118 protein-coding genes, 2 pseudogenes and 1 riboswitch (1 of these 121 running past the window's edge) are annotated in these 115,343 nt (G+C 44.9%); of the genes and pseudogenes, 53 read left to right on the top strand and 67 right to left on the bottom strand.

Annotated elements, in window-relative coordinates:
• The 4 genes from H9630_RS11955 to H9630_RS18875 form a co-directional block, all read left to right on the top strand.
• Positions 1-1,595, top strand: the 3' portion of a protein-coding gene (locus H9630_RS11955) for a long-chain-fatty-acid--CoA ligase (protein WP_191715718.1). 1 nt of this gene lie to the left of the window's left edge; the window shows 1,595 of its 1,596 coding nt (coding positions 2-1,596); its start codon straddles the left edge of the window (only 2 of its three bases are visible, at positions 1-2); the stop codon is at positions 1,593-1,595.
• Between the two features lie 149 nt (positions 1,596-1,744).
• A complete protein-coding gene (locus H9630_RS11950; protein ID WP_191715717.1) occupies positions 1,745-3,337 on the top strand; it encodes a long-chain-fatty-acid--CoA ligase in 1,593 nt (530 codons plus the stop codon).
• Positions 3,338-3,483: 146 nt separating this feature from the next.
• Positions 3,484-3,831 (top strand): hypothetical protein, encoded by a 348-nt coding sequence (locus H9630_RS11945; RefSeq protein ID WP_191715716.1) that lies wholly within the window; start codon positions 3,484-3,486, stop codon positions 3,829-3,831.
• Between the two features lie 247 nt (positions 3,832-4,078).
• Complete coding sequence (locus H9630_RS18875; protein ID WP_263615970.1) at positions 4,079-4,210, top strand: hypothetical protein; 132 nt, start codon at positions 4,079-4,081, stop codon at positions 4,208-4,210.
• Positions 4,211-4,467: 257 nt separating this feature from the next.
• On the opposite strand, the gene H9630_RS11940 is transcribed toward H9630_RS18875, so the two are convergent.
• The gene (locus tag H9630_RS11940; protein WP_191715715.1) at positions 4,468-5,673 is read right to left on the bottom strand and encodes an MFS transporter; all 1,206 of its coding nucleotides are present in this window, start codon (positions 5,671-5,673) and stop codon (positions 4,468-4,470) included.
• A gap of 258 nt (positions 5,674-5,931) precedes the next feature.
• On the opposite strand from H9630_RS11940, the gene H9630_RS11935 reads away from it, so the two are divergent.
• The 11 genes from H9630_RS11935 (at position 5,932) to H9630_RS11885 (ending at position 15,205) form a co-directional block, all read left to right on the top strand.
• The gene (locus H9630_RS11935; protein WP_191715714.1) at positions 5,932-6,138 is read left to right on the top strand and encodes a hypothetical protein; all 207 of its coding nucleotides are present in this window, start codon (positions 5,932-5,934) and stop codon (positions 6,136-6,138) included.
• A gap of 261 nt (positions 6,139-6,399) precedes the next feature.
• Positions 6,400-6,840, top strand: a complete 441-nt coding sequence (locus tag H9630_RS11930; RefSeq protein WP_191715713.1) for an ASCH domain-containing protein — start codon at positions 6,400-6,402, stop codon at positions 6,838-6,840.
• A gap of 38 nt (positions 6,841-6,878) precedes the next feature.
• Positions 6,879-7,028, top strand: a complete 150-nt coding sequence (locus H9630_RS11925) for a hypothetical protein (protein WP_191715712.1) — start codon at positions 6,879-6,881, stop codon at positions 7,026-7,028.
• A 370-nt stretch (positions 7,029-7,398) separates the two neighbouring features.
• On the top strand, positions 7,399-7,935 hold the full coding sequence (locus tag H9630_RS11920; protein ID WP_191715711.1) for a dihydrofolate reductase family protein: 537 nt from the start codon (positions 7,399-7,401) through the stop codon (positions 7,933-7,935).
• A gap of 85 nt (positions 7,936-8,020) precedes the next feature.
• Positions 8,021-9,733, top strand: coding sequence for an SMP-30/gluconolactonase/LRE family protein (locus H9630_RS11915; RefSeq protein ID WP_191715710.1), 1,713 nt, complete (start codon positions 8,021-8,023; stop codon positions 9,731-9,733).
• A gap of 149 nt (positions 9,734-9,882) precedes the next feature.
• On the top strand, positions 9,883-11,100 hold the full coding sequence (locus H9630_RS11910; protein WP_191715709.1) for a Bcr/CflA family efflux MFS transporter: 1,218 nt from the start codon (positions 9,883-9,885) through the stop codon (positions 11,098-11,100).
• 238 nt (positions 11,101-11,338) lie between these two features.
• Positions 11,339-12,934: a sensor domain-containing diguanylate cyclase gene (locus tag H9630_RS11905; protein ID WP_191715708.1), complete on the top strand. Its 1,596-nt coding sequence runs from the start codon at positions 11,339-11,341 to the stop codon at positions 12,932-12,934.
• Positions 12,935-13,175: 241 nt separating this feature from the next.
• The gene (locus tag H9630_RS11900; protein WP_191715707.1) at positions 13,176-14,309 is read left to right on the top strand and encodes a GTP-binding protein; all 1,134 of its coding nucleotides are present in this window, start codon (positions 13,176-13,178) and stop codon (positions 14,307-14,309) included.
• A gap of 3 nt (positions 14,310-14,312) precedes the next feature.
• A complete protein-coding gene (rpmG, locus tag H9630_RS11895) occupies positions 14,313-14,462 on the top strand; it encodes a 50S ribosomal protein L33 (RefSeq protein WP_191715706.1) in 150 nt (49 codons plus the stop codon).
• Between the two features lie 57 nt (positions 14,463-14,519).
• Complete coding sequence (gene rpsN, locus H9630_RS11890) at positions 14,520-14,789, top strand: 30S ribosomal protein S14 (protein WP_191715705.1); 270 nt, start codon at positions 14,520-14,522, stop codon at positions 14,787-14,789.
• A 62-nt stretch (positions 14,790-14,851) separates the two neighbouring features.
• Complete coding sequence (locus tag H9630_RS11885; RefSeq protein ID WP_191715704.1) at positions 14,852-15,205, top strand: hypothetical protein; 354 nt, start codon at positions 14,852-14,854, stop codon at positions 15,203-15,205.
• A gap of 188 nt (positions 15,206-15,393) precedes the next feature.
• Here the strand turns inward: H9630_RS11885 and H9630_RS11880 are convergent, their stop codons facing one another.
• A complete protein-coding gene (locus tag H9630_RS11880) occupies positions 15,394-15,954 on the bottom strand; it encodes a cysteine hydrolase family protein (RefSeq protein ID WP_191715703.1) in 561 nt (186 codons plus the stop codon).
• Between the two features lie 118 nt (positions 15,955-16,072).
• Here H9630_RS11880 and H9630_RS11875 point away from each other — a divergent pair, with 118 nt between their 5' ends.
• Positions 16,073-16,516: an Lrp/AsnC family transcriptional regulator gene (locus H9630_RS11875; protein ID WP_191715702.1), complete on the top strand. Its 444-nt coding sequence runs from the start codon at positions 16,073-16,075 to the stop codon at positions 16,514-16,516.
• Between the two features lie 212 nt (positions 16,517-16,728).
• Here the strand turns inward: H9630_RS11875 and H9630_RS11870 are convergent, their stop codons facing one another.
• Entirely contained in the window at positions 16,729-17,346 is a 618-nt protein-coding gene (locus H9630_RS11870) for an NUDIX hydrolase (RefSeq protein WP_191715701.1), read from the bottom strand.
• A gap of 396 nt (positions 17,347-17,742) precedes the next feature.
• Between H9630_RS11870 and H9630_RS11865 the strand changes: the two genes are divergently transcribed.
• The 8 genes from H9630_RS11865 (at position 17,743) to H9630_RS11830 (ending at position 22,454) form a co-directional block, all read left to right on the top strand.
• Positions 17,743-17,946 (top strand): helix-turn-helix transcriptional regulator, encoded by a 204-nt coding sequence (locus H9630_RS11865; protein ID WP_191715700.1) that lies wholly within the window; start codon positions 17,743-17,745, stop codon positions 17,944-17,946.
• Between the two features lie 2 nt (positions 17,947-17,948).
• On the top strand, positions 17,949-18,251 hold the full coding sequence (locus H9630_RS11860; protein WP_191715699.1) for a hypothetical protein: 303 nt from the start codon (positions 17,949-17,951) through the stop codon (positions 18,249-18,251).
• Between the two features lie 248 nt (positions 18,252-18,499).
• A complete protein-coding gene (locus H9630_RS11855) occupies positions 18,500-18,952 on the top strand; it encodes a VOC family protein (RefSeq protein WP_191715698.1) in 453 nt (150 codons plus the stop codon).
• Between the two features lie 57 nt (positions 18,953-19,009).
• Positions 19,010-19,834: a hypothetical protein gene (locus tag H9630_RS11850; RefSeq protein ID WP_191715697.1), complete on the top strand. Its 825-nt coding sequence runs from the start codon at positions 19,010-19,012 to the stop codon at positions 19,832-19,834.
• A 55-nt stretch (positions 19,835-19,889) separates the two neighbouring features.
• Positions 19,890-20,354 carry a GNAT family N-acetyltransferase gene (locus H9630_RS11845; protein ID WP_191715696.1) on the top strand — a complete coding sequence of 155 codons (465 nt, stop codon included), beginning with the start codon at positions 19,890-19,892 and terminating at the stop codon, positions 20,352-20,354.
• A gap of 20 nt (positions 20,355-20,374) precedes the next feature.
• The gene (locus H9630_RS11840) at positions 20,375-21,376 is read left to right on the top strand and encodes a S66 family peptidase (protein WP_191715695.1); all 1,002 of its coding nucleotides are present in this window, start codon (positions 20,375-20,377) and stop codon (positions 21,374-21,376) included.
• A 133-nt stretch (positions 21,377-21,509) separates the two neighbouring features.
• A complete protein-coding gene (locus H9630_RS11835) occupies positions 21,510-21,860 on the top strand; it encodes a hypothetical protein (RefSeq protein WP_191715694.1) in 351 nt (116 codons plus the stop codon).
• Positions 21,861-21,992: 132 nt separating this feature from the next.
• Positions 21,993-22,454 (top strand): hypothetical protein, encoded by a 462-nt coding sequence (locus tag H9630_RS11830; protein WP_191715693.1) that lies wholly within the window; start codon positions 21,993-21,995, stop codon positions 22,452-22,454.
• Between the two features lie 74 nt (positions 22,455-22,528).
• Here the strand turns inward: H9630_RS11830 and H9630_RS11825 are convergent, their stop codons facing one another.
• Positions 22,529-22,741: a hypothetical protein gene (locus tag H9630_RS11825; RefSeq protein ID WP_191715692.1), complete on the bottom strand. Its 213-nt coding sequence runs from the start codon at positions 22,739-22,741 to the stop codon at positions 22,529-22,531.
• 729 nt (positions 22,742-23,470) lie between these two features.
• Here H9630_RS11825 and H9630_RS11820 point away from each other — a divergent pair.
• From H9630_RS11820 to H9630_RS11800, 6 genes are all read left to right on the top strand, one after another.
• Positions 23,471-23,902, top strand: a complete 432-nt coding sequence (locus tag H9630_RS11820) for a DUF4275 family protein (RefSeq protein ID WP_191716047.1) — start codon at positions 23,471-23,473, stop codon at positions 23,900-23,902.
• Positions 23,850-24,047 (top strand): colicin immunity domain-containing protein, encoded by a 198-nt coding sequence (locus tag H9630_RS18955; protein ID WP_225218529.1) that lies wholly within the window; start codon positions 23,850-23,852, stop codon positions 24,045-24,047. The genes H9630_RS11820 and H9630_RS18955 overlap by 53 nt, the downstream gene beginning before the upstream one ends.
• Before the next feature lie 342 nt (positions 24,048-24,389).
• Complete coding sequence (locus H9630_RS11815) at positions 24,390-25,154, top strand: TerC family protein (protein WP_191715691.1); 765 nt, start codon at positions 24,390-24,392, stop codon at positions 25,152-25,154.
• Between the two features lie 80 nt (positions 25,155-25,234).
• The gene (locus H9630_RS11810) at positions 25,235-26,599 is read left to right on the top strand and encodes a phenylacetate--CoA ligase family protein (protein WP_191715690.1); all 1,365 of its coding nucleotides are present in this window, start codon (positions 25,235-25,237) and stop codon (positions 26,597-26,599) included.
• Positions 26,600-26,623: 24 nt separating this feature from the next.
• On the top strand, positions 26,624-26,893 hold the full coding sequence (locus H9630_RS11805; protein ID WP_191715689.1) for a hypothetical protein: 270 nt from the start codon (positions 26,624-26,626) through the stop codon (positions 26,891-26,893).
• Positions 26,894-27,025: 132 nt separating this feature from the next.
• Complete coding sequence (locus tag H9630_RS11800) at positions 27,026-28,627, top strand: pyruvate oxidase (RefSeq protein ID WP_191715688.1); 1,602 nt, start codon at positions 27,026-27,028, stop codon at positions 28,625-28,627.
• A gap of 128 nt (positions 28,628-28,755) precedes the next feature.
• Here H9630_RS11800 and H9630_RS11795 read toward each other — a convergent pair whose 3' ends face one another.
• From H9630_RS11795 to H9630_RS11785, 3 genes are all read right to left on the bottom strand, one after another.
• A complete protein-coding gene (locus H9630_RS11795) occupies positions 28,756-30,867 on the bottom strand; it encodes a sensor domain-containing protein (protein ID WP_191715687.1) in 2,112 nt (703 codons plus the stop codon).
• A 122-nt stretch (positions 30,868-30,989) separates the two neighbouring features.
• Positions 30,990-31,820, bottom strand: coding sequence for an AraC family transcriptional regulator (locus H9630_RS11790; protein ID WP_225218528.1), 831 nt, complete (start codon positions 31,818-31,820; stop codon positions 30,990-30,992).
• 161 nt (positions 31,821-31,981) lie between these two features.
• On the bottom strand, positions 31,982-32,518 hold the full coding sequence (locus H9630_RS11785; protein WP_191715686.1) for a GNAT family N-acetyltransferase: 537 nt from the start codon (positions 32,516-32,518) through the stop codon (positions 31,982-31,984).
• A 358-nt stretch (positions 32,519-32,876) separates the two neighbouring features.
• Between H9630_RS11785 and H9630_RS11780 the strand changes: the two genes are divergently transcribed.
• Complete coding sequence (locus tag H9630_RS11780; RefSeq protein WP_191715685.1) at positions 32,877-33,263, top strand: VOC family protein; 387 nt, start codon at positions 32,877-32,879, stop codon at positions 33,261-33,263.
• 592 nt (positions 33,264-33,855) lie between these two features.
• Here the strand turns inward: H9630_RS11780 and H9630_RS11775 are convergent.
• The 11 genes from H9630_RS11775 to H9630_RS11725 form a co-directional block, all read right to left on the bottom strand.
• The gene (locus tag H9630_RS11775; RefSeq protein ID WP_191715684.1) at positions 33,856-34,185 is read right to left on the bottom strand and encodes a hypothetical protein; all 330 of its coding nucleotides are present in this window, start codon (positions 34,183-34,185) and stop codon (positions 33,856-33,858) included.
• A gap of 25 nt (positions 34,186-34,210) precedes the next feature.
• On the bottom strand, positions 34,211-34,672 hold the full coding sequence (locus tag H9630_RS11770) for a hypothetical protein (protein ID WP_191715683.1): 462 nt from the start codon (positions 34,670-34,672) through the stop codon (positions 34,211-34,213).
• A 152-nt stretch (positions 34,673-34,824) separates the two neighbouring features.
• Entirely contained in the window at positions 34,825-36,054 is a 1,230-nt protein-coding gene (locus H9630_RS11765) for an MFS transporter (RefSeq protein ID WP_191715682.1), read from the bottom strand.
• 133 nt (positions 36,055-36,187) lie between these two features.
• The gene (locus tag H9630_RS11760) at positions 36,188-36,511 is read right to left on the bottom strand and encodes an ArsR/SmtB family transcription factor (RefSeq protein ID WP_191716045.1); all 324 of its coding nucleotides are present in this window, start codon (positions 36,509-36,511) and stop codon (positions 36,188-36,190) included.
• A gap of 140 nt (positions 36,512-36,651) precedes the next feature.
• Positions 36,652-37,284, bottom strand: coding sequence for a hypothetical protein (locus tag H9630_RS11755; RefSeq protein WP_191715681.1), 633 nt, complete (start codon positions 37,282-37,284; stop codon positions 36,652-36,654).
• 153 nt (positions 37,285-37,437) lie between these two features.
• On the bottom strand, positions 37,438-38,004 hold the full coding sequence (locus H9630_RS11750) for a hypothetical protein (protein ID WP_225218527.1): 567 nt from the start codon (positions 38,002-38,004) through the stop codon (positions 37,438-37,440).
• A 57-nt stretch (positions 38,005-38,061) separates the two neighbouring features.
• A complete protein-coding gene (locus tag H9630_RS11745) occupies positions 38,062-38,256 on the bottom strand; it encodes a hypothetical protein (protein ID WP_191715680.1) in 195 nt (64 codons plus the stop codon).
• Between the two features lie 275 nt (positions 38,257-38,531).
• The gene (locus tag H9630_RS11740; RefSeq protein ID WP_191715679.1) at positions 38,532-40,535 is read right to left on the bottom strand and encodes an ABC1 kinase family protein; all 2,004 of its coding nucleotides are present in this window, start codon (positions 40,533-40,535) and stop codon (positions 38,532-38,534) included.
• A gap of 117 nt (positions 40,536-40,652) precedes the next feature.
• Positions 40,653-41,915, bottom strand: coding sequence for an MBL fold metallo-hydrolase (locus tag H9630_RS11735; RefSeq protein ID WP_191715678.1), 1,263 nt, complete (start codon positions 41,913-41,915; stop codon positions 40,653-40,655).
• Positions 41,916-42,260: 345 nt separating this feature from the next.
• Positions 42,261-42,710 (bottom strand): SRPBCC family protein, encoded by a 450-nt coding sequence (locus H9630_RS11730; protein ID WP_191715677.1) that lies wholly within the window; start codon positions 42,708-42,710, stop codon positions 42,261-42,263.
• A 12-nt stretch (positions 42,711-42,722) separates the two neighbouring features.
• Entirely contained in the window at positions 42,723-43,175 is a 453-nt protein-coding gene (locus H9630_RS11725; RefSeq protein ID WP_191715676.1) for an SRPBCC family protein, read from the bottom strand.
• A 137-nt stretch (positions 43,176-43,312) separates the two neighbouring features.
• Here H9630_RS11725 and H9630_RS11720 point away from each other — a divergent pair, with 137 nt between their 5' ends.
• On the top strand, positions 43,313-43,498 hold the full coding sequence (locus H9630_RS11720; RefSeq protein WP_191715675.1) for a hypothetical protein: 186 nt from the start codon (positions 43,313-43,315) through the stop codon (positions 43,496-43,498).
• A 50-nt stretch (positions 43,499-43,548) separates the two neighbouring features.
• Here the strand turns inward: H9630_RS11720 and H9630_RS11715 are convergent, their stop codons facing one another.
• The 5 genes from H9630_RS11715 to H9630_RS11695 all read right to left on the bottom strand — a co-directional run bounded on the left by H9630_RS11715 (position 43,549) and on the right by H9630_RS11695 (position 48,833).
• Positions 43,549-44,136: a histidine phosphatase family protein gene (locus H9630_RS11715; RefSeq protein WP_191715674.1), complete on the bottom strand. Its 588-nt coding sequence runs from the start codon at positions 44,134-44,136 to the stop codon at positions 43,549-43,551.
• 380 nt (positions 44,137-44,516) lie between these two features.
• Complete coding sequence (locus tag H9630_RS11710) at positions 44,517-44,888, bottom strand: nuclear transport factor 2 family protein (RefSeq protein ID WP_191715673.1); 372 nt, start codon at positions 44,886-44,888, stop codon at positions 44,517-44,519.
• A gap of 353 nt (positions 44,889-45,241) precedes the next feature.
• The gene (locus H9630_RS11705) at positions 45,242-47,155 is read right to left on the bottom strand and encodes a PTS fructose transporter subunit IIABC (protein ID WP_191715672.1); all 1,914 of its coding nucleotides are present in this window, start codon (positions 47,153-47,155) and stop codon (positions 45,242-45,244) included.
• Positions 47,152-48,084 carry a 1-phosphofructokinase gene (pfkB, locus tag H9630_RS11700; protein WP_191715671.1) on the bottom strand — a complete coding sequence of 311 codons (933 nt, stop codon included), beginning with the start codon at positions 48,082-48,084 and terminating at the stop codon, positions 47,152-47,154. The genes H9630_RS11705 and pfkB overlap by 4 nt, the downstream gene beginning before the upstream one ends.
• The gene (locus H9630_RS11695; RefSeq protein ID WP_191715670.1) at positions 48,081-48,833 is read right to left on the bottom strand and encodes a DeoR/GlpR family DNA-binding transcription regulator; all 753 of its coding nucleotides are present in this window, start codon (positions 48,831-48,833) and stop codon (positions 48,081-48,083) included. Before H9630_RS11695 ends, pfkB begins: the two co-directional genes overlap by 4 nt.
• 202 nt (positions 48,834-49,035) lie before the next feature.
• Between H9630_RS11695 and H9630_RS11690 the strand changes: the two genes are divergently transcribed.
• Entirely contained in the window at positions 49,036-49,305 is a 270-nt protein-coding gene (locus H9630_RS11690) for a phosphocarrier protein HPr (RefSeq protein ID WP_191715669.1), read from the top strand.
• Positions 49,302-51,020 (top strand): phosphoenolpyruvate--protein phosphotransferase, encoded by a 1,719-nt coding sequence (gene ptsP, locus H9630_RS11685; protein WP_191715668.1) that lies wholly within the window; start codon positions 49,302-49,304, stop codon positions 51,018-51,020. The genes H9630_RS11690 and ptsP overlap by 4 nt, the downstream gene beginning before the upstream one ends.
• A gap of 42 nt (positions 51,021-51,062) precedes the next feature.
• Here ptsP and H9630_RS11680 read toward each other — a convergent pair whose 3' ends face one another.
• From H9630_RS11680 to yfkAB, 4 genes are all read right to left on the bottom strand, one after another.
• Positions 51,063-51,782 (bottom strand): 3-ketoacyl-ACP reductase, encoded by a 720-nt coding sequence (locus tag H9630_RS11680; RefSeq protein ID WP_191715667.1) that lies wholly within the window; start codon positions 51,780-51,782, stop codon positions 51,063-51,065.
• A gap of 343 nt (positions 51,783-52,125) precedes the next feature.
• Entirely contained in the window at positions 52,126-52,302 is a 177-nt protein-coding gene (locus tag H9630_RS11675; RefSeq protein WP_191715666.1) for a hypothetical protein, read from the bottom strand.
• Between the two features lie 139 nt (positions 52,303-52,441).
• A complete protein-coding gene (locus H9630_RS11670; RefSeq protein WP_191715665.1) occupies positions 52,442-53,389 on the bottom strand; it encodes an MBL fold metallo-hydrolase in 948 nt (315 codons plus the stop codon).
• Between the two features lie 67 nt (positions 53,390-53,456).
• Positions 53,457-54,581, bottom strand: coding sequence for a radical SAM/CxCxxxxC motif protein YfkAB (yfkAB, locus tag H9630_RS11665; protein WP_191715664.1), 1,125 nt, complete (start codon positions 54,579-54,581; stop codon positions 53,457-53,459).
• Between the two features lie 206 nt (positions 54,582-54,787).
• On the opposite strand from yfkAB, the gene H9630_RS11660 reads away from it, so the two are divergent.
• Positions 54,788-55,639, top strand: coding sequence for an NAD(P)H-hydrate dehydratase (locus tag H9630_RS11660; protein ID WP_191715663.1), 852 nt, complete (start codon positions 54,788-54,790; stop codon positions 55,637-55,639).
• 50 nt (positions 55,640-55,689) lie between these two features.
• On the opposite strand, the gene H9630_RS11655 is transcribed toward H9630_RS11660, so the two are convergent.
• Positions 55,690-56,157, bottom strand: a complete 468-nt coding sequence (locus H9630_RS11655) for a low molecular weight protein-tyrosine-phosphatase (protein ID WP_191715662.1) — start codon at positions 56,155-56,157, stop codon at positions 55,690-55,692.
• A 192-nt stretch (positions 56,158-56,349) separates the two neighbouring features.
• On the opposite strand from H9630_RS11655, the gene H9630_RS11650 reads away from it, so the two are divergent.
• A complete protein-coding gene (locus H9630_RS11650; RefSeq protein ID WP_191715661.1) occupies positions 56,350-56,772 on the top strand; it encodes a YgaP-like transmembrane domain in 423 nt (140 codons plus the stop codon).
• Positions 56,773-56,927: 155 nt separating this feature from the next.
• Here H9630_RS11650 and H9630_RS11645 read toward each other — a convergent pair whose 3' ends face one another.
• The 4 genes from H9630_RS11645 to H9630_RS11630 form a co-directional block, all read right to left on the bottom strand.
• Positions 56,928-57,173, bottom strand: coding sequence for a hypothetical protein (locus H9630_RS11645; RefSeq protein ID WP_191716079.1), 246 nt, complete (start codon positions 57,171-57,173; stop codon positions 56,928-56,930).
• 145 nt (positions 57,174-57,318) lie between these two features.
• On the bottom strand, positions 57,319-58,749 hold the full coding sequence (locus H9630_RS11640; RefSeq protein ID WP_191715660.1) for a carbon starvation CstA family protein: 1,431 nt from the start codon (positions 58,747-58,749) through the stop codon (positions 57,319-57,321).
• Positions 58,750-59,030: 281 nt separating this feature from the next.
• The gene (locus H9630_RS11635) at positions 59,031-60,308 is read right to left on the bottom strand and encodes an alpha/beta hydrolase (RefSeq protein ID WP_225218526.1); all 1,278 of its coding nucleotides are present in this window, start codon (positions 60,306-60,308) and stop codon (positions 59,031-59,033) included.
• Between the two features lie 107 nt (positions 60,309-60,415).
• Positions 60,416-61,099 carry an SGNH/GDSL hydrolase family protein gene (locus tag H9630_RS11630; protein ID WP_191715659.1) on the bottom strand — a complete coding sequence of 228 codons (684 nt, stop codon included), beginning with the start codon at positions 61,097-61,099 and terminating at the stop codon, positions 60,416-60,418.
• A 178-nt stretch (positions 61,100-61,277) separates the two neighbouring features.
• On the opposite strand from H9630_RS11630, the gene H9630_RS11625 reads away from it, so the two are divergent.
• From H9630_RS11625 to H9630_RS11605, 5 genes are all read left to right on the top strand, one after another.
• Entirely contained in the window at positions 61,278-62,270 is a 993-nt protein-coding gene (locus H9630_RS11625) for a potassium channel family protein (protein WP_191715658.1), read from the top strand.
• Positions 62,271-62,298: 28 nt separating this feature from the next.
• On the top strand, positions 62,299-63,006 hold the full coding sequence (locus tag H9630_RS11620; RefSeq protein ID WP_191715657.1) for an NAD-dependent deacylase: 708 nt from the start codon (positions 62,299-62,301) through the stop codon (positions 63,004-63,006).
• A 170-nt stretch (positions 63,007-63,176) separates the two neighbouring features.
• Positions 63,177-64,121, top strand: coding sequence for an acetamidase/formamidase family protein (locus H9630_RS11615; RefSeq protein ID WP_191715656.1), 945 nt, complete (start codon positions 63,177-63,179; stop codon positions 64,119-64,121).
• 58 nt (positions 64,122-64,179) lie between these two features.
• The gene (locus tag H9630_RS11610; protein WP_191715655.1) at positions 64,180-65,850 is read left to right on the top strand and encodes a DUF2207 domain-containing protein; all 1,671 of its coding nucleotides are present in this window, start codon (positions 64,180-64,182) and stop codon (positions 65,848-65,850) included.
• 107 nt (positions 65,851-65,957) lie between these two features.
• Positions 65,958-66,692 (top strand): YqcI/YcgG family protein, encoded by a 735-nt coding sequence (locus H9630_RS11605; protein WP_191715654.1) that lies wholly within the window; start codon positions 65,958-65,960, stop codon positions 66,690-66,692.
• Positions 66,693-66,838: 146 nt separating this feature from the next.
• Here the strand turns inward: H9630_RS11605 and H9630_RS11600 are convergent, their stop codons facing one another.
• Positions 66,839-67,843, bottom strand: coding sequence for a LacI family DNA-binding transcriptional regulator (locus H9630_RS11600; protein ID WP_191715653.1), 1,005 nt, complete (start codon positions 67,841-67,843; stop codon positions 66,839-66,841).
• Positions 67,844-68,037: 194 nt separating this feature from the next.
• Here H9630_RS11600 and H9630_RS11595 point away from each other — a divergent pair, with 194 nt between their 5' ends.
• Positions 68,038-68,805 (top strand): arylamine N-acetyltransferase family protein, encoded by a 768-nt coding sequence (locus H9630_RS11595; RefSeq protein WP_191715652.1) that lies wholly within the window; start codon positions 68,038-68,040, stop codon positions 68,803-68,805.
• A 61-nt stretch (positions 68,806-68,866) separates the two neighbouring features.
• On the opposite strand, the gene H9630_RS11590 is transcribed toward H9630_RS11595, so the two are convergent.
• The 7 genes and pseudogenes from H9630_RS11590 to H9630_RS11565 all read right to left on the bottom strand — a co-directional run bounded on the left by H9630_RS11590 (position 68,867) and on the right by H9630_RS11565 (position 76,033).
• Complete coding sequence (locus H9630_RS11590) at positions 68,867-69,802, bottom strand: ABC transporter substrate-binding protein (protein ID WP_191715651.1); 936 nt, start codon at positions 69,800-69,802, stop codon at positions 68,867-68,869.
• Positions 69,802-70,347: a hypothetical protein gene (locus tag H9630_RS11585; protein WP_191715650.1), complete on the bottom strand. Its 546-nt coding sequence runs from the start codon at positions 70,345-70,347 to the stop codon at positions 69,802-69,804. Before H9630_RS11585 ends, H9630_RS11590 begins: the two co-directional genes overlap by 1 nt.
• Before the next feature lie 167 nt (positions 70,348-70,514).
• A riboswitch (cobalamin riboswitch) is annotated at positions 70,515-70,713 on the bottom strand.
• 54 nt (positions 70,714-70,767) lie between these two features.
• Positions 70,768-71,718, bottom strand: coding sequence for an HNH endonuclease (locus H9630_RS11580; RefSeq protein WP_191715649.1), 951 nt, complete (start codon positions 71,716-71,718; stop codon positions 70,768-70,770).
• A gap of 294 nt (positions 71,719-72,012) precedes the next feature.
• Positions 72,013-72,798 (bottom strand): cytochrome c oxidase assembly protein, encoded by a 786-nt coding sequence (locus H9630_RS11575; protein ID WP_290184763.1) that lies wholly within the window; start codon positions 72,796-72,798, stop codon positions 72,013-72,015.
• Between the two features lie 151 nt (positions 72,799-72,949).
• Complete coding sequence (locus H9630_RS11570; protein WP_191715647.1) at positions 72,950-74,071, bottom strand: GGDEF domain-containing protein; 1,122 nt, start codon at positions 74,069-74,071, stop codon at positions 72,950-72,952.
• A gap of 195 nt (positions 74,072-74,266) precedes the next feature.
• Positions 74,267-74,740 (bottom strand): annotated as a pseudogene (locus tag H9630_RS18915) (N-acetyltransferase family protein); the annotation flags it as partial.
• Positions 74,741-74,783: 43 nt separating this feature from the next.
• Positions 74,784-76,033, bottom strand: a pseudogene (locus H9630_RS11565) (MDR family MFS transporter).
• A 97-nt stretch (positions 76,034-76,130) separates the two neighbouring features.
• On the opposite strand from H9630_RS11565, the gene H9630_RS11560 reads away from it, so the two are divergent.
• Entirely contained in the window at positions 76,131-77,792 is a 1,662-nt protein-coding gene (locus tag H9630_RS11560) for an ABC transporter substrate-binding protein (protein WP_191715645.1), read from the top strand.
• Positions 77,793-77,899: 107 nt separating this feature from the next.
• Here H9630_RS11560 and H9630_RS11555 read toward each other — a convergent pair whose 3' ends face one another.
• The 5 genes from H9630_RS11555 to H9630_RS11535 all read right to left on the bottom strand — a co-directional run bounded on the left by H9630_RS11555 (position 77,900) and on the right by H9630_RS11535 (position 80,752).
• Entirely contained in the window at positions 77,900-78,166 is a 267-nt protein-coding gene (locus H9630_RS11555; protein ID WP_191715644.1) for a hypothetical protein, read from the bottom strand.
• Positions 78,167-78,224: 58 nt separating this feature from the next.
• On the bottom strand, positions 78,225-78,626 hold the full coding sequence (locus H9630_RS11550; RefSeq protein WP_191715643.1) for a DUF1259 domain-containing protein: 402 nt from the start codon (positions 78,624-78,626) through the stop codon (positions 78,225-78,227).
• A gap of 431 nt (positions 78,627-79,057) precedes the next feature.
• Positions 79,058-80,128 carry a DmpA family aminopeptidase gene (locus H9630_RS11545; protein ID WP_191715642.1) on the bottom strand — a complete coding sequence of 357 codons (1,071 nt, stop codon included), beginning with the start codon at positions 80,126-80,128 and terminating at the stop codon, positions 79,058-79,060.
• A 40-nt stretch (positions 80,129-80,168) separates the two neighbouring features.
• Positions 80,169-80,453: a hypothetical protein gene (locus H9630_RS11540; RefSeq protein ID WP_191715641.1), complete on the bottom strand. Its 285-nt coding sequence runs from the start codon at positions 80,451-80,453 to the stop codon at positions 80,169-80,171.
• Between the two features lie 2 nt (positions 80,454-80,455).
• The gene (locus H9630_RS11535; RefSeq protein ID WP_191715640.1) at positions 80,456-80,752 is read right to left on the bottom strand and encodes a DUF2089 family protein; all 297 of its coding nucleotides are present in this window, start codon (positions 80,750-80,752) and stop codon (positions 80,456-80,458) included.
• A gap of 160 nt (positions 80,753-80,912) precedes the next feature.
• On the opposite strand from H9630_RS11535, the gene H9630_RS11530 reads away from it, so the two are divergent.
• Together H9630_RS11530 and H9630_RS11525 are read left to right on the top strand one after the other, a co-directional pair.
• The gene (locus H9630_RS11530) at positions 80,913-81,839 is read left to right on the top strand and encodes an ABC transporter ATP-binding protein (RefSeq protein WP_191715639.1); all 927 of its coding nucleotides are present in this window, start codon (positions 80,913-80,915) and stop codon (positions 81,837-81,839) included.
• Positions 81,832-82,788, top strand: coding sequence for an ABC transporter permease (locus H9630_RS11525; RefSeq protein WP_191715638.1), 957 nt, complete (start codon positions 81,832-81,834; stop codon positions 82,786-82,788). Before H9630_RS11530 ends, H9630_RS11525 begins: the two co-directional genes overlap by 8 nt.
• Before the next feature lie 56 nt (positions 82,789-82,844).
• Here the strand turns inward: H9630_RS11525 and H9630_RS11520 are convergent, their stop codons facing one another.
• Complete coding sequence (locus H9630_RS11520; protein WP_191715637.1) at positions 82,845-83,273, bottom strand: CBS domain-containing protein; 429 nt, start codon at positions 83,271-83,273, stop codon at positions 82,845-82,847.
• Between the two features lie 260 nt (positions 83,274-83,533).
• On the opposite strand from H9630_RS11520, the gene H9630_RS11515 reads away from it, so the two are divergent.
• Positions 83,534-84,178, top strand: coding sequence for a TVP38/TMEM64 family protein (locus H9630_RS11515; RefSeq protein WP_225218525.1), 645 nt, complete (start codon positions 83,534-83,536; stop codon positions 84,176-84,178).
• Positions 84,179-84,194: 16 nt separating this feature from the next.
• Here H9630_RS11515 and guaC read toward each other — a convergent pair whose 3' ends face one another.
• The 10 genes from guaC to H9630_RS11465 all read right to left on the bottom strand — a co-directional run bounded on the left by guaC (position 84,195) and on the right by H9630_RS11465 (position 94,832).
• Entirely contained in the window at positions 84,195-85,178 is a 984-nt protein-coding gene (gene guaC, locus H9630_RS11510) for a GMP reductase (RefSeq protein ID WP_191715636.1), read from the bottom strand.
• Positions 85,179-85,311: 133 nt separating this feature from the next.
• Positions 85,312-86,616: an MATE family efflux transporter gene (locus H9630_RS11505; RefSeq protein WP_191715635.1), complete on the bottom strand. Its 1,305-nt coding sequence runs from the start codon at positions 86,614-86,616 to the stop codon at positions 85,312-85,314.
• Positions 86,617-86,693: 77 nt separating this feature from the next.
• Entirely contained in the window at positions 86,694-87,455 is a 762-nt protein-coding gene (locus tag H9630_RS11500) for an ABC transporter ATP-binding protein (protein ID WP_191715634.1), read from the bottom strand.
• An 18-nt stretch (positions 87,456-87,473) separates the two neighbouring features.
• Positions 87,474-88,250, bottom strand: coding sequence for an ABC transporter ATP-binding protein (locus H9630_RS11495; RefSeq protein ID WP_318247996.1), 777 nt, complete (start codon positions 88,248-88,250; stop codon positions 87,474-87,476).
• Complete coding sequence (gene nikC, locus H9630_RS11490) at positions 88,247-89,086, bottom strand: nickel transporter permease (RefSeq protein ID WP_191715633.1); 840 nt, start codon at positions 89,084-89,086, stop codon at positions 88,247-88,249. The genes H9630_RS11495 and nikC overlap by 4 nt, the downstream gene beginning before the upstream one ends.
• Positions 89,086-90,030 (bottom strand): nickel ABC transporter permease, encoded by a 945-nt coding sequence (gene nikB, locus H9630_RS11485; protein WP_191715632.1) that lies wholly within the window; start codon positions 90,028-90,030, stop codon positions 89,086-89,088. Before nikB ends, nikC begins: the two co-directional genes overlap by 1 nt.
• Positions 90,031-91,524 carry a nickel ABC transporter substrate-binding protein gene (gene nikA / locus H9630_RS11480; RefSeq protein WP_225218547.1) on the bottom strand — a complete coding sequence of 498 codons (1,494 nt, stop codon included), beginning with the start codon at positions 91,522-91,524 and terminating at the stop codon, positions 90,031-90,033. It abuts the gene before it with no gap.
• Positions 91,525-92,075: 551 nt separating this feature from the next.
• Complete coding sequence (locus H9630_RS11475; RefSeq protein WP_191715631.1) at positions 92,076-93,437, bottom strand: copper amine oxidase; 1,362 nt, start codon at positions 93,435-93,437, stop codon at positions 92,076-92,078.
• 116 nt (positions 93,438-93,553) lie between these two features.
• Positions 93,554-94,273: an anti-sigma factor gene (locus H9630_RS11470; RefSeq protein WP_191715630.1), complete on the bottom strand. Its 720-nt coding sequence runs from the start codon at positions 94,271-94,273 to the stop codon at positions 93,554-93,556.
• Positions 94,266-94,832, bottom strand: coding sequence for an RNA polymerase sigma factor (locus tag H9630_RS11465; RefSeq protein ID WP_191715629.1), 567 nt, complete (start codon positions 94,830-94,832; stop codon positions 94,266-94,268). Before H9630_RS11465 ends, H9630_RS11470 begins: the two co-directional genes overlap by 8 nt.
• 254 nt (positions 94,833-95,086) lie before the next feature.
• On the opposite strand from H9630_RS11465, the gene H9630_RS11460 reads away from it, so the two are divergent.
• On the top strand, positions 95,087-95,983 hold the full coding sequence (locus H9630_RS11460) for an SDR family oxidoreductase (RefSeq protein WP_191715628.1): 897 nt from the start codon (positions 95,087-95,089) through the stop codon (positions 95,981-95,983).
• A gap of 28 nt (positions 95,984-96,011) precedes the next feature.
• Here H9630_RS11460 and H9630_RS11455 read toward each other — a convergent pair whose 3' ends face one another.
• The 5 genes from H9630_RS11455 to H9630_RS11435 form a co-directional block, all read right to left on the bottom strand.
• Positions 96,012-96,443 carry an Hsp20/alpha crystallin family protein gene (locus H9630_RS11455; RefSeq protein ID WP_191715627.1) on the bottom strand — a complete coding sequence of 144 codons (432 nt, stop codon included), beginning with the start codon at positions 96,441-96,443 and terminating at the stop codon, positions 96,012-96,014.
• Between the two features lie 246 nt (positions 96,444-96,689).
• Positions 96,690-99,137, bottom strand: a complete 2,448-nt coding sequence (gene uvrA, locus H9630_RS11450) for an excinuclease ABC subunit UvrA (RefSeq protein ID WP_191715626.1) — start codon at positions 99,135-99,137, stop codon at positions 96,690-96,692.
• 51 nt (positions 99,138-99,188) lie between these two features.
• On the bottom strand, positions 99,189-99,782 hold the full coding sequence (locus H9630_RS11445) for a class I SAM-dependent methyltransferase (protein ID WP_191715625.1): 594 nt from the start codon (positions 99,780-99,782) through the stop codon (positions 99,189-99,191).
• A 160-nt stretch (positions 99,783-99,942) separates the two neighbouring features.
• Positions 99,943-101,415, bottom strand: a complete 1,473-nt coding sequence (locus tag H9630_RS11440) for an aldehyde dehydrogenase family protein (protein WP_191715624.1) — start codon at positions 101,413-101,415, stop codon at positions 99,943-99,945.
• A gap of 104 nt (positions 101,416-101,519) precedes the next feature.
• The gene (locus H9630_RS11435) at positions 101,520-102,257 is read right to left on the bottom strand and encodes an SDR family oxidoreductase (RefSeq protein ID WP_191715623.1); all 738 of its coding nucleotides are present in this window, start codon (positions 102,255-102,257) and stop codon (positions 101,520-101,522) included.
• A 174-nt stretch (positions 102,258-102,431) separates the two neighbouring features.
• On the opposite strand from H9630_RS11435, the gene H9630_RS11430 reads away from it, so the two are divergent.
• Together H9630_RS11430 and H9630_RS11425 are read left to right on the top strand one after the other, a co-directional pair.
• Positions 102,432-103,121 carry a TetR/AcrR family transcriptional regulator gene (locus tag H9630_RS11430; RefSeq protein WP_191715622.1) on the top strand — a complete coding sequence of 230 codons (690 nt, stop codon included), beginning with the start codon at positions 102,432-102,434 and terminating at the stop codon, positions 103,119-103,121.
• A gap of 228 nt (positions 103,122-103,349) precedes the next feature.
• Entirely contained in the window at positions 103,350-103,547 is a 198-nt protein-coding gene (locus tag H9630_RS11425; RefSeq protein ID WP_191716078.1) for a hypothetical protein, read from the top strand.
• A 426-nt stretch (positions 103,548-103,973) separates the two neighbouring features.
• On the opposite strand, the gene H9630_RS11420 is transcribed toward H9630_RS11425, so the two are convergent.
• The 4 genes from H9630_RS11420 to H9630_RS11405 all read right to left on the bottom strand — a co-directional run bounded on the left by H9630_RS11420 (position 103,974) and on the right by H9630_RS11405 (position 107,505).
• Complete coding sequence (locus tag H9630_RS11420; protein ID WP_191715621.1) at positions 103,974-104,411, bottom strand: PTS sugar transporter subunit IIA; 438 nt, start codon at positions 104,409-104,411, stop codon at positions 103,974-103,976.
• A gap of 39 nt (positions 104,412-104,450) precedes the next feature.
• Entirely contained in the window at positions 104,451-105,923 is a 1,473-nt protein-coding gene (locus H9630_RS11415) for a PTS mannitol transporter subunit IICB (RefSeq protein WP_191715620.1), read from the bottom strand.
• Between the two features lie 306 nt (positions 105,924-106,229).
• Positions 106,230-106,829: a TetR/AcrR family transcriptional regulator gene (locus tag H9630_RS11410; RefSeq protein ID WP_191715619.1), complete on the bottom strand. Its 600-nt coding sequence runs from the start codon at positions 106,827-106,829 to the stop codon at positions 106,230-106,232.
• A gap of 184 nt (positions 106,830-107,013) precedes the next feature.
• Complete coding sequence (locus H9630_RS11405; RefSeq protein ID WP_191715618.1) at positions 107,014-107,505, bottom strand: DUF1648 domain-containing protein; 492 nt, start codon at positions 107,503-107,505, stop codon at positions 107,014-107,016.
• 577 nt (positions 107,506-108,082) lie between these two features.
• On the opposite strand from H9630_RS11405, the gene H9630_RS11400 reads away from it, so the two are divergent.
• Complete coding sequence (locus H9630_RS11400) at positions 108,083-108,769, top strand: GIY-YIG nuclease family protein (protein ID WP_191715617.1); 687 nt, start codon at positions 108,083-108,085, stop codon at positions 108,767-108,769.
• Between the two features lie 244 nt (positions 108,770-109,013).
• Here the strand turns inward: H9630_RS11400 and H9630_RS11395 are convergent, their stop codons facing one another.
• Complete coding sequence (locus tag H9630_RS11395) at positions 109,014-109,478, bottom strand: macro domain-containing protein (protein WP_191715616.1); 465 nt, start codon at positions 109,476-109,478, stop codon at positions 109,014-109,016.
• A 300-nt stretch (positions 109,479-109,778) separates the two neighbouring features.
• Here H9630_RS11395 and H9630_RS11390 point away from each other — a divergent pair, with 300 nt between their 5' ends.
• The 3 genes from H9630_RS11390 to pgeF all read left to right on the top strand — a co-directional run bounded on the left by H9630_RS11390 (position 109,779) and on the right by pgeF (position 113,161).
• A complete protein-coding gene (locus H9630_RS11390; protein WP_191715615.1) occupies positions 109,779-111,020 on the top strand; it encodes a PucR family transcriptional regulator in 1,242 nt (413 codons plus the stop codon).
• Between the two features lie 120 nt (positions 111,021-111,140).
• Positions 111,141-112,271 carry an alanine dehydrogenase gene (gene ald / locus H9630_RS11385; RefSeq protein ID WP_191715614.1) on the top strand — a complete coding sequence of 377 codons (1,131 nt, stop codon included), beginning with the start codon at positions 111,141-111,143 and terminating at the stop codon, positions 112,269-112,271.
• Positions 112,272-112,402: 131 nt separating this feature from the next.
• On the top strand, positions 112,403-113,161 hold the full coding sequence (pgeF, locus tag H9630_RS11380; RefSeq protein ID WP_191715613.1) for a peptidoglycan editing factor PgeF: 759 nt from the start codon (positions 112,403-112,405) through the stop codon (positions 113,159-113,161).
• A 282-nt stretch (positions 113,162-113,443) separates the two neighbouring features.
• Here the strand turns inward: pgeF and H9630_RS11375 are convergent, their stop codons facing one another.
• Positions 113,444-114,742, bottom strand: a complete 1,299-nt coding sequence (locus H9630_RS11375) for an L-lactate MFS transporter (RefSeq protein ID WP_191715612.1) — start codon at positions 114,740-114,742, stop codon at positions 113,444-113,446.
• Positions 114,743-115,343 lie beyond the last annotated feature (601 nt).

Below are 115,343 nucleotides of genomic sequence, written 5' to 3'. Positions count from 1 at the left end.
TGCTGGCAACTTTAACACCACTCGATTGGAAACGCCGTGCAGTCAAATACTACCCGGAGAAAATTGCGGTCATCGATGGAGACAAGAAATTTACATACAAAGAATTCGGAAACCGGGTGGACCGGCTTTCCATCGCCTTACATAATGCCGGCATCAAAGAAAAAGAACATGTGGCGGTCATGCTGCCGAATAACCATGCGATGCTGGAATGCTTTTATGGCATCCCGCCGCTGGGAGCAGTCATCGTCCCGCTCAATTACCGCCTGTCGACAAAAGATTTGGCGTACATTTTAAAGCATAGCGATGCCAAAATGTTGATTGTCGATGCGGAATTCGGCAAATTGATCGAAGAAATCCAAGACGAACTGCCGATCGAAAAGTACATCATCGTTCCGGTAGAAGGCTGTGAATCAGCGATCAAAGGCGTCGATTACGAAGAATTTATCGGTGAAGTGCCGGAAGATGCCAAAGTTCCGACGGTAGAATTGGATGAAAATCAGATGCTGTCCCTTAACTACACAAGCGGCACGACATCCAATCCGAAAGGGGTTATGCAGACCCACCGCACGAATTACATGAATGCGGCAAACTTCCTGCATCACTTGGAAATCAAATACGATGATGTTTATTTGCATACCTTGCCGATGTTCCATACAAACGGCTGGGGCGGCGTCTGGGCAATTACGGCTGCGGGCGGTACTCATGTCTGCTTGCGCAAAGTCGATCCGCCATTGATTCTTGATCTTTTCGAGAATCACGGCATCACTTCACTTTGTGGAGCACCGACAGTCGTCAATATGCTGGTCAATGACCCGAAAGCGAAAGAAATCGAACTCAAGCAAAAAATCCGTATGGGAACAGCGGGAGCGCCTCCTGCGGCGGCATTGATCGCCAAAGCACAAAGCATCCTCAGCTTGAATATGATGCATGTGTATGGATTGACGGAAACGTCGCCGTTCATTCTATACTGTGAATGGAAAAATGAATTCAATGACCTCGATCCTGAACAACAGGCTTCCATCAAAGCACGTCAAGGCATCGAGCTGGCATTCAACGGGGAAACCAAAGTCGTCAACCAGGAAGACGGCGAAGAAGTTGCATGGAACGGCAAGGAACTGGGAGAAATCGTCACTCGCGGCAATGTCGTAATGGCCGGTTATTACAAAGATCCGGAGAAAACGGCAGAAGCGATCCGTGACGGCTGGTTCTATACAGGCGACTTGGCGGTTACTCATCCGGATGGCTTTATCGAAATCCAGGACCGGATTAAGGATATGATCATTTCTGGAGGCGAAAACATTTCTTCTACTGAAATCGAAGGTGTACTGTACAAGCATCCGGCTATTGCCGAAGTTGCTGTCATCGCGGTTCCGGACGAAAAATGGGGAGAAGTCCCGAAAGCCATCATCGTCCTGCATAATGGGGCGGAAGTGACCGAAAAAGAAATTCTGGACTATACCCGTGAAAATATGTCCCGTTTCAAAGTACCGAAATCCGTAGATTTTGTAGAAGCCTTGCCAAAAACGGCAACGGGCAAACTGCAGAAATTCCAATTGCGTGAAATGTACTGGGGCGGCGGCAAAAAAGTAAATTGACCGACAGCCAACAGGCGAAGAGAAATCTTCGCCTGTATTTTTATTGGTTGTTTAAAGATTCGGAAAGTTTGATTGACAGCTAAGATCTGCATTCCTATACTAAAATAGACAAGCTTTACCATAGATGGAACGGAAGGGGATTGGGAGATATGATTGCACCATTAACACCGCTCGATTGGAAACGCAGAGCCATCAAGTATTATCCGGAGAAAGTGGCCGTCATCGATGAAGAGAAAACGTTTACATATAAGGAGTTCGGAGACCGGACTGACCGGCTGGCTTTTGCCTTGCATCAATCAGGAGTACAGCAAGGCGACCATGTCGCTGTTATGCTGCCGAACACCCATTATATGCTGGAATGCTTTTACGGCATCTGCCAAATGGGAGCGGTCATGGTGCCGCTCAATTACCGGTTGACCGCCAAAGACCTGGAATACATCATCAACCACAGCGATGCGAAGACTTTGATTGTTGATGCCGAATTCGGCAAGTTGATCGAGGAGATCCAGGACAAGCTGCCGATTGAGAAATACGTCGTGGTGGAAGTGGATGGCCACGAGTCGAAGATCAATGGCGTAACGTATGAAGACTTTATTGAAGTGAATCGTGATTTCTTGCTTCCGGAAGTGAGGATCGACGAAAACCAGATGCTGACGTTGAATTACACGAGCGGGACGACATCCAATCCGAAAGGGGTCATGCTGACGCATCGCAGCAATTACCTGAACGCCGCGAACTTCCTGTATCACTTGAAAGTGGAGCATGATGACGTCTATCTGCATACTTTGCCGATGTTCCATGCCAATGGCTGGGGTGGTGTCTGGGCGATCACCGCAGCTGGAGGCACCCATGTCTGCCTGCGTAAAGTCGATCCCCCGCTGATTTTGGAGCTGTTCGAGACGCATAAGATTTCCATCTTGTGCGGAGCGCCGACCGTCGTCAACATGCTGGTCAATGAACCAAAAGCGAAAACCATCAATATCATCACTAACCCGCGTATGGCAACAGCAGGCGCACCGCCTGCTGCTGCATTGATTGGCAAAGCGCAGGAATTATTGGGCTTGAACATGATGCACGTTTACGGGTTGACGGAAACTTCGCCGTTCATCCTTTACAACGAATGGAAAAAGGAATTTGATGACAAAACGCCGGAAGAACAAGCAACTATTAAAGCACGTCAAGGAATCGAGCTGGCATTCAACGGCGAAACCAAAGTCGTCAACCAGGAAGACGGCAAAGAAGTCGAATGGAACGGCAAGGAGCTGGGGGAAATCATCACCCGCGGCAATGTTGTCATGAGCGGCTATTACAAAGATCCGGAGAAAACTGGGGAAGCGATTAAAGACGGCTGGTTTTACACAGGGGATCTCGCTGTAACGTATCCGGACGGCTATATTGAAATCCAGGACCGTATCAAAGACATGATCATTTCTGGAGGAGAAAATATCTCTTCGACGGAAATCGAAGGCGTGCTTTACAAGCATCCGGATGTCTTGGAAGTGGCCGTCATCGCGGTTCCGGACGAGAAATGGGGAGAAGTGCCGAAAGCCATCATCGTCCTGCAGGCGGGAGCGAACGTCACCGAACAGGAAATCATCACTTATACGCGCGACAATATGGCGCATTTCAAGGCACCGAAATCCATCGAGTTCGTTGAGGCGCTGCCGAAGACTGCAACAGGCAAGCTGCAGAAATTCCGCTTGCGTGAAATGTACTGGAACGGCCCGAAAAAAGTGAATTGATCGGGTTGAATGAATAAACCAAAACGTCCGCAACTGCTGAAAAGCAATTTGTGGACGTTTTTTCGTTCTCAGAACGTCTTTAGCATAGCTATGGTTAAATAGAATAAACAAGTAGATATAAGAGTAAGGAAAAAAGGAGGGACAAGATGACTCAATATTTTTATTTAGCGTCCGATCAAGTTTTATCTCCAGGAAACGGTTCACTGGAAATTACGGAGGCACCACCAGAGATGATTCAAGGTTTTCGTTTTCCTGTGCAAAGAGAAGTTTATAACGGCATAACAAAGCCATGGCAATTAAGAGAAATGCATCAATACATCATGAATCACCTGAATCGCTATGAGAAATGCACAGTTCAGGTGCCCCAATTGCTGAATTCGAATAAAGTGGACATGCGAATTCACAAAGAAACATTATTGAAAGTGGCGGAATTTAATCATCCTCAATCTTTATTATTGGCAGAAGGGGAATCTGTGACCATCAGAAAAGGATAACATGAAACTCAAAATCCTAGAATCGCGACAAAAAACAGTGTAAACACCAGGCTGAGGACTGAAGACTTTATCCAGCTGAACTTCCCGTTGATTCCAAGAAGCATACTGACAACAAAGTGGATGAATAGAATAGCTGAGAAAACAACAGCCATGGTTAAAAGTTGATAGAACATTGATTTTCACCGTCCTTTGATAAAAGAAAATTGAGTAAAGTTAAATCTAAAACAGATTCGAATGGGGGCATTAAATGTTTACTTTATTAGGTGAATTGGTTGCAGGGGTCTTCGGCATCGTTGGCTCAAGTGAAACCTTGAATACGAAAAAAATCAATCGGAATATAGAAAAATTGCTTGAATCCGAGTGGTTCAGTGAACTCTAAACGAACAAAAGATACCGCCATTTGTTTTTCGCGAATAAACGGATCAGATACCATTTGCAAAGCTCCAGACGTGCACAGAACATCATTCGCAGCGAAAAAGCGCAGAAAAAATTAGTGTTCCTTCTTGAGAAAGAATCAAAACGCTAACTTACTTGGTGTCTACATGATATGTAGAATAATTAAGTAACTCAATTTAGTTATTTGAATTTAAAAAGAAGGAGGGTAACGGAAATTTCCGATATCCTCCTTTTTTCTACTTATTCCTGCGCCAGATTCGATAAATAGTTTCTGCCTTCGAAAGCAATCCAGGCAACTGCAGCCAGCAACAGTCCAGACAACATAAAGACGGCACGGATGCCGAATAAATCAGCAAGTATCCCCATCAACAGTGAGGCAACTCCGAATGTACCGGTACCGATGGCTCCGAGCGTTGTAAATACTGTCGGCAGCCGTTCTGGTTGAACACTTGTCTGGATGACGGTCTGTTGCGGGATGTTCTTGAGCTGGCTGAAAATACCGACCACAAAAGAAAAGAGCAACGCCAGCAACGCGATATCGTTCCATCCAAATAAAAAGGTCGCCAGGCTGCTGAAGATGGCACCGCCAAAGATGAATCGGCTGAGATTCTTCGCAATGCAATCAGAAAAACGCAGGCAGAAAAGGCTGCCAGCAATCAAACCAAGGAAGAAAGAGCCGTTGATGAAGCCCCACCATTGTTCTTCTGCGCCAAGTGCCTCGCTGACAAATACATAGAGGATCGCTGCAATCCAGACAGCGCCGGCAATGGTTTCCAGTATATCCATCAAGGCAATGCGTTTCAGCACTGGAGAGGCCGATACCGTCTTCCAGCCATTGCTGATTTGCTGCCACTTTCCATGCTGTACCGCCGGTGTGAATTCAACGGCCTGCAGACTGATTAGCAGCAGGCTGGACAAGAAGAACAATCCGGCTGTTATCCAAACCAATTCAGTTGCCGTCAGCCAAATCAATAGCGAGCTGCCGACAAACCACATGGCCGTCTGGATCAGCTGAGTAAGCGTTTCGGTGAGCCCGTTGGCTTTTAAAAGCTGTTCTCTTTCGACATAGATCGGAATAAGGGAACGTGTGACGGGATTTGCACAGCCGTCCAGTATGGCCACCAGACTGATCAGTAAAAACAGCCACGGGTAATTGCTCAGTGAAAGAAACGGCAAACCCAACGCCAGTGCAATCAACAGGCCTGTTTTACCAATTTGAGACCCGGCAAGCAGCCACTTTAAATTGAAGCGCTGCATCAACATCGGCGTCAAAAGATTCGAAATGAACATCGAACCTGTGATGGCAAATGGTACGGCAGCGGCTGCAGTGGCTGAACCGGTCAACTCAAAAATCAGGTAAATGATACTGACGATGTACAGCACGTCACCGATATTGGCTACAGATTGCCCGGTTAATAAGTAGTTAAAGTTTCTATTCAGTTTCATGATGGATATCCCCCAACTGTTCATTTTGTAAATACTGTCTACAAGAAGGGGCTCGTTAAATTGGACAATTAGTCATCTTGAGTTTTCCTTTCTGGCCATACAAAACTCTGGGGGATTAGAGTTTGGTGAAATGTTTGATTATTGCCATTATACCTTATCAAGCTGGAAATTAAATGGCGTGTTAAGAAAAAAATGGATATAGTGGAAGAAAGAATCTTTTGTTCTTTGAGTAACTGGTACAGTTAGGAGGTCTGTTACATGAAATCGATCATTCGCTTATTGATTATGGTTTTACTGTCCATTATCGGTTTTTATCTGGTTTTGGCGGTCTTGATTTTTACGGTCAGTGATAGCGATGAAGTTATTCTCTATGCATTCGCGGTTGTCATTATTACGTTTCTGATTTTGATTCTTAACCAATTGGTCCGGATCACCGAACGGCTCAATCAGATAAAAAATAAGTAATATTAGGAAAGGTATGGTTATGTCACATAAAAAGCTACCATCGAAGCTCTGATAACAGCTTGTTAGATATTTAATCAAAGCAAAAAGAAGCGGCTCATGACTAGAGACATATCCTAAATGACTGAGGAATCAGTTCCTATTAATGGGCGCTCTTGATTTAATATGTGCTCATGGAGTAAGGTCGCCCTTAAAGGCTATTTGTCCATTACTAAAATGAATAATAATGAATAAAAATATTATGTACAAAGAGAGGTTTTCGAATTGAATAAAGAAATCATTAATTATTGGGATGAATTTCGAAAAAGTCAAGATCCAACATTGCCAGTGGAAGTGGAAGCTTTTCAATTTGGAGCGGATGCAGATTGGTTAGCGGAATTGGTTATGGATGGCAAGAAAACGGCTACTTGTTCAGCTCATGTGTTGTATGAATTGGAAGGCGAGGCAATACCTCACGTTGGCCAGTACAATATCGTTCTCAATTCAAAAGAAATGCCTGTTGCTGTTATCCGTATCACGGACGTCTCTTTGGTTCCGATGAACGAAGTGCCGGAAGAATTTGCGCTGGCAGAAGGCGAAGGAGATTACGATTATTGGTGGACCGCTCATAAGCAGTTTTTCAGCCAAGAGTTGGAAGTACACGGTTTAAGTTATGTAGAAAATCTTTTGCTTGTTTGCGAACGATTTGAAGTTGTTTATAAATAGAAAGTCATCATTATTTATATCAAAAAGGGGGGATAGAAATGGACAAAAAATTAGCAATATATATAGGTTTTGGCGCTATTATGGGTTTCTTTTTTGGGGGAATCTGGCAAGCCATCGCAGCAATGGCTTTGATCTATATTGCATTGCGTATGGATGAGCTGATAAAAGCTTTGACCGAGAGATCTTAAGCAGCCGTTGATTTGGGAGATATCAATTAAATAAGCAGGCATCAAAGAAAAATGCACCTGAATAAATGAAGCATTCCGTTATTTTGGAGCTCCATTTATTCAGGTGTTTTTCTATTTTAAGTATATCCAAAAACGTGCCAATTTAGGAAAATGACAATAAGGTGTTTTTTATTATAAATGTAATTAACTACTTAAGGATTTATTTTGAAATCAAAAACCGCCACCAAGAACTAAAACGAAAACCAAAAAATACAACAGAGAAAACGCAAAAATGTTCTGCTTTTCCTTAAAAAATAAAGAGGGAGTGGGTCATCCAGCGGCGAATAGAGGACTTAAGTTATTGCCGACAAGAAAAAGAGGAGGAAGGAACATGGGAAAAGTATATTTCGGCATGATTGTTTCGCTTGATGGGTTTATTAACGACCGCCATGGCAAGATAGACAAGCTTTACGAAACCTACCAGCCGCATTATGAATTTCCGGGTGCTGTCGTCATGGGGCGCAATAGTTTCGACATGGCCAGTGATCCGGATGGCTACGCTGACCACTATGAGTTTCAAGTGCCCTTGTTTGTATTGACCCACCAGCCGCCGGAAAAGCATCCGAAAGAAAACGGCCAATTGACTTTCACTTTTGTGACCGATGGCATTGAATCGGCCATCAGCCAGGCAAAGACAGCTGCAAGTGGCAAAGATGTACTGGTGTTTGGAGCAAATGTCTGCCAACAGCTGCTGCAGGCCAATTTGGCTGATGAGCTGCAGATTTGCTTCGCCCCTGTACTGCTGGGGGAAGGGACACGGTTTTTTGAACATTTGGAAGACCTCGACATTCAGTTGAAAAAGATTCGCACATACGTTGATGACGAGCAAGTAGAGATTTGGTACAAAATCAGTCAGCAAACAAACTAACATCAATCGCTATTCATTCATGCGGATGTCCGCATACAATAGAACGGAAGTGAGGATCATTCGAAAAATTGAAGCGGTCTCGGCATTGGTTTATTTACGCGAAGATGTTCAAGTTAAACAAGGGATCGATGACTGGCGTGGTACGTATGCTCAAAAAGCTTCACGGATTAGCGGAGTGCTTGAATACCGGCAGCACCATTTTGATCCAAATCAAACCGGTCTTTGGCCAAAACTGGCTGGAGTCGAGACAGCAATCAGCTCTCTACACCGAATTGATGGGATGGAAGAGTATGTATTAAAAGCCAAAGCAGCTAAACAGCACCGGAAACTGACCGAACTGTATGGAGAAAAGGTATTTGCTGAAACGATTCATTTTCAAGCCACTTTGAAAAACAGCCGAACGTTGCGGCATCCCACTAGCCAGTCACCGACAGGGTATCGGCAAATTGTGTTAATCCGCCGAAAACCTTACGTCCGGCTGAAGGATTTCCGGTCATATCTTACCAAGAGTCTGGCACCTTCACTCAATGCAGTATCCGGATTTTCAGAAGTCCGTTATCAACTTTTTGAACCTGCCCAAAAGGAACGTCAGGAGTATGAAGCAGTGCTGGTTCTTGGTGCGGCTGATGCCACCGCATTTCAAAAAGCGCTCTGTTCAACCGCTTTTTTGGCGACACACGAAGAACAAGTAACATACTGTGCAGCGATGCATGCTTACCCGGTTGCCGGATCCTATGTATTTACTAAAGCCGGCAGGGCGACGCTTCCGCAAATCAAACCCGAACCAAAACCAGCTCTTGAGCCTGTGCGCCGGAAACTGCCTCCGGCTCCACCGCGTGCTGCACAAAAATCCAGTCGGACACCTTTTCCGCATGCCTGGCGCATTCCGCTCAGCGGCTTTGGTCCGGAAGATGTCGTCATTGACGAACAAGGCCGTATCCTTTGCGGTGTAAAAGATGGGCGCATTTTGCGTATCGATCCGGAACGGCATCTTGAAGAAACCATTGGCGATACCGGCGGCCGTCCTTTAGGTCTGGAACTGTTGGCGGATGGGCGTTTGCTGATATGCGATGCACACAAGGGTTTGCTTCGATTAAATATGGAGACGGGTGAGATTGAAACGCTGGTCCAATATGTCAATGGATTTCCTCTCCGTTTTTGTTCCAACGCCACAGCCGAAAAGAATGGCACGATTTGGTTCACGGAATCCAGCAGCCGCTATGATTTCGAGCAGTATAGGGGCGCTCTGATGGAACACTGTCCGTCCGGGCGGCTATTCCGGCGGGATCCTAGTGGCCGCGTAGACATCGTTCTGGAAGGCTTGCATTTCGCCAATGGCATCACACTGACTACTGACGAACAAGCGGTGATCTTTGCGGAAACGGACGGTTACCGGCTCAACCGGCTATGGATACGTGGAGCGCTTACTGGAAAACGGGAAATCCTGGCCGCTAATTTGCCGGGCTTTCCGGATAATGTCTCCTGTATCAGAAACGGCATGTTCTGGGTGGCTATGATGACGAACCGCAATGCTGTTTTGGACCGTCTGGGCACAGCGCCTGCGTTGTTGCGCAAGCTGCTTTGGCGAGTGCCTGAAAGCCTGCAGCCAAAAGCCGCAAAAACAGCCTGGACCATGCTTTATGATGAACAGGGAAACTGCCTGCTCGACCTGCAGAGTTCGTCAGTGAATTATCAAGCCGTGACCGGAGTGGCGGAGTCGCGTGGCATGCTGTATTTCGCCAGTATTGAAGAAGATGCACTATTGGCAGTAGAATTGCCTACTTTTAAAAAACAATAGGTCTTTTCAGTTTATGACGAATCTTTATCTTAAATGGCAGAAAAAAATGAGCAATTAAAGCCATTGTTTTGCAGCACCTGTTACACCTGCGGGCTGAATATTGTATAGTTAATAAGGATTTAACTAGAAGCGAAAGGTGTTAAATGAATATGTTGCAAAACCCCACAGGAAAAAAGCGGCTCGGACTTGCCTTGATCCTCAGTATGCTGGGCATTCTGGCGCCGCTGAATATCGATATGTATCTGCCCGCTTTTCCGGCCATCGCAAATGAACTGGACGCACATGTCTCGCTTGTCCAGCTCAGCTTGACGGCTTGTCTGATCGGACTCGCCGCCGGACAAATCGTTGTCGGACCATTCAGTGATGCGGTCGGCAGGCGCAAACCATTGATCATCTCGGTGATCTTGTTTGCGCTGTCGTCGGTACTCTGCGCGGTGGCCCCGAACATCGAAATGCTGATTGCTGCACGTTTTATTCAAGGGTTTACCGCATCAGGCGGGGTGGTCCTTTCCAGAGCGGTAGTCAGTGACGTCTTTACCGGCCGTGAAATGACGAAATTCTTTGCGCTGCTGATGGTTATTAACGCAGTTGCTCCCATGGCCGCACCAATAGCGGGCGGCGGCATTCTGGCTTTGCCGTTTGCCGGTTGGGAAACCATCTTTTATTTTCTCGGCTTGCTCGGTGTCATCATGGTGGTTGTGGTCATCTTCCGGCTGCCGGAAACATTGCCTCCGGAAGACCGGATGCCAAGCTCCATCGGGCATTCCATCCGGACGATGGGCAGCCTGTTTAAGGAGCGCCCGTTTATCGGCTATGCCCTCGTGGTCGGCTTAGTCCACGGCGGCAGTTTCGCTTACGTTGCCGGAACACCTTTTGTCTATCAGGAGATTTACGGCGTTTCGCCCCAAACTTTCAGTGTGCTGTTTGGGATCAACGGAATCGCGATGATCATCGGGAGCTTTATCATCGGCAAGTTCGGCGGCATCGTTTCCGAGCATCGGCTTTTGCAGGGAGCAGTCGTTGTCGCATTTACTGCAACTTTGGTGCTTCTGGTTATGACCATCATTGAAGGACCGCTTGCTTCACTGGTTACGTCGATTTTCATTTACATGATCGCAATCGGCATGATCTTCACCAGTTCGTTCACTTTGGCTATGAAAGGCCAGGGGCACCGGGCAGGGAGCGCCAGTGCGGTCGTGGGCATGCTGCCGTTGGTTATCGGGGCTCTCGTATCGCCGCTTGTCGGCATCAACGAAACCTCGGCTGTTCCGATGGGCGCGATTCTATTCGGCACGTCTGTCCTTGGCATGCTTGCCTTTTTCGGACTGACGGGACATAAGCAGAAAATAGCATTGAATAAAAAATAGGATTTATTCAAGGAAGTATATGATTTGCTGAATTGAAACAGGAGCGGATGAATTTTCTTCCGCTCCTGTTTTCTAATTTATTGATGAATCAGACCGCTTTTCTAAGGAGAGTAGCCCCGATATTGCCATTAATTTTAACTATTTCCATTTATTTTACTTTTTCTTGTATTACTGGAATGCCAAAACCGATATAATGGGATAAGTGATTTTCAACAAACCTCTTGGAGGGAATACCTGCATGAAGAAATTATTCAATTCACGAAAAGTGAACTTAGCGACACTATTTACCTCGCTTGTCGCCGCTTCAGTTGTACTAACCTTACTGATACTTACAATTTCGTCCTATCAGTCCGACAAGGAGTCTTTGACTGATACCTATCTTTCTTTAAATTATTCCAAAGCTGAAAAAATGAGCCAATCCGTGGAATCCTTGTTTGGTTCCATGAGAACCAATTTGGAAACCACCGTCCGTTTTTTGGAAGCGAATGAAAATTTGAGCGATGAAGAGATTCATGAAAGCTTAGAACTTCTGCGGGTGAGCAGCGGTTATTTCAATTCCCTTTCCTGGATAGACGAAACGGGTGTGATTCGAGCGATTAGTCCAGTCAGTATTGGAATAAAAGGAGAAACCATTGCGCCTGGGCTGTCAAAAGATGCCTTAGATGCAAGAGAGCCCAGTCTGACTAGCCCTTATACAGGGTTATCCAACCGGTTGATCATGTTGATGAGTCAGCCTATTTACTCGAAAGATGGTACATACAGGGGAATGATTGGCGGTTCAATCTTTCTTCAGGAAGAAAATGTGTTGAATCAATTGCTTGGAAATGATGCCGTGGAGCAAAATGGCTCTTACTACTTTGTGGTGGGACCAAAAGGAACCTTGCTGTTTCACCCTGAGCGCAACTTAATCGGAGAAAGCGTTTATGAAAATCCAGTTGTCCGCAAATTAACACAAGGAAAGAGCGGCATGGAGCACGTAACCAATACAAAAGGAGTTCCTATGCTCGCTGCTTATAGCCATGTTTCCGAACCGGGATGGGGCATCGTTCAGCAAACTCCTTATTCATTTTTGCAGGCTTCGTTAATTGAACAATTGCTGCAAATGCTCAAAAACATGTTATTGCCGTCTTTATTCCTCCTGTTGCTTTCGGTATTTATTGCGCGAAAATTGGCTGCCCCTTTTACTCATTTAGGCAATTTGGTGGATCAATTAGCAGAAGGGAAGACCGTGTCCCAGCCGCTTAAAGAAACGCTTATAAAGCCTCATTGGAACCGTGAGGCCGATCTGCTGACGAAAAGTGTCGCTGTTGCTTTTGAAACACTCGAAAGGAATAACCAACGGCTCACGGAGTCTGCCCTAACAGACACGCTGACCGGGTTACCCAATCGAAGAAAATTGGATGAAGTGCTGACTGAATGGTCCAGCGAGGACCGGATTTTCTCTTTGCTTGTCTTGGACATTGACCACTTTAAGTCGATCAATGACTCCTATGGCCATCAAAAAGGGGATGAAACCTTAAAAGAGCTGGCAGCCGTGGTTCAAAAAATCATCCGGCCAGATGATTATTGTTTCCGCTATGGAGGGGAAGAGTTTGTCCTCCTTCTACCGGAAACCAATCGTTTAGCAGCCTATCAAACAGCGGAACAGATTCGGAGAAAGATTGAAAAGACCTCATTAATTCCCGACAAAACTGTCACGGTTTCAATCGGAATCTCGGAGTTTCCGACACAGTCCCGATCAATGGCTGAACTTTTTCAGATGGCGGATCAAGCTTTGTATAATTCAAAATCCAAAGGAAGAAACCGAATTACGATTTCCGATGTTCCTGGATGAACGATTCGGCTGAACCTGCCATATAAGCATACTGATCAACAGGAATGAGTACCGGCAATCTCGAATTGCCTTGCTTATAATTTCAAGAGGAAAAGCAGCGGACAGCACCGTAGCTTTTCCTCTTTTTTCTTTTTTTGAAAAAGTACTTGAATTATTTATATCAAAGAGATATGATTTAAATCGTAACCATTACTATTTAAAGGTTGAACTTTTAGCATTTCATGATGAAAGGGATGGATAAATGGAGAACAAAATACCGATAACTGTATTGAGTGGTTTTTTAGGCTCAGGAAAAACTACCTTGCTGAATCATATCCTGCACAATCGTGATGGGTTGAAGGTGGCTGTGATCGTGAATGATATGAGCGAAGTAAATATTGATGCTTCATTAGTGAAACAGGGAGGGTTTTCCCGTACAGATGAAAAATTAGTGGAAATGCAGAATGGCTGTATTTGCTGCACGCTTCGGGAAGATCTGATCATGGAAGTCGAGAAACTGGTGAAACTGGGAGACATTGAGTGCATTGTCATCGAATCTTCTGGAATCAGTGAACCGGTGCCGGTTGCCCAAACCTTTACGTATGCGGACGAGACCATTGGCATCGATTTGTCGGAGATTTGCAGGTTGGACACGTTGGTCACCGTAGTCGATGCAAACAGGTTCTGGCAGGACTTCGCTTCAGGGGAAACTCTGCTTGACCGAAAAGAAGCCGCGACAGAAGACGATGAACGGGAAATTGCTGATCTGCTGATTGACCAAATCGAATTCGCCAATGTGCTGATTTTAAATAAGACTGACTTGGTTCCGGAACAGAAAGCAGAAGAACTGAACGCAGTCCTGAAAACCCTCAATCCCGCAGCAAAAATTGTGCAAACCGTACATGCGGAAATCGAATTGGCCGAAGTGCTGAATACCAAGTTGTTTAATTTTGAATCGGCCAGCCAAGGGGCAGGGTGGATTAAGGAATTGAATGAAGAACATGTCCCAGAGACGGAGGAATACGGAATTGCATCGTTTGTCTTCAGAAGCCAACAACCATTCCATCCAGAACGATTGATGAACTGGATCAGGGAATGGCCGATTGAAGCTATTCGCGCCAAAGGATTTTTATGGATTTCTACACGCAGCGAGGATGCTGTTTTGCTTTCACAGTCAGGTCCTTCCTTAAGCATTGAAAGAGCTGGGTCTTGGGATGAAGAGTACGGAGTGAAGATGACGGAATTGGTCTTGATCGGCATCAGGATGGACCAACAGGCAATTACGGACTCCTTGACGGCTTGTCTGCTTACGGAAGAAGAAATGAAACAGGATTGGATGAGCTTTTTTGATCCGTTGCCCGCTTTTAAAATGGAGGTTCATGGAATGGAGGAATGAAAAATGAGAGTCAATATTACATTAGCCTGCACTGAAACCGGTGACCGCAATTACATAACGACTAAAAACAAGCGCACCAACCCCGAACGCCTTGAAATGAAGAAATACAGCCCGCGCCTCAAGAAAGTGACGTTGCACCGGGAAACCAAATAAGTTTGCTGTCGGGCTACACATCATGTGTATTTTTGGTAAGATGAAGGAGGAAACCAAATGGCTAAAAAATCTAAAGTCGCAAAAAATAATAAACAACGCAAACTCGTCATGCACTATGCAGAACTGCGAAAACAATTGAAGGAACAAGGGGATTACGAAGGTTTAAACAAATTGCCGAAAGACTCTGCAGCAACCCGTCTGAACAACCGCTGTGCTTTAACGGGGAGACCCAGGGGCTACATGCGGAAGTTTGGTTTGTCCCGCATCGCTTTTCGGGAACTTGCCCATAAAGGCCAAATTCCAGGAGTGAAAAAATCCAGCTGGTAATCCTAGATAATCCTGGAGTTGCGATTGAATCTATAGGGAAGCGGATCAAGGAGGTGTGGGAAGTGAACGAACGGTTAATGGAATTTTTATTGAGAAGTGAGGTAGCGAAACTCTCAGAAAAAAAGAGGCGCCTCTATCAATTCGTGATTGATTCAGAAGACAGTTTGGCTCAAAAGGCCAATACAGCCGATGAATTCCGACAGCTTTTGGTGCAGCATTCCCCTTACGATTTGGCAGCAAAACGCTTCAATTTGTCTTATGACCAACTGCTTCAATCAATGAATGACATTGAAACAGAACTGAATGAAAAAATAAGCATTCGATGCAAAAAAGTGAAATGGATCGATTATTCCAATGCTGTTAGTCAATCCTCTAACAAGGATGACAATAAACGAGTGTTTTTATTTCTTAACTAAACCGGGTTCGATTTAGGAAGAAAATAGTGAACATGATCGACGCTGTTTAACAACAAAAAGAGAGAAGAGGCTATTGGAGCCCATCTTCTCTCTTTTTGCATGAATCGTGAAATGTGGCCGCTCAGGAATGAAAAGATGGAAACTTGTAGAAAAATGAGTTTCCATCTATATTGAAAGCAGCCGATTAATCAAGTTGTGGCTGCCTGTTGCAGAAATGCTTCAGTCGAGAGAACTTCCGCATACATCCCTTGGAGTGCACCGACAAACGCATAATGAACCTCTTTAGCTGAAACGACTTTATCTTGATATGCCAACTCTTTTGTTGCGCAAGCATCTTCAATCAACGTTGTTTCATAGCCCAAATCGACAGCCGCACGGACCGTTGCGTCGATGCACATATGTGTCATCATTCCGGCTACGACGATTTTGGTTATGCCTTTTTCTTTTAATTGGCTTTCCAATTCTGTTTGCAGAAAGCTGTTCGCGAAATGTTTAACAATAACCCTTTCGTGTTCCAACGGCTGAACCGCTTCATGGATGTCAATGCCTTCTGTCTCTGGAAGAAAGAAGCCCATTGCAGGGGAACTTGCTATATGCTGAACATGAATAATGTTTTCTTTCTGGTTTTCTCTGAACCATTCCAGAATTTTAGCCGCATTGGCAGCTGCGCTTTCAGGATTGCTCAACTCCATCTTTCCATTTGGAAAATAGTCTTTTTGAATATCGACAAGTATTAATGCTGTGCTCATTTTTCCACCCCGTTCATCGTTTTTCCTACATGTTCATCATATACAGAATCTATATTATTATCGATAGGCTGATGAATTACTTTTGCCTTATATCATTTCACCATGAAAGGAATCGACTATGGAACTCAACAATATTGATTTTCAAATCCTTCGCTTACTGTCAGAGAACTCACGGATTCAATGGAAAGACTTGGGCGAAAAAATCCATATGACAGGACAGGCAGTAGGCAACCGCATCAAAAAACTGGAAGACAACGGAGTCATCAAAGCTTATTCGCTGATAATTGATGAAATGAAGCTGGGATTTTCTTATACGGCATTCATGATCATTTACATGAAAACAACCAACCATGAGAAGTTCAACGACTTTATCAACGAACGACAAGAGGTGGTTGAAGCGCACCGGGTATCGGGGGAAGGCTGCTACCATTTAAAAATCAAAGTGGCTTCTCAAGAACAATTAAATCTGCTCTTGAATGCCATTCTCGATTATGGGAATTACACTTTGTACCTGTCCATTAAAGAGATCAAACAACGGATTTCAATAGTTGATTACAAATAGTTCCGTTTTTACTGTCCGCATATTGGCATAAAAAATGACTAACTTTTCATAATCCATTTATTAAAGACTGAAATTCTTGTTTAATCAAGGATCTCAGTCTTTGCTAATTCTTGGAACTATTCTTTAGGTTTTTTTCGAAGCTTGTACAGTTTACTCGGCGGTCATGTTCGAGAGTCTAACGGGTAAGTGTTTATTTATTATGCATTATTTCTTTAATCAAATACAGTTGGCTTTGTTGGGGTTCGTTCGAATTCGAAGAGCAGTTGAAGCTGTGATTCCACATTTCGGTTCACTGACAATTCAGGCAAACCGTCTTCAGGAAAGAATTCCACGCCCTTAGTTTCTACTCCATTCGTCGCTTCGCCACCCACGATTTCACATTGAATAAAGAGCTTGTAATAGTGAAAAGGCTGAGGGGGGTGGGGATGCTTGTTCATATCCAATAGGGCCAGCATTTTTGTCGGAACCACAATGAAGCCCGATTCCTCTTGGATTTCTTTGGCAATATTTTCAGCAGGCGACAAGCCGACGTCACAAAAACCTCCGGGCAAAGACCACTTATTGTCGATGTTTTCCCTCACCATGAGAATTTTCCCTTGGTGGAAGACAGCTCCCCGCACGTCCATTTTGGGCGTCTGGTAGCCTTTTTCAGTAGCAAACAGATCTTTGATTTTTTGCATTTCAACGCCTGTGTGTTCCTCCATGATCTCCACGCTGATTTGCCTCAATTCTTCAAATCGCTCTAAATCGAAGACATCTTTCGAAAAAGTCAGCCCTGATTGGGAAAGCGACTGGATGCGCTTAGCCCATTCCAACCATTTAAGACTCATAAAGAGCACCTCCCTCTGGTGATGCCGGGGATTCAGAGACTGTTGGATAAAAAATAGCTTGGGTTTTCTCCAAAGTGAATATGGGTTGATTGAAGTTCCTGAAGACGGGTTGATAAGGTTTACCGCTGACAGGCGATGTTTTTGCTAACGCATTATTAAAATCATTCGCTTTTATGATAACCACCATCCTTGGCTTTTAAAATTCACTTCATAAAATAAATTAGGACTTATTAGTTTGAATTGTTTGCTTATTAATTATCCTAAATGAGTTCTCTTGGTTTTTCCATTTAACTGATTTCATTTGAAGATATATTATGTTTATGTAAAGGGGGCTTTACACGAGGCAGGAAGTAAAGTATACTTTACGTAAAGGTAGCTTTACTTAGGAGGGAAGATATGGAACATCGCATTAAAGAACTGAGAGCGTCATTCGGTTTTACACAAGAACAGCTATCTGAAAAGCTGGGCGTTTCAAGACAAACAATTATTTCGATCGAAAATGGCCGGTATAAACCTTCTTTGGAACTTGCGTACAAAATAGCTAAGTTATTTCAACTTCGTATTGAAGATGTATTTATTTTTGAGAAGGAGAGTGAATAGAGATGGAATGGGATCAAATCCTAGGATTTGCGGGTCTATTGGTAGGAGCTTCTGGAGGACTTTTGGGACTATGGTGGGGACGGAAGAAAGCAGCAGAAAACAGGGGCCTTGATGAGAGGTATGCAAGTATTATGACAAGATCTTTTTCAAGCGCCTGGAAAATAACGTTAATTTCCATGTATGCATTGTTCGTATTATTGCTTTTGGGTGTTCAGCTAGCTGCTTTGCCACTATTGAGCATACTATTACTTATTCATTTATTTGGTTGGACCTGTTCAACTTTTTATTATAATTTCAAACTTTGAATATGAAAGGAGAGTAAATGCGCTTTGAATGGCATCAGCTCTCCTTTTTTCTGTTCTTTGCAAGCAAGACTACCTTAGAAAAATCTTTATTTAGTATTCCTGCAAATAACTCTCCCAATACGAAATATTCATCCTTTTGGACGAGGTACATAATTCTTCAGAATTGTATGATATTGGTAGTATACAACACAAGGGACACTCAATCATAAACTGCTTTAAGATTTCCGAATGGAGAGGGGGGAAGAGCAATGATCAAAGGGCTGTATGAAGCGCATCTGCCGGTAAAGAATCTTTTAGTATCCATCGAGTTCTACAAAAGCTTGGGGCTAGAAATAGCTTTTCAAAACGAGACCTTAGTCTTTTTCTGGATTGAAAAGGGACGCAGTTGGTTGGGCTTATGGGAAACGGATAAAGTGGAGACACCTTACCATCCATCGCTCAGGCATGTCGCTTTCCAAGTGGAGAGTGAGGAGATACACAAGGTCAAAGAATGGCTTGAAGAAAAAGGAATACCCATCAGAACAGCGTTCGGATTTTCTCCTGAACATCAGCCGTTGGTATTGCCAAATTTTCCGCATGCCCATGGCGCCATTTACTTCCACGACCCAGACGGCAACTCACTTGAATTGATCACGCCATTGAAAATAGATGCCAAAGAGCGATTCGAAATGATGTCGTTGACAGAGTGGACTACCACTTAAGACTGTAGATGCTTCACTACAAGTACATAACATACCTAAGTTAGAAGGATGGGGAATATGAAAAATTACATTTGCACTACCTGTGGTGTCCAAACTGCAAGCTCAGCAGAAGTGCCAAACAACTGCTCAATCTGTACCGAAGAAAGGCAATATGTTAATCCAAAGGGTCAGTCTTGGATAACTTTGGAAGAAATGATTTACTCCGGAAATTATAAAAATGTGCTTTCTTTAGAAGAAGAAGGCCTCTTTAGTATCTCCACCTCACCTAGTTTTGGTATTGGCCAAACAGCTTATTTAGTTCAAGGTAAAAATTTCAATTTATTATGGGATTGCATAACGTACATCGATTCCGAGACAATCAACATGATAACGGAAAAAGGTGGAATTGATGCCATTGCGCTATCACACCCCCATTATTATTCAACTCAAGTGGAATGGGCTGAAGCCTTCGATGCATCAATCTATATACACGAAGACGATCAGGAATGGGTGACCCGAACAAGTGAAAAAATCATCTTTTGGTCAGGAGATTCACTCGAATTAGCCGCCGGATTGTTTCTCCATCGTATAGGTGGTCATTTCAAAGGGGCAACTGTCTTGGAATGGAAAGAAGGATTTAGCCAAAAGGGTGTTTTACTGACAGGGGACATTGTACGCGTTGTAGCAGACCGGCACTGGGTAAGTTTCATGTATAGCTATCCCAACTTCATTCCATTGCCTGCCTTTACCGTTGAAGGAATGGCTGCTCAGCTAAATGAACTCAAGTTTTATCGGCTATATGATGCTTTTCATCGAGTTATACGGGAAGATGCAGGAGAAGCTGTTCAAAAATCAGCGAAAAGATATGTGGATGCCTTGAATGGTTCGCTCTTCAGTACGTAATAAATATATAGTCTTTAATGTATTTCCAAGCCTGCTAAAAAGAAAGGGACACCACATGAGCGAGATAGATCTTAAACAGTCCATACACATCATACCCATAACGGATCAGCATGAAGAGGAAGCAAGACTACTGATTCTGGAAGGATTAAAAGAGCGATTCGGTTTTCTTGATCCATCTTATAATTCGGATTTAACCAATATAATTCAGAACTATAGCCAAAAAGGTGATTTGTTTTTAGTCGGCCTCCACAACAATACCATGGTCTGTACAACCAGAGAAACGTCCAAAACTGGACGGATTCAGCGTATGTCTGTGAAAAAATCCTATAGAAGTGCGGGCTTAGCTAAATTAATGATTCAAACGTTGGAGACAAGCGCAAGTAAGGCTGGATATGAACGGATTGTATTAGAAACCAATAATGATTGGCACAGTGCCATTGAATTCTATAAAAATTATGGGTATCAATTGGAGAGGAAAGATGAAGAACGCAGTTATTTTTCAAAACAGGTGCAGGCATAAAAAATAGAAGGAGTCGCTATATGACATTATTGAATCGACTGAAAAAGGGAGATAAGATTGGCATCTTTTCACCGTCTTCTCCCATCACCCATTCTTCACCCATTCGTTACGCACGTTCAAAAAAATTTCTTGAATCAAAAGGTTTTGAAATTGTGGAAGGCAGTCTAACAGGCAAACGGGACTTTTATCGTTCGGGTACTATTCAAGAACGAGTCAGCGAGTTGAATGAGCTAATTCAAAATCCAGAAATCAGCTGCATCATCTCGACGATTGGCGGAACTAATTCGAATGCCCTCTTGCCCTATATAGATTACGAAGCTTTTATGAAACATCCTAAAATAATGATTGGCTATTCTGACGCAACTGCAATTTTATTGGGCATCTATGCACAAACAGGGATTCCTACTTTCTACGGTCCAGCTCTTGTATCTTCGTTCGGAGAGCATGAACCTTTTCTGAACTATACATATGAATACTTTTCCGAAATGCTAGTGAAAAAACAACAAGTGCCTTTTGCTATTCCGATGCCTCCGTATTGGTCTGATGAGCCGGTGAACTGGGAAGTCAAAGAAAGAGAGAAGGAACAGCGCACGAATGACTGGATCTGTGTAAATGAAGGGGAAGCAAAAGGTAAGTTGATTGGCGGGAATTTAAATACCCTGTTGGGCTTTTGGGGAAGCAAGTATATGCCGTCTATCGAAAATGGAGATATCTTGTTTTTAGAGGATTCCATGAAATCAGCTTCTGTTATAGAAAAAAGTTTCAATTTATTAAAAGTGAATGGCGTATTTGACCGCGTATCGGGAATCTTACTCGGAAAGCACGAATTATTTGACGATGAAGGCACGGGGCGGAAGCCGTATGAAATCTTGCTTGAAGTTCTAGGGGACAAGGATATACCGATACTGGCTGACTTTGATTGCGCGCATACCCATCCTATGTTGACGTTGCCGATTGGGAGGACGATTACTTTAAATGCGACGGAAAAGACGGTTCAAATTATGGAACAGTGGATTTTATAGATTTTAGTTCATATAAATAGATGGCTATAACACAGGGAAACGAATCTAACGTATGTGCAGTTAAGTTCCATTTGAAATCAGTTAAAATATTAAGCATATCGTTTAGGCATGAATGACATTTAAGGAGTTTGTGATGAAAAAAAATATAGGTTCTATAATCGTGATTTTGGCATTGATCGGCTTTTTAGTTGCAACATTTTTTCTTCAGTATGAATATTTATTTCTCACTCGTATTGCTTCACTTATCTTCGCACTCGTTTATTTAGTAATTGAAGTGAAGCAAGAGTATTTCTCATCAAAGAAGCCCTTATTTATTTTCTTTGGTGTCATTAGCATCTTAGGTATATCGGTATGCATTATACTTGATGAGACTTCAGCGACTGATGGATTCAATGCCAGAAGTTTTATGGTCCTGGTATTCGTATTCATTCTTCTGGTCGTTAGTTACAAAGATTTATATAACAAAAACGATGCTGCAAAGTAATTTCAGTTCAACTTTAGTTTTATAAATTCTTTGATTTGAATGTAACTTATTGTGAATTAAGTTACATTCAAAACATTAGAAAATGAGTATTCACGCGGTAATTAATCATGCTGCTAAAAAGGATGGGATGTAGTGAATTGGAATAAGATTAATAGCTCTACAGACATTGAAAATTTCATGGATCTCTTCGGAGGATTTCACGACAGCTGTTTGAAAGAACTTTATATGTCGACGGAGACTTTCGTTGATGAAGACCTCTCCATGAGTATGTCGGTCAATCTAGATACATGCGTCCGTATTTTATTCCAAAGACAAGACCGAGATCCCTCGGCCATCGAATTGCTCTTTAAAGGGGTCACTCACTTTCATATACAACCACGTTCAGAAGACCAGGACTCAATCATCTATGGAGCAAAACTAGTACTAGAAGAAGGACAATTCTATTGGGCAGAGGATGAAGAATGGCAAATTAATTACCCGTTTCTTCATCCTGTAAGCTGGATCTCTGCTAAAGAGCTCCACTGGCGCGGTGTTAGCCAATGGATGGGCAAAGAGCAACGATATGGCGTAATTAGCAATGAAGAAAACTTGTAAGTAATGTGAATTCTGAATGTAACTTAATGGTAATTAAGTTACATTCAAATTAAGAGAAAACAAATGTTTAACAGTTAGTCTATATTTGATTTTTTTGTGTTCTTTAATTTCTTGTTTGTATATAAAACATAAACAGCATTTAGAATGAACAATACTATTGCGGATATTAAAAAGCCAAGTATTCCAGGTATATTAGGCCCCGTTATTAAAAAGAAAATAGTAGCTAAAACAAACGCAGTAAAGCCAGCCATACTCATTTTCCAACGAGAATTATCTAGTCTCGACATACCAACGCTCCCCCTCTCTCTCATACAAAGAGTAGTTATCTCAAAATTACTAGTTCTGAATCCTTAAGTTGGACTAGCTTAGGATAATTATCTTTAGTATACCTGAAATGAATAATATTTTTTAAGAATTCTGAATGTAACATAATCCTAATTAAGTTACATTGAGTTTCTTGATTCCACTGGTTTCATGAGAAAACCAAACCGATTCGAAATCCTCAGAAAAAAAGATACATTTAAAAGACTGCACTATCAGGTTTTTAAGCATGGTTTTCAAAAGGATCTAGGTTTACTTATAATCAGATGAGAAGAAGAGAAAATTATGGCGCCAGAGACATATCGGTTGCCGAATCGCATACATTTCTTAAGGGCTGAGAAGCAGCGGTCAGTCTCGTCGACAAACTAAGTTATCAAACCAAAATGAATGCATTATCACTAGGAGCGGTTCTTGTCAATCTGTCGATTCTGCTGTCGCTATTCAACATGGAAACCGCAGATGGGGTCGAGCACCTAATAGGCTTAGCAACAACTCTTGCTTTTAGCGTATTCAGTATTCTGCCACTCCTTCGCCGTATGTTTAATTGATCGATTCTTGTCTTATCGACCTTGTTATTGCTATCAGCATTCAGTTTTATTTATGGGCTGGCTATTGGAAAAATTACAGCACGATAGACACAATCAAAACAATGATACTACCTTGTACGACTTACATATCGAAGAGAAAAGAGAGGGATTGCTATCGAATTAGCTACTGTTCTGCGTAAAAAAGGAATAGTCGTCCGTGAGTTTGAAAATATCGGACGAGAGTACAGAGAGAAATGGGTTGATGCTTTTTCTGATTCTCAATTTGATCAACGTCAATATTTCTCTGAGTTTTTATGGTATATGTTTTCTGCTGAAAAAGTAGATTGTTTGATTAGAAAAGAAGCAGCTCATTCGTTCGATAAAGTGAACAAGCATTATTGCTATATCTTCTTTCAAGAATCCGACGATGTTTTGGAAGTGGAATACGCATCTTCCCTGAATGCAAAAGATTTATTGAATGTGACAGGCGAATACTGCGATGTCTATGTTGTAGACAAAGGATTTAATTGGACGTATGTGATTCCTCATGAAAGAGACTGGGGTCCATATTTTTATCGAAGAAAGTCTAATGGCCGATGATTTTCAAAGAGTCTTCATGAAAAATTTATTGAGTGGGACGATCAAAGCTAAATTTGAGATAGTGAACGCAGTCTTTGAAACTGCTGACTGCTATTGGGATGAATGTCTTCCAGGACTAGAAAATGCCTTTGAAATTTCCGAATAAAACCTGTATAGAAATAAAACTTGAATGGGTCCAACTGATTTTTTGAGGTGATATATTTTCTTTTAAAACTCAGTGAGATTCGGTTTGACCTACTCCCCAATGGTGGTATAAATACTGTAAAGAGCTGGAAGCCCATGAATCGTCCCTTGTTTGTACGAGCACCACCTATATGCTTGCCCCACAGCCAAGGGGGAGTAGCTGGAGGAAAACCTCTTTCACAATCGTCAGGACATGATGATGCGTCATCATCGGTTGTGATGGCAGATACGAATGCTCAGCGAGACCTTTGCCTAATTATTTAGGCATGGGTCTTTTTTGTTTGAAAAGAAGGAGGAAACTGCAATGGAAGTGATGGTCCTGCAATATGCGTGGATTCTGTTGGTGCTGGTGGGTCTGGAAGGATTGCTTGCGGCAGACAATGCAGTGGTCATGGCGGTTATGGTCAAACACTTGCCGAAAGCGCAACAGAAAAAAGCCTTGTTTTATGGGTTGTCGGTGGCGTTCCTGTTTCGGTTCCTGGCGCTTTTTGCGATTACGCTGCTCGTCAATGTCTGGCAGATCCAGGCACTCGGCGCGCTGTACCTGTTGTTCATCGCGGCCAAGCACATTTACGATCAGCGGCAACAGCCGGGGCTTGGGCCGGTGGTTGAAAAACCCCGCAGCCGATCAGGGTTCTGGACCACAGTCTTGAAGATTGAGGTTGCAGACATCGCGTTCGCGGTGGATTCGATGCTGGCGGCTGTAGCGTTGGCTCTAACGCTCCCTCCTTGGGGGGATTTCACCATCGGCGGCATCAATGGCGGTCAATTTACCGTCATGATCGCGGGAGGCTTGATCGGGGTCATCATTATGCGCTTTGCGGCCCATAAGTTTGTCCAACTATTGGAACGCTATCCGCAGCTTGAAACAGCAGCCTTCGTTGTCGTCGGCTGGGTCGGCGTGAAATTGGGTGTATTGACCTTGTCCCATGAAAAGATCGGGATACTGCCGCACGATTTCCCGCATTCCTTGCCCTGGACAGTTGTCTTCTGGTCGGTCATGGTCGGCATTGTCGCAGTGGGTGCTTGGATGGGGAAAAAACAGAACGACCGAGATGCCGCGAAGTAGCTGAAACCGTTTGCCGCTGGACTGGTTCTACGTGGTAAACTGGAAGTAAGAAAATTCAGTGTTCTAAGAGGTGAAGCGGCATGAAAAGCATGGGATTACTCAAAGCACTCCGTCTGACGCACAGCGCACGGGCGTTCACTCAAGAACAGCTCCATCACCTGCAGCAAGAGCGCCTGATGCATCTGGTGCAGCACGCCAGACAGCACAGTCCGTATTTTGCAAAACGGCTCGTGTCAATCAGCGGACCGATTCAGTTGTCTGACTTGCCTGTTACCCACAAGAAAGATCTGATGGCGAATTTCGATGATTGGCTCACCGACCGCACCGTCTCCAAGCAGGATGTGGAGCGCTTTATGGAAAACCCGGACAACATCGGCCGGAAACTGAACGGCCGCTACTTGGTCAATACGACGTCCGGTTCTACGGGGCATCCGGCGATTGTTTTGTATGACAAGACCACGATGAATGTCGTCTCGGCACTTGCGGTGCTGCGCGCGGTCGCCAAGCGGGAAGATTTGAAGGCGTTTCTGAAGAACGGCAAGCGCACAGCCGGATTGTTTGTCGACGGCGGCTTTTATCTCGGCAACGGCACCGTCCGCATGAATCAGCGGCGCATGCCTTGGAAAAAAGACCAGATCATCATAGATGTGCGGCAAGACACCGACAGCATCGTCCGACAGCTGAATGAGTTCCAGCCCGCGCTCCTCGGCGGCTACCCGACGGCACTGGAACTGCTGCTGCCGGAACAGCGGAGCGGCAAGCTGGCCATCTCTCCGGTACTGATCATGGCGGGCGGTGAACACTTGAGCGACGAATTGCGCAGAGAGCTCAGCGAAGCGTTCGGCTGCACCGTCCAATCGACTTATGCCTCTACGGAAGCGGGCGCCATCGCCTGTGAATGCCGGGAAGGGCGCTACCACCTCAACGAAGACTGGCTGATCGTCGAAGCGGTGGACGCGGAATTCCGTCCGGTCGCTGACGGGCAGCAAGCGGAACAGCTGTTGATCACCAATTTATTCAATTTCACGCAGCCATTCATCCGCTACGTGCTGACCGACCGCGCCATTATTCATAGTGACCCATGCCCGTGCAGCAAAAAGACGCGGTGGATCGAACTGGAAGGGCGCACCGATGACATTTTACGGTTTTCCGGTGGCCAACGCATCGCGCCGCTCGCCTTGCAGTCCGTACTTACGAAAATCGAGGCCATTGAGCGTTTCCAATTGATCCAGCGGAATGAAGACTCTCTTGAACTCCGTCTGCAGGCACAGGACCCGGAACAGGCATTTCATGAGGCAAACGAAAAACTGCAGGGGTTTCTTCGACAACAGGGAATTCACGTCAATGTGACGCTCGCCAAGGAAACGCCTCAGGCTCATCCGAAAAGCGGGAAATTCAAGCACATTTACCGTTATCCGGCCTATCCGCCTGAACCGGTGGACTGAACGGAAAAGAGAGGGAGGCTGCACATGAAGAAGTTTTTTGGTTCCTTGTTTGGCGGTTTGGTCCTCGGTTTGCCTTTGGCTTATTGGTGGATCGGCTATGACAGCATCACTTACAGCCAATTCAATCTTGCCGGAGTCGACGAAGTCATCGTCCGGGAAATGGATTTCGACTTCGTCTTTTACGCTTCATTACTGGTCGTGGCGATTGCGGCAGCCCTTTTCATATTCTGGAGCTGGGTGGAGAAAAAAAGCGAAGAACGTTTTTACCGCAATGATTCCGGCAACTCGAAATAAGTCCAAGCGCTCCATTGCTGGCAAGTGGCAAAGGGTGCGCTTTTTTCATGCCTGACGTTTAACTCTTCCCGGCTAGAGGTATGTGCAAGAGAAAAGGGGTTGCGCCCCAATTGTTGAAAGCGAGGGATGTCCATGTTTGACAGGACAGCAGGAAGCTATGTCGTTGAGTTGCTGAAGGAGTGGGATGTCGACCATATCTACGGGATGCCGGGAGACTCCATCAATGAATTTATGGAAGAACTGCGAAAAGAAGAAGCCATCCGCTTTATCCAGATCCGGCACGAAGAAACCGGGGCGCTTGCGGCGTCTGCGTATTCCAAATTAACCGGTAGAATCGGCGTTTGCCTGTCCATTGCCGGTCCTGGAGCGGTGCATCTGCAAAACGGCCTGTACGACGCCCAAAAAGACAAAACACCGGTGCTGGCGATTGTCGGGCAAGTCAGCAGTGACCTCGTCGGCACCGACAGTTTCCAGGAACTGAAAATGGAGTCGCTGTTTGAAGAAGTGGCCGTCTATAACCGCCGCGTCCAAAACGCGGAACAGCTGCCGGACATGCTGAATCAAGCCATCCGGACCGCTTACGCCGAAAAAGGGCCGGCGGTGCTGATCGTCTCTGATGACTTGTTCGGCACCAAAATCAAACGCGACAAAGTGCTGACGTCTTCTGCGTATGCCATGCCGACCATCCGTGCCCATGAAGAAGACCTGCAGGATGCCCTGCGTTTATTGAGGGCGTCGAAGAAACCTGTCATTCTGGCAGGAAAAGGCGCGGCCCACGCCAGAGCCGAAGTGCTGGCATTCGCTGAAAAGCTGAAAGCGCCGCTCATCGCATCGTTTCCGGCAAAAGGCATCATTCCGGATAATCATCCGCATAACCTCGGCCAATTGGGGCAGCTGGGCACAGAACCGTCGGAACAGGCCATGAAAGAAGCGGACCTGTTGATACTGGCAGGCACCGCGTTTCCGTACCGGGAGTATTTGCCGGATGACGTGCCGGCCATCCAAATCGATATTGACCCAAAAGTGATCGGCAAGTATTATCCGGTGTTGGTCGGGCTGGTCGGTGAATTGGCTCCGGCTGCCGCCTGGCTGACCGCCAATCTGAAAGACAAAGATGACGGGTTCCTCTTGAAGTTCCAGGAAAAACGGGCCGAGTGGCACAAGACCCTGCAAGACGACATGGCGTCAGTCACCGAACAGCTGCAGCCGCAGCACGTCATCGCAGAAGTCCAGGAAATCCTGGAGCGGGACGCGGTGGTGTCTTTGGACGTCGGCAGTGTCACGTTGTGGAGTGCGCGTTATTTGCAGCTGACGGACCAGCAGCTTGTCGTGTCGGCATGGCTTGCGACCATGGGCTGCGGGCTGCCGGGTGCCATTGCCGGCAAACTCGCCTACCCGGACAAGCAAGTCGTATCTTTACTTGGGGATGGCGGCTTTTCGATGGGGATGCAGGACTTCGTCACCGCCGTCAAATACCGGTTGCCGATGATTCTCGTCATCTTCAACAACCAGAAAATCCAGCTGATCGAACACGAACAGGAAGAAATGGGCAATGAAGCGACACAAGTCGAGTTGGCGAACATCGACTTTGCGGCATTCGCCCGTGCCTGTGGAGGGGAAGGCTACACGGCAAAAACACGGTTTGAACTGAAAGACGCATTGGCCAAAGCCAAAAACAGCCTCATCCCGGTAGTCATCGACGTGTATGTCGAAGACAGTGACCCGCCTTCCTGAACAGGAAGGAATCCATAAAAAAAGGCAGCCCGCTGAAAAATAGCAGGCTGCCTTTTCGGTTGTGCGACCTCATTTCATGTTCTTCTATCACTGGCAATGTAGAGGTTCGATCGATTCGTCAATGTCACTCAAATACGGGATGGATTGAACAGACGAGGCAAATCATGCAATTCTGCGGGCAGCGGCCGGCTAAAGTAATACCCTTGGCCCTCATTGCACCGTTCGCTTTGCAGGAATGCCAACTGGGCTTCGTCTTCAATGCCTTCAGCCACCACTGCCATGCCCAATCGATGCGCCAGTGAAATGATAGTGGACGTGATCGCTTTGCCTTTCAGTTCATTGTTGATGTCTTCGATAAAGCTGCGGTCGATTTTGATGCGGTCAAATGAAAACTGGCGCAAATAACTGAGGGACGTGTACCCCGTCCCAAAATCATCTATGGACAAGGAAATGCCCAGTTCTTTCAAAGCGCAGAGGCTTTGTTTCAAGGAGTCCGTCTCTTCCAGTAAAATGCTTTCCGTCACTTCCAGTTCCAGCCACTTGGCATCCAGTCCGGTTTCTTCCAAAACGGATTTGACCGTTTGGACAAAATTCGGCTGATGCAGTTGGATGGTGGAAATGTTGACGCAAATTTTGATGGGAGGGTGTCCCTGATCTTGCCAGGCTTTGTTCTGCAGGCAGGCGGTATAGAGGACCCAACGGCCGATGGCGACAATCTGGCCGCTTTCCTCGGATACGGGAATAAAGTGATCAGGAGGCACCATGCCGAGATCCGGGTGGTTCCAGCGGATCAACGCTTCCATTGCGCTCAGTTTGGTGTTGGGCAACGCGACGATCGGCTGATAATAGAGAACCAATTGCTGTTTGGCGATGGCCGTTTTCAGTTCCCGCTCGATGCTCAATTTGTAAGCGGACCGTTGATCCAGTTCTTCGGAATAAACCGCGTAGTTATGGGTTTTGTGTTTTTTGGTATAGTACATGGCCGTGTCCGCTTTCTTGATCAGGCCTTCCACACTTTCTTTCGAGCCACAACTGAAAGCGATGCCCACGCTTGCGGAGATGGACACGGAATGGCCCAACACTTCAAAAGGTTCCGCCAACGACTCGTTCAAGCGTTCCGCCAGATGGAAAACCCGCTCTTTTGCGTGATTCGGCAACAGCACCGCGAATTCATCTCCGACAAATCGTCCCACCGTATTCGGGCTGTCTACAGTTGCCAACAGACGCTGGGCAATTTCTTTCAAAAACGCATCGCCGAAGCGGTGGCCGAACGAATCGTTGATGAATTTGAAGCGATCCAGGTTCAAGAACAGCACCGTCGGTTGAGGTTCATGGGGAAGTGACGCTTCAATTGCCTGTTTCAGCCGGTCTTCAAATAATTTGCGGTTGGGCAAGCGCGTCAATGGATCGAAAAACACCAATTCTTCCAACAGGTTCTTATGGTTGGCCGCATCGGTGACGTCTTTCGCAATGCCATAGGCGCCGACAATCTGTCCACCCGACTTCATGGGGAAGTTGGTCACCAAGAGGTTCCGTTTTTCGCCATCTTTACGAGTGATGGTGAGTTCATAAGTTTCGGCAACTCCGCGCAAGGCGTTGCCAAAATGAAGGAGGGCCACTGGCAAATCTTCTGAAACAATCAATGGAATAAAAGACAATTGAAGCAGTTCCGGGATTGAATAGCCGGACAGGGTTTCACATCCTGGATTGGCTGTAATAAAATTCCCTTCCAAATCGAAAGTGAAGACCGCATCCGGATTATAAGCGAACAGGGAATTTAGCCTTTCTTCATTTTCCGTTAAACGCAGGGCAGCTGTGATTTCTGCGGTGACGTCTATGACGGTTCCAAACAGGACGTCTTGTCCATGGAGCCTTTTCTTGGTTGAATGGACTTCCACATGCATCATTTCTCCGCTGCGTTTGTATACGCGGAGCCGGTAACGCGCATAGGCATCCAGCGAACCGGTATCCGCCACTACCCGTGTCCGGATAATGGGCAGGTCTTCCGAATGTACAAGGTCCGGTAACGTGACGTCCCCGTTCAACAACTCTTTTTCACTGTAGCCGATGAGTTCACAAAAGTGCTGATTGACATAGCTGTAAGACCAGCCAGTTAATATATACATGCCGACGGGCGCTTGCTGAATCATGCCATCAAACAAGTCTTTATAGAGTAAGCCATTTAAAGAAGAAAGGTCTGGGACCGCTTCGTTGTCGCTGTTTTTGCCATCATTTTTCATTGATTTGTTCCTCCAAAATTTAAACTGATGACCAATAATATCTGCAAATTCGCTGGTGTACAATTCCAAAATATAATTTCTTGTTATTTATGATAAAGCAGTTTTCAAAGAAATTCCATTTTTTATTTAATTTCCTCGATTCGGTCAGCGGTTTTACAGGCGATGCGATATTGTCGAGGAGTCTTACCGACTGCTTTTTTAAACGCTGCTTGGAATTGAGTGGCGCTTTTGTAGCCGGTCGCCTGGGCCACTTCAGCAACCGGCATATCGGTGGCGACGAGAAGTTGCCTCGCTGCGTCCATACGGCAAGAGATGAGGTATTGAAGGGGGCTGATGCCCGTTACTTGCTGGAAAGTGCGAGCCAGCTGATATTTGTTCAAGTTGAAACGGCCGGCGATGTCCTTGAGCGTCAAGGAGCGGCTATGGTTTTCTTCCATATAGAGTTTGATTTCCTGGATGGTATGTTCCCGGTTATGGAGTGCAGTCGCCTTGCGGTTTTCCATGGATCGGCTGATCAGTGCCAGTATCAGGCCGATCAAGTGACGCACCGCTTGTTCTGCATGCGGCTGCGTTTTTTCTTTTTGCAGACGGACAAACAGGGCTTTAAGCGTGTGCAGGTCGCTGATTGGAATAACAGGGGGCCAGTCAGAAAAGGAAGGGGCAAGGAGAGTGTACCCACTAAAAGCCAGTCGGTATCCGCTTTGCTGTTTAGAGGCTGGATACCTCAGCTCATGCCAGGTTCCAGGCGGAATGACTAGTACGCTGCCAGCAGGAGCTTTGCAGCTTTTTCCTTCTAGACGACAGTGCACAGTGCCTTCAAGCACCAACAGCAATTCTACGGTTTCGGAATGCCGGTGGAGCGGCTGGTTAAGAGATTGTCCATGAGTACTTTCAAAAGGTTCAACTGTATAAAAGAAGAGAGGATCTGTATTTATTTCCGTGGCTTTCGACAAAAGAATCGCTCATTTCCATTTTCTTTTAGTATAACAAGAATTAATAAGTATTTCTGTATAATACCGGTAAAATTTAAAAGAAATTAAAAAACGCCACAAGAATTGATAGGAAATTCTTGTGGCGAAGAATACTAAAAGAAAATATTTGCTGGCGAAGAGTGCTAGAACTGTTTGCGGTTGTCATAATCTGCCCGAAGCATGCCCATCAGGATTTCATCGGAATAGCGGTGATTCCAGTAAAGGGATTGCCGCAATGTGCCTTCCTTTTTAAAACCTGCTTTTTCGTATGCTTTTATTCCCCGTACATTATGGGAATACACTTCTAATTCCAGGCGGTTAAGCTGGAGTTCTTCAAACGTAAAAGCCAGTGCCAGCTGGGTGGCTTCCGTGCCATAGCCTTTGTTCCACGTATCCTTGCTGTGCAAGGCGATCCGGAATCCAGCTTTTTTGTTGTGCAAGTCTATGTCCAGTATGGCCAGATCTCCGATCGTTTCACCTGACTCCAGGGAGCAGATCGCAAAGTCGCGGCGGCTCGGATCTTGGCTGAACCGTTTATAGCTTTCACGGATTTGATCAAATGTGAAAGAAGTGCGGGTGCCTGTCATGTATAAGAGTTCTTCATCTTGGCATGAGCGGTATATGCTTTCCATGTCTTCGTCTTTGATGGCCCTTAAGTAGACCAGAGTGCCTTTTTTCATAATGATTGCTCCTTTAATGGGTAAGTGGATATTCAACTAAGCAAGATAGGTGAGTGCACGTCATCTATTTTAACCTTTGACTCCTGCTTTTTGCGACCGTTTCTGGGTTCCAGATACGTAAAGGAGTGGGGAAGGTCAGTAAAAGCTGTGGAACCGTTCAAGGAATGAATTGAAATCGTACATATAGTTATCAGCTACAGCAAATCAATACGGTTTTATAGGTGTATTTTTATTGGAAAATCGTGAAAAGAGGTGTTTATGGTATGAATATTCAGATAAATGGAATAAAATCAAGGTAATAAATGCGGTTATCCCGTAAGTAAGTGATTCTTTAAATAAAGAAAGCAGGTGAGAAATCGTGAAGGAATTGTGGATCAATCTGCCAGTCAAAGATTTAGAGAGATCCCGGGAGTTTTTCAGTGCGGTTGGGTTTAACGTCATGGAGCCAGGACAAGCCGGCAATGAAATGGTTGGAATGGTCGTCGGGGTTCATCAAGTGCATGTCATGTTGGTTTTGGAGGAGCGGTTTAAAAGCTATTCGCTCAATGCATTAACGGATACCAATCAGTCGACGGAAGCATTGTTTTCAATATCAGTGGATACAAAAGAAGAACTTGATGAGACGATCGGCAAAGTGAAACAAGCAGGCGGATTCGTATTCAGTGAGCCGGCGGAACAGAATGGATTTTACGGTGCAGCATTTGCAGATATGGACGGACACCGATGGAATTTGCTGGTGATGTGACGATTGACGTGTAATCAAAGTTTCATAAAGTTCGTGAGATGATAATTTTCATTTCAATCGTTGTAACTGGATCTGTAGAAACAAAATTTGCTGAAGAATTTTTATGGAAATAAAAAAATTCTTCAGCATACAAATTCAACACGTAAAATTAAAAAGATGTTCAAACATGCGCAGAAAACACACAAAAGCTGAAATCCTTGAAAAAAGCCAAAAACGGCTCGTTTCTATGAAAAAATCCATTTCGTCTCACTGTCATGAGTATACTTAATTAGTGAAACGTTACTTCCGATAATTTATATTATGTCTACTTAAATTGAAATTCAAGAAAAGAGGCTTTTTCGCTACCGGCTCTTCTTCTGTCTTTGCCATCCTTGTACATATTACATAGTCTTTCAAACTTAACGGATCCCACGCATCCATTACTCCAAATATCCCCTATGCAATCATCCGTTGTAAATCAGTTAGCGGTACTCAATGTTGGTATCGCTTGTTTAAACCCGGCAACTTTCAGCACATGCTGCTCAATTGCTCCCAAACATCTACAGGCATACTAACCGCTCATCTAGTCCAGTTGTATCTGTTCCGTTTCAATCTATTTGTTATTGGCACTTGGCGCACGCTGCATCAAATGCTTTTGGCCGTCTGGTTCTTCAGCAATAACAAACGCGTTTTCGCCCTTCACAGAATAAACAGTCGTTCCTGCTTCAAAAACATTGGATTGATTATTTGCTGGGAAAACGTCAGCAGGAACTTTCTTTGTGATTGTCCCTATTATTTTATCCATCTCATAGCCATCGAGCGTTTCTTCCGTGCCTCCATACTCACTGTCATTCATTACGACAATCATCGCGTAGCTTCCGGTTTCTTCGCTGCAAGCAGCTAGCATCAAACTCAGCATGACGATAGAAAAAATTCTCTTCATATACGGCGCCTCCAGACCTTATAGCTCAATATTTTACGAATGTCGTAATGCTAGGCTCTGAAAGATAAAGTCGATGGCTTAATTCGGTCACCCAGTTGTCATGTGTCAATTGATACAAGCCGGATGAGTCCCGGTATGTATGGCTCCCTACATTTATATGGATCGGTTCCGGCCGCTCCAATAGTTTTTGCTTGTATTTGCTGAATCCATGCTGATTAGGGACGCTGTATATTTCCAACACGTCACCTGTTTCCATGTATTTTTCAAGATACAGCAAAAAATCCTCATGTTCCAACCCGTAAGCTTCATACAAATAAGGAAGCGTAAACAATCCTCCGGTTTCTTCAAGCCAATAATCATCTAGGGGTTGAATAGAAAAAGACAGAAACTCCTCTTCTTTTTTAAAGTCAGTTTGGTCTTGCTTGTCCTGCATTTCTTGCGGAATGGCAAATGGCCGTAATGAAGCCAGAAATGCGATGGATGACATATTGGCCACTCTCCTAATTATAAAGGGTTATTTAAAGGCGATTAAAAAAGCACTTTATAAGTATACGGGCGATTGAGTCATCCGTTTCAACGAATCTCTTAGAAACAGCATAAAAAAACACCCAGCCAACTGCTGGATGTTCATTTGAATTATTATTTTATCCCCTGATACGCCGGAGCATTGACGTTTACTTCTTTTTGATCCAACCGGTAACTGATGAACGACAAACCGGATGCAATCAGTGCACAAAGTCCGCCCACCCAGGATAGATGAATCAAACTGCCATGTGCAACGACATATCCGCCGAGTGTCGCTCCCAGTGCAATGCCGATATTGACGGCCACAGGCGTTAAAGACGAAGCGAAGTCTTTGGCAGCCGGAAAATACACCGCCGCCAAATTCATCAAATACAGCTGAATCGTCGCGTTCATGACGTAGATCATGATAGCCATCAATAGGATGCTGACGAGTCCGGCAACCGTCGATTGCATGGTAAAGAACAGCGATCCTAAGATGATGGCTTGAACGATAAAGACAAAGCGCAATTTGCTGATGCCGTTATGGCTGGCAATTTTCCCTGCCAATACATTGCTGAGGATGGAAAACGCGCCGTACGCCAAAAGTATTATGCTGATATACGCTGTCGGAATTCCCAATCCGTCTTCCAGAATCGGTGTGATATAGGTATAGACAGTATAAGTACCCGCAATAGCGAACGCCGGGATAAAGAACGCCAACACCATCCGCGGATTCGTCAGTAATTTCAACTGTTCTTTAGCGGATGCTTTTTCAACCGGCAAGTGTTTCGGGATAATGAAAATGCTGATCACCAGACTGATGACGCCCAAGAGCGCTGTAAACCAGAAAGTCAGCTGCCAATTGCCGAGCTGCCCAATAAACGTCCCTAAAGGCACCCCCAAAACGTTGGCAATGGTGAATCCGGCAAAAATGAGGGCAATGATCGACCCTTTCTTGGCTTCCGGCATGGTGTCGCTTGCGATGCTCATCGATAAGGCAATCAACACACCGCTGACGACGGCTGTTAAGATGCGTGACAAGACCAGGAGTTCATAAGAGCCTGACAAAGCGCTGATGATATTTCCGGTGATAAAAATGATGATGAATAAAAGCATTAATGGATATTTGGGAAACCGGCTGACGTAAGCCGTAAGCAGCGGCGTGCCGATGGCATAGGCTATCGCAAATCCTGAAATCAATGTCCCTGCCGTAGCCAATGTGATATTCAAATCGGTCGAGACTTCTGTCAAAAGCCCAACGATGACAAATTCGCTGGTCCCCATCACAAAGGTCAATAACGTTAAAGTAAATGCCAATACCTTTTGTTTCGTATTCAATAGATTTTTTCGCGCCTGTGCGGCCATAATACAATTCACTCCAATACTTTTTTGTGTGGTGCCCTTCCCTACTCTTAGGTCAAAAAGTCTGGAGTTTAAAATATAGATATATCTAGAATAATCGATATGTAAATCAGTCAGAGATCCGCTTCCAAAAGAATCAAATCTCCTGTTTCACGAACTCTGCAATTTTAGCCAACGTCTCTTCATTGCGTCTGTAATACGTCCACTGCCCATACCGGACAGCTTCCAAAAGCCCTGCTTTTTGCATAAGTGACAAGTAATGCGAGACCGTAGATTGGGACAAGTTCACTTTGTCCTGAATATCCCCAACACAAACCCCACCTTTAATGCTGACCTCCTTCGGCAAATTGGCCTGTTGTTTCGGGAAGTTCTTTTCGGGATCTTTCAGCCACTTCAGTATATCTAAACGGGTCTTGTTCGACAAAGCTTTAAATACGTCTAATTCATTTAAATTATCCATAGCCGCATTGTATATCGATTTAATTCGATATGTCAAACATGGGAACCTACGGAATGTGGATTGTGTATGCTTTGACTTTCTCAAATCAGGCGATTAATAAAAAAACGCCGCCTAAAAGGCAGCGTTGAGTCATTCTATATCTATTCATTATTGGTGAGTGCTTGATGGAGTCCATCTTCATAGCCGTCCAAATACTCAATCTTCCCGATTTTCCCTTCTTCAGGGACAGTGGCACTTCCTTCGAAATTGTAGTCACTCGATTCGCCGTTTCCATCTGTGTACGCTACTTGGAAACTAATATCGTATAGCGTTTCTTCGGCTTCGTTTTGAGTGATTTCAATAGCGGCAGGAATCAACTCATACTCTTGTTCAAAGCCAGAGTACATAAAAGCCGGCGTGGAATTGATAAAGTGATCATAGCCGTTCTCTGTAAAATAAGAGGCATAAGTTTCTTCCATATAGCTCATTAACGCCTGATATTCAGGTGATTCCAAGTAGGCTTCGTAATCATCCATATACTCTTCTGAAACCTGTGCTTCCATCGCTGCATTCAGCAATTCTTTATATTCTTCGTCTGGTCCATTGAATTCCTCTTCAATAACGGATCGGATGGCCTGTTCGTTTTTATCTGCAGCTTCTTTGGCTTCCGCCCCGTTACTTTCTTCAGTATCGCCGGTGGAACATCCCATAAGCAGGAAACTGACAATCAGTAAAACTATAAAACCCGCAACATTCTTCCGAGGTGCTTCTTCGTTCTTTTTAAAAAAATACATAAAATCCCTCCTCATCTAGTTAGTAAAGTTAGGTCTTGGTAATACTACGAATGAAAAGAAAAACAGTTTCAATTTTCTTGCAATTATTTTACAGAGCTGTTAATTCGAGTGGTGAATCAAGAGAAGATGCCGAGCGGAAAAAAGAAAAATCCGCTAATTCAACTGCGAATTAGCGGATGCCCCCAAACACTCTCTAAACAGCTTATTGCCTATGTATTGCTGAAAATCAGGAGTACTATGCCGGTAGTACTCGTTCCAATAGCTGATCATTCTGCAATAACTTCTATAAAACACCTCTTTGTTTTCCAGACAAAAGCACCGAATCCGTTCTGTATCCTGTTCTTTCAAAAAACCATAAACCATTTCCAGTATCTCTACAACGTATTCATCACAGATTTTCACGATATAAGGAATTGCCCACTCTTCATAATCCATTTGCAGCAAGCAGCGCAGATGCTTTTGGCGTACAAAGCCGTTGTCACTTCTTGAATAGATGCAATGCAAGATCATTTGTTGCTGAGGGCTTAACTTGGCGGCCGCTTTATCTGGAATGTCCGTATAGTAGATGCGATAAGGAAACTGAATAACCTTGCCCTTATGAACATAGTGAAGAGGTTCTTGAGGCAGATCGATAGCCACATCTCTATTCGTTTTACTGGCAATCAACCGGGTTACGGCAAGCAGGTCCTCTTTCACTTGTTTAGGAAAGCCCTGATCCAAAATACAAGCTCCTCCCTGCAAACTATAATTTAATTATCAGTTTATCATATATACAGGCTAAGCTTCTTTTCTTCTTTTCCATGCGACCAGGCCTAAAATTCCTTGGATAAAGAAAAAACATGGCACTATCGCTAAGTATTGAAATTCAATTTCATTAGTCAACAGATAATAAATAAAGTAAATTGATAAAAAGATATAGAGGAGGTTTCCGATCAAATCAATCATCTCTAATACCGGCTTCGATTTGCCCATGGCGTAGCACTCCTTTTTAGTTAAACGCTGCTTTTTCTTTTATAGCGTTTTTACTGCTATATAAAAAATGTGCATAGCAAGAAAATCTTCCGATGTTTATATAAAACTAGTATACCTAAGTTTACTGAGTATTAAAATTTTAAATCATAAATATATTTTAAGACGATTTTTGCAAATCAAGATACCTTGCTGTTCCTTATTGACTATCGAAATTGAGCGGCCAAAAAGCCAATAAAAATAGAAGAGCATATACCCTTCTCAGGATACATGCTCTTCTAGGCATTGCTTCGCTTCATATCGCGGATGGCCTGGATAGATAATCGCACCAACAGGATGACACACAAGAACAATCCCGTATAAGCGGCAGTGTTCAAGTAGACGGCGTATTGGGTATTGATGAATTGCGCAATCGCGAGCAAGGCGGCTGACACCAAACCGAAGGTGATGCCCGACATCAGCAGCACGAACCGGGAAAACAGTTGAAGGATGAAATTGGCATTGTGCTTGTCGGAAAACACATCGTGGTGCAGGATGATTTTGCCGGATTCCAGGCGTTGGACCAATTGATCGGCACGTTTCGGCAATCTCATCATTTCTGGAATCAGCAAGGCCAGTTCTTCTTCGATTTTCTGTTTGGTTTCGCGCGGTTCGGTAAAGGGTTTCTTCAATACCGCAGTTTTGTATTTCTTCGCGAAGACCTTGGCTTCCGTGAACATATCAAACTTCGGATCGATGGTATGGAGTGTGCTGTCCAGGCTGATCAGCGAACGCAGCGCCATGCCGACCGATGGATAGAACGCCAAACCGAATTCACGGACGATATCAAACATGGAATGGATCAGTTCTTCCGTCGGGATCTTGTCGACATAGGAAATCTTCAACAGCAATTGCCCGATGGCCTGTTCAAGCTTTTGGCGATCAATCTGGCTGTTGTCTTCCACAAGCGCAGTGATGGCGTCGTAAATGACTTCTGCGTCATTTTGCTGGACACCGATGATGAAGAGGTTCAATCCATCCTGCTGCGGAGCGGCAAGCCGTCCAACAGCACCGAAATCCAGGAGAATCGGCTGTCCGTCTTGTTCATCGATGAAGATATTGCCCGGATGCGGATCGGCATGAAAGATTCCAGAAAACAGCATCTGTTCAAAAAAGGAAAACAGCACCGTCCGACCAAATTCTTTTTGTTCGACATTAAACTGGTCAAAGACGTCTTGTCCTCGGGAAATGCTCTTCCCTTTAAAATACTGCATGACGATTAAGTTGTCATTGCTGTATTCCCGGTAAACATGGGGAATTTTCACCAGGTAATCGCTTTTTTTGAGTGCATTGGCCACTTGAATGGTATTGCGTGTCTCAATCCCGAAATTGATTTCTTCGCGCAGCCCGTTCGCAAAACCGATGGCGAGTTCACGGAAACCGATATTTTCTGCCCATTTCGACTTGCTGGTGACCCATTCGGCGAATTCAACGAGAATGTCTAAATCATTTCGCATGATTCCTTTCACTTCAGGACGCAACAATTTCACCACTACGTCTTCCTGCGTTTTTCGCAAAACAGCCCGATGCACTTGGCCGATGGAACCGGCGGCGAGCGGCTCCATTTGAAATTCTGAGAAGACATCTTCAATACTTGCGGATAAGGAATTCTTCAGAATGTCGGTGACTTGGGCACTGGTCAGGGGTTTGACATCCTGCTGCAGCGTTTCCAGTTCTTCGATGAAGACGGGCGAAAACAGCTCGGTACGGGTGGACAATACCTGCCCGAACTTAATGAAGATTCCGCCGCTTTGTTCCAGCGTATCGCGGAAAGCAATTGCGAAATCCCGGTTGCTTTCCCTGTGGCGTGCATAGCGGATGGTGCGGGAAAATCCATTTCTTACAGCGATTTCAAGTACCTGGCTGAGGCGCTTTTGACGGCGCCACCGATGTCTGAGCCGTTGAATGATGAATTTTTGGCCGGTGATGCGTTCTCCCCGTTCCCCGAGTTCTATTGGATCGAACAATTCGAAAAACAAGTAGAACAGCATCGAAATCAGCAGCATGCTGCCGATCCAGATGATGGCACTCGCGTCTGTAACCGCAAAAGCGATGCTTTCAGTTAAAAAATCCGTATAGCGTAGATATGAATACCAATAGACGAATGTCGTCAAACTGACCCCCAGCAGTACAGAAAGGATCCTTTTCGTAAAATTGACTTTTGAACCCATCAATCGGCCGCTGACATAATAGATGAATAGTGCCACTGCCAGTAATTCCACTAACATAATCAAATAAGTCATGAAGGGCTTGCTCCTCTCGTCCTAAGACTGCAACAGGCAGGCTTTATGCCTTCAGTATACCAAAACTTCACCCAGGGTTCTGCCCTCCTGCCAAAGCAAATCCGGCATGATTCACCATCAGATTTTTGTTTGGACGGGTTCCGGCAGCTGTTGGAGCAGAGCGAGCAACCCGTCTGGATAAAGCGTGGTTTTTTCTCTTGCCAATTCTTCCAGGCTGACCCATTTCGCCAGCGTCATCGTATTTCCTTCCACCACATCAAAGGATTCTTGAAGATCCTGTTCAGCTTCCGCAAATTCCACTTCGTAGATCAGGGAGATTTCATGGAAAACCTTTTTATTTAATGTATAGATATTTTCGAGTACATCCATATACTGGACAATGCGGATGTCTGCATCAATCTCCTCTTGAAACTCCCTTTGCAGCGCCGAAGCAGAAGACTCTCCCATCTCGATTGTGCCGCCCAGCGGCCGGTAAAAAGGGCCGTCTCCTTTTGAATGGCGGACGAATTGCTGTTCCAGGAGAATCGCATTTCCTTTTCTGAGAATGCCTAATGTGTTTGCACGCGGCCGCAGTTGCTGGTTCTTCTTGCTGATATAATCAAAAACGACTGACGTGACAATATGGATGGTGTCCCATTCCCTTTTCGAAAACTGGATGATCGGATACGTTTTTTGAAAAAGCTGTTGATTGATTTCGCCTGGGGTCTGTCCCTTTTCGTAAAGATCGATGATTGCTTGTTGCAACTTTTCCAGATGCTGCAACTTTTGCTCCAGCAAAGCGCGTCCGTTTTCCAAAAATCCGGCATGGCTGCAGAAGACCGATGTGAATGGCAAGGCCAATAAGTTTCGCAATGATGCCAAAATGAGCGGGACCGACTCCGTTTTCATCATGACGCGCGTTTTAGGAGACACGAACAGGTCTCCAGTAAACAGGCGACCCGATTCTTCATGAAACAACGCAACGTGGTCGTCTGCATGCCCGGGTGTATGGATGACCTGCCATTCAAGTGAACGGGAGCGGATGCGTTCACCAAGCGGCAAGGCGTTAAAGGCGCGCCGATTGCCCCAGGTGACTTTTCTGTATTCCGGGTATTCCCCCTCTTCTTCCGTAATCGCCAATCCCAGTGGATGAAGAAAAAATGGAACTTCAACATGTTCCTGAATCCATGCAGCGTTTCCGGTGTGGTCTTCGTGGTGATGCGTTAAGACCACCTGGTCAAATGAATGGTCACTGAAAAATGCCTTTAATTCTTCTTGAAGTTTCTCTGCGCCGGTATCGATCAGCATGCCGTCTACAAGAAAAACAAATACTTTGCTGCGGGTCTCTTCCAAAATTCCTTCTACACACAAAACCTGTTCTTTTTCATAGACCTTGATCATGTTCCAATCCCCCTATGGATGACATGTAGCCATGTTCATTTCCTATATCATACAAATACAACCATCGGCTGTCACGAAAAGCCTTGTTTTTCTGCTATTACTTTGCACGGTTCTTTTAATACATGTTATATCTTGTTTCAGTTGGGGCTATTTATTGATTTTTAGTTTTTTCTTGTAGACGTTTTTGAACTTATATGTTAAATCCTTAAGTAGTTTGTTACATATCTATCAAAAAAGTGCTCTCTTTCTGTTTTTAACATATCGACAGATGAAAGCTCTTTTGTTTCTATTTTGTTTATTCTGCTAAATAAGAAACCGCTCCTGTATGACTGCTGTCATTCGCTTTTAAGATTCCGCCTCTAAAAGGACCCGGTCCATCAATTCTTTTGCCTGCTTTCTGCTGCTGTCGTTCGGATCAAGCTTCAGCAAAGCCCTCCCCGCCAAATTGATACCTGTATTGGAACCACTGTAGACAAATAAGGTTTGTTCATCGCTGATTCTATTTAATGTAAAGCTCATGGATATCCGGAATAGACCGCCTGCCACAAAACTGAGGTCTTTGCGCTTATCATTCGGCAAATCCTCGTAAGCGGTGATTTCCATGACATAGCTGATCAACCGGTTGCCCATTTGGTTTTGCTGCGCATATTTGGAACCCACTTGGTTAGGCGGTCCTTCGATTAATTGGTGTTTCTTCAGCTGTGGCATAATGGTTTGCAGCCGTTCGTCCGAAAACAGTGCCCAGACTTTGTCGATAGAAGCATTAATCACCCGTTGCTCATTCCAATGCACCATTTCCCCGTCCTCCTAGAGTTTCAAAGCCTCGTCCCGCACCCGCTCCATGAACGTCTGGACGGTCTGCTGGCGTCTTTTCTTGCTGCCCGTCAGCAGCATCGCCTTGCCCATTAACCCTTTGCCTTTGTTCGTCCCTTCGTAAATGAACTTTGTCCGGTTTTCACCGTCTTTCAATAGCGTAAACGAATAAAACACATCAAAACTCTGGCCCATCTCAAACTGGGTTTGCTTGAGTTTTTTATCGGGCGTATCTTCATAGCCGACCGTCTCGACAATATAGGTTTGGAGCTGGTTCCCTTCATGGTAGCTTTGGGCATGTTTGGCACCCAACTGGTCATTGTCGTTTTCCAACAGAATATGCTCTTCCACTTTGGGCATCAATTTTTTCACGTTGTCATCCCGGAACAAACTCCATACTTTTTCGATATTGGCATCAATCACCATTTCTTCTTTCCATTTCACCATACCGGTTCCTCCTCAACTGACGTTCTCTCTTTGCCATTATGCCATTCCTTCTGGCAACTTTCACTTTTCGGGTTTAATGTGCCTGCTTGAAATAATCACCAGCAGCTTTATAATAAGGAAAGGAACGGAGTGAAGAAATGAAGACACCAACCATTTTGATTTTATTCATCATCGCCATGCAATTGATCACTTCAGCAAATGCTTTGATTTTTGACGGCATGCTGGGCGATATCGTCTTCTGGTTCAATTCAGCCTTATTCATGGGAGCGATGGCTGTTTACGTCTACCGCATGGACAAAGAAAAAAATACAGCGAAAAAATAAAAAGCAGCAGGACGAAAAATCGTCTTGCTGCTTTTTTAAAAGCTGCCGGCTTAACTGCTGCTCAGCGAGTGTTGAAGATGGCTTACCTGATTGTAATTTTGGATGATCCAATTGTGTTTGTCGAAATGGATATGGCTAAGGCAAGCATTCAACAACCGGGTTTTACCCGAGCCGATTTCACCGTTCGACAATTCACCGAGTATGGCATTGATGACGCCTCCATGGGACACCAGCAGCACACGCTGTTCAGGAAAGCGATCGTTGATGATCTTCAATCCTGCAGCGAGCCGTTCTGCGAAAAGCTCATTGTCTTCCTGGTTGGGATAAAACCGGTTTGGAAATGTCAGCGCACGTTCTTCATAGGTCATTCCTTCAGCGTCCCCAAAATGTTTTTCCGCAAACTGTTCCATTTCAATCAGCGGCAAACCCAGGGTTTCGTTGATGATTTCAGCAGTACGCCGGGCGCGCTGCAGCGGACTCGTGATGATCAAATCCCAATCGGCACCAGTTAAATACGCCCCGCATTGCGCAGCTTGGCGTGCACCTGCTTTATTCAATGGAATATCGGCCGTCCCTTGAATCTTCCCTTGTGCATTCCAGTCCGTTTCCCCGTGCCGAACCAAACATACGGTGGTCATATTTAGTCACCCCTCTAGTCACAGTTGATATTTCTCCATTTTACCATAAACTCAGCCTACGTTCATCAGAAAAGACGAGCCGGCAAACTGTATCGCCCCTTTTACCCCTTCTGCAGATGGTACCCAAGTATTGCCCCATAGTTGTTTCGAGAGATACTGCTGGAAATGCCAAAGGTTCAGTCATCCTATCTTTATTCATTTACATTTATTGCAGTAGTGATCTTTCTAATTTGCTTTCTTTTTCATTGTTTACATGTTTTGAACTTTTTGTGTTTAACCTTATGTAAGTAATTACATTTATAGTTATGAACACCCTCTCGCTTTTGTCTTTGCCCTAATAAAAACCCTCCGCTTCCCGCCAGAGGGTTACTTATAATTCTTTAATCCTTCAATTCGATAACGAAAGTGGTCATATCCTTTATTTTTCCATCTTCTTCGTTACCCAATACGTAAAAGTCACAAAAAGCGTAAATTTTTGGTTTATCCCCGTCGCCTTTCTTGATCATTTTTCCTTTTAGCGCCGCTTCCCTGCCATTAGTCAAAGAAAGTTCAGTCGTACAGTTCATATTGGTATAGCCTTCTTCTACGCCGAATGCCACATCAAGAAACGCTTGCTTGCCTCTGATCGGTTCGGATCCAACGATGGTCCATACTACGTCTTCAGTAATACTTGCTTCAATGAATTCCCGGTCACCTTGAAAGAATGCTTCATTAAATTGGCAGAAAAAATCCGTATCTCTTGCCGTTTTCATTCTTAGCCGCTCCTTCCACTTAACGTTCCTTTCGTATAGTTTCTTGTGTCTTGTCGGCAAGCAGCATGCCTGCGGATGAAATCTTTCCTGGATGGTCATGCGCCAAAACAGTCATTCCCCCTGAAAATGATCCACTGCATATGGTGACTCCTGTCAGTGTCCTGTCAGTGTCCTTTCACCTCTTTCTAATCCATTTTGCCAACCGGCTCCGCCCTGTAGGTGTTATTGTATTATTCAATACCCATTTTGCAGGAGAATCATACGCAAAATCACAGCGTTAAAGCATTTATTTTGCGGAACGGCAACCAAATAAAAAAACCGCTTCAGGACAGAAATCCTGAAGCGGTTAATCATTATGCGGCAACTGCCACACGTTTTTTCAATGCCCCGGCAACAATCGCGGTGACAACAGCACCTATAAGAATTGCAAGGACATACATCAAGATGCTGGCCACGCCGCCGTCGACAAGGCCGATGACGAAGACACCGCCGTGAGGTGCACGAAGCCCGATATCAAACAGCATGACCAAGGCGCCTGTAACAGCCGCTCCGGCCACTGAAGCTGGAATGACACGTGCCGGGTCGGCTGCAGCGAATGGAATGACGCCTTCAGTAATAAAGCAGGCACCAAGGACGTAAGCCGTTTTGCCGGCTTCGCGTTCCGGTTTGGTGAATTTGTTCTTGAACAAAGTTGTGGCAATGGCCATGCCCAGCGGCGGAACCATTCCGGCCGCCATGACCGTCGCCATGAAATTGAAGTTTTGCGCATCCAGCATTGCGATGCCGAATGTATAAGCTGCCTTATTGATGGGACCACCCATATCGATGGCCATCATGCCGCCTAACAACAAGCCGACGAGCACCAGGTTCGTGCCGCCCAGGCTTTCAAGAAACGCTGAAATCGCTGTGTAGACTTTAGTCAGCTGCGGGTTGACGAGCATCATGATGATGCCGGTGATGGCAATCGCAAAGACCGGGTAAAACAGGACCGGTTTCAAGCCTTCTAAGGAGTTCGGCAGTCCGGCAAATACTTTTTTGACCAATAGCGTCACGTAACCGGCCAGGAACCCGGCGATCAATCCGCCAAGGAATCCGGAACCGCCGCTCGCTTCTTCAACACCCGTAACTGTGATGGCAATCAATCCGCCAATCATACCTGGTGCAAATCCGGGACGGTCTGCGATGCTCATGGCGATAAATCCGGCAAGTACCGGAACCATCAGGAAGAAAGCATTGCCGCCGCCGATGGTATTCAGCATAGCCGCGAATTCATTGTATTCAGGACTGTCAGGATTTGACGCGTTGATGCCCCAGAAAAACGAGATGGCAATTAGGATACCGCCTCCGACAACGAACGGCAGCATATTCGATACCCCGTTCATCAAATGCTTATAGAAGCCGCCTTTGGTTTCGCCTGCATCCGCTTCGTCTTTCGACTTGTCATGTTTGTAGGTGGGGGCATCGCCCGTTACGGCGCGGTTCAAAAGAGTATCCGTTTCATAAATGGCTTTGCCGACACCCGTCTGAATAACCGGTTTGCCGTTGAAACGGCTCATTTCCACTTTGGTGTCTGCCGCCACGATGATGGCATCCGCTCCAGCGATGTCTTCATCAGTCAACCGGTTCTTGACGCCGCTCGATCCGTTGGTTTCCACTTTCAAAGCGATGCCCAGCTCTTTCGCGCGTTCGTTGAGTTTTTCTGCAGCCATGTACGTGTGCGCGATCCCTGTCGGACATGCCGTGACGGCCAGGATTTTTTTCTGTGTGCTGTCAGCGGGAATGTTTTCTGCCGCTTCTTCCGGTTCTTCCAGAGAAGCTTCTTTGGCGGAAATCACTTCCAGCACTTCCTGCTTGGACTGGGCTGCCAGGATATTGGTGCGGAACTTGTCATCCATCAGGAAAGTTGCAAGACGGGACAGCGCTTCCAAATGGTCATCATTGGCGCCTTCACTGGCAGCGATCATGAAGAACAGATTTGCTGGCTGGCCGTCGAGCGATTCAAAGTCCAGCCCTTCAGACGAACGGCCAAACGCGATGGCCGGCGATTTGACCGCAGCTGATTTGGCATGCGGAATGGCGATGCCGTCGCCGATGCCCGTTGTGCTTTGGCTCTCGCGCTCCAGGATGGCTGAAATGAATGCGGTTCTATCCGCTAATTTGCCGGCACGTTCCAGTTGGGAAGCCAGTTCTTCAAGCACTTGTTGTTTGGTTGTAGCGGATAGGTTTAGGATAATGGTTTCTTCAGTTAACAGCTGCGTAATTTTCATGGAGTCACACCCTTTTCTTCGAATGGATAAATCTCAACTTGGCCCAACAGGTTTTCAACATCTTCAAAGCGGCAAAGATCGGACCGGAAAGCGGTGGCGGAGCCGCTTGCCACTCCGTATCGGAAAGCTTCCAGTGGATCGCGTTGTGCGGTGTAGGAAGCAATGAACCCCGATACCAGCGAATCACCCGAACCGACGGTGTTGACGACTTGTCCTCGTGGCGCTTTGGCCAGCCAGGCACCGTCTTGGGTTACCATAAGTGCCCCTTCGCCTCCCATGGATACGATGACATGGTCCGTATTTTGGTCCACCAGTTTTTTGGCGTAGCGGAAAGCTTCTGCCACTGTGCTGATTTTCACATCGAACAATTCGCCCAGCTCCTGTTGATTAGGTTTGACCAGAAAGACCGGAGCGGCCAGAAGGCTTTTCAATGCAGGCCCTGAAGTGTCGAGTACAAAATGCACTTGATTGGCTGCACAGATGTTCGCGAGCTCCAGGAAATAAGCCGAATCAATGGAACCGGGCAGGCTGCCGGCTAAAATGAACCAGTCGCCTTCTGCCATCAAACGAACTTTTTCAGTTAACGCATCCAGCTGATCGCCGTTCAATTCAGGGCCAGGCCCGTTCAGTTCGGTTTCCTCGTCCGATTTGATTTTGACGTTGATGCGGGTGATTTCCGAAGTTTGGATAAAATCAGCATCGACCCCTTCATTTTTCAGAAACTCCTCTATATAATGCCCCGTAAAGCCGCCGGCATAGCCGAGTGCTTGATTGGAGACGCCGAGGCGCTTTAAGACGCGGGACACGTTGATGCCTTTTCCTCCCGGGTAATAGTAGACTTCGTCAGAGCGGTTCAGTTTTCCGCTCCTGAATTCGGGTACATATACTGTGTAGTCAATGGATGGTGTAATGGTACAGGTGTAAATCATCGGTCCACAACCTTTACTGTTGTCTTTTTTTCAAGCCCAGCATTGGCTTCTTTGGAAATTTCATCTACAATTAAAGTGGCGCGGTCCAAATCCATAATCTTGGCAAAACTGATTTTATTGGCTTTGGAGTGATCAGCGAGCGCATAGGTTTTTTTGGCCAGGGAACTGGCCAGTTGCTTGACAGCTGCTTCTTCGGGGTCCGGTGTCGTATAGCCGTAATCCGCATGGAATCCATTGATTCCAAGAAAGCAGATGTCGAAGCGGTAGTTCTGCAAAGCTTGGATGGTATGGGAACCGACAAAGGCGCCGGTTCTTGGTTTCATCAACCCGCCGGTCAAGTAAGTGGTGATGCCTTGGTCGTTCAGGGCTTCGACAAGCGTTAGCCCGTTCGTGACGACCACCAGATCCTTGTCTTTCAGAAACGGAATCAGTTGAAAGGTCGTGGTACCCGCATCCAGGAAAACGCTGTCTCCCTGCTGGACAAAAGAAGAAGCAAATTCCGCAATCCTGATTTTTTCATCCAGGAATTGCGTCGATTTGTCTTTGATGCTGGGTTCCAGCAGGTTTTGACCCGGCAGAATCGCTCCGCCGAAAACGCGTTCCAGTTTTCGAGACTGTTCAAGATCCGTCAAATCCCTTCGGATCGTCGATTCTGACGCACCTGTCGATTCCACCAGCTCCTGGATTTTGACGGTCTGTTTTTCATCCAACAGCCGCAAAATGTAGGCATGCCGTTCGTTGGTCAACAAGTAATCACCTTCTTTTTAATAGAGTAAAAGTTCTGTTAAATAGATACTACTTGAAATCGCTTCCACAATCAATCATAATCGTTCATAAGCAATCAAAAACGTACTTCTCTTATGGTTATCCGCTCAAAAACCGTCATGAACGGCATGAACGGTCAGAAGAATGCTAAAAAACGATTGCACTTACAAAAGGAGGAAATCAATCATGGTCGAAAAACAATTCACAATTACAGATGAAGCAGGTATGCACGCACGTCCGGCTTCCGCATTGGTTGGAGCCGTATCAAAATTCAAATCAGACATCACAATCGAACATAAAGGTAAAAAAGTGAACCTTAAATCAATCTTGGGTGTTATGTCGCTAGGCGTTCCTAGTGGTTCAGTAGTCACCATCGCAGCTGATGGAGAAGACGAAAACGAAGCCATTGAGAAAGCAGCAGCCGTCATGCAGTCTGAAGGGATTTCAACCCCATGACAAAAACAATGTCCGGAATTGCAGCATCGAATGGGATAGCCATCGCTAAAGCTTTTCGCTTGGAAAATCCGGTATTGAATGTTGATAAACGGACAGTTTCGGATATCGACAGCGAATTGGAACGAATGACTTCTGCATTGGAAAAATCCATTGCGGAACTGGAAGTGATCCAAAAGAAAACGGCTGAAACGATCAGCGATAAAGAAGCGGCGATTTTCGGTGCCCACTTGCTGGTCTTGAGCGATCCTGAACTGGTCGGACCGATTACAGAACGAATCACCACTGACCACGTCAATGCAGAGTTTGCATTGCAGGAAACTACAGACATGTTCATTTCCATGTTTGAGGCGATGGACAATGATTACATGAAAGAACGCGCTGCGGATATCCGCGACGTCAGAAAACGGGTGTTGGCTCACCTCTTGGGTGTCACCATCCAAAGCCCGAGCATGATTTCCGATGAAGTCATTATCATCGCGGAAGATTTGACGCCTTCTGATACCGTTCAGTTGAATGCCCAGTTCGTCAAAGGTTTTATTACGGACATCGGCGGGCGCACTTCCCACTCGGCAATTCTGGCACGGACGCTGGAAATCCCGGCAGTGGTCGGAGCGAAAACCGCCATGGCGGATATCCAGAACGGCATGACCGTCATTGTGGATGGATTGGATGGAACGATTTTAATCGATCCGGAAGACAGCGTCATCGAAGAATACCAAAACAAGCAAGCGGCTTATGACGAACAAAAAACCGAATGGGCCAAAATGAAGAACGAAGCGACGGTTTCCTCTGACGGCCAGGCCGTTGAAATCGGCGCCAATATCGGAACACCAAAAGACATTGCCGGCGTCCTCGATAATGGCGGCGAAGCAATCGGCTTATACCGCACGGAATTCCTGTATATGGGCCGCGACCAGTTTCCGACGGAAGATGAGCAAGTCGAAGCTTATGCCAGCGTTTTAAAAGGCATGGAAGGCAAACCGACCGTTGTCCGCACCTTGGATATCGGCGGCGACAAAGAGCTGTCTTACTTGGATCTGCCAAAAGAACTCAACCCGTTCCTTGGCTTGCGCGCCATTCGTTTATGCCTGGAAATGCCGGACATGTTCCGTACGCAGCTGCGTGCGTTGCTTCGTGCCAGCGTCCACGGCAACTTGAAAATCATGTTCCCGATGATCGCGACGCTGGATGAATTCCGCGAAGCGAAAGCTTTGTTAGTAGAGGAAAAAGCGAAACTTCAGGCTAAAGGCATTGAAGTAAGTGAGTCAATCGAAGTCGGCATCATGGTTGAAATACCATCAACCGCTGTCATGGCGGATACGTTCGCCAAAGAAGTCGATTTCTTCTCGATCGGCACCAACGATTTGATCCAGTACACCATGGCCGCAGACCGTATGAATGAAAGCGTGTCGTATTTGTACCAGCCATTCAACCCGGCTATCCTGCGCCTGGTGAAAATGGTCATCGACGCTTCTCACCGCGAAGGCAAATGGACCGGCATGTGCGGAGAAATGGCGGGAGACGAAATCGCCATCCCGATTCTTCTCGGCTTAGGCTTGGATGAGTTCTCAATGAGCGCTTCTTCGATTCTAAAAGCACGTTCCCAGATCAGCAAGCTTTCCAAAGCTGAAATGGCACAGCACACAGACCGCATCCTGGCGCTCAGCACTTCCCAGGAAGTTGAAGATTACGTCACCAACCTTTCCAATAACTAAAAACGAGCCGAGGGAAAATTCCCTCAGCTCGTTTTTTTTGAATTAAAATGGATTAGTCGCCCATTGGCTCGATGTCGGAATAAAGATCCGAGGATGCAGCTTCAATTGCGCAACCATATATTCCGCCAGATCCTCTGGATGCATGAATTTCTCTTTTTCCTCATCGGTCTCTCCTTCTTTATACGTCAAATCCGTCACCACACGGCTCGGCGTCAAAGCAAAGACACGGATATTATGTTTGCGGACTTCCTGAGACAATGATTCTGTCATGCCGAGTACACCAAATTTCGAAGCACTGTAGGCGCTCGAACCTGCTGTCCCCCGCAAACCTGAACTGGAAGAAATGTTGATGATGTCTCCCCCGTTCTTCTCTATCAATTGGGGCAGTACCGTCCGAGTGACATAATACATGCCCATCAAGTTCACATCGATGACTCGTTTCCATTCTTCCGGCGCCAACTCCAAAAATGAGCCGTATTTGCCGATGCCGGCATTATTGATCAATATATCGGCTGTTCCAAGTTCATCTGTCAACTTTTCAATGGCGGCTTCCACTTGCTGAAGGTCAGAAACATCTGCCACTGCATAAGCCACACGGCCTCGCAATGACTTGATCTCCGCCGCCAACTTCGTTAAATCCGCTTCTGTGCGGGCGATCAAACCGACGTTGACGCCTTCATTGGCCAAAGCCAGCGCCGTTGCACGTCCAATTCCTTTTCCCGCTCCTGTTATAAAAGCCGTTTTCTCCGTCAGTAATTGCATAGCCCAAACTCCACCTCTCAAAATATGTTCCAGTTGATTTTTATAAAATTCTTTACGGCGAACAAAACAGCTAATCCGTAATCAGTTCGTATTTCCCCTTTACCCTTAATAGGCAAATGAATAAACAGGACCAAAAGAAAAAATATTCCACTTCAAGGGGTTTTTCATTTTGAATAATTCATTCAATTCAATCCCGCCTTTTACGAATAATAAATATTCATCTTTCGACCCTATTGAATAAATTATTCATAAATAGATTTTGAATACATAGAAAGACGCAGAGATCTTTCCCCTGCGTCTTTCTATGATATGAATAATTATTCATCTGTGTAGCATGACAGACTTATTCATTGGAAGCCGAATTTTTTTTGCCTGTTTCGGCTGTGTCTTCGTACTGTTCTTTCTGGCGGTCCTGTTTGTCTTCAGCTTCAAGATCTGGAAACTGCTGTTCAGGGGTTCCGGTGAATTGTTCTTTTTCTTGTTCTTTTTCATCTTTATTTTTTCTATCGTCTTGTGCCATTTGTCTCCACTCCTTTTAGCCATTGTTATTCTTAAGATACCCGCTCTCGGTTTCTTTAATCCCAGGACCGGTTTCTAACCGGCTGTTTTGTTAAACCGAAGCATTCCAAACATAAAAAAACCTGTGCATAAGCACAGGTTCATCGTTGCTGTTTTGCTAATGTATCCAAAATCCCCATGGAACTGACTTGCATATCCAAGCGGATATACGGATAAACTTCGTGGTCGTCCGCTACGTTTTGAGTCCTTAAATAATCTTGAACCCGGTTAAACAACCGTTCAGCGAGTTCTTCAGGCGCCAGTCCTGCAGTGTAGGCGGCTTGACCTTCTTCAACAAATACCTTCAGCCATCTTTCGGATTGGCGAAGTGCAGCTTCGGGTTGATCGGTTTGGCTAAAATGGCCATAGTAGATGGCGTCCAGTTTGGCATTTGACATGCGTTCAATGGCATCTTGCATAGCTTCGGGATTAAATTGATTGGGCGAAGTGGACGGCAGATAAAGATCGATGCCTTCCCTTACCAATTGATCGTAGCGGATGCCCACTGTATCGCCTGCGAAAATTCCGTTGCTGATTGGATCGTATATACTGAAATGGTGATTGGCGTGTCCTGGGGTATCCCAGAATTCAAGCGTACACGCTGCACCAATCTCAAGGCCCTCTCCTTCTGTCTTGATGAGCAGACGGTCTTCTGGAATAGCGACAATCGGAGCAAACAATTGGTCGAACTGTTCTCCGTACACCATCTGTGCACCAGCAATCAGGCGGCTCGGGTCTGACAGGTGCCGTGCACCTTTTGGATGCACCACCACTTGTGCGTTCGGGCAATCCTGAAGCAATAGCCCGGCCCCTCCGGAATGATCCAGATGAACGTGGGTGACGATTATGTATTCGACGTCTTCCAATGTGAAGCCTAAATCAGCCAGCCCTTTTTTGACATGTTTGACTGAAGGGCTTGGCCCGGTATCCACTAGAGTCAAGTGCTCTTCATCAATCACGTAGGTACCGGTGCGTTCCGGCAACCCCAAATCAAATCCATCGATCAAGTACATGCGTTCATTTAAACGAATCGGTTGTTTGTCTGCCACTTTATCCATCCCCTTTGAATTCATTGTCTCTGCTTTTATGAATTACAAGAATATTCTACCATTCATTTTAAAGCTTGGAAGCTTTTTTGGTAAAATCCACCTCTGGGTAGTAAGCGTTTTTCACTAACAGGTTTGGTCCGAGACATTTGACTGCTGGACAATGGCAGGCGATCGAACGGGCTAAAGGACGATCAAGCCAGCTATCGAGCATCGCCGGGAGTGAATCGGTCTGAATGTTGCCCATCGGCGGAGTGTCCCCGAAATCTGTGACGATTACCTCCCCTGTAAAGATGTTGACATTCAGGCGGGAGCGGCCGTCCGGATCGTTGCGCACTGAGACGTTTTTGCTGCTTCGGATGCGTTCTAATAAAGCCAATTGCTCCGTATTGTCGCTGCACGGATAAAAGGGCAATGTACCGAACAGCATCCAGGTGTTATCATCCCGGGTATCCAGCAATTCATGAATGGCCGTCCTGGTTTCCTCTAGTGACAGCACCTCCAAATTTGAAGCGAAATCACTGGGGTACATTGGATGAATCTCATGTCTTGCGCATTTCATTTCTTCAACGATTTGTTTGTGGATAGATGCCAAATGAGGCAAAGTCCGTTTGTTGAGCATGGTTTCTGCCGATACCATCACTCCAGCTTCAGCCAATGCCCGGCTGTTGTCGATCATCCGTTGAAACTGCTCGGCGCGGCGCTCACGAGTCGGCTTGCGTTCCATATGAGCAAATCCGCCATCGACAAAATCATCTACTGTCCCCCAATTATGTGAGATATGCAGCACATCCAAATAAGGGGCGATCAGCATATAACGGTCAAGCGGCATCGTCAGATTTGAGTTCATCTGCGTCCGAACGCCGCGTTCGTTGGCGTACTTAAGTAAAGGCAGCACGTAGCGTTCCACGGATTTTTTTGAAAACATCGGTTCCCCGCCAGTCAAACTGATGGTCCGCAAATGCGGAATTTCATCCAGCCGCGTCAACAGCAATTCAATTGGCAAAGCCTCGGGATCTTTATGTTCCAACATATAGCCAACCGCGCAATGTTCACAGCGCATATTGCATAGATATGTAGTGGTGAATTCAATGCTTGATAGTGTGGGCTTACCGTGCTGTGCAATATCGAGGTAAGCCTCCCATGGGTCATTCAATGGATTCATCGGCTGTCGAGCCTGTAAGTTTTGTGTCATATCCTCAATCTCCTATTCGCTTATTGCGCTATTAAGTATGCGCCTAGCTAGAGAATTTCGCAATACGCCGCTCCGCAACAATAATTTAGCACAACAATTTAAATGGAATTCCTGTCAAGTTTCACAGCTCAATTTTGCATTTCAAAAATATGTTGCGTAAAGTAATCAACAAGAGCCTCATCTATTAAAACTGGAGGTGCACAACTATGTCCCCACAGAAAGAAACTCCATCGCAATGGACAAAAGAACAAGTAAAAGCAACACTTCCCGAAAGAGACCCCAACAGCCACAAAGGCAGCTTCGGCACCGCGTTATTGATTGCCGGCACAAAAGAAATGCCGGGCGCTGCACTTCTTGCAGGACTTGGTGCAATGCGGAGCGGCGTGGGCAAGCTGGTCATTGCGACAGAAGCGGAAGCAATGGCAATGATCGTCCCTCGGCTGCCTGAAGCGACCTATGTGCAGAATGGCATGCAGCGAATTGCCGAACAGCTGGCTTCAGTTGATGCTTACCGGGCAGCGGCAATCGGTCCCGGCACGGAACCGGATCGCATGACTGAAGACGCATTGAGTGTGTTGCTCGAGAGCTCGATGCCACTGATTGTCGATGCCGGCGCGTTGAGCAGACGCACTTACGCTGAGCGCCAGGCACCGGTCATCCTAACGCCGCATCCAGCTGAATTTTCCCGCATTACAGGAGTGGCAGTCGATGAACTTCAAAAACACCGGGCGGATTACGCTGCTGAATGGGCGGAGAAATTAGGCGTTGCCATCGTTTTGAAAGGCCAAAACACGGTGACCGCTTTTCAGGATGGCGAGGTTTGGATAAATCCCACCGGCAACAGTTCATTAGCCAAAGGGGGTACCGGCGACACATTGGCAGGCATAATGCTTGGCATGTTATGCTGCCACAATGACTGGAAACATGCCGTATTGAACGCCGTCCACATGCACGGAGCCTGTGCGGATGAATGGACCAAAACCCGCTCTCCGCACACGCTGCTCGCTCACGAATTGGCAGAGTTGCTGCCGGAAGTCTGGGCCGCATTCGAATCTTAAATTCCATACAAAAGCGGCGAGGAATCAATCTCCTGCCGCTTTTTACTGTTTTATGAAATCGAATGATCTTGTTTGATTTTCTCCAATAGCGCATCACAGCCGTCACTGACGAGCCCAAATGTCTCTTCAAAATCTCCCGTAAAATAAGGGTCTGGTACATCTTTTAAGTGATCGGTCAAATCCAGGAAGCGCAGAATTTTCGGATGGTCGGGCTGGCCCAGCATTGAGCGGATGTCTTCAATATTCGTTTGGTCCATCCCGACGATATAGTCAAAACCGTCAAAATCGTCCGTTTGCAATTGGCGCCCTTTCAAACCTGTAGCGGAAATGCCGTTAGCTTCCAGGATTTTCAGTGTTCCCGGATGTGGTCTTCTGCCGATATGCCAATCGCCCGTTCCCGCTGAATCCACTTGCACTTTCCCACTCAGCCCCGACCGCTCCAGCCGATTTTTAAAAACGGCTTCAGCCATAGGCGAACGGCAAATATTGCCCAAGCACACAAACAATACACGAATCATCTAATCCCCTCCTAATTGCGTATAGCTCTCGTGAAAGCCATTCATGTTCTGCTATTGTATCATCCATCCCACTCCTCCAGCAGCATTCGACGGCTGACCAGAAAGGAAGAAAACTTTGTTAATCACCAAAAAGGGTTTATGGTTGCCCCAATGCGGAATACTAGTATAAACACCGAAAGCGAGGAATCCATAATGGCTGCAAAAATCGAAGCATTGCCTTCCACTCAATCAAAAGTCGCTAAAGCGACACCTGACCACATCAATGAAAAGATTGAGCGGGAAACTGAAGCCCGCATCAACACATTCAAGCGCAAGGATCCTGAAGCAATCAAACAGCGGATTTCTGAACTGGAACAGGAATGGGACACAGAACGCGTACTGGAAGCCACGATGGCGTCTTTTGCACTTTCTTCTTCCCTACTCGCTCTCACTGTCAATAAGAAATGGGCTTATTTCACTGGAGCCGTCAGCGTCTTCATGCTGCAGCATGCGCTTCAGGGCTGGTGTCCGCCACTGTCCATGATCCGCCGGCAAGGCGTCCGGACGATAAGTGAAATCAATTTGGAAAAAGAAGCATTGAAAGACTTGTTGGAAGATGAGCACTATCCTATCTAAATAACGGAGCAGAAAAACAGCCAGCCCCTACTCTGCATAGGGACTGGCTGTTTGTTAACCCGTTTTAACGGGCAATAAGACTTCGATTGGATGCAGTGACAATCAGTGGGCTGAAGAAAATCCCCACTGATTGAGGCATCTCTTTATACCGGCTGTCAGATTTTATAATGACGTCTGCCGGTTGGTTTGTTTCGTTCAATTTTTCCTTTGTAAATGACCCACGACAAATAAAGTATGCCCATAATATTCAATGAGAACAAAATGACCTGATAAAGAGCCAAACTCCGATACGCCATTATTTCTACGTAACGGATGCAGTTCATCAAAAAAATCAATACCGGCAACCATAACCAATTATTCGAAATTGACTCTTCCTCCCTTTTAAGGCCGACCGGCTCCATCTTTGAAAGCTTCTAATCGCCTCAAGTTCTTATTTTAGCAAAAAAACAGGAGAAAGAAAGAGTTTTTTATTACAAATATTTCAGAGGCTTGTATTAATGGTCATATTTCTAAAGAAAAAAGCAGGCTGCGATAGCCTGCTTTTGCTTATTCGACGGTGACAACGGTCTGTACATCTTCTTTTCGATTCTTTCTGGCCTTGCTGTAGAACATCACGATAATGATCGCCGTGAGGACCAGTCCGACTGCAAATGACAGGTTCAAGTCCAAGTTAAACCCGATTTTCTGGTTGAGAATATAGACGAAGACCATATAAGTGATGAAGATGGCCGGCGCCATGGATACCAGGTAATTTTTAGCTTGGATATAAAGGTACATGGTAGCGATCCACAAGGCGATCGCTGCTGTCGCCTGGTTAGCCCAGGAGAAATACCGCCACAGCAGGTTAAAGTCGATTTGCGTCAGTACAGCGGAAATGATGAATAACGGAATAGCAATGGCCAGTCGTTTCACCATTTTTGTTTGATCCACTTTGATGTAATCCGCTATAATAGACCGTGCTGCGCGGAATGCCGTATCGCCTGATGTAATCGGCAAAACGATGGCGCCTAGAACTGCGATTGTACCGCCTACCGCTCCAAGAAGAGTCATGGACACTTCATTGACGACCGCTGACGGCGTACCTGAATTGATCAGCCCGCTCAATGTCTGGCCATCGAAAATGCTCATGGCTGCAGCTGCCCAGATCATAGCGATGATCGCTTCTGCAATCATCATGCCGTAAAAGATATAACGGCCCTGGGATTCTTTTTCCACGGTCCGGGAAATGATCGGCGACTGCGTGGCATGGAATCCTGAAAGTGCTCCGCATGTAATCGTGAAGAACAGAATCGGGAAAATCGGCAGATCGCCTGGATGCATATTGGTGAAGTTGAGTTCCGGTATCTTGTATTCAGAAAACAACAACGCAATTCCGACACCTAGCGTTCCGACCAGCAGCACCGCACCGAAATAAGGATAAAATCGGCCGATAATCTTGTCGATCGGCAGGATTGTCGATAAGAAATAATAAATGAAAATAATAACGATAATGATGCCGACCGCTACTTTGCCGTCCAATAGAATCGACAAGAGCGATGCCGGTGTGGTGACAAACACCGTTCCGACCAACAGCAACAGCAATAAGGCAAAGACGTTGACGATATGGCGGGAAGCAGCACCGAGAAACTTGCCGGCAAGCTCCGGAATATGCGCGCCTTTGTTGCGGATGGAAATCATGCCCGTCAAGTAATCGTGGACAGCTCCTGCAAAAATTGAACCGATGACAATCCACAAGAACGCTACCGGACCATAAAGCGCCCCCATGATCGGACCGAAAATCGGGCCGGTTCCGGCGATATTCAACAGCTGGATAAGTGCGTTTTTATGTTTGTTCATCGGCACAAAATCCACACCGTCCGCATTAGCGTGGGCAGGCGTCTTTCTTGCTTCAATCGGATCGAACAGTTTTTCGATAAATTTACCGTATGTAAAATACGCCACAACCAGAATGACGATGGAAATCAAAAATGTAAACATTGGGCACCCCTATTCTATTTTTGCAAACGCTTTCTCAGTATAATAAAAAAAGACCATTCCTTCAGAAAACTTTACTCTTCCTTCACCAACACCTCTTCCCTTCAGTTCTATCGATTGGATTTTACTAAAAATAAATTAGAATCGTTTCTATAATAAGAACATAGTATATATTAGTATTTTAATTCCAACTAGTCAATCTTTATTGAAAATTACTAGAAAATCTTTTCACTTCTATATAATACAAAGAAAACGCCTTCCGAATCACGGAAGGCGCTTCAAGTTCACTTCATAAATTCAACGATTCCTGCCATCAAGCCATCCGCCAGTGGCAGATTAGGACTGCCATAGCTTGCCATGTTTTCCGCGGGGTCGGAAGAGGCATTTTTCAGGACGTGGTTCATGCCGTCGACAATGAGCAGGTCTCCTTCTTTACTGGCCGCATAAAGCAGCTCTGCGTCTCTGACCGGCACCTGCAGGTCGGTAGTCCCGCCGGCAACCAACACAGGCATTTCAAGCTTTGCCATTTCTGCCTGCGGGTCATATGCCATCCAGGAGATCAGGTACGGCTGGACAGATGGACGAAAAATACTCGCCAGTTCCGGACTGACTTGTGCCACGGTCTGTCCGTCTTTCAATTTACTGATGATTGTTTTCGCCTCATCCAGGAGGGTTTCCGGCAACTGTGCTGTTAACTGTTCCATCAGGATTTCATCGGCAGGACGGCCAACACCCGCTAGAGAAATGAACGATGCAGCCTGTTGCCGTTCGGCGGCGATCATCCCGATCAACGAACCTTCGCTGTGGCCGATGACTCCAACAGAAGAAAACATGTCTTGAGATTTCGCATAGCCAATCCATACAGAAGCATCTTCGATATAATCATCAAACCGCAGATCTTCTTCTTTGACGAGAAGTCCGATATTGTCGCCGACTCCGCGTTTGTCATAACGGATTGTGGCAATTCCCTGCTGTGCCATTTCTTCCGCCACCATCTTCAAGCCATTGTTTTTCCCTGGAACAACCATGGAATTGCCATTTTTATCTGTTGGCCCGGAGCCCGACAGCATCAGCATGACCGGAAACGGCCCTTCGCCCTCAGGTGTCAGAACCCTCGCAGTCATGCTGCCGCCTTCGACTGCTATCTCAACCGGTGTGCCAAGCTCTTGTTCAGCAACATCAGCAGCTTTTGACAGTTCAAAAGGGAAAGTTTGCCCTTGCTGAGTAAATAAGCCGGAAATGGTGTCCCCATTGAATGCTCCTTCAAAGACTAACTGCTGGTTTTGTATATTCATCTCGAAGTGGAGATCTGGATCCGTAAAATCAATCGCCGTCAACGGGAAATCACTTACTCCTTGTACAGGAATTGAAATGGCACCGTTTTGTGAATCAAATGTCACCGAAATCGGCAATGGCTGATTGGGGACTTGAATCGTCCCTTCCCAGTATCCTTCAATTTTTTTCAACTGCCCTTCCTCCTCAACTTTCTTATTTTCTTCACTGCATCCGAATAGCAGAAGCATGAAGACTGCCAGTAATGCATAAAATCTGTTGTTATTCATTCTTCCCCTCCCTTTCTCTAAATTGATGGCTGCCTTTATTATCTTCAAGACAACAGAATCCATCAATGCTTTCAGGCAAAATAAAAAACACAGGAAAACCCTGTGTTTTATTTTTTTGAAGGATGAATTGAAAATCCGGTCGTGGACAAAGTTTGCAGCAGCAATTCATGCATAAGTTTATAGCCATCTTCGTTCGGGTGAATCGAATCCAGCCAAATGGCAGGATTTTTGCCCATTGCATTTGTTTTGGAGACGATGACGCCTTTTTCACCGATGGCCGTGTTCCAGATCCGGAACAGCAAATTGGTGAAGCCGAAATACTGCACTTCCTTTTTCATCGAGTTGTACAGATTGTTTTGGACAATGATGACTCCATCATTGGCTTTGCGAAGCATCGCATAGATTTCAAGCAAATTTTGGCGGTACGTGCGTTTCAATATGGCGAATTGGCGAACCAACCCTTTAGCCCCACCGTCCCGGAATCCGCGAAGCAAATCGTTGCCTCCAATATTCAGCAACACGAGATCTGCTTGTTGGAGCGGTTTTTGCCAGGAACCCGTTTGCATTTTCTGGACCAACCCGCTGCTTGTCAGCCCGTTGATGCCCAAATTAGTGATGCGGCTTGCGGGAAAGGTTTCCTTCAAATGATTTGTGATGCCGCCTTTTGTGCCGTAGCCATAGGCCACAGAATCACCTAAGATGACGATATTTTCTATATCAAGAGCTGTATTTTGTTTTTTTGAAGCGAAAAAAGGTGCTCTAGACAAGGCACCTGATCGAAATTTACTCAATCTGCTGCACGTCCTTTCTTGCTGTTTATCTCTCTTATTTTAACATATTTTTGCTTGTGAGGCCGTATACAAGTCTTCAGTGAAAGTGGATTTTTTTACATTTTTAACCGAAAGCTTTATCATAAAAACAAACTTGTATTCTCCCTATTCATGACTGATTTTTCGAAGGAGGGCTTTTTTGGATATCCTATATTTAGTTATCGGAATTCTGCTGATTATCGTATGTATTGTTGATTTTATTTGGACCACTTTATGGATTGATGGCGGTGCAGGACCGGTTACCGATTGGTTTTCTTCACTCATTTGGAAATCCTTCAGGAAATTAGCCGCTGGGCATTCAAAATCCTTGAGTTTGGCAGGCCCTTTCATTTTAAGTGCCACTTTGGCAATGTGGATCGGCATGCTGTGGGTCGGCTGGACATTGGTTTTCGCCGGATTGGACGGATCTATTTCCCCTTCACACGGCAATGACCCGATTTCCTGGTTTGATCGCATTTATTATGCCGGTTATTTGATTTTCACATTGGGCAATGGTGATTTCAGTCCGAATGAAGGCATGTGGCAAATCGTCTCTGTACTGGCCACCGGTACGGGTATGCTGTTTATTACATTCGGCGTCACATATTTGATTTCCATTTTGAGTGCAGTCACTGTGAAACGGTCTTTTGCTGCCAGCATCCACGGCATCGGCGAGACGCCCGAAGAGCTTGTTGCAAACGCATGGAATGGCAGTGATTTCCACAATATCGATTCGTTGTTGGACACCTATTCAGAACAATTGAGTTCGTTGACTTCACAGCATATTGCTTATCCCGTGCTGCATTATTATCATGCTGCCAGCAACGAATCCTCAATGCCTACAGCGGTCGCCGTTTTCGATGAAGCACTCAGCGTCATGAAATTCGCTGTACCTGATCAACATCATCCTAACAGTCTCTTGATGAAAGAATCGCGTTCCAGTATCCAGCATTACCTGGAAACGCTCAATAAGTCTTTTTACAGGCCTTCAAAACAGGTACCGCCTTTGCCGGACTTGCCGTTTCTTCAAGAAGCAGGAATCCCTATCTTGCCGGAAAAGGACTATAAAAAAGCATATGAAAAACTTGAAGAGCGCCGAAGAAAATTACTGGGGGTCATCGAGGCAGATGCACGACCCTGGCCAAAACAGTGAAAGAGGTTTTATCAAAGGAGTGAGTCAAATGATTTCAGACTGGATACAAACATCAACCCATACCGTGGTCTTTACCGGAGCCGGCATGTCGACAGAAAGCGGACTGCCTGACTTCCGTTCAGCGAATCAGGGTTTATGGCAACAAAAAGACCCAAGCCGAGTGGCCAGCGTCCAGGCATTGAATGATAATGTCGAGGAATTCATCGATTTTTACCGAAAACGCGTGCTTGGCGTAAAAGAATATGAGCCGCATGCGGGCCACCAGATTTTAGCCGAATGGGAAAAACGGAGCCGCATCCATTCAATCATCACTCAAAATGTCGATGGGTTTCACCAACAAGCAGGCAGCCACAAGGTTGCAGAACTTCATGGCACACTCCAGAAAGTCCATTGCCAAGCATGCGGTATGTCATACAGCAGCGAAGATTTTCTGGACGGGTCATATCATTGCAGTTGTGGCGGCATTTTGCGCCCGTCCGTTGTGCTGTTCGGGGAAATGCTGCCGGAAGCGCCATTTGAAATGGCATTTGCTGAAGCAAGCCGGGCAGAGTTATTCATCGTTCTCGGTTCTTCGCTGTCCGTCACCCCGGCCAACCAGTTCCCGCTCATCGCCAAAGAGCATGGTGCAAAATTGGTCATTGTCAATCAGGAAGCCACACCGCTTGATGGCTATGCAGACCTGGTCATCAACAACCGGCAAATCGGGGACGTCCTGGATGAATGGAATCGATTTTAAGGTATTACATCATCTGCGGCTAAAGCTTAAAAGCTTTAGCCGTTTTTTTGTTTGGAAGCCTTGTCGACTCTATATCAGCAAATTCGATAGCCGGTTTAGATGCACGGAAGCAAACATTGGTATAATGACTGAGTAGACAGAAAATTCGTTCTATCGAAAGGGGCTAACCGATGATCCATCAAATACCGCTCGATTCCAATCACTTTCATTCTTCATTTAATAAAAGCTATAAACCTATCCTCACAGTCCAGTCAGGAGATTCTATCCAGTTGAAGACCCTTGATATCGAATGGGGTTATTCGTCAGCTGAAACTGAAGAACGGACGATTTTCACTTCACGCGAAAACGAAGAAAAACGTGCCCATCCGATCATCGGCCCCATCGCAGTTGCCGGTGCCAAACCGGGAATGGTGCTTGAAGTCCGCATCAATCAGTTGGTGCCTGGCTGGTATGGGCGTAATTGGGCAGGCGGCATACCGGCTTGGCAGAACGATAAACTGGACATCACCGACAATGAACGGCTGCAGGTGGATTGGAAACTGGATGCAGCAAGGATGACTGGAAGCTGCAGACTTGGCGGCCAGGAATTCAATGTAGGCTTGTCTCCTTTCCTTGGGCTTATGGGCTTAGCCCCGAAAGAAGCAGGAACTTTCCCGACAAAACCCCCTGCCTATTTCGGCGGCAATATCGATTGCAAAGAGTTGGTGCGCGGCAGCAGCCTGTTTCTTCCGGTCTCCGTGGAAGGTGCTCTCCTTTCACTCGGGGACGGCCATGCGCTTCAAGGTGACGGCGAAAGTTCCGGAACGGCAATCGAATGCCCGATGGACATGGTTGATATTACCTTAACCCTGCATGAAGATATGCAGTTGTCTATGCCACGTGCCCATACGCCTGCCGGATGGATCACATTCGGATTCCATGAAGACCTCAACGAAGCAGCGGCCGTTGCCTTGGCTGAAATGGTGTCGTATATGGAACAGTTTTATGGCATTTCACGCACCGAAGCCACAGCATTATCAAGTGTCGCCGTTGATTTGCATGTCACACAAGTCGTCAACGACGTCAAAGGCGTCAAAGGCGTTCACGCTATTTTGCCTCATGGCGTGCTCCGCTGAATGATCTTTCTGAAACTTTTGGTTGGGCGCCCCGTAAATATAGAAAGAGGTGATGGAAATGTTCAGAACAAAACCGATGATGATAGTCATCATGTTACTGGTTTTCGCTTTGTTTCCAGTCCAGGCGTTGGCTGTCGACTACTCGATTTCTGATGTGGACATCAATGCGCAAGTAAACGCAGACGGAACGGTAGATGTGACGGAAAGCCATACTTATGAATTCGAGGGCGATTTTAACGGCATTACGCGGGAAATTGTGCCAAAAGATGGGACATCGATCCAGAAATTCAGCGGCTTTGAAAACGGCAAGGAATTGAACGTCGAGCGCGACGGACATCTGTATAAGGTCTTCCGTGAAGGCGACGACGAAACCGTTACCATCGAATTGCGCTACGAAATCCAGGACGCTGTGGAAAAGTTCGAAGACGGCGCTGAGTTCTACTGGCCGTTTTTCGATGAACGCAATGAAAGCGATTATGAACAGATGACGATTACGCTCTTCCCTCCTGCCCCTTCGGAAAATACGGATTTTACAGGATACGACGAAGCTTACGGGGCAGGCAGCCTGCAAACGGATGGTGCGGTCCGCTTTGAAATGGGCCAAGTTCCGGAAGGCTCTAATGGGGATATCCGTGTCGTCTTTGATGCAGCACTGTTCCCCGCCTTGCCTCAACAAGATGGATCCATACGAGAAAAGCTGGCTGAGGAAAAAGAGCTTCTGGAAGAAGAAGCTGCCGTTTTTGCGGCAAGGCAGGATACCGGCGCTTCCATCGGCAATGGATTAATTCCGGCGGCAGGCGCATTATTGCTGGCGCTGACTGCCTGGGGATGGAATCGTGCACGGAAAGCCAAACAGCAGGCAAAACCGGATGCCGAGACTTTCTTTGTGCCTAAACAAAAAATGAGCATTCCGGCCACATTGTATTTCACCAAGTCCTCTATTCTGACGCCCGCTGTGACAGCAGCCGCCTTGATGGAATTGGTGCGCAAACAGAATGTGGAACAACTTTCAGAAGAACAATTCCGACTGATTGACCGGAATACAGAATTCGCCCATGAAGCCACATTGATTGACTTGCTGTTCGACAAAGTGGGTGATAGCGAATACTTCAGCATCAAGAACTTGGAAGAATACACAAAAAATGAATTGAACCACTCTTCCTATAACGAATCCATCACAGCCTGGCAGCAGGAAGTTGCCGAGGAAGTCAAACAACATGATTTGTACAGCAAACACAAAGGGCTGCGCTGGACAGTCGGTATAATTGGCCTGGCCCTCTTTGCGGCCGCAGTCGTTTTCGGAATACTGGACCTGTTGCCGCTGATGTTCTTTTCCCTCCTCATCGGCATCGGTTTTGTCGCTTTCTGTTTCTATTCACCGATCACGTATGATGGCCATGTCATCCGCGCTGAATGGAAACAACTTCGGACAGCAATGGAGCAACTGGACCAATCGCAATGGAAGCAGTTGACACAGGATGAAAAAATGCGTGCTTATGCATATATTCTAGGTGCGGATGAAAAATCGGCAAACCAGAAAACGCAAAGCTTCACCAATGCCTATAGCGAAACGGCATTTGCAGATTTCGGGTTGTTCTATAATCCCGTGCTGTTGACAGGTGTTTTCTTTGCTGCCACTTCCAGTACCAGCACATCAGCCAGCAGCACAGTCTCTGCAACTGGCGGCGGAGGTGTTGGTGGAGGCGGAGGCGGATCGGGCGCTTTCTGAATAAACAATTCGAACGGTTGAGAGTTTCTCAGCCGTTTTTGTTTTGCCCCCCACTTCTTAGGGAAGTAGAAAAGAGACGTTATTTTATGCATATGGAGGAACAATGGATGATAAGCACAAGCTCAGCTTTATTGACGAAAGAAGATTTCACAGCACGAACGGACTTGCCTGAATGGCTATTGGCCGAATACAAGACGTTTCATGAAACCGTAACCGACAAAACCTTTCCTTGTTATTTCGGAATGAGCGGAGAATTGAAAGGGGAATTGCGTTACGCATACATCACACAAGACGATTGGAGCAATTTGCCTGATGCAGTTGAAGCGTTCCTGACCTTATTCAACGACCCGAAACACAAGCGCCATGGTCTATTCGTATTTGTTGAACCTTTCAAAGAAGAAGGTTCACTGGAAACTTACCGCCAGCAATTCTGGGATATCCTCCAGTATTTGCATGACGAAGATGACATGGAGTGGCCAAAAGAAGCTCCACGGGATCCTGACCATTATTTATGGGATTTCACATTCCAAGGAGAGCCGATCTTCATTTTCGGGAATACCCCGGCTTACAAACAGCGAAAAACACGCGACCTGGGAAATGCCATGGTTCTTGGGTTCCAGCCACGCCGCATCTTTGAAGGGCTGAAAGGAACCGAGAAAGGCGGCGTCATGTCACGCGAAAAAGTCCGCCAGCGTGTTGAAGCCTGGGACCACTTGCCGACACATCCCGACATCAGCCATTTCGGAGATCCTGAGCACAATGAATGGAAACAGTTTTTCATCGGAGACGACAGCGAACCGATTCAAGGAAAATGTCCATTTACACATAAAGAAATGAAATAAATGGTGAATAACTGAAGAAGAGCTGCACCGGCATATTTTACCGGTGCAGCTCTTTTCATTGCGGTTTAAACAGTCTCCCTGTTAGGGTAAGACTATATTGTAAGCTTGCGGAGACACCTTCCCGCATTTTTGAAGAACACAGATCATTAAAGCTGTGCAGTCGTTCTCCGTTCATATAACTGGACTTCCCTGTTGACATCAAAAGCGTCGTCCTGGTTGAGCGTTAGAATATCAAACAGCCGTTTAACGGTTTCCTGTCCGAGGTTCTCAATACTATCGGGAGTTCCTACACTTGTTAACCCAATAGCTGAATGGCGGCCGATTTCCGAATTGCCGATGCCGACAATGCTGATATCTGTGGGAATTTGATAGCCCGCTTCCTGGTAAAAATCCAAAAGCTGTATGGCAATTTCATCTGTTGCTGCAACGATCGCGGTCGGTTTTTTCTTTAAAGCTTGAAGATCTTCATACACTTTTTGCAAGGAAGCTTTGTCCGTTGCGGAAATCACCAACCGTTTTTTGCGGATTTTGCTTTTCGCTTCCTGAAGAGCCTGGATGAACCCCAAAAAACGTTCTTTATAAGCAGGATTCTTCAAAGGTCCGCCTACCCAGGCAATTTCCTGATGGTTGGCATTCAGAAGATGGCTCGCAGCCAGATAACCGGCATCCACATTATTCACTCCAATCGAGTGTTTGGCATTTGAATAGCTGGAATTCAATAATACAAACGGCACATTCGCATTGGTCATTTTTTCATGAATCGCATCATCAAGCAAGACAGAAACCAGAATCATCCCTGCCACGTTACTGGAGAGAACCGTTTTATAGACATCCTCTTCGTTTTCGTCGGCCATGAAATGAATATCCACTTGGTATCCTTGCCTTTTTGCATAGCTGATGATCATTGGAGCGCTGCCGATAAATATCGGATCATCCACAGCTCCTGCTATCACACTGATCGTATTGGTTTTAGCCGCAGATGGAACTGCTTCTAAGATGCCGTCAGCTGAATAGTTTAATTCACTGACGGCAGCCATCACTTTATCGTACGTTTCTTTTTTTACTTGATCCGGTTTATTCAAAACACGTGAGACAGTCGTCTGGGAGACACCTGCATGTTTTGCGACATCAGTAGTTGATACCAAATCCATCACCCTGCTTTCTATTTTTTGTGGATGGGTAACTCCCATACCATAAATTCACTTGCATTCATTTAAATTTTAACTTCTTATTCACTATACCACGGCATATCAATTCTTACACCAAATGAATTGATTTGGTTGAATATTCTTCGCGCAGTTGTAATCAATAGGAATAACCCACTCGAAAGGAATGAATAGCTATAATGAATAAAAATGAATACCTCAAACGTTTTAAAGCATCAACCGAACAGGAGCAATACCTGCAGAATTTGGCAGAGCTGCAGTCTTTGCATATGCAGAATGTCCCATTCGAAAACTTGGATGTTATTCGTAGAACGCCCATATACTTGAATCTTGAAAGTATTTACGACAAAGTGGTCAATCAGCATCGTGGCGGTTACTGCTATGAATTAAACGGCTTGTTTCACTGGCTGTTGAATGAATTGGGTTTTGATGCGAAATTGATTTCGGCCACTGTGCAAAAGCCTGATGGCAGCTGGTCGAAAGCTGACACCCACGCGGCCATCTTAGTGGAGCTTGATACGCTTTACTTGGTCGATGCAGGTTTTGGAGATTCGACCATCAGCCCGATCCCTCTTGGCGGTGAACGGCATACCGACCACAGCGGCACTTACCGGGTAGAACAAGTGGATGATGTATATTATGACTTGATCCGGGAAAATGATGAAAAGGAAAAAGTGCTGTACCGGTTTTCTACAGAAGAAAAACGATTGGCCGATTTTCATGAAGGCTGTGTCTTTAACCAGGTTTCAGAAGATTCCCCTTTCACCCATGACGATCTTGTCACACGTGCGACGCCGGATGGCCGGATCACATTATCCGGCAGCCAACTGACACGCTCTGAAAACGGCAAGAAAGATAAAACGGAACTGTCGGCCGATGAAAAAAAGAAAGTTTTGAAAGAAGAATTCGGCATCAATCAAGAGGCACTCGAAAAGCAGTTGCATTAGTTTAAGCGATAAAAACAAAACGATCCCCGCTCAGCAAAATAGGAGCGGGGATCGTTTTGTTCTATTTAAATGCTTCCGGATAAACGGTTTTGGCTACCAGTTCAACCGCTTCACCGATTCTTGGCCCCGGACGTGAAGTAATATCAGAATCCACGAAAAAGACCTGATCGTTCTCAACGGCGTCAATGCTGTTCCAACCTTCACGTGCTTTAATCTCTTCTATGGGATCTTCCGTATAAGAAACTGTTGTTGCAATGATTTTCGGATTCCGTTGAATGACTTCCTCTTCAGAAATCTGTGGCCATCCTTCTAGATCGCCGAACAGGTTTTCAACATTGGCATGATCTAATATTTCCTGCTGGAACGTTTTTTGGCCGGTGGTGTAGATTTCAGGAGATGGGCTGATTTCAACATACAGTTGCCTTTTCTCTTCTACGTCGGATACTTTTTCTTGGACTTCCTCAATTTGCTGCTGGATAGAGTCTATTACTTCTTCTCCTTTATCTTCAAGGCCCATGACCGTAGAAATCTGTTCGATGTCCCCGTAGACATCTTCAAAGGATTCAGCCGATTCGATAACAAAAACTTGGATGCCTGCAGCTTCTAATTCTTCGTAGCCCGTAGGCCCACCTGTTGAATAGCCGATGACAACATCTGGATCCAATTCAATGATGCGTTCCGCATTAAAAACCACAGAGTCGGACACACGTTCAACTTCAGCTGCTTCAGCTGGATAATTATCATAATCCGTAGCCCCAATAATTTTTTCTCCAGCTCCGATTTCATAAAGGATTTCGGTGTTGCTCGGTATTAATGACACGACAGTGGCAGGCACTTCATCAAATTTCAATTCGTTATCCAAATCATCTGTTACCGTATAACTTGTTTGCTTTTCAGATTCGCTTGTTGTTTCTGTGTCGGATGTTTCCGATTGGCATGCGGTGAGTGTGAATGCTAATACTCCAATGGATAGGTATTTAAAATAAGTAATTTTCATTAATTGTTGGCCACTTCTTTCTTTTTGGGTCTAGTTGGATAGGATTTGCTGATAAATGGAATTTCTTCTACTCCCTGTTGCTGATTGACATAGACAGCCATCGTAAACAGCACGTTCGCCAATAAGTTTGCATAATCAAAGAGGATTTCCGGTACATCCCGTTCCAGGCTGACCTTATGCAAAGCACGGACAGATTTTTTCGCTTCGCTGCGGCATACATGCAACACACAAGCTGCTTGAGTCCCTTGCGGCAAGACAAAATTACCTATTTTCTCACCAATAAAGTTTACATAATAATCATACATGCCACTTAACTCATTCAAATCTTCTTCATTAACTGCTAGCTTCCCTCGAACTGAACCATTCAGATGATATACCTTTGGCTGGAGAATCTGCAGATCCCGTTGAACAGCTTCCACTTCTTTCATCAGCGACAACGCTTCGCCAATACGTGTCGTCAGCGAATCGGTTCTGATTTCAAAGTCGACGGTCGCAGCTGATTCACGCATAAACGGATAGCACAAGTAACGCATGTCTTTCTTCATCTTTTCACCTCTTTTTCATATGGGTGAAAATCACAGCATTGAACGCTCCCGAAAACAACAAAAAGCCGCCCTCAAAAAGAGGGCGGCGCCATAGCTATTCAGAGACATACTCCAGCAGTCAAAAATAGAAAGGTTGCCGTATGATTCCCTTATCTTCCGAAGAGTAAAAATACGTTCAAAAAAAGGTAGGTCTCCTGGCTTGTGCATCGTTTTACTCTAAGAACCTTCCCGTTCAATTGACATAGGTCGTTTGAACAGTGGCATTTTCTTATTTCATACGCACTTACAGTTGCGGAAACAGCCCCGGAATCTAACCGGGTTCCCTGTTATACTGACGAATCAGCACCTTTTTTCTGCATGATTATTCACTTGTTTTCAGTGTAGCACAGTTCAGACAATCAAAGACATAACAAAATTCAATTATTCCTGGTTTATCATCAGCTTCACTTTTCTCGGCTCGGCAAAAACAATTCGTTTATGCCATCTTAAATAAGGCGCATGCTCGGCTGACACGGGAACCTTCAAGTTTTTCCGCAATCTGTAGACTGGATAGTCTTCCTCCGGAATACGGCTTGAAATATGGAGTCTGCCGCCTCCGGTAAATGCGATATAGCCTGCAGAATAAAGTGATGCATGGTTGGCGCAAAGTAAAATGCCGTTGAACGGATCCAAACGCTCTGAATCTGAACTGTCTTTCCACGGTTTGGCATGGGTCGCTGTAAGCACCTCTTCAATGGCGATGCCGCAAATTGGACATTCCCCGTTCCAAAGCGGCAACAGGCTTTCCCGGAACTGCTCTTTGCCTCTGCGCATTTTCGTTTTTATTTCCAGTTCAGCTTCTGCAATCAGGCTAAGCAATGGATTATGCGCGGTCTTTTTGATCACTTCCATCGATAATTCCAACTGCTCCATTTCCAAGGTAAAGACATTCAAAGAACTGATCAATTCCAGAAATTTCATCGCCAGCTCTTCGTTGCAGGGATAGAGATAGCCAGAATTGCCGTTTGCATCTTCCTGAAAAGCCGAGTATTTCGTTGGCAGCAAAGGCTCGATTTCCTGAAAAGACCCCTTGATCGATAAAGGGACATCCAATTCGCGATAAGCTGTTCGTGCGATAAATGCAGGTTCGCTGCCTCCCTGCTCATCTGCATGCTTCGGTTTTGTGCCTTTATGGAAATCTTCCCGTATCCGGCTGATTGCCACTAAAAATCCTTTGACGTAATGAAAAACGAGGTCGCCTTTTTTCAATTCCTGCATGCGGTTCCAGGAATGTGGCACCATGCCTGATTTGTCGACTTGCGGCGTCCAAAGGACACCCGCCGCACATTCTTCCTGATACGTATCTCCTTGCATAACAATATAACTATTCATGAATTGCCTCCTATTAATGGTGATGCTCAAATTCATTCGATCTTATGTAATGGTGCAGATTATTCGAATCCAAACGCTTACCTCTAGTTTAACCCAAAACAAGAGCTTTTGCCGGGGAAAAAAGAAAAGCGAAGGCAGCCGTTTAGCTCTGACAGGCATAAGACGCACTGGCGAAGCGGCGCTCTTTGCCGCACAGCCAGAGTGGCTTATGACCCGAGGAGCTGGCTGCCGGAGCTGGACAAAGGAAAAGCCGAAGCACCCGTGAAGCCCTAATTAGCACTGGAAACGTTACCGCTATCCTTCTTCCACCGACTCACTTTTCCGAGGTGCCGTCGCTTTATACCATTGGTAGCAAAGAATGATGATGAGGACCAACTCGACGAAATCGCCCCCATAGTACATCACCTGCCCTCCTGCCTCCCCTTGATCTCCCGGTACACCAGCCGGCGGATCTGCATAGATTCTTTTAGCCAAAATTTTGTGTGCGGCCAATGAGACGATGAGGATAATTGAACGGAAAAGAAAACTGAGTCGGTGAGCTGTAATATCGATGTAAATGATGGATGCCGTAAACAGGTAGCCCGCCAAAAATACGTGTAGATGGACGATCAGGTAAACAATTGAGGATTGGTGCATCCATTCAAACAAACTGGTCAGGTATAATACATACAACCCACCAATATTTAGAATCAGCGCAGTAATGGGATTGCTCAACAGCTGAAATGGCTTGCTTTTCAGTAGCCAGGATACTTTTCTCGCTAATGGAACGGGCAACGACCTCAAGAGCAGCTTCATCGGCATCGCAAGAACCAACAAGAGCGGTGCCAGCATGCCAAGCAATAGATGGGTCCACATATGGCCAACGAAATTTCCCTGTGCAAATTCCGCCAGCGGACCTGTAATGACCAGAGCAATAGAAAAAATACCGAAGCCCCATAAAAAACAGCGGTACAGCGGCCATGGCCTGAATTTCAGGCTCGTTAAAGCAGCGGCTAATGGGTAAAATAAAAATGCCAAAAACAGCACTACAATGACCATGGCTTCCAGACTGTCCATTCCTTGTTGCATATCGTGTTCCACCAATACACCCCCATCCCGCATTCCATACTGATTGATTTGCCTTTCTCTCCTCTACCCGGTTTGGCAACCTGCTATGTTTCGTTTCAACAGTTCATTTCATAAAAAAAAGCCGTTGCTGAAATGCAATGCGGCCATCTTGCTGAAGCTGTCTTTAATTAAATACCTCTTCAACTTCTTTTTCTTTTTTTTCTGCGAAAGCAGTAACTCGGTTTCTGCCATCACGTTTGGACTGATATAAAGCTTGATCAGCTTCATCAATCAGCTGGTCCAAAGTTTTATGATAGGAATTCAAAGATACGCCCATGGATACCGTCAATTTGCCTTCAGGCTGGAGCTCTTCACCTTCAAAGTGATATTGTTCAATTTGGTCACGGACTTTTTCAGCGATCCTCATCACTTCATTGTCATCGTAAGGATCCGTGATGCAGAAAATGAATTCTTCCCCACCATACCGTGCCACATAATCTTTTTTTCGTGTATGGTCCCTCAACAGCTGGCCAATCGACCGAAGCACAGCATCGCCTTTTTGATGGCCATGCGTATCATTATAAGTTTTGAAATAATCGACATCGAGCATAACTATAGCGATGGGTACATACTGGGACACCAAGGTTTGCGTTTTATTCTTAAAAAAGCGCATATTCGGCAGTTGTGTCATGGGATCCTGATTAGAATAAAATTCCAGTTCTTTGCGGACAAGTATATGGTGATTTTCACCGTTCGCAATTAAGCCCATTGCCAAAACAGCGACCATGGCAAAAAACAGCATTGAAAGGGTGATCGGCACAGTTGAAGGTGTAGTCAATAGCATCGAAACTGATTTGAGGACTTCGAAAACCAACAAACCGAGAAGCATTTTTTTGATATCCAAAATGGCAAAAAATTTATTGACTGTTTTTTTATTGCGGAACAGGCTGCCGATGATGACCGGCAAAATCACCGTCTGTAAAATTCCAGCTATCGCTGTAGGTCCGCCCAGTGAATAGCGGTATATAGATGGAAAGATTGCAGATAGTATCCCTACTTTCCAACCGCCAATATAGGAAATGAAATAAAGGGGCACTTCCCTTAAATCAAGCCGCATGCCTTCATGAATGTAAGGATTATACATCACTGAAAAAGTCAAAAATCCCATGAATAAAATACTGAGTGCCAATAAAAGCGTTGATTCGGTCAAGTTGGGGAATAATAATTCCTTCGCTTTTAAAGCGAGATACATCAATGCGATGATCAACGCCATGTTTTCAAGAAAGAAAAAAAGTAATGACTGCATTTATCCAACTCCTTACAAAACCATATCCTCAGTTTACAATTATTACATCTGAAAATATAGGAAAACCACGAAAAAATATACAAAAACCTATTTAAAAGTGTTTGCTTTTCGTTATTGGAAAGATTGCGCCTAAAACAAAATAAAACTTTCTGCCTGGTCTAAAAAAACGGCCGATTAGAGAGTTTCCTTTGTCTGCTACAGCAGTTTTGCCATATAGTATTCATTGGCATAGCGTTCCTCCAGCCATACGGAATCACGCTTCAGCCCCTCAATTTCAAAGCCTAGTTTTTTATATAACCCAATAGCTGGTTTGTTATGCTCAAGCACGGTCAATTCAATGCGACGAATTCCTTTCGCGTCAGCCCATTGATCCAAAGCTTGAAACAACTCTGTGCCTCTCCCTTTCCCACGTTCGCTTTGCCGAATACCAACTGCGATGTAGACTGAATGCCGCTTGCGTTTAACGCTGTCGCCGATTGCAAACAAATAGCCGGTTAATTCAGCTTGTTCTTCTGTAATCAACACCACTGAATCTTCTCCCATAGCGTCAAGGCGTTTCTCCAACTGCTCAGCTGTAGTCTTGCGTTCTCCTGGCTCAAACAGCATAAGATCAGAATCCTCTACATGCTTCATGAGTTCCGCCAATTGAAAGGCATCCTCAGGAACTGCTTTTCTGACGATCATAGCTATTCTCCTCCTACTATTTTGTGTTCTAAACAATTTTTGGTTCGGGCACTTGTTCGTTTTTAGGCTTTCTGATAAACAATCCGGTGTAAACAAGAGTGTGCCGATCATCAGCAAGACGCCGATATAGACGGACATCATGGTCGGAATAAGAAAAGCACCGATGAGGATGGTCGAGCGCGCCAACAAATCTGCTCCGCTGAACGAAATGTTGGAAAAAGCGGAATACGAACCCCGTTTGTCTTCCGGTATCATATTGGCCATTTCTGCATTGCGGACCGGCGAATAAACCAGTTCGCCTATAGTGCCGATGAAATTGAACAGCAGCAACAAGTACCAGCTATTCGCTGATGTAATCGTCACATACCCGACGCTGTATAGCAATAGGCCCGTCAATAAGACATGCTGTTTGGAAAAACGGTCAGTGAATTTATTGACGATGAATGTCAGGCAGACGACCAGCAGCATATTTTGGATATTCAACAAACTCAACATCCGAACCCCTGCCACTTCAAAGTCCCCAATAGTGAAAGCATCAAAGCTTTCTGCCAGCCGGACACCGATGTAGCTGTTCAATGAAAATTCTGCTGAAAAAATGAACATGGAACCAATCACCACTTTGACAAATGGCCTGTCCCGAAATGCGACTTTGTAATTCTGCAGCAGATCAATCACTACATTCGAATGCTGTTTTTTCAAGGTCTGGACGCGTTCATCTTTCAACCAGAGTTGATAAGCGATTGGCAGACTCGCTGCCGTGGCTGTCAATAAAATAAACAGTTCAATTTGATGATTGAGATACAACAAGCCGCCAAGCGCTGCCCCAATCGCCATCGACAGGTTGATCATCCAATAATCGATGGCATAGATCGCTTTCCGGTTTTCCGGTGTAGTCGAATCGATGATGATAGCGTGCATGGCTGGTCTGCCCAGGCTGCTGGTAACAATAAAAACAACGTATGCAATTGCAAATAAGGCAATCCATTTGCCGCTTGGCAATAAGCTGATGGACATCAGCAAAAACATGGCAGCGCTCAGCGAAGACGTAATCACCAGTACCCGTTTGCGTTGAAATCGGTCGGAGATATAACCGCCGACCATGTTGACGAAAAATCCGATAAAGACGGTGATGATCAGAAAAGTCCCCGCCCACACCTTGTTCATCTCCTGGGCAAAGAACAAGGCCATGAAAGGCATAACTGCAGATGAAACAGCCCGGTTAAAAAATGAAGTGATTAAACGTACTTTAATATTTTGTGGATAGTCTTTCCATTTCATCTTGTCAGCCTCCTTTGTCTTATGTATATTAAACTAGACGAAAGATACTAAAAATAGACAATTTTAAAACTAATATCCACTTTTAACGGGAGGAATCATGGAAAAGACTCTTTTATCTTTATGGAAAGTTGTCCCCACCGGTTATATTAAGCAAACGCAGATTGCCGATGCACTCAATTTGAGCAGCAAACAAACGACGCGTTTATTGCGGAAATGGTCGGACGAAGGCTGGTTTACCTATACATCAGGCCGTGGACGGGGCAATACCTCGCACCTGCAATGGCACCGGAATGTAGAAGAGGTGTACGAACAGCAAATCATTCAGCTGATTGCAGAACAACCGGCCGAATCAGCCAGCCACTACCTTCTATTGGATTGGTCGCCGGCAGTGAGGCACCGGTTAATGCATCTATTCCGCTCTCATTTCGGTTACAGCCAAAATAATGCAAGCGAAGTGGACAAGCTGATCATCCCGAGAAAATATGCTTTATTGACGCTCCATCCAATGAAGGCGGCAGATATCCAAAGCGCCAATATGGCCGCAAATGTCTACAATCGTTTAGTATCAGTAGACGATGCCGGAAATGTTTCTCCAGAACTGGCACATAGTTGGGACCTTACAGACCACCGGCTTCAGCTTTACTTGAGAAAAGAAGTCCAATTTCATGATGGAACGTTTTTAACATCAGAAAATGTGATCGATTGCCTGAATCGCCTGCGCCTGGATGGTTCATACGCCGATTTATGGAAGCCCATTACTAAAATCAACGCGCTATCGCCTTATGTGCTTGAACTCTCTTTTCCAGCTGGCTGCAGCTATTGCCTGCAGATGCTGGGCATGATCAATGCCAGCATTTATAAAGAAACAACTGACCAAATCATCGGTACCGGCGGCTTTTATGTTGCGCACAACGACGAATTGAAAACCACATTAAAAGCATTCAGTGAATATTTCAAAGAACGCCCTTTACTGGATATCGTAGAATTCATTCAAGTGCCGGAGGATTTCGACTTTACCTACCGTTCTTCAGCAAATGAAGCATCCGAAGAGACTTTTCAAGTAGAAAGCGATTCAGGTTTTGGTGTCGTCATCATGAATGCATTCAGAGACTCCCCGATCAGCCGACAAGAAGTGCGCGATTATGTCCATTACGCCATTGCTAAGCACCGGCACACAATCGGCCAGTTTCATCCGCGGGCTTTGCCGAATCATCACGGCTGCCTGGCCGGTCAAAAACAATCCTATACGGTGCCGCAAATGGATCGTCCAGTTCTTGATCAGCCGCTGGTCATCAAAGCTGCCAACTACACGAATGGCGCTACTCGTTGGCTAAAAGAAGCGCTGGAAAGCGAAGGCATTGCTGTTGAAATCCAGTGGCTGTCTTTTCAGGATAAGCTGTTGGACATTACGAAAGATCAAACGGCAGACTTGTTTATTCACGGGGAAGTCTTCGAAATGAACCAGGAATTCTCATTTTTTTATTTTCTTTCAAATGGTTATTCCCCGATGACTGCCATTATGAAATCGCAGCCTCAGTTTGACCGTTATCTGCCCTTGTATGCGGAGACACCGTTCGAGGAATGGACAGCATTAAATCTTGAAGTCGAACGGAACTTATTGGAAGCCTCCATCATGGTTCCGCTGTATTACGAAAAACGGCAAATTCCGTTTTCCATTGATTTGATGAACATATCCATCAGCCATTTCGGTTATGTGGATTTTTCCAAGTTATGGGTGCGGCCAGTTTGTGAAGAATAACAAAGATGGTGTGCTGTACACAGAATTGTGTACAGCACACCATCTTTTTAATGGGGGGTATCCGTTGAAGGGATGTATGTCAGGCAATAAAGACAAGGGGCAGCTATTTATAGTGAATGCAGACTGGTTGAAAAAATAAGATACAAGCTAAGTGACAGCACATTGAACAGCACAAGATTGAAACGCAAATCTCCTTTTGCACCAATCAATGCGGCGACGACTCCCAAAGCACTCAAAGCACAAGGCAGATGCAGATGAAGGCTCAATAAAAATTCAAGCGGCCCATGGAACCAGTGAATCGCAGCCAATGTCAGCGGAATCATGGTCAGAAGAAAAAGGGCTGCTGAGATGCACGATAAACAATTCCCATTCATAAGAACACCACCTTTACTGGTTGTCGGCATTGGCAAATGAAATCAAGTTAAAGAGAATTTACAATTCGATGGCTTTTAATGCGGCTGCCAGACGTTCAGCAAATTGTTTGGGAAGTTCCCGGGATTCCATATAAAGACTGTAGACATCCAGTTCCATGACCAGGCGTTGTGTATAATTACTGGGCAATGAAGACCCTTGGTTAATCAAAGCTGAAGAAAACACAGGCAGTTCTTCAGGCAACAGCAGAATTTCAGCTTTATTCAGCATCTTTCCTTGCTGGTGGAGGTCTTGAAATGTTATTTCGTTGTTAATTTTAAATAACATTTTGTATTCCCCTGATGTGATGGCCAGATCCCGTTGTTTAGTCACGATGTAAAGATCTCCTAAGTCTTCCACTGGGGCTTCCAAGGTTTTTTTAAGAATTTCAGCCACCGTTTCTATCGGTTGTGCACTAATCATTTACTCCGTCCTTTCGTCGTCCGCCCGTATCGGCGAACAAAATACTATTAAAAATTAATTCATTAATTTCGTTAAATTTATCGTAAAAACAGCCTTTTAACCTAATTAATTTACTTTTAAATTGAAATTTAACGCTTTTCGTAATACCCATAGACTACAATGGATTGTACAAATTGTAAACAATTTAACGTTAATTTAGTAAATTTATATCAGCCATTTTTATCCAAAAATCCATATTTTAATGCTTATGACATCTATTCTTCTATATTTATATATCTTTGTTTCAATGCCTAATGCTCTCTAACCTATATCTCTTAGGTATATCGACAGCTTATTTAATTTCCAGTGTTATACGGCTAAACTATTAAAAAAGGAAGTGAATTTCATCTTTTTTTCTAGTCTTCTCTTACCTAAAGTAAAAAAAGAACCTGTCAAAGGTTCTTTAAGGTTAAAGCATATTTCTCCAGCAAGTCTTTTAAAGCCGGCCGTTCATTGCCATTTCGGCCAACCACAGCCTCCGCGGTGATCAATGAATTCAATACTGCTTCTTCAACGGCTTCACCTACGGCTCTGAACGCTTCATCTATATCTTCTTCATGAATCGTTTCAATAGCCAGGAATTGCTTAGGCTTCTGATGCGGAATTTTATTGGCGGTTGAGAAGCCGAGGACGATTTCGCCACTGCCATTGGTGATAATCGAGCCCGTCCGTGACAGTCCCGTCACTGCCCGTTTCAGGATGCGGTTCAGTTGCCGTTCGGACAATGGAAGGTCAGTAGCGATAACCACCATCACCGAGCCCTTGTCTTCTTCTTTATGGGTTTGAAGAATGTTTTTCTTCAATTCTTTGCCGATTGCCTTGCCGTTTATCGTCAAATCACTCAGCATTCCGAAATTTGACAGCACCAATGCGCCAAGCGTAAACGTGCCCTGTTCCAGCTCCACAATGCGCGAAGCCGAACCGATGCCGCCTTTCAATGAATAACAAAGCATCCCTCTTCCCGCTCCCACTGCTCCTTCATCAAACTCAATTGCGGTATTGTCCAGCGCTTGTCTCACATCTTGTTCTTTGACAAAACGCCCGCGCACATCGTTCAGAAACATATCGTTGCATTCGCCGATGACCGGATTCACTGTCCCCGTCGTGTTGCCGATATCCGGATTTTTCTCCAACATATAATCGATGACGGCATTGGCTGCAGTTCCGACATTCAATGTGTTCGTCAGGACAATTGGTGTTTCCAAGGTACCGAGTTCCGCTAGTTGGATGGTTCCCATCGTTTTGCCAAAGCCGTTGATGACATGGCTTGAAGCAATCAGCTTGTCGTGAAAGAGATCTCCTTGATGCGGCAGAATGGCCGTCACTCCTGTCTGCATATTTCCGTCTTTTAAAGTCACTTGGCCAACTGTGACGCCCTCTACGTCTGTTATGGCGTTTAACCTCCCAGTCTTCATCGTGCCGATTTCCACGCCGTAATCCCGAATTCGTTTTTGGTTATGCAATTCCCCACCCCTTTTGCTTTTTCCCGTGCTTTTCATGTTTTTAAATTAAATCCTGTCCCCGCATTTTCATGAATTCTTTTTCCTGCTTTTTCTTGTAGGCTTCTTGTCCATTAATCCAAACTCCGCATAAGAAAAAAACTCCCAAAATCAGTGGAATAACGTCTCTTGAAAAGAAAGCCAAATCTTTATCGATCATCAGCCAAATGAAGAATACTGCAAATGCTGCCGGCAAAATACCTCCAGGCCACACCCGCGCTTGTTTAGATAAGAAATATTGAACGACTAAAATGATAATTGGCAATGCCAGATCGATTACGGTCCCCATGTTTATTCCTCCATACTCTCTTTGTATTTGTCGACGATGCTTTTTGCCACTTCCAAATCGATTTTGTCATCGATAACCAGCTTCATGACAAAAGTCGAAAATAGCTGCGAACCTTCTTTTTCCTGCAATTCGATGTTCTGGATGATCTTATCCAGCCTCAAGCGCACCGTCGGATAAGAAACTCCGTATAATTTTGCGATTTCTTTTAACGAACCGGATCCCAGAATGAACTTCTTGATAAATTCCATATCTTCAGATGACAATGTGGAAAACCATTCAGGCACCTTGTTATTCAACATCTTCACTCCTTTCAGCTGTTATTGCCTACTATAAAGGAAAACTAAACATTATTCAACATCATTTAAACATTATTTAAATTTATATTGATTTTATTTTCACTATTGTTATCACGAGACTTGTAAGTCATTTACATATCTTAATCAAAACGGAGGTAATTGGATGGACAAACCAGCAGTAACGCTGCAGCTGATCAACTTGAAAAAGAAAATCGGCAATAAGGAAATCATCAAAGGACTCGATTTTGAAATCCATTCCGGTGAAGTGTTCGGATTTCTTGGACCGAACGGAGCTGGAAAAACGACGACTATCCGAATGATGGTGGGCTTGATTGATATTACGGAAGGAGATGTGCTGATTGAAGGAAAAAGCATTAAAACCGACTTTAACAATGCCATCCAGCACGTTGGGGCGATTGTTGAAAATCCCGAAATGTATCCTTTTCTGAGCGGGTGGAAAAACCTCAAGCAATATGCGCGCATGGTTCCCGGCATAACGGACCACCGCATTCATGAAATCATTTCCCTTGTCGGCTTGGAAAAGGCGATTCATGAAAAAGCCGGCCGCTATTCACTTGGTATGCGGCAACGACTGGGCATTGCCCAAGCACTTCTCCACAAGCCCTCCATTCTGATCTTGGATGAGCCGACAAACGGTTTGGATCCTTCCGGAATCCGCGAAATCCGCAAGTACATCCGTGCACTTGCAGAGCAGGAAAACGTGAGCGTCATCGTATCCAGCCATCTGCTTTCTGAAATGGAGCTGCTGTGCGACCGGATTGGCGTCATCAAAAATGGACAGTTGGTTGCATTAGAAGAAGTGAAAACCACCGAAAACTCTACAGCGCTGCAGGATGTGTTTATCGAAGCAGAACCCCTGGCACAAGCAAAAGAATATCTGGAAATGCAGCTTTCGACAGGTATCCGCCTCAAAGGAAAAGAACTGATCCTATCGCTTCAAAAAGAAGAGATCCCTTCCATCTTGAAGAAAATGATTGGCCAGGGGTTTGATGTATATGGGGTCAATGTTCTCCAGTCGACCTTAGAAGACAAATTCTTTAATTTGATAGGAGAGAACAGCATTGACTAATTTAATCCATTTGATCTGGAATGAACAAATCAAATTGTATGCCAGAAAATCCACATGGGTGATGTTTTTCGCACTGGCCATCCTGGTACTGGCTTCAGGAATCATCAGCAGGTTATGGGACAGCGAGTTCCAGACTACGGAATATGGTACGAACTGGCAGGTTGAACTTCAGGAAGAAAATATCCGCTTGACTTCAGAGATGGACAACGATGAACTCAGCAAACTTTCCAATCCCTTTCAATTGGAAAAAAATATGTACCATATTGAAAATGAGATCAAGCCATTGCCTTATGACGGCTGGCAGTTTTTATATGACAACTCATTTTTCACCACTCTCATCAGCCTGTTCACCATCATTATTGCTGCAGGAATTGTTTCGAATGAGTTCAAATGGGGAACCATCAAACTTCTGCTGATCCGTCCGATATCGCGTTCCAAAATTTTATTGTCCAAATACCTAACGGTTCTCTTGTTCGCATTCACACTCATCTTCTTCCTCATAGCCATCAGCCTGCTGACTGGTGCTTTGTTCTTCGGCTTGAATAATCCCACTCAAACCGTTGTTCTTGAGCATGGGATGGGCTATGCACATGGCAGCCTCTTAAACGTAATTTTGAAAGATTATGGTCTAAGCTTAGTCACCTTATTGATGATGGCGTCATTTGCCTTTATGATTTCAACAATTTTCAGAAGCAGCAGTATGGCAATCGGCTTAGCGGTCACATTGATGCTCGCCGGCAATTCCATCGTTCTATTTGCATCTCACTATTCCTGGGCCAAATACATCTTGTTCACCAATACCAATCTTGGCCAGTACTTCAATGGCGCAGAACCTATGATGGAAGGAATGAGCTTAAGCTTTTCCGTCACCATCTTGTGCATATACCTGGCTTTGTTCTTAATGGCTTCTTGGGTTGCTTTCACTAAACGGGATATCGCAGGCCATTAAACAACAAGAGGCAAGACCGGCAGTTTCGGTCTTGCCTCTTGTTGTCATGCGTTTTGCTAGTGAAGCTCTGTATCTTCCGACTCGGAAACTTCTTCCAAGACCAAGCTCGCGTTGTCGTCTGTCTGGTCTCTTACTGCAAGATCTCCCAAGGAAACAATACCTACTAATTGGTCATTTTCTACAATCGGAAGCCGGCGGATCTGGTGTTCTGCCATTAAATCAGCTGCGTCTTCAATGGACATATCTTTAGTTCCAGTGACCATTTCTGAAGTCAAAATCTGTGAAACCGGGCTATCCAATGAAATCTGGGAAGCGATTCCGCGAATGACAATGTCCCGATCCGTTACAATTCCAAATAATCGCTTGCCGTCACTGATGGGAATGGATCCAACATCCAGCTCCAGCATTTTAGAAGCAATTTCCTGAATCGACATTTCCGGAGCGCATGTCTCAACGTCTGTCGTCATGATATCGGTAATTTTCATGAATAGATCCTCCTCTATAGATTGTACTGCTTATGCCCAGCTATCTGTTTCCATTTGGCAACTAGTCTGACCCGTCCATCGACACTTCGCCAATCCTCCCCTTTCCGTTCTTCTACTAATCCATATCCATTTTTATAAAAGTAAAACGTAATTTCTGATAAAAAAACAGGATTTACACTACTTTTTACCACCTCAAATAATAATGGCAACATGAGCGAAAACAGACAAAAACCTGTTTCCGTTCTGGTCAATTTGTTGCTATGATGGTGGAAAAGAAAGACTATGGATACTTTGTTGAAGATTTCAACTGGGGAATCCTGAAAAACTTCTTCTATAGAATAGGAGGTGCCATAATCGCTTCTTTTCTCTTGGCATTAGAATTTCTAATCCTGTTACTTGCCAATCTAGCGGTCGGTGCGGTCGGTTTTATTCCCAGTATCTTGATCACCGCTGTCAATATAGATTCGTTCGGCCTTTATATCGGTGCAGCTTTAACGTTTTCAGGTGAAATATTCGGTGCATGGATCGGTTTTTACCTGTACCGTTATGGATTTGCAAAAGCAGATCCCGAATGGCTGCGACACCCTTTTTGGAAGCGATTCACATGCCAGTCAACAAAACGGATTTTCAGTCTGGTGATCCTGCTGCGCTTGCTGCCATTTATGCCGTCGGGCTTCGTTACAGCCGGTGCAGCACTTACCGCCATCAACGGAAAGCATTTTGGGATCGCCAGTACAATCGGCAAAATTCCGGCTGTGATACTGGAACTCGCTGTTGTTTATGGAGTTATCCAAACCGTACCTAAGAACATCCAAGCCATGCTCTCTGGAGCCATACTTGCTGTCTCAGCAATCGCCTGGCTGAAATCAGCCAAACAGAAAAAAAGCCTTCAATCGAGTGATTGAAGGCTTTTTATGTTGTTTAGTATACTTTGTCTCCATTAAAAATGGAGTTTTTAACGATCACATAATCCACGTTGCGGATGGCCAGGAGCTTGTCTCCTCCAGCGTAAGAAATCGAAGATTGAAGATCTTGTTCCATTTCCACCAACGTATCTTTCAATGAACCTTTGTATTCGACAAACATCTTCTTGCCCTCGACGTTTTTCTTTTCACCTTTTTGGAATTCAGAAGCTGATCCAAAATACTCTTTCAGCAGCTTGCCGTCCTGGTTGATGGTTTCACCAGGTGATTCCTCATGGCCAGCAAAAAGAGAACCGATCATAACCATTGATGCCCCGAAACGGACCGATTTTGCAATATCGCCGTGTGTCCGGATGCCGCCGTCCGCAATAATTGGCTTGCTTGCCGCTTTTGCGCACCAGCGAAGTGCTGCCAGCTGCCAGCCGCCTGTGCCGAACCCCGTTTTAATCTTAGTGATACAAACTTTTCCGGGTCCGATGCCCACTTTCGTCGCATCCGCTCCAGCATGTTCCAATTCGCGGACCGCTTCCGGCGTCCCTACGTTTCCAGCAATCAAAAAGCTGTCCGGCACCAATTTCTTGATGTGCTGAATCATATCAATGACTGCGTTGGAATGGCCATGAGCGACATCGATCGTAATGTATTCCGGTGTGACTTTTTCGTCCGCCAGCTGCTGGACGAAATCATATTCTTCCGGTTTTACACCTACACTGATGGATGCAAAAAGACCGCGTTGCTGCATGTCTTTTGTGAACGCCAAGCGTTTTTCCGGTTCAAATCTATGCATAATATAGAAATAATTATTTTCCGCTAAAAATCCCGCGATTTTTTCATCTACGATTGTCTGCATGTTTGCAGGGACAACAGGCAGCTTAAAAGTACGCCCGCCAAATTCAATCGACGTATCACATTCTGAACGGCTGTTAACCACCGCTTTTGCAGGAACTAGTTGAATATCTTCGTAATCAAATACATTTTCCATTAATAACACCCCTATACACGAATGATATATCTATATATCTAAATAATTGTTCGTCCATAAGATAATGTACTTTATTTCCGGCAAGATGTCAAAGAGCAAAATAAATTTAATGCCGAAAGTGGTTGACGACTTTTTATTCCTTGCGTATCAATAGGTTCAATTTTGGCACATAAAGAATCAGGAAAACAGATCTGCCAAGACTAAACAAGATGAAGGCCAACCATACTCCATGGTTTTCTAAATACGGTACGCCTGCCGCCATTGCAATCAAAAAGACAATTAAAGAAAGCAGCATGGAATTTCGGATTGGAACGGTTTCGGTTGCCCCCGTAAATACACCATATAGGACAATACCAAAACTCGAAACCAAAGGAAAGAACAACAGCCAATCGCCATAGATATATCCTAACCGGATCACTTCCGGAATCGAGGTGAAAAACGAGAAAACCGATTCTTTGAAGATCCAATAAAGCATTAACAGCATTACCGAAGAATAGAAAGCCCATTGAAACGACAGTTCCAAATTCCTTTGAAAAAGCTTTCTGTCTTTCGAACCGACTGCTTTACCGGAAAGAATGCTGGAAGCGTTGGAAAGGCCATCAAAAAAATAAGCCATCAAATAATGAATCTGCAGCAGAACAGCATTTGCAGCCAAAATTTCCGTTCCAAAATCTGCACTTTTGTATGTAAATAAATTAAAAACCGCAAGCAGGCAGATCGTCCGGATAAAAAGATCCTGATTGACCGCCATCATCTTTTTGATAGATGATCCGTCTGCCATCAACTTAATTGATGGCCGCTGGAACTGATAAGAGGTGCCGCTCCAAATGATCCATAAGCCGACAACGCAGGCTATCACTTCAGCTAACAATGTGGCAGCGGCAACACCGGAAACGCCCCACCCAAAACCGAAGACAAAAACCACATCCAAGAGGATATTCAGGAGATTCATAAAAACCTGGATAAAGACTGAAATTTTAATACGGGACATGCCAATCAGCCAGCCCATAATGACATAGTTGACCAACGTAAACGGAACGCCCCATATGCGAATGCCGAAATATCCGGATGCCAACTCGGCCACATCTTCTGCAGGATGAAGCAAACTTAGGGCTATGTATTCTATCGGTTTTTGAAACACTATAAAGCCCATTCCCACCACAAGCGCAATAATCAATGGCCTGATGAAAGCAAGCGTACCCTGAAGCTTATCGTCAGCTCCGTTTGCCTGTGCAGCAAAGCCCGATGTTCCAATCCGCAGGAAACCGAACAGCCAATAAAGTGTATTGAAAATTACTGTACCAATGGCAACACCGCCAATATAAGCGGGATTTGGCAATTGTCCGACGACTGCTGTATCAACGGCTCCGAGTAAAGGGGTAGTGACCGTTGACAAGGTCAGCGGAATCGCTAAGGCTAAATAATTGCGATGATTCATGACGAAGCTCCTAACACTTTAAATTAAGATAGATGGGAATACCTATTGAGGGTCTTTATAAAAACGGACTCCGTCTATCAATACATGGAAACCAATTCTTTCGTATAGGAATGGCGTCTAGGCGAAAAAAGTTCTTCAGTTGGAAAAGCATCAATCATGCGCCCTTCCTTCATGACCAGCAAGTGTTGGCTTAGCGAAGCAACAGCTGCCAGATCGTGTGAAATGAATACATAGGACAATGAAAATTGCTGGCGAAGTGTCTCCAGCAGCTTTAGCAAGGAGGCCTGTGACAGGACATCCAGGCTTGAAGTCGGTTCATCCATAATGACGACATCGGGTTCAATGCTGATAGCGCGGCAGATTGCCGCACGCTGCTGTTGGCCACCGCTCAATTCATGCGGATACCGGTCAGCCAGGCATGCTGGAAGTTCAACAGCCTGCAAGAGCTGATGGACGTACTGCTCATTGCTCGTATAGCTGAAATGCTGCATTTCCTTCTGGCTGCCAAATTGCAGATAAGGATCCATCAAAGAATCCCGTATCTTTAATTTTGGATTGAGTGAAGCGGAAGGATTTTGGAAAACGGCTTGGATCTGCTGCCTGAATGGTTTCAGTTCCTTTGCGGATAAATCTTGCAGCAGTTGGCCGTTCAATGAAATTTCACCTGAATCAATTTTCTCCAATTGCAGCAAACAGCGGGCAAGCGTACTTTTGCCGCATCCGCTCTCCCCGATAATTCCGACGCATTGGCCTTTTTCCAAAGAAAATGAAACGTCATCCAATACCTGCCTGCCAGTTGAAAATGTTTTCGTGACACGGCTGATGTTCATTACCTCCATCTTTTCCCCTCCGTCCGTTTATTCTCCAGCCTGACCAAAGCTTGGTATTGCTTCGAGCAAAGATTTTGTGTAGGCATGCTGAGGAAACTCCATAATCTGTAACCGGTCTCCCTGCTCAAGTATGCTGCCTTCTTTCATCACTAAAACTTGATCTGCATAGTTAGCTGCATGCCGCAGATCATGTGTGATATGGAGAATGGCACAGCCCGTCTCTTTCTGTAAACGTTCCAGCAATTGCAGGATTCTGAATGAGGAGATGCTATCCAGAGCGGTTGTCGGTTCGTCAGCGATCACCAAAGCGGGTTTCAGCAACAGTGCAAGAGCAATGGCTGTACGCTGCAGTTGGCCACCGCTCAGCTGAAAGGGATAGCGGTCGGCGAATTCCTCTCCAAGTCCGACAGAAGCGAGTGCCTGCCGCCTATTTTGAAGTCGTTGAGTCTTTGACACTTGGAGATGGGTTCGCTGATACTCCTCAAAATGCTTGCCGATGGTCATAAATGGCGTAAACGAGTTTTGGTATTCCTGGAATATATAAGCGATTTGCTTGCCGCGTATGGCGTTCATTTTCTTTGCAGTCATTTTAAGGAGATTACTGCCATTAATTAGGATTTCTCCATCTGCTTTCAGATTCGGCGCCAGCAATTGGCCGATAGCTGAGGTTGCCATGCTTTTCCCACTGCCGCTTTGGCCGACGATGGCCAACCAGTTTCCCGGTTCTACAGTAAACGAAATTCGTTTCATAATTTGTTGGGTTGCCGCCTGTATCGTCAGTTCGTTAACTTCCAGTAAATTCACAACTGCACTTCCTTTTTCACATCGAATTTGTCCCGTAAATAATCGCCTGAAACATTGGAAATGAGCACCACAGTCACAATCGCCAGTCCAGGATAAATCATTAACGAAGGCATGGATTGAAAATAAGGGCGGGCATCATTCAGCATAGCTCCCCATTCCGGAGCTGGAGGCTGGGCACCAAGGCCGATATAGGACAATGAAGAAATCAGCAGGATGATTTTGCCCAGGTCCAGGCTGGCAAGCACTAAGACATTGCCGATGATATGCGGGAAAATATGTTTGCGCATAATCTGTCCGTCGCTCAATCCATTGACTTTCGCCATGGCTATATATTCTTTTCCCCGCTCATTGACTACCGTGCTTCTGATAAGGCGGGCATAATTGACCCATTTGACAAAGACGATGGCCAGTAAAAGGTTTTCAATACCCGGTCCCATTAGTCCGCTTAAGACAATCGCCACAATCGTATCCGGAAAAGCGAGAAATGCATCTGCAATGCGCATCAGGATCCGTTCTATTATCCCGCCTTTATAACCGGCCACCAATCCGATCGGCAAACCGATCACCACTGCTGCCGCTAATGCCATGAAGGCATATCCTACAGTCTGCTGTGCGCCCAGAAAAATCCGTGTCATTACGTCACGGCCAAGATGGTCAGTCCCAAACGGATGCAGCAGGCTCATCGGCGATAGCCGCGAATTCAGATCTACCATATCCGCATCATGTTTCAGGAAAAGAAAAGTATAGGCTGCAAGGAAGCCCACCAGGATAAAAAGCGTAACCAACATTCCGGCTTTCCAATTCCGCTTTCTGATTTTCATTTTCAAAACGGCCATTAGCTTTCCTTCCTTTCCTGCATTCTGATTCTAGGATTTAAGTAGCGGTATGAGATGTCAACCAGGCTGTTGACAATAAATACAATGACGGCCATCAGGAACAGGTACCCTTGAATGACCGGGTAGTCCCGTGCTCTGATGGCTTCCACCACCATTTTGCCGATTCCTGGGTAGGCAAAAATCACTTCGATGACGACTACACCGCCGATTAAACTGCCTAGACTGACGCCAAAAACGGTGATCACCGGCGGCAAGGCAGCCCGCAAGGCATGGAAGAAAAAAATCTGCACTTCGGAAATCCCTCTCGAACGAGCCGCTTTTATGTAATCATTGCTTAAAGCATCAATCAAACTGGAACGCAGCAATCTGACATATACACTCGTAATGGCAAGGCCCAGTGTAACCGACGGCAACAATATGGAAACAAATCCATCACGCCCCATAGTCGGAAGCATATTGAGGCGCACTCCAAAGAGATCGATCAATAACAGACCGAGCCAAAAACTTGGAACCGCTGCTCCAAACAACGAAATCCAGCGGCTTACTTGATCGATCCAACTGTTCCGGTATATAGCCGCCAAAGAACCTAAAGGAACTGCAATGAGTAGCATGACCATTAGCGCACCCACAGTCAGTTCCAATGTTGCCGGAAGCCCGCTCAGGAGCATTTCCAAAACGGGTTGGTTGGTCAGATAGGACTTCCCAAAGTCCAGTTTTACAAAATCCATGAACCAATTACCATATTGCACGAGAAGCGGTTCATTAAATCCCATTTCCTCTCGCAACGTCTCTACTTGCGCCGTTGTCACGGACACATCATCAACACGAAGAATCGACAATACCGGATCTCCAGGAGCCAACCTGGCAAAAAGGAAGCTGACAAAGGTGACCGCTATCAGAAAAACCATCACTTCGGCGGCTCTTCCCATTAAAATACGCGCCATTTACTTCACATCCAACGTATGGGTCAACATATAATACTCGCTTCGTGACGTTACCCAATTCTCTACTTTATCTGCGTTGTAAGCGACCAATGTATTGGGATGAAGAATAAATGAATTGTAAACTTGTTCATCTACATAAAGTGCAATTTCTTCAGCGATGGCCGAACGCGCTTCTTGTCCTACTGTCTTATTCAACTCGTCAATCAGCGCTGTCAATGCAGCATCATCCGCACCGCTGAAATTCAATGCGCCATGCGGATGATAAGTGGCATTCAAATAATAGCCTGCATCTCCACGAGGCGCTGTTAAGTTGCTGTAAGTCGCCAAATCCCAATCGCGGTTGGCGGCCATGTATTCTTCGGGAACCTCAATTTGCTGGATATCCACTGCAATACCTAATTGCTTGGCGTCCGATTGAAAGACTTGTGCAATCAGCGGCAAATCCGCACGTGCACTATAGGTCAATAAGGTAAGAACCAATGGTTTTCCTTGCTTTTCCATCACACCTTCTTTTATCTCGTATCCGCCTTGTGCTAAAAGATCTTTCGCATATTCCAGTCCCGTTAATTTTTCAGGATAATCCGGAGCAAATGAAAATGTTGAGGGAAACGGGCCTTCTGCCACTTCAGCATGTCCCTTCAAGATCGTTTCAGCAATCGATTGGCGATTAACCAGCACATCAACTGCTTTTCGGACATGGATATCTTTCATCGTTTCCCGTTCCAGGTTCATCGTCATTTGGTGGACACGGAAAGTGGAAGTGGATTCCACTTTGATGCCTGGCAAAGCTTCCAGAATCTCCAGGTTTTGGACTTCCGGACGAAAAACAATATCCGCATTCCCCGATTCAAGTGCCAGCGACCTGGCATTGGCGTCTTCGTTAAACGAAAACCTGGCAGCCTCTAACTTGGCAACCCCATCCCAATAGCCGTCGTACCGGACCAAATCCACGGCTGTACCGGGTATAAACGACGAAACAGCAAACGGTCCTGTGCCTTCCGGTTTGTTGATAAAATCAGGTTCGGTGACGTCGATAATTGAAGTATTCGGATGGACCAATTCAGATGGAAATTCTGGAAACGGTGAAATTGTCTTTATTGTCAGCTGTAAGCCATCCGCTTCAATCGTTGCTATGCGGAGCGCATTTTTGATGGCCACGTTGTCCTTTATGGAACGCTCTAATGATGCTTTCACCGCTTTCCCATCCATCGGGTTGCCATTTTGGAATGTAACGCCTTTTTTCAATTGGATGATCCATTCTTGTCCATCTTCACTTTCCCAACTTTCAGCAAGCCACGGCTCCAGCTTCAGCGTATCGTCATTCAGATGCACCAAAGTTTCCGTGATTCCTGCTCGAAGCGGTACATAACTGCTGTCCACATTGGGATCAAGTGACCGCGCCGCAAAATTGAACAATAGTTCGAGCTCTTTCGGATTGTCACTCTGCTGCCCTTCTGTAGCCGATGTACAGCCGGCCAATACGAATAAAATCATAAGCAACAGTAAACCCACTTCTTTTTTCACGTTCTCTACTCTCCTCAAATAAAAGTAATCATTACGATTTACAGAATAAAAAAATAATAGTTTTGTGCTTATTGCGCCTATCATCAACTGCATATTCGCATTTGTTGATTCCTCGAGCTATTGAACCCCAGGCTCTGCTCATACCTTCTGTTTACTATATACTGTTTAAATCGTAAACGTTACGTTTTATATAATATCGTTTTGTTTCTTTTATTGCAATCTAATTTTTAATCTTTTTTAGAATTACATATTCATGAACTACATTTCGAAGCAACCCCCCCTCGGATGCAGCTATTTTTTGGGAAGCCATCACAATCTTTTCGATCAAATTGTACATAAGCCAGATTAAACCAGCCATCCATCTGCTTTTGTTCAGCAATCCTCACTTCCGGTTTTTTATAAACAGCCTTTTTGATGTGCCATAAAAAATATTTCAATAGCTGACATAAACTAAAAAAAGGCTGTTCCAATAGCCCGCTTGTGCAGCTTTGGAACAGCCTTTCATAGTTTTCAAGTCGTTTTTATTGTTTGCGGAAACGCAATGCCAGGGTTGTAGTCAATCCAGCAAGCATCAGGCCAGCCAAAATCCACAAGTATGGAATCGTGCCGGAATCAGCTGTGCCGCCCATACCCGTTGCAGGCATTTCTGAAGGCATTTCTGTGGAACTGAACTCTTCCGGGAACTGGTCAACAATCGCCGCTGACAGTCCCGCTGCCGGCATAGTCATATGCGCGTATGCTTCACGAATCGAGCTGTAAGCTGTCTCGTAATCCCCCGCTACATACGAATCAAAAGCCACAAGCAATTGATCGACGTGTGCTGTCAAACCGGCTTCAAAATCCGCTGCCGGAATGCGGCCTTCGGTCGCTGCATCCAATAAGGCAGCCTGTTCTACGATATAGGCGTCAAGATCCGCTTTCGCTTGTTCCTGCGCTTCTGCATCACCTTCACCGGTCGCTACCACATAATCCACAAAGTAGCCGATGTGTGAATTCCAGATTTCAGAGAATTGGGCTCCAGCTTCTTCGCCGTAAACAGATCCTACTGCTGCAGAAAGATCATCTGCATTGGCAAGAAGTGCTGCTGAAGCCTGGTCGAAACTTTCAGCGCCATCCGCGCCGTCCTGCATCGCCATCGCTGCAAGCCCTGCATGTTCTGTAAATGTCATATTCAGCTGTGCACGAAGATCAACTGCAGGTGTATCAGGATTTGTTCCTTCAAATACATCCGGGAATTGATCTGCAATCGCAACGGACAAACTTTCAGCAAACATGCTCATGTGGTGGATAGATTCGCGTTCGCCCGTGTAAGCCGCTTCAAAGTCACCCGCTACATAATCATCAAAAGCCATAACCAACTGATCCACGTGCATGTTCAAACCTTCCAGTACAGCATCAGCTGGCAATCTTCCTTCCGTTGCCGTATCGAAGAAAGCTGCTTGCTCCTGTTTGTATTCTTCCAGTGAAGCCAATGCCTGGTCTTTCGCTTCTTGGTTGTCCTCACCTGTTGCTACTACATAGTCCACGAAATAGCCGATGTGGGAGTTCCAGATTTCAAGGAAAGCTGCTCCGCCTTCTTCTCCATAAACAGAAGAGACTGCTGCTGCGATATCATCCGAGTTGGCTAAAAGCGCTGCTGAAGCCTGGTCGAAATCTTCTGCTCCATCCGCTCCTTTGCGCATCGTTTCAATTGCTAAAAAAGCATGTTCCGTCAATGCTGTATCAAGAGTGATGCGCAATTCTGCTGCAGGTGTTGCAGTGCTTGATTCCATCGCCGATTCACTTGATGCCGAATGGCCACCGTGGCTATCCGCCAATGCTGCTGTTGGTACCAATAAAGCCAATGATAGTGGAAGTGCTAAAAGACATTTATTTAATTTCATGTTCATCTCTCCTCTTTTTTTATAGTTTCATAGACATAACGGAGAGTGTTTTCATTTAGATCACATTTTTTTAAAAAAGAATTTAAATAAAAAAACTGGCCGCTAATGCGGCCAGTTTAAATCTCTGAACTCAGTACAACTTCACCTTTCGGCAATTCATTCCCTGCCTCGGGCTCGAGCGTAATGGCGATGGTATCCCATTCTGCTGAGGATTCTTCTAGTTGATAATAGCTGGCCCCTTCACCGTTCGGATTAGGAGAGAATGCGCCGGCTGGTATCGGTTTGTCATCTTTGATCAGCCATACCTGGTAAACCTGGCTGGCATCCAATTCGGCCAATTGGTCGGCTTTCACCACAAGGTTCAATGCTCCTTGTTCTTCTATCATTGCCGCCGTTGCGGTTCCGGAAAATGCAGCACTCGGCTCTAATTCAATTGACTGTATCGCCGTTTCCGGTTCTTGATTCTGATCTGATAATTGCATGAATGCATAAGCATTACCCAATAATGAAGCAAGCAGGACCGCTGCAATCAGTGGCTTCCCGATGTGAAACTTTTGTTTAGGCTTTTGAATCGGTATGGCAGCCATTTCTGGTTTTAATGCTACAGGGGAATCGTTTTTTTCTGGTGTCCCTTCGAATACATTGGACAGGATACGTGATTTCATGCCTGCCGGCGGTTCCATTGGATCTGCAAGATAAGGGAGCTGGCCTGTCGCTTCAACGATTTCCTGGCATTCTGTACAGGATGTTAAATGTTGTTCAAATTGGTCCGTATCATTTTTTGATAAGGTTCCATTCAGATAGTCAATTAGTTGATCACAATCCATATTAGTCATCATATGCCCCCCTTCCCTGCATTCCGTGCAGTGATGTTTTTAATTTCTTTAATGCCAGTCGTATTCGGCTCTTAACGGTCCCTAGCGGAATGTCACACATGTCCGCGATTGTTTCGTGTGTATGGCCTTTGAAATAAAACAAATCAATCATTTTTTGCTGTTCACTCGATAGACGCTGGACGGCTGTTTCAATTTGGCCTTTCTTTTCCTTCCATTCCACCTGCTCGTCAACAGGCAGATCGTGGCTGGCCATTTGCATCGCCTCTTCAATCGGAACAGAAGGCTTTTTGCGTTTCCTGATTAAATCGATGGCCGTATTCTGCGCCATTCTGAAGAGCCATGATGTAAACTTGCCTTTGCTTTCATCGTAAATCCCTTTGCCCCGCCAAATCTTGATAAACACTTCCTGCAAGGCTTCTTCTGCCAGTTCGCGATCTTCCAGCATCTTGTAGAGAAAAGAAAACAAGATTTTTTCATAGCGGTCGTATAATTGCTCCAATGCCGCTTTGTCCTGTTCGCTGATTCGCATATATAAATATGTATCGGTACTTTTTTCCATCCCCGGTCTCCCTTTTTACATATTTCGTAAGTCTACTTTACTATAGTTGGCGCTCCAGGAATATCATTTCTTCTTACGAAATTTAAATACGCTCCAATACGGCCAGTTGATACTGAATTGTATATCGCCATATCGCTTTTTTTGTCCTTAAGCTGCTATTACTTATAAAACGCATTAAAGGCAAATTTAGTTCACTTTTTTGAAAATCCGGGAATACATTAGGTAACAAAAGATTAGTGACTGGAGGAATTTGCATGAGGTATAACATCACTGCTGCAACTGGAAACCTGGGCTCCAAAATAGTCGAAGAAGTACTGAAGCATATTGCTCCTGAAAAGCTGACACTGACGGTTCGGAATCCCCACAAAGCGGCACAGTTCCAACAGCAAGGTATCCAGATCAGACAAGCCAATTACCGTTCCGAGCAAGAACTTGCTTCAGCTTTCAAAGATACAGATGTCCTTATCTATATTCCGAGTCTGACTTTTCCAAGTGTTTCCCGAATTATGGAATTTGAAAATGCCATGATAGCAGCTGAAAAGATGAACGTGAAGCAATTTCTGTTTATCGGATTTATGGCGGATCAAGGCAATAACCCATTCAAGATGAGTCCATTTTTTGGCTATGTCCAACGCCGTCTCGCTTCCGGAACTGTGCCTTACACATATATACGCAATGGCATGTATTCCGATCCCTTGCCGCCTTACCTGCCTGAATTGGCAAGACGGGGAAAGATCCTTTATCCAGTGGCGGATGAGCGGATATCGTTCATTTCAAGAAAAGACCTTTCAACTGCCATTGTCCAGATTGCCTTGAGAGAAGACTTGCATAACCAAGAACATACCTTAACTGGAACCAAAGCCTGGTCTATGGAGGAGCTGGCGCAATTGTTCACGAAAATCAGTGGTTCGCCGATTGTTTACGCTCCATTGTCCAACGATGAATTTGCCTCAACTTACGATGAACCAAAAGGCTTTGGCTCTGTACTTGCTTCTTTGTATCAGGCCGCTGCTAAAGGACTGATGAGTGAAGTGACGGATGATTTTGAACGCATCACAGGGAAACCTGCGGAAAACCTTGATTCTTATGTAGGACGGGAATATCGAAAATTGATGGGCTCCCATTTTAAAAGACCAAACAGCCGGATATAGCTGTTTGGCCTTTTATCATTCTATGTTATTACTCGATCAGAATCTGATGCCCTTCTTCTGTTTTTTTGTCTTCTTTGGATTTTGGCACCTGCAACATCAAAACGCCGTCTTTGAAGGATCCGGAAATATCATCTTGTTCCACTTCACCAACGTAGAAACTGCGTTTAAAAGAACCATAGGAACGTTCTTTCCGGATATAATGGCCTTCATTTTCGGTTACTTCTTTGTTTTCTTCTTTCTTGCCTTGAAGCTGAAGGTACCCGTCTTTGTATTCAACCGAGATGTCTTCTTTTTTGAAGCCTGGAAGGTCCACTTCCACTTCATAATGGTCTTCTGCGTCTTTTATATCTACTTGCGGATAATTGGCTTCTTTGAAGAAACGGTCGAATACATCCACTTCAAAATTACTGTCAAAAAGGCTCGGGAAAAAATCTTCCCGTTTTCTTGGCAAAAGTCTCATCTTTAAACTCTCCCTTCGGAAAAATTTAAACGAATTTACTTCGACACTCTCTAAAACCCGTTATATCCTTTCCTATACAAGCAGAGCCTTTCTGTTACACCACCTATCCCTCCTTTAGTTTCAGTTTACCGATGGATGAGTGAATTATTACTCTTTCTAATAATAATTATAGAAAATGGTGTTTTATTGTCAATTAAAAGCTTTCAAGATTACGGGTAGATTCAGACTTTTTACTGCGTGTGTCTATCATAGATATATTCCCGTATAGGAATCCTCGCACGCTTTGATGTCTTCAGGAGTACCTTGGGCAATAACGCTGCCGCCCGCAGCTCCGCCTTCCGGTCCGAGATCGATGACCCAATCGGCTTGTCGGATGATTTGCGTATTGTGCTCTACGATGATTACGGTATGCCCTTCATCCACCAGCTTATTGAGCAGAACCAGCAGTTTTTTGACATCGTTCGGGTGAAGTCCTGTTGAAGGTTCATCTAAAATATAAAGCGTTTCCCCTTTTGCATGTCTGTTCAGTTCTTTCGCGAGCTTCAGGCGCTGGCCTTCTCCACCAGATAAAGTCGTCAAAGTCTGCCCCCACTTCAAATAACCCAGACCCACTTCGCTAAGGAGTTCTATAGTAGAAACAATTTTGTTTTGGCCTATAAAAAAATCGACGCTTTCCTCAATGCTGGCATTGAGAATGTCTGAAATGGATTGCCCTTTGTATGTCACAGCCAATACTTTCTCCTTGAAACGCTTGCCCGAACAAACCGGACAGACTACTTCCAAATCCGGCAGGAAATACATCGGCGTGAATACAAAACCCATTCCCTGACAATGTTCGCAGCGTCCTCCTTCTGTGTTGAAGGAAAAATGTTTGGCGGTCAAGCCGCCTTCCTTAGCTTGAGGCAGTTTTGCGAACAGGTTTCGGAACAGTGTATAGACCTCTGTATAGGTCGCCACATTGGAACGTTGCATACGCGTCAAACTGGATTGATCAACTGTCACCATCCGTTTAATCCCTTCTTTGCCCGTGATCTTGTCATATCCATCTTTCACATGGCCTTCTTCTCCACTGGCTGCCAATATGTCAAAAAGCAAAGATGATTTCCCGGAACCCGACACTCCTGTCACCGCATTAAAACAGCCCATCGGAATAGACACCGTTATATTCTTCAAATTATTCTTGTGAGCGTTGTGAATGGTAATACTCTGGCCATTTCCTTTTCTGCGCATAGTTATCTGCGCCTTTTCTTCCTTCAGATAAGCACCCGTCACCGATTTTTCTTGTTTCATCAAAACTGGCAGCGTACCTTCTCCAACAATCTCACCGCCGTTTATTCCCGCGCCAGGACCCAAATCGATGATCCAATCCGCCTGTTTCATGACATCGATGTCGTGTTCTATGACCAGTACCGAGTTCCCCAATTCTCGCAATTTTTTTAAGACGTCGACCAGCCCTTGTGTATCCTTAGGATGCAACCCCGCAGTCGGCTCGTCCAATATATACAAAACGCCTGTTAAACTGGAACCCAAAATAGTAGCCAGTCTCAGCCGTTGTGCTTCTCCGCCGGATAAGGTGGCTGACTGCCTTTCCATCGACAGATAACCAATCCCTACGTGAATAATGCGCTTAATTTTTTCTGACAATTCAAAGACAAGTGAAACTGCAACAGATTCGTCATTCCGCTTAAAATCTCCAGAAATTTCCTCGACCCATTCGAGTATCAATTCCAATGAAGTGTGAGAAACGTCAGAAATCGTTTTTCCACCTACCGTGACTTCACGGCTCTGCTTTTTCAGTTTGGTGCCTTGGCATTCCGGACAAAGCTGCTGAAAGAAAAAGTCCGCCTCTCCCGAGTTACCGCCTTTCTCCCGATACCTTCGCCACATCCCAGTCAAGACGCCTTCAAACTTTCCTTTGGCGACCGTTTTAGGAGGCTGCACTTTCGGATAATTCTTGGTGAACCTTTCATCCTCTACTCCGTAATACAGCAGATCCTTCTGAACGGTCGTCCATTCCTTTATCGGCAAGTCTTTGTCGAGCGTGAATCCATAATGCTTAGCTGCTGCCATTGCTGAATTCCCGTAATAATCAGTGATTGCAGAATTCCAAATGACTACGGCACCTTCGTTCAGGCTTTTCTCGTCATCAATCACCTGTTCCGTTCGAATCCCTAACTTTTTCCCAAGTCCCGAACAGGCTTCACAAGCCCCTTCAATTGTATTAAAAGAAAAATGGGCTTTTTTCAGGTTTGCCATTTCGTAGCCGCACGCTGAGCAGAACATCGTCTCGCTTTCCTCGTCCAAGTCTTTGGGTTTTCTAATTTTTTCATGGCAATTCGGGCATTCACGAACGCCCAATTTTTCATAGATGATCCGCAGGTACGTATACATATCTGTCACCGTGCCGACCGTTGACCGCGGATTTCGGTTGGTGGATTGCTGCTGTCCGATGCCGATGGATGGAGACAGGCCGCTGATTGATTCCATTTTGGGTTTATTGATGAAATTGGTGGTCATGCCATTCAGTTCCATGTATTGCCGTTGGCTTTCCCGTTGTATGATGTCCAATACCAATGTCGATTTCCCGGAACCCGAAGGCCCTGTAATCACTACAAATTGCTGTTTGGGAATCGCTAAGGATACATTCTTCAAATTATTCTCAGAAGCCCCTTTAATATGAATATAATCCGTCACGTCCAACGCCTTCTTTCTGTTAGTAGCGATAACTTGCTGCAGCAAGCATCATTATTGAATACAGCGGCTTTCAATCGTTAAAAACAGCCCCTTATAGTAAGAAGTCACTTTGTCGACTTTCAAACCGGAATTGGCCACCAACCAAAGCGTATCGCGGTCCAAATGGCAGCCGTCACAGAGCTTTTTCCATAATGGAGTCAAGGCTACCTGAGTTTTCCCAAAGATTTTCTGATCCATTATAACGTGCTCAAACATTAGAATTTTCGCCCCTGGCTTGCTGACCCTCTGAATTTCTCGCAGCGCCTGTTCAGGATTGGGAATGGTGCAAAACACCAAGGTGGCCACTACCGTATCGAAACTATTATCCGCGAAGGGAAGATTTTCAGCGGTTGTCTGGTATGTAGCAATCGGGATTTGGGCTTTTTTGATTCGCTTGATGGCCTGTCTGCTCATTGCGGGATTCGGCTCGATGGCGTCAACCCGTTCAACGTTCCGATAATAACGGAAGTTCACTCCTGTCCCAAATCCGATTTCCAATACCCGGCCTTCCGCTTTCCGTACTAAACCGCTACGGATCTTTTCAAAGCGCATCTTCTCCAGCGGCTGCATCGCTGTATCGTACAAATGTGGAAACAATCCGGCCACCGTTCATCAACTCCTCTTTCCAAATTCACTATTGTATATAGGATTCGACTCTTTCTTTGTTATTCCCTTGTATTGGCTAATTGATTGTTTATCCATAACTGCTGTTTGACTTAATAAAAAAATACAGCCACAATCAGGTGGCTGCATGTATAAACATCTATTATTTTTTTGTATTGTCGACAAAAGGACCATATTGGCGGCGCTGGTGTTGAACTGATAGCCATTTGAGCGTCGAGAATTCTTCCAAGACCCACTCGCCGTTAAAGCGGCCGAGCCCTGAATCTTTTTCTCCTCCGAACGGCATATGCGCTTCATCATTGACCGGCTGATCATTGACATGAATCATGCCCGTGTGAATCTGATGTGCAATATTTGTTCCGTGCTCGATATTCGCTGAATGCACAGCACCACTCAATCCAAATGGATAAGCATTTGCCATGTCAATCACTTCTTCATCACTGCTGAACGGAATTAAAATTGCAACAGGACCGAAGATTTCGTTTTCAGCCAGTGGCATGTCGTTAGTTACGCCAGTCAACACAGTCGGTTCGAGTACATTGTCTTTAGCGTTGCCGCCGAGACGCACTTCTGCTCCTTGTTCGACACTTGCGTCAATGTCTTTGAGAATGCGGTCGACTTGGTCACGGTTGATCAATGGACCAACTTGTGTATCCTGCTCTGCTGGGTTGCCGAATTTTAATTTACCGGCACGGGCAATAAACTCTTCAGCAAATTGTTCGTAAATGTCCTGATGAACGAAAATACGGTTAATGGCCATGCAAATCTGTCCCTGATGATAGAATTTGCCGAATAAAGCAGAATCGACCGCTTGGTCTACATCGGCATCTTCCAATACAATAAAGTTATTATTTCCACCAAGCTCAAGTGCTGTTTTTTTCAACGCGCCGCCAGCAAGTTCCCCGATACGTTTGCCGACAGGCGTCGATCCGGTAAAGGAAATCAAGCGAGGGGTCGGATGCTTAACGATATCATCACCGATTTCAGATCCCCGGCCGACTACCACGTTCAACAAACCTTTAGGCAATCCAGCCGCTTCAAAAATGCTGGCAAACAACAGCCCACCGGTTACAGGTGTATCAGTAGCCGGTTTGATGACCACCGCGTTGCCGATTGCGATGGCAGGTGCGATTGAACGAATCGCCAAGTGCAATGGGAAATTCCAAGGGCTGATGATGCCGATGACGCCCAGAGGATTTCGGTAGACCCTGTTTTCCTTGCCAGCATGCTGTGAAGGGAGAATCTTGCCTTCCATACGGAAAGGAAATGTTGCAGCTTCCTTTAAAATGTTAATGGATGCCCCGAACTCGACAGTCGCTTTGATGACTGTGCTGCCGGCTTCCTTGACCAGCCAATCGATGATCAGTTCTTTGTTTTCCAGCATGACTTCCAATGCCTTTTCAATGACTTCGCGTTTGGTTTGCGGCAATTCTTTAGCCCATGCTACCTGTGCTTCAGCAGCCGCCTTGTATGCAGCATCCAAATCGTTTTTGTCTGCTGCCTGAGTAGTTACCAGCTCTTCCCCTGTAAAAGGGTTCGTGTTTTTTATTTGGCTGTCGCTTGAGCCTTTTATCCATTCACCATTTATATAGATCTTCGAGAAATCGGTTTTCATTTGAATCGTCTCCATCCTTGTTTCGATTTACCCCGCTTTAACGGTCATTATGGAACAACTAACATCCAGCGGGGATAAAGAACCCCTTTGATTGAAGGTTCTCTTTAAGGCTGTTGTCTCGGGCGAATCAGAATCTCGTTCACATCAACATGCGCCGGCTGCTCTACAGCGTAAGCAATAGCGTTGGCGATGTCCTGCGCATTGAGCAATTCCATTTGGCCGCCTTCTTTAAAGGCATTCAACACATCATCGTCGGTGATCGTATTCGTCAATTCTGTGGCTACTGCACCCGGAGATACAATAGTCACACGGATTTCATGTGACGGGTCAATTTCCATACGCAACCCTTCCGATATGGCGCGCACTGCAAATTTGGTTCCACTATAAACTGCACTGCCTTTGGAAATTGTATGGCCGGCTACTGAAGAAACATTTAAAATATGGCCGAACTTCTGTTTTTCCATAATTGGCAGGACTGCAGCGATTCCGTAAAGGACGCCTTTGATGTTGACATCGACCATCCGATCCCATTCATCGACTTTCAACTTATTCATGAACGACAAGGGCATCAAACCGGCATTATTGACCAATATATCAATTTTTCCATATTTCTCAATTGCCCGATCAGCCAAGGCTTTCATTTCATCTGCAGAAGTTACATCCGTTACCTGATAATCTGCTTTTCCGCCAGCGGCTTCGATTTCTTCTTTCAGTTCTTTCAACCGCTCTTCACGTCTTGCAGCGAGTAAGATGGAATAGCCGCGAGCCGCTAATTCTTTAGCTGTTGCTTCTCCAATCCCACTGCTTGCTCCTGTAATAATTGCTGTTTTTTCTGTTGTCATATCCGTTCATCTCCGTTCTTTTACTTTAGACTTTTTTCCAAAAAACAGTCTACAATAAATGGGTCTTATCCTCTTTACCCACACCATGGATATTGTTAAACAAGCAGACGAAAAATTAACCATCTGCCTTAAGCTTGAATATGCTATAATTTCCCTAAAGATGGGGGTGTTTTTATGCGTAAAATTTCACCGGAGGAAAGGCGGGTCATGCGCCGATCCTATGCTGAAAAAATAATGGAAACTGTTCGGACAAAAGGATTCATTACATTGACGATTCAAGATCTGGCTCGTTTAATGGGAATCAGCAGAGCTTCCCTGTATAATTTTTTCGCATCAAAAGAAGACATCATCCTGGAAGTCACCGAAATCTATATTGAGTATTTGAAAAGAAGCAACGATTTCATCAGCAATCCCCGCTATCCCTATAGCCAGCGGTTGCCAAGTGTATTTGAACAAGCGGCTTTTTCTACTGTTTATGCTTCAGAAATTTACTTGAATGAATTAAAGATAACCTGCCCTTCTTTATATGAAAGAAAATTGGAATTATCAAATGAACGGATTTCCGCCCTCCATGCTTTTTATGAAAATGGGATGATTGATGGGGATTTCAATTTACTCAATCCGGCATTGATCGTGGCACAGGACGATGCCGCGCTAGGTAAAATACTGAACTCTTCGTTTTTGTCAGACGAAAACATGCCATTGGAAGACAGTATGTACGGCTATTACAAAATCATGAAACATCGTACTTTTGCGTCCGCCTCCTTAAAAGCCACTAAAGATCCCTACATCGATAAAGTGGTGGCCACTATCGTCGGACAGCTCACAAAAGACCATTCTGCAGAACTTCAAAAAAATAGTTAAATTGGACTTGCCCCTCTTTATTATGCCGCTTAAAAGCTTTGTCACAGATTTGTGACAAAGCTTTTTTCTTTCATTAACGGCCAAGCAATAAAGTTTGGATTTTTAATCTGCTGGGAATAGAATTGAAACAGTAAACACATTATTGTCATTGTCGAGTAATAAATGTTTTAAAATTCTGACAAATAGATTATAATTACGTTCAACTACTTAAAAAAGGAGATGGTGAAAATGAACTTGGACTCGATAAAAGGCTCAAGCATGATCGTTAAGATGGCGCGTGCGTTAGTGGAGGACGGTTGGTCATTTACTCCCAATGAATTTGATGTCATCGTAAAAGCAGAACATAAAGACACAGGAGAAGCCATCTCTTTTAATTCAATAGGCAACCTAAAAAGATGGATGTATGAAAAAGCGCTCAGCTATTGATATGAAATCCCAAAAACCCTCGCAGACCACAAAGGTCTGCGAGGGTTTTTGGGAGTCGCTTCATAGACAATCTGCTTTTTTACACACTTCTGCATTGATGCCCTGCATTTTTAGAAATTCAACGATTTCACGCGCTGTTTTCGGTTTGGGATTAGCATAAAATAAGGTTCCGCTCATTTTCATCAACCTCCAAGACTTATTCATAGTCTCAGTATACAGAACAAATATGAACAAACTATTACCAAATTGAAATTTGTTCAAAATTTCCTTCTTAAATAAACGCCAAAATGCTGCCTGAGCAATAAATTTCTTATAGTTAAGCAACAAATAGGCACTGATTCCCGCTAGTGCCTACCTATTCCGACTTCATAAAATCGTTTTTTTCATCTGAGCGGATCGCCGTTTCCAAACCTGAAACTGCCTAATTCAGCTTACTTCACTGAACAGATCCATAATCTCGTCTTCTGAAGTGGCGTTCAAAATCTTGTCGATGTTTTCTTCTTCTGAACAGACAATTGCAATGTTCGATAAAATTTCCAAATGCTCGTTGTTTTTTCCGGCGATGCCGATCAGGATTTTCGCGATGTTGCCACTTCCAAAATCGATCCCTTCCGGAACCGTGACTACGGATATGCCCGTTTCCAGCACATTCGCTTTCGCGTCTTCCGTACCATGCGGTATCGCCAGGCTATTGCCCATAAAAGTAGAAGCCATTCCTTCACGCTCCAGCATTTTGTCTACATAACCAGCATCCACATAGCCATTGTCCACCAGAATTCCTCCTGTGTAACGAATGCCTTCTTCCATAGTAGACAGTGGGACATTTAGTTTGATGTTTTCCCGTTTTAATACGGCTTTTGCCATTTCCATCACTCCCGTCAGAATTTTAACTTAGATGACTGGTTATTTTTTCAACCGCTGTGCCAGTTTGTCGTATTCTGGACTATTCATGAAATTTTCGACAGAAATATGCTCAGCCTGCGGCAATTTTTCTTTGGCGCGCGGTGTCAGATCTTTATGAGTGACGACAATATCCGCATCTTCCGGCAATTGGCTGATGGCGGTATTGGTGACTGGAATATCAATATTTTCTTTTTTGAATTTGTTCTTCAATAAAGATGCACCCATCGCGCTCGACCCCATGCCAGCGTCACAGGCAAAAACGACTCGCCGTACCTGATCGGCTCTTTTCATGCCCGGATCCGACGTTACCACAGCACCTTCCTGCAGGACATCACTGTTGGCATCCGCTGTCGGACCTTGCGCAGCCTGAGGGGCCAAATAGCCGGCTGCTGCACTTTTCTTGCCTTTCATCTCTTCCATTTTGCCTGTAGCAGCCGATAGATCTTCTTCCACGTCTTTAGTCGTTTTCAATATGACTGAAGCAATGGTGAACGACACAGCAGCTGCCACTATTACCCCGAGAACCACTGCCACGTAATTGCCTTGCGGCGTCAGCGCTAGCAGCGCGAAGATGCTGCCGGGTGACGGAGTAGCGACCAAGCCTGCATCCAGTAGAACGAATGTGAACACACCGCTCATCCCCCCACCGATGACCGCCAGCAGCAAAAGAGGCTTCATCAACACATAAGGGAAGTAGATTTCATGAATCCCACCGAGAAATTGGATGATGGCTGCTCCTGGTGCTGAACTCTTGGAAATTCCTTTTCCGAAAATCATGAAGGCAAGCAGGACGCCTAGACCTGGTCCAGGATTCGTCTCCAAAAGAAACAGAATGGATTTGCCGTTCGTTGCTGCCTGCTCTACACCCAATGGACTCAATAAACCGTGATTGATGGCATTGTTCAGGAATAGTATTTTCGCTGGTTCAATGATGATGCTCGCCAGTGGCAACAAGCCGTTGTTGACAATGACTTCCACCCCGGCAGCTAGGCTGTTTGTCAATGAATTAACAATTGGCCCGACTCCTTTCAATGATATCCCCGCTAGAATTGCGGCTAAAATACCGGCCGAGAAATTATTGTACAGCATCTCAAATCCTGCACGTATTTTATCCAAGAACAACCGGTCAACCAATTTCATGAGATATCCGGCTAACGGCCCCATGATCATGGCACCTAGAAACATCGGAATATCAGATCCGACGATGACACCCATGGTGGCTGTCGCTCCGACTACGCCCCCGCGGAAGTCATACACCAACCGTCCACCAGTAAAACCGATCAGCAAAGGCAGCAAGTATTTAATCATGGGATCAACCAAGGTCGCTAAATCTTCGTTAGGCAACCAACCATCAGGAATAAATAATGCCGTTATGAGCCCCCAAGCGATGAACGCGCCAATGTTCGGCATGATCATTCCACTTAAATGACTCCCGAAGCGTTGGATCCGTGCACGATTCTTACCTTCAGCCATATAAATCCCTCTCTTCTGAAATTAATCATTCCAAAAAAACGAAGCCATACATAGAGAAGTTAAAAGAAATTTCGTTTTTTCCAAACTGCTGATCTCGACTATCGTTACATCGGTTCTCACCTCTTTCTGGGAAAGGAAGAAAAGAATGCTGAAAACAATAGAACTTTACTTAGATGGTAGCATATTACCATGATTAGATGTTAGTTTTTTCTGAATAATCAATTTAATTAATTATCAAAGACTTTCCTATCACTAATAACGGAACGGCAGCCATGACAAGCGGATTGTCATGGCTGCCGTTCTGTTTTATAAATTTATGTCTTCTTTGCAGATGGAATTCAAATGATAGATAACCATTTCCTGCTGGCGTTCCCGGCTGGTTTGGTCCGGCCTGACCATCGCATCCAATACCATGCCATCCAGTAAATAGATCAATCTGTCAGTTTCGTACGGAACATTCAGGTCCTTCTTCAGCATGTTCAATAAGATCAAGTTGGACATAATGTTTTTAATGGCCTGCAATGCTCCGTCCTGCTGTTCATTATAAGCTGCTTGTTTATGGTGGGCACGAACTTTAAAAATCAACCTTACTTTCGCTTCTGTTTCCAGTTCACTATCCGTTGGCAAGAACGTCAATAGCACATTGATGATCTTTTCCAAAGGCGGCAGTTCTTCCTGAAATATTGAGGCAGCAGCATCTGTCAAGCGTTCATACACCAGCGCTTCCGCATAAAGCATAAGTTCCTCCTGCGTAGAAAAGTAGTACCGCATTGCACCTAACGACAAACCGGCCTCCTTTGCAATTTTTCTTACAGATGCACTTTCCCTTCCTTGCTCCAGCATGATTTTCCACGTGGCCTGTGCAATCAACTGCTTACGCTCGATCGGATCAATTAGTTTTGGCATATTTCAATACTATCAGAATAATAATAATTTTCAATCTTTTTAACACAACTGTATTACACTATTTTTTGGACCGCTATATAAACAGTACAACTGTATCATCAAAATAGTAACAACTTTCAGAATTTGTGGATAACCCTTTTTGGCTGTGCGCAACTGTGCACAGCTGACTGTGGATGAAGATAATCTACTTCCGCAGCATACGAATCATAAAGAACAGGATGCTCCCAAAAATGACTGCCAGAAAAACGGGCATGAAGAATGAACCCAGACCATCCGCTTCTCCCAGAGCCACACGAATATTTTGAAAGTTGATCCAGCTGAACAAGATGACAATTTCATTCTTCAGTACATTGATCATCAATCGCCCATTTTTATATTGGGCTTCGGCATTCTCTTCTGTCAGGTTCAAATAATTATAGGTATGCGGATATTTTTCAAGTACTGACATGCCGATCCATAATGCCGCTCCGATTAATGGAAGGAGAAATAATTCTTCTTTTCCTCCCCAACGGTCGACTTGTCCCGCCCCATCATAATGGCCGGGCACTTGGTCAGGCAATGCACCATACTGAACAAATAAATACACCAACATCGTTAAAAATACCAGCACTGAAACAGCATTTAAAAAGCTCCCGAAACCTGTACCCGGAATATCGATTTTCGGTTGTTCCTTCAAAAAAGTCCCCTCCCCTCTCCATCTTTTTTTTTAAAAAAACTCCCAAAGTCAGATATAGCAAGCTGTTCAGCACTGCACCTCAAAAATCCGTTTGTTTCTCCTTCCAAAAAACCAATTGAAAAAACTGAGCGATGTACAGCTAGTCACCTGTATTTTTTGCATCCAGACTAGCAGTGACTGCCTAAAAAGTAGTTTTACAAACTAAAGTCTGGCACCCTTCTTCTTCGCTTCCTTCACTTAACAGATCAGCAAAATAATCTCGCGGGTTTTCTTTAAACACTCTGATTGCAGAAAAAGTCCTTCAGCTTTTCAGACTTTTGCCTAATCCAGTAAAACTCTTTTGTCCAGTTTGTTCTATGTATAATTTCAGGAGATATTGGAACCTTGTCGATTCAATGCCTGTCAGTATCATTAAAGAATTCCCACCGATTTTTTATCAGCATCCCCCATTTTCCAGACATCCCCTTGTAAGTAAATTAATTTACATTTTTTGAACTTACACCCTCTAATTCCATCTAATATATATTATACTATAAGGAAAGCATTGATTTTTCAATCAGCTTGAGGAGGTGCCATTATGTTCAAGAAATTTTTCAGCAATTTTTCAAAAACCAGACCCGTCGCTGTTACTGAAGCTTCAAGGCCAACAATAGATACAGAGAAAATCTACCTCTTTGACTCTAACCAGCAGGAACTTGACCGGATTATTCAGCTACCGGCATTGCCTGGTAAAGCGCCTGGCTATGTCTATTTTGTTCAGGAATATATGACCGGCTCCTTCAAAATCGGCAAAACCAAACACATCGACAGACGGATGAATGTCTTCAACGTCAAATTGCCTTTTGAAAACAAATTGATTTTCCTTATTAAGACGGCTGATCACCATCAGACCGAAAGTGCCTTTCACCAACACTTTTCCGCTAAACGCCTGGAAGGTGAGTGGTTCAATTTAACTAGAGAAGACCTGGGATGGATCAAACGAGGCATTTACACTGAAAAAATCCACAAAACCATTAATTCTCCTGCAGAAGTGATCAAACAACTTTCCGCCAATAAAGCCAAAACAGATGAAAAGCCGTTGACTCAAAAACAAGTGGAATACGCAAAAAACCTGGTACTCAAATTAGAGCCGGACTTTGAGCTCAATGCAGAATATGTAAACTGGACGCAAAAAGACTTGAACCGCTTAAGCGGTTATTTCCGTTTTAAAAACATCGGTGCTTTAAATAATCTTGTGGAAAGCGGTGTGCTCAAATCGAAATGATTTTCCGGGGTGATTTGGGGCTTCGGCGTTATGCCCAAGTTCTATGAGGTGCTATTGACCATTCCTGGTGAATTCTTCTCCGTTAAAGTCTGACACTGAAGTGGAACATACCAGCCAATTGACCAACCGGTCGATCACAACACTTTAACAATAGTTAAAAGCTTAGCCTTGGAACAAGCTGCCTTCCCATCACCGGAAAGACAGCTTGTTTCTTTCTGCCATCATCCAGAAATCAGCTGTGACTTTATCTGCTGAACAGCACCATATATACCAGCAGTTCTTGTGTTTCTAAAAATTGCTCAATCTCCGAAACAGCTGTTTCCAGCGCCTGTTCTTTCGGGTAACCATAGATTCCTGAAGAAATAAGCGGAAATGCGATCGACTTGCAATCTAAAGATATTGCCAGCGCCAATGAATTCCGGTAGCAAGAACGCAATAATTTCTCTTCTTCATGCGCACCGCCCTGCCACACTGGTCCCACAGTATGAATAATGTATTTTGCTTGCAAGCGGAAGCCTTCTGTGAAAACTGCTTTCCCTGTCGGACAATACCCAATTTCATCACAGGCCTGTTGTAACTGTTCCGCACCTGCTGCCCGGAAAATCGCTCCACAGACACCACCTCCCATTTGAAGCGCTGAATTGGCCGCATTAACAATAGCATCCGTTTCCATTTTGGTAATGTCGTTTTGGACTATTTCTAATGGCATGTTCATGATCCCCTTTCTGTCCTGTCTATTTTGGATTGAAACACTTCTGCCTTGGTAATCCGACTAAGAACGCCCGTTATAAGTACTTCTTCACCTGATGCCTTTCATTCCCCTTTAACGAACCGATCACTTTTCTTTACCATAAACCTTGCCCCAAAAGATGTAAAGCCTCTCTTTCCGATATTATCCCTGTTGATTCTAGCTGACGGCTGTAGAGGAAGGCGCCTCTTTTCGTTATACTGATAATAGAGATTAATGACTACGGCTTTGAAGATTAAAGACCGTCAAAGGAGCGCCTCCATGAACGAAATGACACCAAAGAACCCATTCAAGAAATCTTTTTTCGATTTGAAGGAGCTGGTCGACAGCATCCACGAAAACCTGCTGTGTCCAGTCACTATTGAAGATACGAATCATCGCCTCCATGCTTACAGTTCCCATGAAGACGACACCGATGCTGCTCGGATCGGCACCATCATTTCGCAGCGCGTACCTGAAAAGGTGATTAATCGGTTATGGAAAGAAGGAATTATTCCAAAATTGATGCAGTCGGACGCTGCGCTGCGCATCCCCCATATCGAAGACATTGGGCTGCGTGACCGGGTAGCGATTGCCATTCGGAAAAACAATGAAATTTTAGGCTATATTTGGGTCGTCGAAGGACCTCGAAAACTCATGAATGAGCAATTGGACCTCTTGAAAGACGCAGCAAGTGCTGCGACTCCTTTGATGGCGAAGCTGTACCAGAACCGAAAACGAAAAGAAGAAAATTACCAAGACTTTTTTTGGCAGCTTCTTACTGGCCAATACAAATCCTTAAAAGAAATTCATGATAAATTCTATGACCTGAATCTGCGGATGCCGGACAGTTTTACAGTTTTAACTTTCCGATTCCAGCAGGACATCACCCGAAAAATGGAAGAACAACTTTCCTATTTGATCACCACCAGCCAGAAAATCATCAATCACTTTTTAGTGGTCATGGATGAGGAATTGATTTTGATCGCTTCCCCGCATCCATCACAGCCAGCAGACGAAGCCTTTGATGATTTTATATCCTTCTTCATTTCTGAAATGGCCAACCGTTTTTCCATTTTGGATGTTGAAGGCGCTTACGGAACAAGCTATGGCGATATTGATAAAGCAGAAACGAGTTACCAGGAAGCATCGAAAGTTTTGGAAATGAAGAAACGCTTTCCTGAGGAGCTCGAAAACGTCTTCCATTTCCGGCGCCTTGGCGTTTTCAGGTATATGGATGTGCTTCATAAAGACCAACGCGCTAAGCGATATGAGCATCCTGCCATCGCTAAACTTGAGACTTATGACAGACTTCATAATTCCAACCTGTTGAAGACATTGGAAGTTTTTATCCAACAAGACAGCAATATGAACGATGCAGCCAAAAAACTGTTTGTCCATACTAATACGCTTCACTACCGCATCAAACGCATCTCGGAAATAGGCAGTATCCGTCTAAGCGATGTCAATGAAAAACTGGGCATTTACCTTGATCTGAAAGCACGGAAATTTGATGAAAAATAGTCTTTTGTGAGATTTCACAAAAGAGTCGGACTTATTTCTTTATTTCATACAATGAACAACAACAGCGTTACCGCTATACTTATGGATATCTACACCATTCGTTTTATAGGGGGAAGAATAATGATTATTGGAATTCCGAAAGAAATCAAAAACAACGAGAACCGAGTGGCCATCACTCCTGCTGGAGTCGACGCTTTTGTAAGAGCTGGACATCAAGTCATCATCGAAACGGGTGCTGGATTGGGAAGCAGCTTTACAGATGAAGATTACATCGCGACAGGAGCGAAAATGGTTGGCTCAGCCCAGGAAGCCTGGTCTGCTGAAATGGTCATGAAAGTAAAAGAACCCGTTGCTTCTGAATACAAATACTTCCGTGAAGACCTGTTATTGTTCACTTACCTTCACCTTGCTGCTGAACCTGAATTGACAAAGGCATTGGTAGACAATAAAGTAACTGCGGTCGCTTATGAAACGGTTTCGGTTAACCGTACTCTTCCATTATTGACGCCTATGAGTGAAGTGGCTGGCCGGATGGCTGCCCAAGTCGGCGCTCAATTCCTTGAAAAAGTATACGGCGGCAAAGGAATCTTATTGTCTGGTGTACCAGGTGTGCAACGCGGCAAAGTGACAATCATCGGCGGTGGAGTTGCAGGGACGAATGCTGCGAAAATGGCAATCGGCCTTGGCGCACAAGTAACGGTCATTGACTTGAGCCCGGAACGCCTTCGCCAATTGGATGATATTTTTGGAACTGATGTGACGACATTGATTTCCAATCCATTCAATATCGCAGAAGCGGTGAAAGAATCTGATCTGGTTATCGGAGCAGTCCTCATTCCGGGATCGAAAGCACCGAAATTGGTGACAGAAGAAATGGTTCAATCCATGAACCCTGGCTCTGTTGTCGTAGATATCGCCATCGATCAAGGCGGAATCTTCGAAACAACAGACCGCATCAGCACACATGATGATCCGACGTATGTAAAACACGATGTAGTCCATTACGCGGTAGCTAATATGCCTGGCGCAGTTCCACGCACGTCGACAATCGCTTTGACGAATGTCACAGTTGGTTATGCACTGCAAATGGCCAATAAAGGCGTACAGAAAGCGATCGCAGAAAACCCGGCATTGAAGCTTGGCGTCAACACAGCAAACGGCAGCGTCACTTATGAAGCAGTAGCTAAAGACCTTGGCTTTGATTTTGTTTCAGTTGATGAAGCCTTAGCGAAACCTGCTTCATTGGTATAAGACATACACCACAAACAGCCCTCCCCTGTAATTTTTCAGGGAGGGCTTTTTTGTGCAATAAACTAAAGAGCTGCATCTGTCTTCCTCTGCATTTACTTTCTGTTACTCTATATGTAAGAAAGGTGATGAAAATGAAACTGAAATTCTATGCAAATGAAGAAAGCTTTATAGCCGGCATGACACAAAAAGACGCTGCCGAGCCTGAAAACAATAACATGGCGCTGCATGCCTGTGAAAATCCACAAATGGTTTTGGCCAATCGTGAAAAACTGGCACACCACCTGAACACTCCGCTCGCCCATTTCATATGCGCCAATCAAACGCATAGCGCCAATTTTCGGCGCGTCTCTAAAGCAGACAGCGGTCGCGGAGCAATTGATGCAAAAGACGCCTTTGCGGACACCGATGCGCTATATACCTATGATTCCGGCCTTGTATTATGCAGTTTTGCAGCTGATTGTGTACCTGTCATTATCCGCGACCGGAAAACCGGCTTGGTCGGCGTCATCCATTCCGGCTGGCAAGGTACCATCAAAGAGATCACATTGAAGTTGCTTCAGCAACTGATCGAGGTCGAGAAATCCGACCCGGATGACCTTGAAATTCAAATTGGGTCCGCCATCAGCCAACAAAAATTTGAAGTGGATCAAGACGTCTATTTCAAATTCGATGCCCTCGGCTATGCTTCTGAATTCATGTTTTATAATAATGCATCAAGCAAATACCATATCGACAATCAAGCCGTTGTAAAAAGACAATGCGAGCTTGCCGGTATACCTTCCGAACAGATTGATATCGATAGAACATGTACCTTTTCAAGCCCTGATGGCTTCTCATACCGTGAAAATAGGAATAGCGGCAGACATTTGATATTTGCAATGAAAAAATGACATTAGGCTACGCACAAGAAATTTCTGGACAAACAATCAAATAAGAACCTGAACCCTTTATATATATATGTCATTTTATGTTGCCAGGGTGCAAATCCTCTTCATATCGGTGATTTACAAACTATGATATAGACAAAAAATCCGTTTTCAGAAGACCTTAAAGGTTTTCGAAAACGGATCTTTTGCTTATTGGTGCTTTATAAGCGAAACTACAGCATTTTTAAATCATGACTTTTATATCATTTTTCTTCTATCGAAATAACAACAATAGAACTAATTCTTTTAGTTATTTCCCTCTTGAAGATTAAGTCCTTTTGAAGCAGATTTTTGTGTTTTCTCCGCTTTCGGATGTCCTTCAATTCGTTTGATATCCCAACGGATCAATAACGAAATCAAGAAAGCAATGGAAACCAAAACGATGAAAATGTAGAAAACCGGTTCATAGCTGCCTGTACGTTCTCTGACTTGCGAAACGATAGCAGGTCCGATAATGCCGCCCATCGACCAAGTTGTCAATAAATAACCGTGGATTGCACCCAATTGTTTGGTTCCAAAAAGATCTCCGACAAATGCTGGCAAGTTGGAGAATCCTCCGCCGTAACAGCTGACAACTACCAAAATCAACGCTTGGAATACCAATACATGTGTGATGTTTGGAAGCATCGTGAATGCCACTATTTGAAGAGCGAAGAAAATGGTGAAGACTGTTGGCCGTCCGATGTAATCGGAAATTGCCGCCCACCCGAGTCGGCCGCCGCCATTAAAGATTCCCATGATACCGACTAACGTAGCAGCGCCTGCTGCAGAAAGTCCGATTAATTCCTGTGACATCGGTGATGCCACCGAGATGATCATGATGCCCGCACTGACATTGATCAGCATCATCGACCAGACCATCCAGAAGCGGCGAGTCTTGACTGCTTCTTTAGCAGTCAATTGCGCCAAATCCTTTTTCATTACTTTTTTGCCCGAATCAATTGCTTGCTGCATACCAGCTGGCATCCAGTTTACAGGCGGCGGTGCGATGTATGAAGCACCCAAGATGATCAAGATAAAATAGCTGATGCCTAACATGTAGAAGGTAGTGCTGACGCCAAATGACTCCATCAGGTTGGCTGCAACAGGTGCTGTAATCAAAGCTCCTGCGCCGAAGCCCATAACAGCCATTCCTGTAGCCAATCCTCTGCGGTCCGGAAACCATTTAACAAGAGTGGAAATAGGTGCAATATAGCCTACCCCTAATCCAAGTCCACTTAACAAACCGTATGTAAGAAGGAATAAAACCAGTGAATCAATTTGAACAGCAAAGCCTGCTCCAGCTTGTCCGATACCGAATAGGAAAGCTGCTAAAATTGCTGATCTCCGTGGACCGTTCTTCTCAACAAATCCTCCGAAGAATGCAGCGGAGATTCCTCCAAGTGCCATCATAATGGTGAAAGCATACGTAATTTCTTTAGGTGCCCAGCCCATTTCAGCGCTGATCGGTGTTGTGTAGACGCTATAGGCATAAGCCGCTCCAATGGATAATTGAATCGCTATGGCTGCTAAAGCAATCAGCCATCTGTTTTTTGTTTTGCCCATTAAAAATCCTCCTTTAAACCATTTTTATCTGCTTCAACGTTTTAGAAGCGATTCTAAAGAGAATATATGCTATTGCAAAATAATACAAGGGTATTTTTGAAAATATTTATTTCCATTTGCAGCTGAAATGTCGTGAATCCTTGCGGCTGTAAGAAGAAATGTCTATTAATATTTTTTAAAAAATTTGAAATAATCTAGAAAACTCTATTTTTGTTGTTTTTATACACGTGATATGTTGGTCAATATTACTTTTTTAGAATATTCTCTTCTTTAACTATTGAATATTCTGCTTTAAGCATGATTTCTGCAATCACAGACATTTTAAACAGTTTTTTTATTCAAATAAGTTAAAGTAAATAAATAACACAGAATAGTCACAGATACCCCGAGTTACGGTCTTGACCTGCTAAAGACTTACAAAAATTCTGAAAATGTAAACGCTTTACTGACTATTACAATAAATCGGTTTTGCGGCAGGACTGGGAACTTGAATCAGATTAAAGGAGCGATTTTAATGACAGCAACAAAAGGTTTAGAAGGTGTAGTAGCAACCCAATCCGCGATCAGCTCGATCATTGATGACACACTTACATATGTCGGC

This window comes from Planococcus wigleyi, assembly GCF_014836985.1.
Lineage (GTDB): Bacteria > Bacillota > Bacilli > Bacillales_A > Planococcaceae > Planococcus > Planococcus notacanthi.
The sequence above is the reverse complement of the archived record's forward strand: the minus strand, read 5'-3'. Positions and strand labels throughout refer to the sequence as shown.

What these genes read in the sequence shown, in the direction of transcription:
- H9630_RS11950 (WP_191715717.1), top strand. Translation starts at nt 1,745, where the DNA reads ATGATTGCACCATTAACACCGCTCGATTGGAAACGCAGAGCCATCAAG.
- H9630_RS11945 (WP_191715716.1), top strand. Translation starts at nt 3,484, where the DNA reads ATGACTCAATATTTTTATTTAGCGTCCGATCAAGTTTTATCTCCAGGA.
- H9630_RS18875 (WP_263615970.1), top strand. Translation starts at nt 4,079, where the DNA reads ATGTTTACTTTATTAGGTGAATTGGTTGCAGGGGTCTTCGGCATCGTT.
- H9630_RS11940 (WP_191715715.1), bottom strand. Translation starts at nt 5,673, where the DNA reads ATGAAACTGAATAGAAACTTTAACTACTTATTAACCGGGCAATCTGTA.
- H9630_RS11935 (WP_191715714.1), top strand. Translation starts at nt 5,932, where the DNA reads ATGAAATCGATCATTCGCTTATTGATTATGGTTTTACTGTCCATTATC.
- H9630_RS11925 (WP_191715712.1), top strand. Translation starts at nt 6,879, where the DNA reads ATGGACAAAAAATTAGCAATATATATAGGTTTTGGCGCTATTATGGGT.
- H9630_RS11920 (WP_191715711.1), top strand. Translation starts at nt 7,399, where the DNA reads ATGGGAAAAGTATATTTCGGCATGATTGTTTCGCTTGATGGGTTTATT.
- H9630_RS11910 (WP_191715709.1), top strand. Translation starts at nt 9,883, where the DNA reads ATGTTGCAAAACCCCACAGGAAAAAAGCGGCTCGGACTTGCCTTGATC.
- H9630_RS11905 (WP_191715708.1), top strand. Translation starts at nt 11,339, where the DNA reads ATGAAGAAATTATTCAATTCACGAAAAGTGAACTTAGCGACACTATTT.
- H9630_RS11900 (WP_191715707.1), top strand. Translation starts at nt 13,176, where the DNA reads ATGGAGAACAAAATACCGATAACTGTATTGAGTGGTTTTTTAGGCTCA.
- rpmG (WP_191715706.1), top strand. Translation starts at nt 14,313, where the DNA reads ATGAGAGTCAATATTACATTAGCCTGCACTGAAACCGGTGACCGCAAT.
- rpsN (WP_191715705.1), top strand. Translation starts at nt 14,520, where the DNA reads ATGGCTAAAAAATCTAAAGTCGCAAAAAATAATAAACAACGCAAACTC.
- H9630_RS11880 (WP_191715703.1), bottom strand. Translation starts at nt 15,954, where the DNA reads ATGAGCACAGCATTAATACTTGTCGATATTCAAAAAGACTATTTTCCA.
- H9630_RS11875 (WP_191715702.1), top strand. Translation starts at nt 16,073, where the DNA reads ATGGAACTCAACAATATTGATTTTCAAATCCTTCGCTTACTGTCAGAG.
- H9630_RS11870 (WP_191715701.1), bottom strand. Translation starts at nt 17,346, where the DNA reads ATGAGTCTTAAATGGTTGGAATGGGCTAAGCGCATCCAGTCGCTTTCC.
- H9630_RS11865 (WP_191715700.1), top strand. Translation starts at nt 17,743, where the DNA reads ATGGAACATCGCATTAAAGAACTGAGAGCGTCATTCGGTTTTACACAA.
- H9630_RS11860 (WP_191715699.1), top strand. Translation starts at nt 17,949, where the DNA reads ATGGAATGGGATCAAATCCTAGGATTTGCGGGTCTATTGGTAGGAGCT.
- H9630_RS11855 (WP_191715698.1), top strand. Translation starts at nt 18,500, where the DNA reads ATGATCAAAGGGCTGTATGAAGCGCATCTGCCGGTAAAGAATCTTTTA.
- H9630_RS11850 (WP_191715697.1), top strand. Translation starts at nt 19,010, where the DNA reads ATGAAAAATTACATTTGCACTACCTGTGGTGTCCAAACTGCAAGCTCA.
- H9630_RS11845 (WP_191715696.1), top strand. Translation starts at nt 19,890, where the DNA reads ATGAGCGAGATAGATCTTAAACAGTCCATACACATCATACCCATAACG.
- H9630_RS11840 (WP_191715695.1), top strand. Translation starts at nt 20,375, where the DNA reads ATGACATTATTGAATCGACTGAAAAAGGGAGATAAGATTGGCATCTTT.
- H9630_RS11835 (WP_191715694.1), top strand. Translation starts at nt 21,510, where the DNA reads ATGAAAAAAAATATAGGTTCTATAATCGTGATTTTGGCATTGATCGGC.
- H9630_RS11825 (WP_191715692.1), bottom strand. Translation starts at nt 22,741, where the DNA reads ATGTCGAGACTAGATAATTCTCGTTGGAAAATGAGTATGGCTGGCTTT.
- H9630_RS18955 (WP_225218529.1), top strand. Translation starts at nt 23,850, where the DNA reads ATGAAAGAGACTGGGGTCCATATTTTTATCGAAGAAAGTCTAATGGCC.
- H9630_RS11815 (WP_191715691.1), top strand. Translation starts at nt 24,390, where the DNA reads ATGGAAGTGATGGTCCTGCAATATGCGTGGATTCTGTTGGTGCTGGTG.
- H9630_RS11810 (WP_191715690.1), top strand. Translation starts at nt 25,235, where the DNA reads ATGAAAAGCATGGGATTACTCAAAGCACTCCGTCTGACGCACAGCGCA.
- H9630_RS11805 (WP_191715689.1), top strand. Translation starts at nt 26,624, where the DNA reads ATGAAGAAGTTTTTTGGTTCCTTGTTTGGCGGTTTGGTCCTCGGTTTG.
- H9630_RS11800 (WP_191715688.1), top strand. Translation starts at nt 27,026, where the DNA reads ATGTTTGACAGGACAGCAGGAAGCTATGTCGTTGAGTTGCTGAAGGAG.
- H9630_RS11795 (WP_191715687.1), bottom strand. Translation starts at nt 30,867, where the DNA reads ATGAAAAATGATGGCAAAAACAGCGACAACGAAGCGGTCCCAGACCTT.
- H9630_RS11785 (WP_191715686.1), bottom strand. Translation starts at nt 32,518, where the DNA reads ATGAAAAAAGGCACTCTGGTCTACTTAAGGGCCATCAAAGACGAAGAC.
- H9630_RS11775 (WP_191715684.1), bottom strand. Translation starts at nt 34,185, where the DNA reads ATGAAGAGAATTTTTTCTATCGTCATGCTGAGTTTGATGCTAGCTGCT.
- H9630_RS11770 (WP_191715683.1), bottom strand. Translation starts at nt 34,672, where the DNA reads ATGTCATCCATCGCATTTCTGGCTTCATTACGGCCATTTGCCATTCCG.
- H9630_RS11765 (WP_191715682.1), bottom strand. Translation starts at nt 36,054, where the DNA reads ATGGCCGCACAGGCGCGAAAAAATCTATTGAATACGAAACAAAAGGTA.
- H9630_RS11760 (WP_191716045.1), bottom strand. Translation starts at nt 36,511, where the DNA reads ATGGATAATTTAAATGAATTAGACGTATTTAAAGCTTTGTCGAACAAG.
- H9630_RS11755 (WP_191715681.1), bottom strand. Translation starts at nt 37,284, where the DNA reads ATGTATTTTTTTAAAAAGAACGAAGAAGCACCTCGGAAGAATGTTGCG.
- H9630_RS11745 (WP_191715680.1), bottom strand. Translation starts at nt 38,256, where the DNA reads ATGGGCAAATCGAAGCCGGTATTAGAGATGATTGATTTGATCGGAAAC.
- H9630_RS11740 (WP_191715679.1), bottom strand. Translation starts at nt 40,535, where the DNA reads ATGACTTATTTGATTATGTTAGTGGAATTACTGGCAGTGGCACTATTC.
- H9630_RS11735 (WP_191715678.1), bottom strand. Translation starts at nt 41,915, where the DNA reads ATGATCAAGGTCTATGAAAAAGAACAGGTTTTGTGTGTAGAAGGAATT.
- H9630_RS11730 (WP_191715677.1), bottom strand. Translation starts at nt 42,710, where the DNA reads ATGGTGCATTGGAATGAGCAACGGGTGATTAATGCTTCTATCGACAAA.
- H9630_RS11725 (WP_191715676.1), bottom strand. Translation starts at nt 43,175, where the DNA reads ATGGTGAAATGGAAAGAAGAAATGGTGATTGATGCCAATATCGAAAAA.
- H9630_RS11720 (WP_191715675.1), top strand. Translation starts at nt 43,313, where the DNA reads ATGAAGACACCAACCATTTTGATTTTATTCATCATCGCCATGCAATTG.
- H9630_RS11715 (WP_191715674.1), bottom strand. Translation starts at nt 44,136, where the DNA reads ATGACCACCGTATGTTTGGTTCGGCACGGGGAAACGGACTGGAATGCA.
- H9630_RS11710 (WP_191715673.1), bottom strand. Translation starts at nt 44,888, where the DNA reads ATGAAAACGGCAAGAGATACGGATTTTTTCTGCCAATTTAATGAAGCA.
- H9630_RS11705 (WP_191715672.1), bottom strand. Translation starts at nt 47,155, where the DNA reads ATGAAAATTACGCAGCTGTTAACTGAAGAAACCATTATCCTAAACCTA.
- pfkB (WP_191715671.1), bottom strand. Translation starts at nt 48,084, where the DNA reads ATGATTTACACCTGTACCATTACACCATCCATTGACTACACAGTATAT.
- H9630_RS11690 (WP_191715669.1), top strand. Translation starts at nt 49,036, where the DNA reads ATGGTCGAAAAACAATTCACAATTACAGATGAAGCAGGTATGCACGCA.
- ptsP (WP_191715668.1), top strand. Translation starts at nt 49,302, where the DNA reads ATGACAAAAACAATGTCCGGAATTGCAGCATCGAATGGGATAGCCATC.
- H9630_RS11680 (WP_191715667.1), bottom strand. Translation starts at nt 51,782, where the DNA reads ATGCAATTACTGACGGAGAAAACGGCTTTTATAACAGGAGCGGGAAAA.
- H9630_RS11675 (WP_191715666.1), bottom strand. Translation starts at nt 52,302, where the DNA reads ATGGCACAAGACGATAGAAAAAATAAAGATGAAAAAGAACAAGAAAAA.
- yfkAB (WP_191715664.1), bottom strand. Translation starts at nt 54,581, where the DNA reads ATGACACAAAACTTACAGGCTCGACAGCCGATGAATCCATTGAATGAC.
- H9630_RS11660 (WP_191715663.1), top strand. Translation starts at nt 54,788, where the DNA reads ATGTCCCCACAGAAAGAAACTCCATCGCAATGGACAAAAGAACAAGTA.
- H9630_RS11655 (WP_191715662.1), bottom strand. Translation starts at nt 56,157, where the DNA reads ATGATTCGTGTATTGTTTGTGTGCTTGGGCAATATTTGCCGTTCGCCT.
- H9630_RS11650 (WP_191715661.1), top strand. Translation starts at nt 56,350, where the DNA reads ATGGCTGCAAAAATCGAAGCATTGCCTTCCACTCAATCAAAAGTCGCT.
- H9630_RS11645 (WP_191716079.1), bottom strand. Translation starts at nt 57,173, where the DNA reads ATGGAGCCGGTCGGCCTTAAAAGGGAGGAAGAGTCAATTTCGAATAAT.
- H9630_RS11640 (WP_191715660.1), bottom strand. Translation starts at nt 58,749, where the DNA reads ATGTTTACATTTTTGATTTCCATCGTCATTCTGGTTGTGGCGTATTTT.
- H9630_RS11635 (WP_225218526.1), bottom strand. Translation starts at nt 60,308, where the DNA reads ATGAATAACAACAGATTTTATGCATTACTGGCAGTCTTCATGCTTCTG.
- H9630_RS11620 (WP_191715657.1), top strand. Translation starts at nt 62,299, where the DNA reads ATGATTTCAGACTGGATACAAACATCAACCCATACCGTGGTCTTTACC.
- H9630_RS11615 (WP_191715656.1), top strand. Translation starts at nt 63,177, where the DNA reads ATGATCCATCAAATACCGCTCGATTCCAATCACTTTCATTCTTCATTT.
- H9630_RS11610 (WP_191715655.1), top strand. Translation starts at nt 64,180, where the DNA reads ATGTTCAGAACAAAACCGATGATGATAGTCATCATGTTACTGGTTTTC.
- H9630_RS11605 (WP_191715654.1), top strand. Translation starts at nt 65,958, where the DNA reads ATGATAAGCACAAGCTCAGCTTTATTGACGAAAGAAGATTTCACAGCA.
- H9630_RS11600 (WP_191715653.1), bottom strand. Translation starts at nt 67,843, where the DNA reads ATGGATTTGGTATCAACTACTGATGTCGCAAAACATGCAGGTGTCTCC.
- H9630_RS11595 (WP_191715652.1), top strand. Translation starts at nt 68,038, where the DNA reads ATGAATAAAAATGAATACCTCAAACGTTTTAAAGCATCAACCGAACAG.
- H9630_RS11590 (WP_191715651.1), bottom strand. Translation starts at nt 69,802, where the DNA reads ATGAAAATTACTTATTTTAAATACCTATCCATTGGAGTATTAGCATTC.
- H9630_RS11585 (WP_191715650.1), bottom strand. Translation starts at nt 70,347, where the DNA reads ATGAAGAAAGACATGCGTTACTTGTGCTATCCGTTTATGCGTGAATCA.
- H9630_RS11580 (WP_191715649.1), bottom strand. Translation starts at nt 71,718, where the DNA reads ATGAATAGTTATATTGTTATGCAAGGAGATACGTATCAGGAAGAATGT.
- H9630_RS11570 (WP_191715647.1), bottom strand. Translation starts at nt 74,071, where the DNA reads ATGCAGTCATTACTTTTTTTCTTTCTTGAAAACATGGCGTTGATCATC.
- H9630_RS11560 (WP_191715645.1), top strand. Translation starts at nt 76,131, where the DNA reads ATGGAAAAGACTCTTTTATCTTTATGGAAAGTTGTCCCCACCGGTTAT.
- H9630_RS11555 (WP_191715644.1), bottom strand. Translation starts at nt 78,166, where the DNA reads ATGAATGGGAATTGTTTATCGTGCATCTCAGCAGCCCTTTTTCTTCTG.
- H9630_RS11550 (WP_191715643.1), bottom strand. Translation starts at nt 78,626, where the DNA reads ATGATTAGTGCACAACCGATAGAAACGGTGGCTGAAATTCTTAAAAAA.
- H9630_RS11540 (WP_191715641.1), bottom strand. Translation starts at nt 80,453, where the DNA reads ATGGGGACCGTAATCGATCTGGCATTGCCAATTATCATTTTAGTCGTT.
- H9630_RS11535 (WP_191715640.1), bottom strand. Translation starts at nt 80,752, where the DNA reads ATGTTGAATAACAAGGTGCCTGAATGGTTTTCCACATTGTCATCTGAA.
- H9630_RS11530 (WP_191715639.1), top strand. Translation starts at nt 80,913, where the DNA reads ATGGACAAACCAGCAGTAACGCTGCAGCTGATCAACTTGAAAAAGAAA.
- H9630_RS11520 (WP_191715637.1), bottom strand. Translation starts at nt 83,273, where the DNA reads ATGAAAATTACCGATATCATGACGACAGACGTTGAGACATGCGCTCCG.
- H9630_RS11515 (WP_225218525.1), top strand. Translation starts at nt 83,534, where the DNA reads ATGATGGTGGAAAAGAAAGACTATGGATACTTTGTTGAAGATTTCAAC.
- guaC (WP_191715636.1), bottom strand. Translation starts at nt 85,178, where the DNA reads ATGGAAAATGTATTTGATTACGAAGATATTCAACTAGTTCCTGCAAAA.
- H9630_RS11505 (WP_191715635.1), bottom strand. Translation starts at nt 86,616, where the DNA reads ATGAATCATCGCAATTATTTAGCCTTAGCGATTCCGCTGACCTTGTCA.
- H9630_RS11500 (WP_191715634.1), bottom strand. Translation starts at nt 87,455, where the DNA reads ATGGAGGTAATGAACATCAGCCGTGTCACGAAAACATTTTCAACTGGC.
- nikC (WP_191715633.1), bottom strand. Translation starts at nt 89,086, where the DNA reads ATGGCCGTTTTGAAAATGAAAATCAGAAAGCGGAATTGGAAAGCCGGA.
- nikB (WP_191715632.1), bottom strand. Translation starts at nt 90,030, where the DNA reads ATGGCGCGTATTTTAATGGGAAGAGCCGCCGAAGTGATGGTTTTTCTG.
- nikA (WP_225218547.1), bottom strand. Translation starts at nt 91,524, where the DNA reads ATGATTTTATTCGTATTGGCCGGCTGTACATCGGCTACAGAAGGGCAG.
- H9630_RS11475 (WP_191715631.1), bottom strand. Translation starts at nt 93,437, where the DNA reads ATGAAATTAAATAAATGTCTTTTAGCACTTCCACTATCATTGGCTTTA.
- H9630_RS11470 (WP_191715630.1), bottom strand. Translation starts at nt 94,273, where the DNA reads ATGACTAATATGGATTGTGATCAACTAATTGACTATCTGAATGGAACC.
- H9630_RS11465 (WP_191715629.1), bottom strand. Translation starts at nt 94,832, where the DNA reads ATGGAAAAAAGTACCGATACATATTTATATATGCGAATCAGCGAACAG.
- H9630_RS11460 (WP_191715628.1), top strand. Translation starts at nt 95,087, where the DNA reads ATGAGGTATAACATCACTGCTGCAACTGGAAACCTGGGCTCCAAAATA.
- H9630_RS11455 (WP_191715627.1), bottom strand. Translation starts at nt 96,443, where the DNA reads ATGAGACTTTTGCCAAGAAAACGGGAAGATTTTTTCCCGAGCCTTTTT.
- H9630_RS11440 (WP_191715624.1), bottom strand. Translation starts at nt 101,415, where the DNA reads ATGAAAACCGATTTCTCGAAGATCTATATAAATGGTGAATGGATAAAA.
- H9630_RS11435 (WP_191715623.1), bottom strand. Translation starts at nt 102,257, where the DNA reads ATGACAACAGAAAAAACAGCAATTATTACAGGAGCAAGCAGTGGGATT.
- H9630_RS11430 (WP_191715622.1), top strand. Translation starts at nt 102,432, where the DNA reads ATGCGTAAAATTTCACCGGAGGAAAGGCGGGTCATGCGCCGATCCTAT.
- H9630_RS11425 (WP_191716078.1), top strand. Translation starts at nt 103,350, where the DNA reads ATGAACTTGGACTCGATAAAAGGCTCAAGCATGATCGTTAAGATGGCG.
- H9630_RS11420 (WP_191715621.1), bottom strand. Translation starts at nt 104,411, where the DNA reads ATGGCAAAAGCCGTATTAAAACGGGAAAACATCAAACTAAATGTCCCA.
- H9630_RS11415 (WP_191715620.1), bottom strand. Translation starts at nt 105,923, where the DNA reads ATGGCTGAAGGTAAGAATCGTGCACGGATCCAACGCTTCGGGAGTCAT.
- H9630_RS11410 (WP_191715619.1), bottom strand. Translation starts at nt 106,829, where the DNA reads ATGCCAAAACTAATTGATCCGATCGAGCGTAAGCAGTTGATTGCACAG.
- H9630_RS11400 (WP_191715617.1), top strand. Translation starts at nt 108,083, where the DNA reads ATGTTCAAGAAATTTTTCAGCAATTTTTCAAAAACCAGACCCGTCGCT.
- H9630_RS11395 (WP_191715616.1), bottom strand. Translation starts at nt 109,478, where the DNA reads ATGCCATTAGAAATAGTCCAAAACGACATTACCAAAATGGAAACGGAT.
- H9630_RS11390 (WP_191715615.1), top strand. Translation starts at nt 109,779, where the DNA reads ATGAACGAAATGACACCAAAGAACCCATTCAAGAAATCTTTTTTCGAT.
- ald (WP_191715614.1), top strand. Translation starts at nt 111,141, where the DNA reads ATGATTATTGGAATTCCGAAAGAAATCAAAAACAACGAGAACCGAGTG.
- pgeF (WP_191715613.1), top strand. Translation starts at nt 112,403, where the DNA reads ATGAAACTGAAATTCTATGCAAATGAAGAAAGCTTTATAGCCGGCATG.
- H9630_RS11375 (WP_191715612.1), bottom strand. Translation starts at nt 114,742, where the DNA reads ATGGGCAAAACAAAAAACAGATGGCTGATTGCTTTAGCAGCCATAGCG.